The organism is Marinobacter gudaonensis (assembly GCF_900115175.1).
GTDB classification, from domain to species: Bacteria; Pseudomonadota; Gammaproteobacteria; order Pseudomonadales; family Oleiphilaceae; genus Marinobacter; species Marinobacter gudaonensis.
The window spans coordinates 918,257-1,033,599 of the sequence record NZ_FOYV01000001.1 but is presented as its reverse complement, the minus strand read 5'-3'; the positions used below and the strand labels follow the sequence as shown (position 1 = coordinate 1,033,599).

The window sequence follows — 115,343 nt, the reverse complement described above, 5'->3', positions numbered from 1 at the left end:
CATAAAGAGTGGAAGCAGCTCAAAATGAGTCTGAACATGGATCAGCGCCTATTGGACACGCGCGGTGTAGTTGATCCGCGTTGACCCGCGTTGACCCGCGTGCATCATCTCGCATCAACAACTTGGAATACTCTGATCTAAAGGTAAATACTATGCTCGAAGGGAAAACCATTTTAGTGACCGGGGGCACGGGCTCATTTGGCCACACATTCATTCCGATGACGCTGGAGCGTTACAACCCGAAGAAGATTATCATCTTCTCCCGGGACGAGATGAAACAGTGGGAGATGGCTAAAAAGTTTCAGGGCGACCCGCGCGTGCGGTTCTTCATTGGCGACGTTCGCGATAAAGATCGCCTTTACCGCGCCTTGGATGGCGTAGATTACGTAGTCCACGCTGCTGCCACGAAAATCGTGCCCACTGCTGAGTACAACCCGTTTGAGTGCATCAAAACCAATGTAGACGGCGCAATGAACCTGATCGATGCCTGTATCGACAAAGGGGTCAAGCGTGTGGTTGCACTTTCTACAGATAAAGCCAGCAGCCCCATCAACCTTTACGGTGCCACCAAGCTGGCCTCCGACAAGTTGTTCGTAGCCAGTAATTCCTATGCTGGCGGCCATGACACCCGCTTTGCCGTTGTACGTTACGGCAACGTGATGGGCTCCCGTGGCTCGGTAATTCCGTTCTTCATGTCCATCAAGGACCAAGGCACCCTGCCAATAACAGACCCCCGGATGACTCGCTTCATGATTTCCCTGGAAGAAGGCGTAGAGCTTGTATGGCATGCCTTTGACGACATGGAAGGTGGTGAGATTTATGTAAAGAAGATTCCTTCAATGAAGGTGACGGATCTGGCTCGCGTAGTGGCACCGGAAGCGAAGCAGGAAGTAATTGGTATTCGGCCTGGCGAGAAGCTGCACGAGCAGATGATCAGCTCTGAAGACGCCTATTACACCTACGAGTACCCTGAGCACTTCAAAATTCTTCCCACCATCAATGAATGGGCTCGCTGTCCCAAGCGTATCAAGGACGGTAAGAAAGTGCCGGATGGTTTTGTCTACTCCAGCGATAACAACAGCGAGTGGATGACGGACGAGCAGTTGCAGGCCTGGATTGAAGCCAACCGGGAAAAAATCGGGAGCATTTAACGCCATGATTCCCTACGGGCGACAAGACATCAGACAAGCAGACATTGATGCGGTAACAGCCGTTCTGCAATCGGACTACTTGACGCAGGGGCCGGTCGTGCCGCGTTTTGAGCAGGCAGTGGCCAGCCACGTGGGCGCAGGGTACGCGCTGGCAATGAATAGCGCCACCTCTGCGCTGCATGTGGCCTGTGCGGCTTTGGGCCTAGGTCCCGGTGACCGGCTGTGGACCTCACCGGTCACGTTTGTGGCCTCTGCCAACTGTGCTCTGTACTGCGGCGCTACCGTGGATTTTGTGGACATAAACCCGAAAACCTACAATCTATGCCCGAAAGCGCTGGCGGCCAAGCTGGAAGAAGCCGAGCAGGAAGGTACTCTTCCGAAAGTCGTAGTGCCGGTGCATTTGTGCGGCCAGCCCTGTGACATGGCCGAGATTCACGCGCTGGCGCAGCGGTACGGTTTTCGTGTGATCGAAGACGCCTCCCACGCCATCGGAGGCAAGTATCAGGACGAGTTCGTGGGCAATGGCCGCTATAGCGATATCACGGTGTTCAGTTTTCACCCGGTCAAGATCATCACCACCGCCGAAGGCGGCATGGCGTTGACCAACAGCAAAGAGTTGGCCGAGCGCATGGAGCTGCTGCGCAGCCACGGCATTACTCGCGATCCGGCAAAAATGACCCATGAGCCCGACGGCCCCTGGTACTACCAGCAGGTTGATCTTGGCTTTAATTACCGTATGACAGAGCTTCAAGCCGCATTGGGGCTTTCACAACTGGAGCGCCTCGATGACTTTGTCGCCCGGCGCCACGAGCTTGCCCGTCGCTATGACGATCTGCTCGCTAACCGGCCTGTGGTCACTCCCTGGCAATTGCCAGATACCTATTCTGGGCTGCACCTGTATGTGATTCGGCTGGATCTGAGCCGCATCAATCGGAGCCATCGCCAGGTGTTCGAATCGCTTCGCGAGCTGGGCATTGGTGTTAACTTGCATTACATTCCGGTGCATACCCAGCCGTATTACCAGAATCTGGGTTTCCAGCCGGGCGACTTCCCGGAGTCAGAAGCCTATTACCGGGAGGCCATCAGCCTGCCCATGTATTCAGGCCTGACAGACGCTCAGCAGGACGAGGTGGTTGCCGCGTTGGACAAGGCGCTGGGGCTGTAATGCCATGAACCCCATGAACGTCGCGATTATACCGGCCCGAGGGGGCAGCAAGCGCATTCCCCGCAAGAACATCAAAGCGTTCTGCGGCAAACCGATGATTGCCTGGTCGATTGAAGCGGCGCTTGCTTCGGGTTGTTTTGACCGGGTGCTGGTGTCGACAGACGATCAGGAGATCGCGGATGTCGCCCAGCAAGCCGGCGCTGAGGTGCCGTTTTTGCGCCCGGCAGCGCTCTCGGACGACTACACCGGCACCGTGCCTGTGATTCGTCATGCGGTGGAGTTTCTGGAGAACCGCCATCAACCGGTGGCGTTGGCCTGCTGTATATACGCCACCGCGCCGTTTGTGCAGGCCGCCGATTTGAGGGCCGGCCTGGAAAAAATTCAGGAACCCGGTACGCAGTATGCGTTCTCCGTTACCTCGTTTCCATTTCCCGTCCAGCGGGCGCTGCGCATCAGCGAACAGGGTGGTGTAGAGATGCTGTATCCAGAACACCTGAACGCCCGTTCCCAGGATCTGGAAGAGGCCTGGCATGACGCCGGCCAGTTCTATTGGGGCCAGGCATCCGCCTGGCTCAACGGTGAGGCGATTTTCGCGCCGCACTCCCGGCCGGTGATTCTGCCGCGCCATCGGGTGCAGGATGTGGATACACCTGAAGACTGGGAGCGGGCGGAATGGCTGTTCAAGGCCATGGTGTCCGCGAACGCCGGCGCGGTATGAACATTCTGGTCAGGGGGGATGCGTCGACAGACATTGGCACCGGCCATGTAATGCGGTGCCTCACCCTGGCAGATGCCTTAACGGCAGCGGGCCATGCGGTGCGGTTCATTACGCGGTTGCACCCGGGGCATTTGGCCGATGCCATCCGCGGCCGGGGTTACTCGGTTGATGAGCTGCCAGCGCGCAACGAACCAGACCTGACCGGTTATGCGCGCTGGCTGGGCACCACCGAGGCACAGGATGCCGACGACTGCGTGGCATTGATTGACGAATACCGCCCTGATTGGCTGGTGGTTGACCATTACGCGTTGGGGCGGGCCTGGGAGGACCGGTTCCGCAGTGAAACCATCCGGATTCTGGCCATGGATGACCTGGCTGAGCGGCCCCACAGCTGCGATCTGCTTCTCGACCAGACCTGGGGCCGAGCCGCTGCGGACTATCAAAGCCTGATTCCAGCCGGTTGCCAGGCCCTGTGCGGTTCCGATTACGCACTGCTGAGGCCGGAATTCGCCGCCCGGCGGGACCACAGCCTGCGGCGCAGGCGTGAGGGTGCCGTTCGGTCCATTCTGGTCACCATGGGCGGCGTGGACAAAGACAACGCCACTGGGCAGATTCTGTCAGCGCTGACACAAGCAACGTTAGCACCGGGAACCGAGCTAACCGTGGTAATGGGAGCGTCCGCGCCCTGGCGTGACGCCGTGGCAGCAGCCGCGAAGGCCATGCCCTGGCCAACGCAGGTGGTGTCTGGCGTGTCGGATATGGCGGATCGCATGGCCAATGCGGATCTTGCCATTGGCGCGGCGGGGGCGACCTCCTGGGAGCGTTGTTGTCTCGGATTGCCAAGCGTTATGGTGGTGTTGGCAGAGAACCAGCGAACCGTCGCCACCAATCTGGAAAAAGCCGGGGCGGCGCTGTTGATCGATGAGCCGGCCAAGATCAAAACCCATCTGCCGGAATTGGTGGGGGCATTGGCTGCCAATCCAGAGCGGGTAAAGCAGATGGCCGGCCAGGCGGCTGCAATTGTCGACGGCCGCGGGGTTGAACGGGTGGTTGCCGCCATTGCGACCATGACCGAAGGGAAGAGGGTATTCTGATATGGCAGCGTCTGTCGGTAACCTCCGTGCCATGACGGCCAATGACCTGGTGCCCGTACTGGCGTGGCGGAATCACGAGTCCGTGCGCCGTTTCATGTACACCCAGCACGAGATTTCCCCGGCGGAGCACCGGCGCTGGTTCAAACGATGCGAGCAAGACAGCAACCGCCATCTGCTCATTTACGAGGAAGGCAAGCAACCGCTGGGCTTTATGAACATTACCGTGGCGGGCGACAGCCGCATTGCAGACTGGGGCTTCTACAATGCCCCGGAGGCACCAAAGGGTACCGGCGGTCGTCTTGGCCGGCTGGCGTTGCACTACAGTTTTGACACGCTTGGCTTGCACAAACTGTGCGGCCAGGCCCTGGCATACAATGAAGGGTCCATCCGGTTCCACGAGAAGCTGGGATTTACCCGTGAAGGGGTGCTGCGGCAGCAGCATTTTGATGGTAACCGGTATCATGACATTGTGTGTTTCGGGCTCTTGAAACACGAATGGGACAAGAATCGTTGAGGAGAATCTGAGATGACCAACCCAAGTATTACGATTGCGGGCCGCCGCATCGCCGTTGACGAGCCTCCTTACATTATCGCGGAGTTGTCTGCGAACCATAACGGCCGGCTGGAAACCGCTCTGCGGATTATCGAAGAGGCCAAAAAGGCCGGTGCAGACGCCGTCAAGCTGCAGACCTACACCGCCGACACCATCACCCTGAACTGCGATTCCGAAGACTTTCAGATTCGTGGTGGCCTCTGGGATGGCAAAACCCTGTACCAGCTCTACCAGGAGGCGCACATGCCCTGGGAGTGGCACAAACCGCTGTTCGAGCACGCGCGCGAGCTGGGTATCCCGATCTTCAGCTCACCGTTTGACAATACTGCAGTAGACCTGCTGGAAGACCTGAACGCGCCGGCCTATAAGATTGCTTCCTTCGAGGCCATCGACCTGCCGTTGATCCGCTACGTGGCCGGTACCGGCAAACCGATGATCATCTCAACCGGCATGACCAACGCCGAGGAGGTGGCCGAGGCCATTGAAGCCGCTCGTGAAGGGGGTTGTAAGGAGCTGGCTATTCTTCACTGTGTAAGCGGATATCCTGCACCCGCGGACGAATACAATCTGCGCACCATACCCGCAATGATTGAGCGCCATGGTCTTGTGACCGGGCTGTCTGACCACACGCTCGATAACACTACGGCGGTAACCAGCGTCGCACTCGGTGCGGCTTTGATTGAAAAGCACTTCACCCTGGACCGGAACGGAGGTGGGCCAGATGACAGTTTTTCTTTGGAACCGGCAGACCTGAAAGCCCTGTGTAAACAAACCAAGATAGCTTGGTCGGCTTTGGGAAAGGTCAAGACTGGGCGGTCTGAGAGTGAGAAGGGGAATGCGCAGTTTAGGCGGTCGCTGTATGTGTGTGAGCCGATCGCCGCAGGTGCGCCAATTACGAGGGAGAATGTTCGCAGTGTAAGGCCAGGATATGGCTTGGCTCCAAAGTTTTTGGATACTTTACTTGGCAGATTGGCGAAAAGGAGGCTGGAAGCAGGAGAGCCTCTCACTTGGGAGTCTATTAAGTGAACTTCTCAGGTGTTGATCAACCCCTTTTTGAAAGTATGCTTGCTTAAACGTTTAAAGAGCGGTAAGCGCGTTCAAGTTCTGTTTTTAATGAGCTGAATTATTTCGGAGTTTTATCCTAGATTATCTGTTTCGATAGTGTATAAGGGCCTTCGCTGGTTCTTTTTTGCACCATGAATTCGCAAAATCTGTTGATGATATACTCTAAGTTGGGTAAGGAGATTTCTTGGATTTCCCTCTCAAATTCGACTTCGGTTATTTTTATGTATCGAAATCTTGTAACGAAGATAAAGTTAGCTATTTTAAAGCTCATAGTTGCCTATTTTCCAGGCTTGGTGCGGGCAATAGAAAGTCGGGCATCTTCAGACATAAGCCACGTTAGAGTTATTGAGCATTCGTTATTGTATTCAAGGCAACCGATACACACTCTTAACTTTCTGATGGGTGAATCTGGTTACCCTCTTAAGTATTTTTGGGTGGTAATTGACCGATTTTCAAGTGAGCAAAGTGATATCTGGAAATCATTGTGTGATGAATGTTCGCTGGTGCATTCGAAAGAAATGCTTCTTTATATTAAACTGAAAGATTGTTTGAATAGGAAGGTTTCCTTTGATGTAAATTGCAACTTGTTGATTGAACAATATTTATCGCTTAAAAACGATGATGTGTATAGATCGAACAAGATCGTCGGCTTGCTATCTACCGTAGTTTTGCTTAACGCACCATTAAATGATGTCGAAGAAATGCTTGGACTTTTTGGTGGTTCCATCAAAAATTTGACTGAGTTTCAGAAGCTGAAGTTCCTTTCTCGTTTTAGAGATATTGACTTCCCGATGTTTGAAAGTTGGTATCAGAAATTAAAAAGAGACTTCTCCCATGCTGGCCTTATTAAAGTCGCTTTGATCAGAGCTAGCTTGGCCCCCTGCCAAGCCGATATTTATCGGGAGCTCGAAGATGGTTTCTTATCGTTGCCTCACTCAATCTCTCATATATATCGGAAGGAGCTGAAGCCAGGTTTTGATGCCCTATCGGATGAAAAAAACTATATTAATGCAAAGTTTGATCAAAAAAAAATAAGAAAAGTTCAAAAAATAGTAGTGGATCGACTCCGCAGTCGTTCTCCACTTTCATACATAAGGCTTGGTGATGGCGAATGTTATGGCTTTGTCGATTATCAGAATGTTGATGAGAGAGGAGAGGTGCGTCAGGAAAAGCACTGGTGGGGGACTGAGCTTGATGCTCCGATTCGAAGTAAACTCAAAGAGGAATTCCTGAGCGCTGTTAAAAAATCCGATATTCTCGGGGTTCCAACTGTGTTAAGACTGATAAAAGATTTCAATATTGAATTCAAGGGCGAATATCCAACTAACTCCCTGTTGGCAAGGCTGGTTTGCGTAATGAAATCGGTCGGGCCTTTTCTGCCCAATAAAATTGTTGTAGAGGATCAGAGTAATCTTTATCTCTTTAATGATACGTTCATGGAGCATCTCTTTCGTAGCGCAGATAAAATTGTTGTAATTTCAGGTATAAAGTCTGAATTTGTTCGTCGTTGGGCATCCAATGATCCTAAGTTGATTTGCGTAGAGATACCGACACATAGGTTGCTGCGTGATGGAGTTATTGGTAGTAATATTGACGGAATACTACCCTTTGAGTATGAGCGATACTTTAATATCATATCGAAAAACGCTGCACCGGGAGTCTTGTTCTTGGTTTCGGCTGGCTTTATCGGTAAATCTTTTGTTTCAAAAGCGGCGGAGCATGGGGCAGTTGCCCTCGATATCGGCCAGGCTTTAGCAACGGAAATTGGATCTAGGTGGGGTCGCGCATGAATTTCGTTTGCTCTCTTCGGCTGCTTTTAAAGGGTCTGAACCGTAATTTCAAAATTATTAACTTTGGTGATGTTCCTGATGTCTATAAGGTACATGATGTTATGGAGCGCTATTCATATGCGCAGCCCAGAAGTCGCGGAGTTCTTCGGTCATTTAAAGAGTTGAGTAGAATTTTTTTGAAACCCACAGTGAAAGTTTATACCGTCCCGAATGTGCCAGTGATTTATTGTGGCGGCTCTAAGAATAATGAGCGTGAGTTCTCCTTCTTTTCTAAAATGTGCTCAAAAAAAATTCAAATGGTTGGCTATGCCAGAGATGCCAACTTGTCATTTGTGTCAGCTAAGGAGTTGAGGAAAACGTTTATTGAGAATGTTTTTTCTTTTTCTGCTTTGTTCGTCTGCTTTTTCTATCTTTTTAAGATTAAGCTGAATCCGATATCTTTTAAATATTTGTCAACATTCGGAAAAGTTTACCTTCAGACATTTATAAGCTTTTATCGCTTAAAGAGCCTTCCTAGAGTATTGGTTGTCGCCAACGACCATACTGACTTCCCGGTTGCTGCATCCATGGTCATGCAGTATTTCGGCGTGCCAGTTATTTATGTTCAGCATGCTGAGGTGTCGCCGAGTTTTCCACCTCTGGATTTTAGCGTGTCAGTATTGCGAAATGAAAAATCTTTACAAGTCTACAAACGCTGTGGAGACGTCCTTGGTGACACTTTCGTTATCCCCCGCCAAGAAAAGGTGGCTGGATTTACAAGATTGATAGAGTCCCAGTCGGGTCAAACCCATATCGTTGTGTACTTGAGTTCGGTGTATCAGGAGGACGCATTGAAGCGTTGCATTGAAGCGTTGCAAGAGAATGCAAATGTGCTCGGTGTCAGTGTTAAACCTCATCCGAGAGCAAACCATGAGTTTCTTAATTCTATACGGGATGTTCGCGTTTACGATACTATTCCGAGCGACGATCATGTCGCGGTAGTGCCAAACTCATCGGTGCTTATCGAGTTGCTTGAAACAGGCATTCCGGTTTTTCAGCTTTTTAATCTGGATAATGTTGATCGTGATTATTATGGCTTTGTCAGGGAAGGCATCGCCCCAGAAATCTCCGTGGAAGATCTGCGAAAGCCGTTTTGGGTGTCTAGATTTTATGATGAGCAGTGGGTATCCAGATTCGCAGCCTACAGCCCTGCGGTCGATGACTCCTGGCGCGCTGCCGTTCCTGCGCTGATGGCCAGGATGGAAGCCATTTTACGCCCCGTTGAATGACAGTAGGTGCTCTTTGTTCTCTTCGCTTCTGAAGTATCTGTGGGTCAGGTTGCCGTCCATGCGAGGTTTGTTTTTCAAGCCCCGCGCTCAAACCTATCTGTTCCTGCCGATTAACGGGGCAGGTTTAGGCCACCTCACCCGGTCGCTCGCCATTGCCCGCAGATTGAAGAAAGACCAGCCCGATGCCGAGATTGTTTTTTTAACTACAAGCATCGGAGTGACTCTGATACACCGGGAGGGCTTCGCCTGCCACCACGTTACGCCTGCAGCGCTGCTCAACGCCGGCGCAATTGAGTGGAACTCGCTGTTTTTCAAATCCTTGAAGAATGTTTTGGACATTCACAAACCCCATTGCCTAGTGTTCGACGGAACCATTCCTTATCTGGGGTTGCAGCGGGTAATGCACTCTTACCGGACTATACGTTATGTCTGGATCAAGAGGGGATTGTATAAAGATGGCACTGATACAAAACGGCTGACCTCTTTGAGCAAGGGCTTTGAGGCCGTGATTTCGCCGGGGGAGCTGGGAGCTGATGTGACCGGGCCGGTTAATGGTTCAAAGATTCACGAAGTCGAGCCCATTTCGCTGCTGGACTCCTCAGACCTGCTTGAGAAAACAGTCGCGCGACAGCTTTTGCGGTTGGACTCCTCCCAGCGCTGCGCCTACGTTCAACTCGGTGCTGGTAATATCAATGGCATTGCAGATGTTCAAGACCGGATCATAGCGGTACTTAAGCGTAAGGGCATTCAGGTTGTTCTTGGGCAGTCGCCTATTGCCCTGAAGCCGAAACCCGATCTGCGTGCGGACTCCGTCATCGTTGACTACCCGAACAGCAAATATTTTGCAGCGTTTGATTTTGCGGTTCTTGCCGGAGGCTATAACTCCGTTTGCGAGGCTGTGCTTCTTGGCTTACCCGCCGTGTTTTTTCCCAACACAGAGACGGGGGCTGATGATCAACTGAAGCGCGTTCAGAATGCTCGTTTATTCGGCCGTTACGAGGTCATGGTGGAATTCAGCGAGAACGAGTTTGAGCGGGTTGTCGATAAACTCCTTGCAGAAGGGCCTTCTTCCGAAGGGCAATCAGGCCAACGAAATGGCGCTGCCTCAGCCGTAAGCCTGCTTGCGCGGGTAAGGTAAATCCAGAGTGATGATTGGCGCGCAACTATGAAGGCAGTATTCACGGATATTGGCAAAGCCATCCGCTGGTCGATCTCGCTCGGCAATAAGTTCATTCAGGTGGTTCCCTGGCTTACGCTGTTCGCGGTCATTTTCAGTGTTTTCAGCCAGTTTTTCTTGTTGATTGGCTTTTTACTGCCGCTCAAAGTGGTCCTGTTGCTGGGCAGCGACGGCGTTCCTGGTTATTTTCCCTCCGTATTTCAGCAGTTCGGCCGAAACGGGTTGGTGTTGATGCTGAGTGGCGCATCCGTTCTTTTTTACACGCTGCATTTGTTCACAGGAAAGCTGGTCGAGAAGACCGCCACTCTGGCCAGCGATCATTTGCTGGCCAGAAGCCGAAAAATGGCCATCTTCGAGAATCAACAGGACATTGCGACAAAAGGTTATCAGCGCTACAGCCAGAGCCTGGCGACCGTAACCTTCGTGAGCCTGTGTCTCGCTGTGATGCTGGTTTTCTACTGGAAACTCGCTTTGGTCATCGTGGCTTATGTGGTTATGTGTCTTTTGGCGGTGGCTGTTTTGAGTTCATTGTCAGAGTCATTTACAGCACGTTTGCCCACAAAGCTGGGTTCAATGGCGAAAACTCTGGGCGGCGTCGGTTTCCTCGCCATGTTCGCTTTCATCGTACTTGACCACTTATATGGGGCGGCGCCAGGCATCATCATTTCGGTGATTTCGTTGCTTTTAGGGCGCCAAGCGTTTGGCAGGATGGCCGGCCTGGTAAAGGATATTCAGGGCTTGTATGGCCAGCGAGCGCAGTTGGCGGCGTTGTTTTTTCATGGCCGAATTTTTCTGCAAAAGCCGAAGAGCCTCGATAAGGGCATATGGGGGCTGATAGCGCCAGAGGTTCGTGATGAATGGATCGGCAGTTTGGTCGTGGAGGCGACGGGCTTTAGTGAATCCCAGTTTCATGCGGAATGGTTTGACCTCGGTTTGCCGGATGTTCTTTGTTACAAAGTCAAAGTGACGACGGCTGACGAAGAACAGCAGCTTCTGGTTAAAGTTTTCAATACTAACCGATCTGCTTGGGCCAGACACGAGGCCACTTTGCTGACGAGTCAACCTGAATTGCCTACGGTACCCTGCATACTATTGACCGAAGTCCACGGTTTAACCTGCCATGTTTTCGACATAAAGGGACTTACGCCATGTAGCAAATCTGAGATGGCCAAAGGGCTGCCTGACTTTAGGCGCCAGCTGTGTTCCCACACGCCTGCAGAAGAGTTGACGTCAACCTATCTGCGGTCTCATCCGCAGGTATGGCAGCGCGTTGACGATCTCTTCGTGCGTCGTATGGGGCTTTTGCTGGGTGCAAAGGCGGACTTCGAACTCATAGACCGCCTTTCAGCTGTTTTGCCTGATCTCAAACACTGCTTGAAGGCGTTGCCGTTGGCTTTCAGTGCTCCGGACATCAGAGTCGGCATGTTGTGGAAAGATCGCGATCAAAACTGTTTCCTGTTGCACTGGGCCGTCTGGAATATTGAGCCCATTGGAACGAAATGGCCGCTTGGTGACGATGATGACAACCGTTTTTCCGAGTATCTGCGTGAGTTAGGTCAACACAGAGTAGGAATGGCTAATTTGGATCCACATGGTGTTCGGTTGGCTGCTATTTTTTCAGAATTTGAGTTCAGGCTTACGCGTGGGCGGTATCTGGAGGCCTATGCACTGGTTTCATCCTTATTAGCCGAGTACGAGCAAGTATCTGGCATTTGACACAATAGGTAGGTGGAGGATTTGTGGCTCAAATTGCCATGTTTGTCTGGAACGATTTTCGTAACGATGCCCGTGTTAAGAACGAGGCGCTGTCCCTGGCGTCGGCTGGCCACTCGGTGACGGTACATGCGCTGTTTACCGATGGAGTCACCCCCCACTACGAGGAAGTTGCCGCAGGGGTAGCGGTTAAACGCCACGGCCGCAAGCAGGGTATCAGGCTGGCCAAGCCCCGAGTCCACACGGCAAAGCGAAGCGGGTTTGAGCTCGGCATGTTGCTGGTCAGCCGCGTCTTGACCCACCTTGTGGTCATGGTGTCAATCGTGAAAGAACGCCCGGATGTCGTTCACGCTCACGATGTGAACGTATTACCAACAGCCTGGCTCGCTGCCCGGTTATGCGGCGCCAAACTCGTCTACGATGCCCACGAAATCAGCTCCGGCCGCGAGGGTTACCGCAAGATCGGGCGACTGGTCGCTTGGATAGAAAAGAAGATCATGCCCCGCGCGGCCGGCACCATCACCACAACGGATGCCCGCGCCAAGTTCTTCGCCCGTGCCTATGGCATTGCCCGGCCCCTGGTGCTTCAGAACCGTCCGCGTTTGGTTTCCGTACCCGGTGATGACCGCATTCGCAAAATGCTGGGGTTGTCTGCGGATCGGCCCATTGTGATTTACCAGGGTGGTCAGCAGCCGGGCAGGGGTCTTGAGCGCCTGGTGGCCTGTGCCGCCCGTGTTCCCAATGCCCACTTCGTATTCGTCGGTGGCGGCAGTTTGCATGAAGACTTGAAACAACTGGCAGAGCAGTTGTCGCTGACCGATCGGGTGTTCTTCATCCCAACCGTTCCCCTGGCGGAGCTTCCTTTTTTCACAGCCTCTGCCGATATCGGTGTTCAGCCCATTGAGAACACTTGCCTGAACCACTTCACCACGGATTCGAACAAGTTGTTCGAGTACGTGGTTGCGCGCCTGCCCGTCATTGCTTCAGATCTTCCCGAGATCGCCAGGGTGGTGCGCGCCCATGATCTCGGATTGTTGGTAAAACCCGGGGATTCCGATGCCTTGGTCGATGCTCTGAATCGCCTGGTGGATGCCCCAGAGTTACGCAGCTATTACTCCGGGCGGGCGGAGCAGGCGGCCAGCACGCTGAATTGGGAAGAACAGGAACAGTCCCTGGTTGCGATGTATGAACGCATCCTCTCTCGGACACCGGAATGACGCCTGTATCCAGTAAACTGCAGCGTCGCGTCTTGCTGCTGACGTACTATTTTCCTCCGGATCTGTCCGCAGGTTCATTCAGGGCCAGGGCGCTGGCCGATGCCCTGATGGCCGCTGACCCCGGTTTGCAGCTGGATATCATCACCACAGAGCCAAACCGCTACCAGCGTCATCGCCCATCCGCTTTGCCGGAAGACGCGCCACCTTATCACGTTATGCGTGTCCCTTTGCCCGTTAAACGCCATGGGCTGGTCGGGCAGGTGCTCTCATTCCTGGCCTTTGCCAACGGTGTCAGAAAGCAGGTCGCGGGCCATCAGTACGATCTGGTGATTGCGACCTCCTCCCGGCTGATGACCGCTTGCCTGGGTGCGTGGGTGGGTGCCAGAGCTCGTTGCCCGTTGTATCTGGATATCCGCGATATTTTTGTGGAGACTCTGGATGATGTTTTCCCCGGGCCTTTGCTTTGGCCTGTGCGCCGTTTGTTCTCACTGATGGAGCGCTGGCCGCTTCGGCGGGCGCGCCGGGTGAACCTGGTCTCGGAAGGCTTTTTGCCTTACTTCCGGAAGAGATACACGCGCCGCGATTATGCGTTGTTTACTAATGGTATTGATGATCAGTTCGTTGAGCTTGCGGGCCAATTACCACCGGCGCTGCCGTGCGAGCGCACGGGCCAGACGCCGCATCTGGTTTATGCTGGGAATATTGGGGATGGCCAGGGCCTTGAGAAAATCCTGCCGGCCCTGGCGGCTGCCCTCGGGGACCGCGCCCGAATCACGGTTATTGGGGATGGCGGTGCCAGGGGTAGGCTGCTGGCGGAATGCAAGGGGCTGGCTGTCGACGTTGCCGTGCTGGACCCCATGCCACGCAATGAGCTGTTGGCGGTGTATGAGTCTGCTGATGTCTTGTTCCTTCACCTGAACGATTACCCTGCGTTTGAGCGGGTATTGCCGTCCAAGTTGTTTGAGTACGCTGCCACAGGTAAGCCGATGTTGGCCGGCGTTGGCGGATACGCCAGAACGTTCATCGAACGGGAGTTGCCGGGCGTTGGGGTGTTTGCACCTTGTGATGTAACGGAGGGGGTTGCTGCGTTCGAGAGGCTGTCCCTTACGGTGACCGACCGCTCTGCCTTCGTGGCGCGATTCAGCCGCCGGGAAATTATGGCCAGAATGGCAGAAGATGTTCTGGATTGTCTGCCGGGATCAGAAAATGCCTGAGCGAATTCTTGTCACCGGTGCGAACGGCTTTGTCGGCAAAGCTCTTTGCCAGCATCTGGTAGCCCATGGCTACCGTGTGCGAGGGGTTGTGCGGGGCAATCAACGACCGGTGGCGGGCGTTGAGTATGCGCCCATCCATGACCTGGCATCCGTCACCCGCGCCGAATGGGCCAGTATGTTGGATGATGTGCACGTAGTAATCCACTGTGCCGCTCTCGTGCACCAGATGAACGGCGTGGCCGACCCAGACGCCTACTACCGGATCAACACAGCAGCCACGGCATTACTGGCTGAGGCCGCGGCTGATGCAGGTGTTCGCCGGTTTGTGTTTCTCAGCACAGTAAAGGTTCTCGGCGAGTTCACAGAGCCAGGCAGACCGTTCAGAGCTGATGATCCACCTAACCCTCGGTACGATTACGCCCGCTCAAAATGGTTGGCAGAACAGGCATTGACGGCGGTGGGTGATAGAACGGGCATGGAGGCTGTGATCCTTCGCCCGCCCCTTATCTATGGGCCCGGGGTTGGCGGTAATTTTGACTCCCTGATGCGGCTGGTGAAAAAAGGCGTGCCCCTGCCGCTGGGCGCAATTAGAAACAAACGAAGTCTGTTGGCCATTGGTAACCTTTTGGATGTGTGTGAGCAATGCATTCAGCGGTCCCAGCCGTTATCTGGGACGTTTTTGGTGAGTGACGGCACCGATGTGTCCACCGCCGAGCTGGTTTCAGCGCTGGCAAGGTCGCAAGGCATTCGCGTGTGGATGGTTCCGATACCGGTCACCTTGATGCGCATGGCTGGCTGGTTCCTGGGACGAAAAGAGGCAATAGACCGGCTGGTTGGTAATTTGCAGGTTGATATTCAGGCTTTATGCGATGCTTTGGAGTGGAAACCGAAGCGCACCATGGCAAATGAGCTGGATACAATCCGGGGAGATTGGGGAGATAGAGTTTAAGCAGAAATGGGATAGAACTTTGGAGAACTAGAAGAGCGTGCCTGCTTCCAGGCCCTGACCATTCCAGTTCTCGTCTCCATAAACCCTCCTTTCTGTGCAATAATTGCAGTATTAGCGTTAGCCGAACGCAAGCTTGAGGTCGTGCAGCAAATGGAAGTTTTAATAACAGGAGTCTAAGTGACAGACTATCCGATATTCCTGTCTGTGGTATGCGTCGTTCGGAACCAATCTGATCGGCTCAGGCAATTCCTGAAAGACGCGACAGAGGTGATGCAGCCTCTGGTCAGCGATTACGAAATCATCCTCATAGACAACGCCTCCGAGGATGAAAGCGTCTCAACATTGAAGGCGCTGACGGGCGTCGACGGCCTCCCAAATCTGCAGGTTTTTGCGTTAACGAAGGAAGTGGATTCTGACAGTGCCTCTTGGGTAGGCTTGGAAAACGCTCTCGGTGATTTTGTGCTGGTGTTTGATCCGAGAACCGATGACTTAGCTTTTCTCCCGGAAATGCTTGAAGAAGCTACCGCCGGGTTTGATGTTGTATTCGCCAACAACAAGAAAAAGCCCAGGCAAAGCATGGCCTACAGAGCCGCGAATGCCTCCTTTAACAGGATCTACAAGGTTTTTGGGGGCGTCGATCTGGCCAAAGAGGCTCCGCAGTATCGGCTTCTGAGCCGATCAGTCATTAACTTTATTCTGCGTCACCCGCAGCCATCAGTCACATACCGCCATCTCCCGGCTACGGGAGGCTTTTCGAAAAAGCACCTTGAATACAGTTCCGAACCGATTACCAACAATACTAAAAGGCTGTCTGACAGTTTTGAGCGGGGTATGAAATTACTCGTGTCTACGACTCGAGCGCCCATGAGGTTTGTCACGAGTCTTTCGCTGTTTGGGGCCGTGGCCAACCTTTTATATTCAGTGTATGTGTTGGCGGTAGTAATCATGAAAGACGATGTCGCCCAAGGCTGGGCAAGTATTTCACTACAGATGTCCGGAATGTTTTTTTTAATCTCCTTGGTTCTGCTTGTATTGGGTGAATACATACTGAATATGGCAAGCCTCTCGAATGAAGGTCCGCCCTATCACGTCGGGCAAGAGTTCAATAGTGCCAAAATAACTCGGAAAGATAAGCTGAATATCGAGGAAGTTTCTGTATCGAGCAGAGCTACTGGACAGCTGGCAAAGAACAATGCCTAGGACTGACTCTCCGGTATCAAAATATGATGCTGTGATAATTGGCGGGGGCTTTTATGGCTGTGCAATTGCGTTATACCTTTCAAAAGAAAGAGGGTTTAATAATATTCTTTTGGTTGAAAAGGAGGGTAGAGTTCTCTCCAGAGCTTCGTATACCAACCAAGCTCGTGTTCACAATGGCTATCATTATCCTAGAAGTTTTACAACGGCCTTTCGCAGCCGTATCAACATGCCAAAGTTCACAGAACAATGGGATGTCGCGATAAAAAAAGACTTTTTAAAGGTATACGCGATTGCCAGGCATAACTCCAAAGTAACGGCGAAGCAATTTTTACGCTTTTGCAGAGAGATTGGGGCAGATATTCAAACAGCTCCACCAGATATAACGGCTCTTTTTGATCCTAAGTTAATCGAAGGAGTTTTTTTAGTAGAAGAGTATGCATTTAATGCGGTTGAGCTTGCGAAAAGCATTGAGAGTCAGATAAATAGTGAAAGCATAGGCGTTGCTTTAGGGACAACTGTGAGTTCAGTTAACAAAGATGCCTCTGGTGACCTGTGTCTGACGCTTTGTGGGCCTATGCCGGGCTTGGAAATGGTACACTCGAAATATGTGTTCAACTGTACTTACAGTGGCCTCAATCAGTTGGCTGGTGATTTTGAAGGGACCCAGACCGCGCTCAAGCACGAGGTGACGGAGATGTCTCTTGTTAAACCACCTGAGGTATTTTCAGAACTCGGAATTACGGTAATGGATGGCCCATTTTTTTCACTGATGCCATTCCCCGCCCGAGGGTTACATAGCCTGTCACACGTACGCTATACACCTCACTTCAGTTGGGTTGACCAGGTTGCACGAGATCCTTACGAAGAATTGAATTCTTATCATAAGGAATCGAGGGCTGATCGAATGATCCGGGATGTTTCCAGATACATACCGTCCTTTTCCGATGCGGAATATAAAGAGTCCATTTTTGAAATCAAAACGGTATTGATGAAGAGTGAGGAGGACGATAGCAGGCCGATCCTGTATGAAAAACAAGCCTCACTTCCTGGGTTGTTCTCAGTTCTGGGTGGGAAAATTGATAATATTTATGATGTTATTGAGAAGCTGGACTCCGAGAATATTTCACCCTGTACTGATAAGAGCATTCACTCCGGACTATTATGAGAATTGAGATAACGATCCCCGTTCTGAACGAGCAGGAGACGATTGCCGACAAGGTAGAGGAGGTTGATCGATTTCTTTCTGCAGAGTTTTCAGGCGAGAGTATAGATCTTGTTATTGCCGATAATGGGTCTACGGATCAAACCGAAGCCATAGCAAGGGAACTAAGCGCCACTCTTGACCGGGTTAAATACCTCCGGCTCGCCGAGCGCGGTGTGGGTAGAGCTTTGAAAGCTTCGTGGACGCGGTCCCAGGCCGATATTGTCGGTTATATGGACCTCGACCTCGCTACGGATCTCTCATACCTGAGGCCGGCCCTGAGTGCCCTGATTCGCGACGAAGCAGACCTAGTTACCGGTTCACGCCTTGCCAGGGGCTCCACCGTGATTGGCCGAAAGTTTATTCGAAAGGTTACGAGTATCGGCCTGAACCTATTGGTTAGGCTGGTCTTTTCGACGACTTTTACGGATGGCATGTGCGGGTTCAAATTTCTGAAGCGGACTGAAGTCGAAAGGTTGATTGAAAATGGTGCCGGTAGTGATGGTTGGTTCTTCGCAACCGAATTGCTGATAGTTGGTGAGCATCTGGGTCTCCGAGTCAAAGACTTGCCTGTGCGCTGGACCGACGATCCTGAGACCAAAGTAAGGATCGTCAGTTTAAGTCTTGAATATATCCGGGCGATGAAGTCACTCAAGAAAATACTCAGCCAAGTTCCGAGGTCGATGTGATCCTTCTGAAGGCAGACGCAAAGGGCCTTTCACCCAAACGGGTTGTTCTGGGAACGGCTCTTTGGGGGTGGGGAGTCGACAAGGCCGAAGCGTTTCAGATCCTTGATCACTTTGCTGAGAGTGGAGGGGCCGTCGTTGACGTTGCCACAAATTACCCGATCAATAAAGTTGCTTCCGATTATGGAATCGCTCTGGAGTACATTTCAGGTTGGATAAAGTCCCGTCGTCATAAGGGGTTGCAAGTTATTCTCAAGCTTGGCGCGCTCGATAATCAGGGCAGCAGTCAGTTTGATCTCAGTCGGGACCGAATAGCGCGGTTAGTCAATGAGGCCGATAAGAAACTAGGAGAGTCACTCTTCTGTATTTCTGTCCACTGGGACAATCGAGGCCAGAGTCTCGAGGATTATGCAGGGATTGAGGAGACGGCCAAAGAGCTTCAAGAGTTGAGCACCAGCGGCTTTGAGATTGGGCTTTCAGGGATTAGAAATCCTGCGGCTTACCGAAAATACCTCGAACTGAGCCCCAGTGATTTATGGATTCAAGTGAAGGAAAACCTTCTAACGCACCAGGCCCGGGCTAATTACGAGCTGGTTTTTCCAGATGCAAAGTACCTCGCTTATGGGCTGAACATGGGCGGGCTGAAAATAGATGAGGGTTGGCCGGAATCATCGAAGCAGCTGAGAAACATTACTCATCCAGCTTGGTTGGTTGACTCTGTCAGACGTTTTTTGAATGAGAATGACCTATACCCGGCAGTCAGAACCGTCTCTGACCTTACGCTGTTTCATGCGTTCTGTAATAAAAATTTAGGTGGCGTTATTTTGGGACCCAGGACCAGGGCTCAGTTAAAAGATGCGTTGGATTTTTGGGGTTGTCTGAATAAAGTAATGCCAATGCAAAGCTCCCATGAACTCGAATCCAGAGTATTTGGAGATTAGGTTGAGTGGTGCTTTTAAGGAAGTATCGGTAGCGCTCCGGTACACGCTGGCCGGGTTCATCAATACCATAGTTGGCTATGTGGTGTTTTGGGTAATGTTGACATGGGGGAACCTGTCGCCAAATGCATCAAACGCTGTAGGTTATGCAGTCGCGTTGTCCTTAGCGTTCCACTTGAATCGAAGGTATGTTTTTGATGTGCGGAGCTATAAGGCTTCGCATTATATAAAGTTTATTTTTTCCTTCGCTATTTCCTTTGGATCGAACCAACTAGTTCTATGGTGGTTTGTGTTCGGAGTCGGTGTCAGGCCCGAGCTTGCGCAGATCGTGTCGATGATTTTCTACACCATTATTTTTTATGCATTTAACCGACTTTTCGTATATCGATAAAAATTAAGGGTTTCATGATCTCAAATTCTCAATTTTTGCGTAACTTATCTTTGATATCAGCACTATCGGTGCTACTTTTTGCTGCCTCGTTGAAAGTGTATTTCGGGCAAGACGCTTATGTCGAGATTCACGATAATCTCGACTCTTCACATGCCTGGTTAGCTACTCTGCATCAGCACGATTTATTTTTTTCTGGTGGAGAGGAAGAGGTGCCGATGCTCTCCGGGATGGAGCGCGATTATTTCATGTCTGAACTGCAGCTCGGGAATTTGATTTATCATTTATTTTCGCCCTTTGATGCCCATGTTCTAAATTTTATTATAAAACTTTGTATTGGTTTCCTCTCCTTCCTGCTTCTGGCTCGGGAGATTTTTGGTAAAACGGCTCGCTATCAGGTCGTTGTTCCGCTGGTCTCTGCAGCTTATGCATTGCTGCCGGGCTACGAAAACCTTTTTATAGCTCAAGCCTCCCTCCCGCTGATAGTGTTCCTGTATATTCGCTATTTGAGGTCTCCAGCTCCCTGGGTTTTGCTGACAATCTTGGTCTATCCGGTGCTTTCCGAGTTCCCGAGGTATGGAATTTTTCTTTGCGGACTTCTGGGCGCAGTATTTATTTATTTTCTCTTCTTCGACCGCCTAATGGCCCAAAGGACATTATTGGCCCTCGTGGTTTTGGCGATTGGTTATATTGTTACTGATTACCGCGTTTTTCGGTTGATGCTTTTGTCTGACGAAGTAACAATCCGGGCTGATTTTGCCATTGCTCCAGGCGATTTTTGGAAGCTGGTTAAGGATGGTTTTCTTTATAATCAATACCATGCACAGTCAAAGCACCTTTACGTCATTTTGCCCGTCGCGGCAGTCGGATTCATTGCTCTCCTGGATTTTCAAGCCTTTAGCCGGGGTTTCTTTCAGGGAGTCAAGGAGAGCGCGAAGGGTTTTGAATTAAGAATATACCTGGCGCTGGCTTTTGTAATTTGCGTCTTCTCCCTAGTTCATGCGTTGTACAACGGAACCGAGTACAAGCATTTTCTGCAAACGATTATTCCGCCTCTTTCGGGTTTTAATTTTTCCCGGTTTATCTGGTTGAATCCACTGGCTTGGCATTTGATCTTCGTGGTTTCATTGGTGGCCATCGGCAGACGTTTTACTTCAATTGTTTCTTGGATTCTCGCTTTGTCTCATCTGCTTGTGGTTCCGGCTACCCCCAGTTATGGCAATGATCTTGCCAATACGGTTTCGTGTAGATACCTCTCCGAATGCTCATCGAAGCTCACGTATCGGCAGTTCTATAGTCAACAGCTTTTTGAGGAAATCAAAGAGAGAGTTTCCTACAGGGGGGAACTGGTTGTGGCGTTCGGCTTTCACCCTGCGGTACTCACCTACAATGGATTTTTTACTGCCGATGGCTATCACAATGCCTACGCAAGAGAATACAAAAAAGAGTTTCGGGAGCTGATCCGTCCAACGCTGGACGCCTCAGCCCGGTACGCCAATTATTTCGATAATTGGGGAGGGCGTGCTTATCTGTTCTCTCCGGAAGCAGGCTATCAGCCAACAATCAGTGTTCCCTCTGACGTGGTTCGGCTGCCAGTTGATCCCGAGCAGCTGAGGGAAATGGGTATTCGATACATCATTTCCTTTTACAGGTTCGGGCAAGATTCGAAGGAAGTCCTAAAGCAAGTGGGTGTTTTCTCTACTAACGAATCACCGTACACAGTCTTTGTGTATGAAGTTCAACGAGCTTCGAAATAAAACGGAGTAAGTGCCCAATCGAATTTAGGGTGATGCCCCCGAAAGGTAGCGGTTCTCAAAGTAGAATTTTCCGTACGCTACCCGCAGGGAGGTTCTGCGTAAGAAGACACGAGTTTCCGAAAGCCAAGTATCGTCTATCCTGAAACAAACCAAGAACGCCATACCAGTTCCGTAGCTGTGTCATGAGCACGGCGTGAACCATGCGTCGTTTTACAAGTGGCAAGCCAAATCCGGTGGCATAGATGCGTTCATTATGGCCCTTAAAAATAAGTTTCAGCGGGCTTTAGTCAAGATGTCTTGTGCAAGGTCCGATTGTTCTCCAATCAGAGCCGCGCCGCCGTACGTCAGATGACTGTAATCCCGGTAAAGAATCGTTTTATCAATCTCTGTTCTGCAAACCCCGTCTTTACAAAGGAAACCAAACACATCCAGAAGTTCGACTTCAGCAAGCTCTGCGGCATCAGCCATCATATCGAGTGCGGCGCCGCGATACTTTCGATTTGCCTCGACCGTTACTGTGCAATCAGATTGCGGTACTAATCTGAGTTTCTCCCGGGCCTTGTTTTCCAGGCAATCTCCGATGTCTGAGCCATCTGCAGGGGGAGGGGCAATGAATACAGCCTTTTTTCCTGATTTATGAAGTTCCATTGCTAACGCCGCCAGAGCCTTTGTTACTCGATCAGTGGTGACGTCGACCTCTTCGAAACCGCCAGTCTCAGTTTGGGTAAGCAACAAATTGGATTTGCTTAATGGAGCCTGCATTCGTCCGGCAATCACGACGATCTCAATGTCATCGCTGTTTTTGGCATAGTCTAGGACGTTCGAATTGAATTCGAGGCAAGCCTGAGCGTAGTCACGGTTGTACGGGCTTTTTGATGATTGTGAGAAGCGTGCTAAACGATAGAGCGGATCACAAGCGCCCATTGTGATTTGCTGCATACCGAGCTCGCCAAGAGGGCCCATGAGCGCAGAAGCCCAAGCCATAGCATAGGAGTCACCCCATACCAGAACTCGGGGAGGGGCATTCGTTATGCAGGTGTCATGGATGGTAAACGGAGCGTTCGGCTTAAGTGAGCATTCGAAAGCAACGCCGTAGTTTGTGCGGCGAATGTGTTCGAAGTCTTGATCTGGCGCCGCCATCGCAGAGACGGCGACCGGTGAGATGGCGATTGCGGCAGCGCAGCTTGTTAAACCGCCGACGAATCTGCGTCGGCTTCGAGGGGAAGACTTTCTGAAGGGTTCCTCAACAAATCGATAAATCATTGCACTGATCAGTACTGACAGTAACAGGGCTACCCAGATGGCAGCCAAAGGAGGCTCTCCCTCGTACAACTCCCGCGTAAAGACCAGTACTGGCCAGTGAACCAGATAAAGAGAATAGGAGATATCACCAATGCGGGCCATGGCCTTTACGGGAAGGGCGGTTTCCCAAGATGAACCAGTCTGCCCCAGAATAATGATTAATGTCGCACCGCAAACGAGCAACGCGTCCAGTCCCGGATGGGAGAGGCCGGTTGGAAAGAACGGCACGATGATAAGCAACGCAACCGCGGGCAGTCGTGCAAGTGAGATCCAGCGAAGTTGGCGGGTTGGTATCGTTGCAATCGCTGCCATTGACCCCAAGCCCAGCTCCCACATGCGCGTAAGGGGAAGGTAAAAGGCTGCATCGGGGTATCTGGGAGCCAGATAGACGCTTAGTACAAAGCTTGCAATTGAAATCGCAGCGACAACCCGAAACCAGGCGTGCCTTCGGACGAAGAACAGCATCAGTGGCATCACAAAGTAATACTGCTCTTCTACCGCCAGCGACCAAAAATGCAGCAGTGGCTTGGTTTCGGCAGCCGCTTCAAAGTAGCCGGTTTGATCCCATATAACGAAATTAGCTATGAAAAGTAACGATCCCCACACCTGTTCCTGCAGGTCATTGAGGGCGAGCTCGGTCATTATAAAAGGAGAGACAATAACAACGGCCGCAATAACCGCAAATGCGGCGGGTAACAGGCGTTTGGCCCGCCTGAAATAGAACGTCAGAAAGCTAAACGTCCCGGCATCCAGACCATCCCGGATAATGCCCGTAATTAGAAAGCCTGAAATGACGAAGAAAAGGTCAACGCCAAGAAACCCCGCATAGTCCAGGCCTGGGAGGTTCGCATGATAAAACAGCACCAACAAAATGGCTGCCCCTCGCAGTGCCTGGATGTCTGCGCGGAATTTGGACTTGGAGGCGCCCGCCGGGCTTATGTTTGATGTCACGAGGAGTCTCTATTCGGCTTGTCTGAAAATGCAGGTCGTGAAGATGTCACGGTTTGCTGGAGGTTTCAATTTTCTTTTTGTGCGATCCATTGCTACTGGTTAGGACAGGCATACTTGGTGCCTTTTGAATCGCCGGTTGTTTCAAGTAGGCGCAGGACTGGGGTAAACCTGTATAATCACGCGGGTTGTATTATAAACATGGAAGTTCTTTATGTTCAGTATTTGCCACCACGGTGCCACCACCGGCGTCACTGGCTCCTGCCACGAATTAACCCTGTCCGGAAAGGGCAGTCCGTCAGGCATTCTGATAGATTGCGGCCTGTTTCAGGGCCAGGATGAAGGCCGCGGTGCCTCCGCCGATGACCTTTCCATCCACTTTCCTATTGGCCATATCCGCGCCCTGGTGGTCACCCACGTGCACATCGACCACGTGGGGCGCATTCCGTACCTGTTGGCCGCCGGGTTTGAGGGGCCGATCATCTGCTCCGAACCTTCGGCCATTATGCTGCCAGAGATTCTGGAAGACGCCCTGAAGATTGGCTTTACCCGGGACCGCGACTTGATCGAACGGGTTTTGAACCTGGTTCGATTCCGGCTGGTGCCGGTGCCTTATGGTGAATGGCACGAGGTGTTCGATGATGGTGAGTGTTCGCTATCGGTGCGGTTGCAGCGGGCGGGGCACATCCTCGGATCGGCGTACGTGGAATGCGATGCCCGATGTGGTGAAGTAGAGGAGCGGATTGTATTCAGTGGCGACCTCGGTGCGCCTCACGCGCCTTTGCTGCCAGCGCCGGAACCACCCGAGCGTGCGGAACGGCTGGTGATTGAAAGTACGTACGGCGACAAAGACCACGAAGACCGCGAAACCCGCCGTTACCGCCTGAAGGCGGTACTCGAACATGCGCTGGAGGATGGTGGCACGGTGTTGGTGCCTGCCTTCAGTATCGGGCGTACGCAGGAATTGTTGTACGAGATCGAGAGCCTCATACATGAGTTTGGGGGTGAACCCTGGAGTGATCTGGAGATTATCGTGGATTCACCGCTGGCGGCCGAGTTCACGCGAATCTACCGAGATTTGAAGCCTTTCTGGGACGAAGAGGCTCTGGAACGAGTTGGCGAGGGCCGACATCCGCTCTCCTTTGAGCAGCTCACGGTGATCAATTCCCACGAAGATCACCTGAATGCGGTGGATTACCTGGCCCGCTCCCATCGTCCCTGCGTCGTCCTGGCGGGCTCCGGTATGTGCGCCGGGGGCAGAATCGTGAATTACCTTAAGGCCATGCTGGGGGATCCGCGCAACGACGTGTTGTTTGTCGGCTACCAGGCTGCCGGCACCCCGGGGCGGGATATCCTGAGGCATGGCCCCCGAGGTGGCTGGGTAGAACTGGATGGTGAGCGTTTCAATATCCGTGCCCGGATTCATCAGGTGGGTGGTTATTCCGCGCATGCCGGGCAGAGTGATTTGATTCGCTTCGTCGAAGGTGTGCCTGCCACTCCCAAACAGATACGCATAGTGCACGGCGACCGGAGTGCCAAAGAAGCACTGAAAAGGTGTTTTCAATCCCGTTTCAATGCAGACATAATTATCCCATCAGATTAGAGCAGCCATGCTTGAACTTATTCCTGAAAAGGACGCTACATGAAGAAGATTGCAGTTATTGGTCTGGGGTACGTTGGCTTGCCACTGGCCGCGGCGTTTGGAGAAAAGCGTGAAATTGTTGGTTTTGACATCAATACCCGGCGTATAGCCGAATTGAAAGAAGGGGTGGACTTTACTCGTGAAGTGTCCAGAGAAGAGTTGGCAGCGGCATCTGGTTTGTCGTTCGCGGATAATCTGGAAAGTATACGAGAGTGTCAGATATACATTGTCACGGTTCCTACCCCTATCGACGAATATAAAACACCAGACCTGACCCCCCTGGTGAAAGCCAGTGAATCAGTTGGGAAGGTGTTGAAGAAGGGTGACATCGTTATTTATGAGTCGACGGTTTATCCCGGTGCGACAGAGGAGATCTGTGTTCCGGTACTTGAGAAGATCTCCGGCCTCACGTTTAATCAGGATTTTTATGCCGGATACAGCCCGGAGCGGATTAACCCAGGTGACAAGGAGCATCGTGTTACCAGCATTATGAAAGTGACTTCTGGCTCAACGCCGGAAATTGCCGATGAAGTGGATGCGTTATACGCCAGTATTATTACTGCCGGCACTCATAAGGCCAGCTCCATTAAAGTCGCAGAAGCGGCCAAGGTTATCGAGAATACTCAGCGTGATTTGAATATCGCGTTGATGAACGAATTATCGATGATCTTCGCTCGGCTTAAAATCGATACCCATGAAGTATTGGCGGCCGCCGGTACCAAATGGAATTTCTTGCCCTTCAAGCCGGGTCTCGTAGGCGGCCATTGTATTGGAGTGGACCCGTATTACCTGACCCACAAAGCCCAAGCCATCGGGTATCATCCTGAGATTATACTCGCGGGCCGTCGCGTAAATGACAATATGGGGCCTTACGCCGCGTCCGAGCTGGTCAAAGCTCTGATTAAAAAGGGCCACGCTGTCGCCAGTTCAAGAATTCTGGTTATGGGGCTCACCTTTAAGGAAAATTGTCCGGATTTGAGAAATACCCGGGTGATTGATGTGGTAGATGAGTTGAAAGACTTCGGTTGCGCCGTCGATGTCACCGACTGCTGGGCCGACAATGAAGAGGCTCAGGAGGAATATGGCATATCCCTGATTGATTCACCGAGAACCGGTGATTACGATGCTGTTTTTCTTGCAGTCCCCCACCGTGAATATGCTCAAAAAACATCCAGTGAGTTGCGGGGATATTTGAAACCCGGCGGTGTGTTATTTGACCTTAAAGGCGTGCTGCCACTCGGTGAAGCAGATCTGCGATTGTAGATTTATTCTGCTGAGAGATGTTAAAGGCCGGCGCATTGAGCCGGCTTTTTTATTATTAACGCTTCGTAAATAAATAGCTTTGCTTTGTTTGAATAATTTCACTAATATCATCAGTGACTCTTAGTCAACTCTTTTAGTCAATACCCTTCGATTTTTTACAGTATTTAAAACCCCTATTTGAATAAGGTTTTAATTCCATGGCAAAGATTAACGATTATTACCAGAAGAAACAGCTTATGGAAAAGCTTGCAGCAGAGCTGGAGCAGCTTGAAAAAGACCAGGCTCTGAAAGGCGAACTGGAGTTTGAGAACAAGGTTCGCGCTCTGATGAAGGAGTATGACAAGTCACCGAAGGACGTGCTGCAGATTCTGACGGCCATTGATCCTTCTGTAGCCGGCGCCAAGGCCGATGTAGCAACCGGCAGTCGCCCGAAGCGTCCGCTGAAAACCTACAAGAACCCCCACACCGGTGAAGTGGTCAAAACCCGCGGTGGTAACCACAAGACTCTGAACGAGTGGCGTGAGAAGCACGGTAAGGAAGCGGTGCAGAGCTGGCAGCAGGACTGATTTTCAGCCCCCTCTCCCACGGCCCCTCTCCCGCCAGGGGAGAGGGGAGACATAGTTTGCGTTTATTTCTTATTAGCCCCTCTCCCCCGGCGGGAGAGGGGGTGGGGAGAGGGGCGATCCTTGAATCCTTATCCAACCACCACCCGATTCCGCCCACCTTCCTTGGCCGCATACAGCGCCTCATCGGCCTTCTGCATCCACTGCATGTAGTTCTCCGGCTCGTCGGTGAGCTGGGCAATGCCCACACTCACGGTATAACGGATCGGCGCCACGCTGGTTTCCACCACGCTTTGCTCAATGGTCTCGCGAATGCGCTCGCAGATAATCCGTGCGCCTTCGGCATCGGTTTCCGGCAGGATAATCCCGAACTCCTCGCCGCCGTAGCGCCCGGCGCTGTCGGACTGGCGGATGGCGTTGCGGGTCAGGCTGGCAGTGTGTTTGATGACTTCGTCACCGGCCAGGTGGCCGTGGGTGTCGTTGATCGGTTTGAAGTGGTCGATGTCGAACATCACCAGGCTGGTGGTGTGGCCGTAGCGGCGGAAACGTTCGAACTCGGCATCCACCAGGTTTTCCCAGGTGCCCCGGTTGAGCAACCCTGTCAGGCGGTCGGTCATGCTCAGCTTGGCCAACTGTTCGTTGGCCCGCTCAAGCGCCATCTTGCTGCTGGCGATGTCGGTTACGTCGTACACCATCAGGCAGACCTTCTCCACCTCACCAGTGGGCCCCGATAGAGGGCTGATGGTGAGGTTCTGGAACATGTATTCCTCGGTTCCGGTGATGGGGCGGGTGTTACGGAACTGGAACAGGTAGGGCCGTTGTTCCCAGGAGGTGAACGCCCGGGTGTTCAGCAGCGCCACCGCATCTACCTTGCGAGTCAGCCAGGCCTTGGGAATGTCCGGGAACACGTCAAACAACACCTGGTTGCGGATCTTGCTGGCGGTGATCCCGCTGTGGTTTTCCATGAATCCGTTCCAGGCCTGCACCCGGAAGTCCAGGTCCAGCACCACCAGGCCCACCTCAACCGATTCAATCATGTCCACCAGCCAGTGGAAGGAGTTCGCTTCTACGTCGTTCATGGTCATGGGTCAGTCCACCAGGTACTGCAGGCGATCTTCAAGGAAGGGCACTGAATCCTCGGTCAGCAGGATCAGCATGTCGCATTCAATGTCGCGATCTTCCAGCGCGTAGCAGATTTCAATGCACAACAGCTGCTCTTCTCGGGCGCTATGATGCTCGAGCAATTCACTGATCTGCCGATGCTGCCCCAGTACGGTCGGGTGGCCAAGCCCCAGCTTGAGATCCAGCTGATCGCCAATGCCTTTCAGGAAGGCCCCGAAAAGGATGCTGGACATGTCCATCAGCACTTCGACATTGACGGCCTCGCCCTCAAGACCCTCGTAGTGCAGGAGCTCCGCCATCTCCTGAAAACTCGCGTCGGCAAACAGCAGTAGCGCCTCTCCGGCAATGCCGGCACCGGTAAAGCCCTGGCAGACGGCCGAATAGGTGTCACTCTCGCTCACCGAGGATATGGCCATGTGCAGCTCGGAGTTGGCAAGAAAGGCTACCTTGGGAATGGGTTGCTTGACGAACACCCGCAGCAGTCTGGCCAGCAGATCCGAGGAGCGGCCCATGGCCACGTTGGAGATTTCCTGAAGGTAGTCATTCAACGACACCGAGATTTCAGGGGCTGCCTTGCCCGAGCTTTTCAGGCTGCTGTCCTGGAGTGCGACATCTTCCAACTCGCCCGGGCGGTACATCCCGTATTCCATCAACAAATCGAGCACAATGCCGGTGTCGGTAGGTTTCTTGATGAAGTCGAGCGCGCCCAGCTTCTTTACCCGCTCACGGGCCTCCGGCTGGATATCACCAGACACGACGATGGTCATGACGGGCAGGTCTTCCCGGCGCACGTGCTCCAGCACCTCATAGCCGTCCATTTCCGGCATGTTCAGATCCAGGAACATGAGCTCGGCTTTCTGGGCCCGCAGGCGCTCCAGGGCTTCCACGCCGTCTTTGGCAAAACTGACCTCTCCACGCAGGCCCTCTGGCAGGGCGCGGGCCATCTGTTTTCTGGCAAGGGCGGAGTCGTCGCAGATCAGTATGCGGGTGGTCATGTGCGAATGGCCGTTGGTGTGAGCAAAATTTGGGCGCCTAGTATAGCAGCGCGCTAATTTATGTACATGTCAGCTACATCATTCGTAATCTTTCGTAAGGCACTGTAAGTTCTGAGGGAGTTGTGTTTGTGACTGTGTTCAAACTTGCTCATCTATTGCGGAAGTGTAAGCGGTGATTGTGACTCGGCTCACTCTATTGGCCGATATGCCTTGGTTATAGTGTGTTTGCGGCAAATAAAAAGTGAAAAGACCTGCTGCCTGCGCCCGGAAAAACAAAAAAACAGAAGAATCGACGGGGCGCAGATGAGTCGGGCGTCGGAAACTGACTCAAGCCACTACTTCAGAGACACGAGATTATGAGACAGCAAGCGTACGGATACGCTGCCGTCACCCTGTTCTGCCTGGGGATTGCGCCCGTTGTCCAGGCCGAATTGCAGCCCATTTCAGATGACACGATGGGTGAGGTGACCGGGCAGGCATTTATGCAGGTTGAGAACATCCCGGGGACCAATCATGAGTTCACACGCATGACCCTGGGCGTGGACGTGGAAACCCGCGTGAATGTGGACAACATAAAGGTGGGTGAAACCGACCAGGGTATCGACTTTGCCGCCCAACATCTGGCATTGGGCCACATTGCCCGAACCGACGGCGTGCAGTTCAATGGCCGCAGTTACAGTGCCGGCGAAACCGTGCACTTCGAGGCTATCAAACCATACATTGAACTGGCTTCAGACCCCACAGAGGGTGACCGTCTGTCTGGCTTTCGGATGGGATTCGCTCAGGCCAGGGGTTCGGTGTCGTCGCTGACGAGTAGCTTCAGCGGTAATATCGGACTGAAGCTGGACGATGGTTCCGGAAACGTCTATGACGCCACCTTGTTTGACCAGAACACGGTAGCGACGGATTACCGGGCCAGCCACATCGGTATCAATGACGGAACAGCAGATTGCGCCAACGGCGTCAATTGCGCGCCGCTCACACAGCTCCAATCCCTGATTGTCGGCGAAGAAAACACCGACGGCACCACTGGCTTTACCAGCGACTTCTTTATTGGTTTCCAGCGCGAGGGTGTGGACTGGCAGAGCCCGGACGGGTCTACCGTTATCAACGCCGGGCAGGGTGTATTCATCAACTTGCCCACCAGCATGACGGTGAACATGAATCAGTTGATTACCCAGGGCGTGGACCGTCTGCAGACCCACCGGCAGGATATGGGGACGAAACTGTTTTAAATGCTAAACTCCTGCCTGTTTGTAATTCACCTGGCAGGAGTGAAGTCCCTTGATCCGCTCGTTCTACTGGCACGACTACGAAACTTTCGGGGTAGACCCGGTTCACGACAGGCCCTCCCAGTTTGCCGGTGTTCGCACCGATGCGGATCTGAACATCATCGAAGACCCCCTGGTGATTTACTGCAAGCCTGCAGACGATTACCTGCCATCACCCGAAGCCTGCCTTATTACCGGCATCACGCCGCAGAAGGCCCTGGAAGACGGCTTTCCCGAGGCCGAATTCATTGCCCAGATCAACGAGGCCTTCAGTCAGCCGGGAACCTGCGTGGTGGGCTACAACAGCCTTCGCTTCGACGATGAAGTGACCCGCCATACCCTTTATCGCAATCTGCGGGACCCCTATGCCCGTGAGTGGCAGAACGGCAATTCCCGCTGGGACATCATCGATATGGTGCGCCTGACCTACGCCTTGCGTCCGGAAGGCATCAACTGGCCGCGCAAGGAGGATGGCAGCCCAAGTTTCCGCCTGGAGGAGTTGACGGCCGCCAACGGCATCACCCACGAAACCGCCCACGACGCCATGTCGGACGTAGAGGCGACGATTGCCGTGGCGAAGTTGATCAAGGAAAAGCAGCCCAAGCTCTTTGATTTCGTGCTTCAGAACAAGGACAAGCACTCGGCGAGGAACATGCTCGATACCGCGAGTATGAAGCCTGTGTTCCACATCTCCGCGAAGTACCCGGCGAGCCGTGGATGCTGTGCCCTGGTGGCGCCGGTGGCCGAGCACCCGACCAACAAGAACCTGGTGATTGTGTACGACCTTCGGGAAGACCCGAGTGATCTCATCAATGCGACAGCCGAGGAGATTCGTACTCGCGTATTCACGGCCCAGTCCGAGCTAGGGGAGGGCGTCAGCCGTTTCCCCTTGAAAGGCGTGCAACTCAACAAATGCCCGGTGCTGGCGCCGGCCAATATGCTGTCGACGCTGTCGCCCGAGCGTCTCAAAGAGCTGGAGCTCGATGGCGATACCCTCAGGGAGAACCTGGCCAGGCTGCGCAAGGCGCCTGATCTGCCCGCCAGAATCGCAGAGGCCTTTGATCAGCCCCACGAGAGCGATCTGACCGATCCCGACGAGCAGCTCTACGCAGGCGGGTTTATCAGCAAGGCCGACCGTGAAAAGCTGAACTGGGTTCTTGAGCAGCCGGTGGAAACCCTCGGTGAAATTGACGTGAACTTTGAAGATGACCGACTGCAGGAGCTGCTGTTCCGCTATCGCGCCCGTAACTATCCGGGCACTCTTCAGGGTGAGGAGATGGAGCGTTGGGAGAAATTCCGCAGTGAGAGGTTGATGCACCCCAAGAAGGGTTGGCGATCACTGGAAGCCTTTGGGCAGGAATTGCAACGCCTGGCCGCGGATCCGGAGTTGACGCCAGAGCGGCGGCATATTTTGGAGGATTTGCATTTGTATGGGGAGTCTCTGATTCCCTACATCTGAAGGTGGGGCCAGAAGAACTTTTCTTCTGACCCCGGATTCATGCTCACCGTCGCTTCACAAAATAAACACTCAGATTCTGCCCCATCAAACTCTGCACCTCACTCCCCAGTGCCTCCGCCTGGATCTGCTGTTGCACCGGGCCTGTAGCGAGGCTGTGGCCATCTTCGTCGCGCGCTTTCACGAGCTTCCAGTCCACTTCATTACTGACTAGTGCCATCAACTCTTTCAGTTGCGCAGAGTCTTGTGGGCGGAACCATCGGTCCCGGCAGCCGCCCAGGCTGTAAAAGTCTGCGTCCGCAACAAGGTCCTGCCAGGTGCTGTCCTGCCGGTTTGCCAGCGCCATGCGGCGCAGTTGACGCAGAGTCTGGCGGGTCGGTTGTAGTTGGTGCTCGCTGACCAGCCTGCGAATCTGACGGTCGCCGCTGGTTTGTTCACTCACGGCTGTGTGCAGGTGCACAACCGCGCCACCCGCTGTCGCTTCGCTGACCAGAGCGGCGAGCGAGAGATCGCTCATGGCCGGCGAGGGCAGGCGGCCGACTTCAATCCAATGCACTTGATGCCCGTCCGCGACAAAGCGCTGGGCGATCGACCAGGGCCAGAACACAATGTTATCCAGCCCCATGTTGTTGGCCATGCGCGTCGCCTTGGCAATGTTTGCCAGGGATTCGTCCACGGCAATCACTTCCACGTCATCCAGATAGCGGGCCAATTCCATGGCGCGCTGGCCAGACTGGGCACCGCAGACCATGATGCGCAGGGTCGCCGGGAGGTTTTCCGTGGCCAGGCCGAGTTCGGTGGCCATCAGGATTTTCAGGCTGGATTCGGTCTGGTAAGCCAGTTGCGACCAGGCCGGCCAGGCCTGGGGCACGTCGGATCTTTCCAGGCAAAGCTCTTCAGCTTTTTCATCGAAGTTTTGCTTGATTGCCTCTTCGTCGGCCCGGTCGTAGTAGCTGGCAGCGAGCACCGGCTGCAAGGCCAGGGGCCAGTCCACCAGGCTCCACTGGCCTAGCTGGGGGGCAAAGCTCTGGTGGAACAGGGCTCCGTACATGGCGCTGATCATCAGCGAGCCAACCAGACCGTCCTGTTCCTCGTTCATGGCGAGTTGCGCCTTGATACTGTCATTGATGGCAGACACCAGACGTGTTTCATCGTCCTCCGCGGCCAGGGCATACCCGGTCCTGTCGGTATACTGGGCAATGGCCAGTGTCAGGCGTTGCAGTTCGTCGCGCAGCTCCACGGTTTGTGCCACTTCAGCGAGGATGGCCCGGCGAAGCAGCGTTACCAGTTCTTCCACCGCCGGGTTGGGCATCAACGTTTTCTGCAGGGCGAGGATCAGCAACTCATCTTCAGAAGCGGCATTCAGGAAGATCTGCGCGTCCGGGTTGTCGAGGTCGTACTGTTGATGAATAAGCGCGCCCACGAAGCGGCCCAGTTCCTGATGCGGTAATCCGTCTCGCTGCAACAGGGCGATGGCATCCAGAGCGAGGGCTGTGTCGGCCTTGTTGACGTTCAGGTGCTGGGCACAAGACAGCATCCCGCTATAAACGGAATCCCAATCGGCGCCGGTCTCGAGCAGCTTGCGGTAGTGCAGGTAGGCCACATCGAACTGGCCCTGAAGCCGTTTGGCGTGAGCCACACCGCAGAAAGCGGCGGCCGATTGCCGGTCGCAGTCCAGCGCCTGCAGGAAGTACTGCTCCGCCAGGGCCGGGCGCTCCGTTTTGAGGGCCCAGTAGCCAAGGTTGCAATACTGCTGTGCCTGGCCCGGTTGCTGGTCCAGGCTGGCGTTGAACAGGGCATGGGCGCGCTCGAGCTGGCCATCGTCCAGCTCCACCCGGCCAAGCAGGCCCAGGGCCCCGGCGTTCCCGGGCTCAAGGGTCAGCGCTTCGTTCAGGGATTCGCGACACTCCTGCCTGGCCTTCAGCCGTTGGATGTGGCTGAGGCCACCGCTGTTCGATTCGCCGTAGGCGAGGTTGGCCTGCAGGAGCAGGCGAGCAACCTCGGTCTGAGTGGATCGGGAAACCTGGACTTGATGCTTGGCTTGCATGGGACACCTCATAATCCTGCTGCGGCAGTTACTGCGATCTTGACCGTAGGTCGGATTAGCCAAAGGCGTAATCCGACATCAGCTGCTCTCACTCATTAACCCTGCAGCAGCTGAAGCACCTGCTGAGGCCGGGCGTTAGCCTGGGCCAGAACCGAGAGTCCGGCCTGCTGAAGCACCTGGGTGCGGGCCAGCTCGGCGGATTCAGCGGCAAAGTCGGCGTCACGGATCCGGCTATTGGACGCAGCCAGGTTTTCTGCCGTTGTACTCAGGTTGGCGATGGTGGATTCGAAGCGATTCTGAACAGCACCGAGCTCCGCCCGAATTCCGTTGATGGTGTCGATCGCGTAGTCAACGGAGATCATGGCCAGGTCTGCACCGTCCTGAGTGGAGATGTCGGTATCGTTGGCCGAGACGGTATTGGCAGCGGCTGTTGCTGCGACAGTCAGCGTGCCGCCACCGGCAGGCGTAATGTCAACTGAGAAGTCCTCTCCGAACTGGGATGAAAAAATCAACTCATCGTTGCTCCGATTCATGTTGACTTCAACGCCGGTGGTAGGAGATTGCGCGTTGATCTGGCCCAGAACGTCCTGAAGCGAGCCGGCAGCAGTCACATTCACGTTGGTCACCGTGCCATCGATGCCAGTGATCGCGAATGCGATGTCGACAGTGCGGCCTTCATCAAAGATGGTCTGGAGTGTGTCTGTACCGTCCGTCAGGGCCAACAGGCCTGTCGACTGGTTGATGGTGGAGCCGAGCTGTGAACCCCGGGCATCAAACCCAGAAACGCTGATAGTCTCACCGGCGTTGGCGCCAACCTGGAAGGTCTGGGTCAGCAGGCTGCCATCGAGGATCTTCAGACCGTTGAAGGAGGTCTGGGCTGCAATCCGGTTGATCTCCTGAATGCGTTCCTGAACCTCGGCATTCAGTGCCTGGCGATCCGAAGGGCTGTTGGACGCGTTGGCGGACTGAACAGCGAGTTCACGAATCCGCTGAAGGTTAGCGGTGATCTCGTCGAGGGCACCTTCAGTGGTCTGAGCCAGGGAGATGCCATCATTGGCATTGCGCTGGGCCATGTTCAGACCGGTGATCTGGGACTGAAAACGTTCAGAAATGGCCAGGCCGGCCGCATCATCTTTAGCGGAGTTGATTCGCAGACCGGAAGACAAGCGCTGCAAAGCAACGTTGGCCTCGCTTTGCGTGGCGTTGAGATTGCGCTGGGCGTTGAGTGAAGCAATGTTGGTATTGATAATTTGAGGCATGTCTATTCTCCTCGTTGCTTTTGGTCCTCGCCACCGCAATTCACTGCGAACAGCCGGACAATCGATTGGTATGCCTGAGGATTGTTAAGCCAGTTCCGTGCCATAGTTGGAAAAAGTAACGTAAGATAATGAAATAAATGATAATAAACGGATTCTGTAGAGTCCGGTTGCAGCCCAGTGGGCAAGACTTGCGGAAAGGGTTTGCCGTATTTTCCGGGTCTGAATGCAATTTTATGGCGGGGACGCTACTCTGTTTGACACGTTGAGACTGACACCCGGCCAAGGAACCTTTGATGTCTGAGAACGAAGATATCGCTGTACCGTTCATTCGGAGAAAGCAGAAAAACCTCGCCTACTTCCAGAAGTATCGGCCAGAAATCTTTCAGTATTTTTCCGATTACCAGCCAACCCACTGCGAGCTGGTCATTACGCCGGGGCGTGACGACGTGGATCTTGTGGATTCGGGACGTTCGGTATATCGCCACCTGGCGTGTGAATACTCCAGGAACGAGGTCAGCAGGTTTCTCGACGACTACCCGCCCGAGCGGCCTCTCCAGAGTATGGAGCCGCCCTTCCTGAAGCCGAGCGAGGATGCCAGGTTTGCCTCTCGGTACGTGCGTGAGAGCGCGTCTGAATCCTCGCTCACGCCCGAATCGTTCCGGGGTTATTTTCGGGGGAAGAGTTTCCCCTGTGTCATTTTCCTGGGTTGTGGGCTTGGCTATCACATCGAGGCGCTTGTTGAGAAAGCAGAGCTCATCGACGCTGTGGTGTTTGAGCCGGATCCGGATCGTTTTGCCCTGACCCTATTTACCGTGGATTGGGAGGAAATCTGCAAGAAGTTTCGTCAGAAGGGGCGCTCCATATCTTTTTGTCTATCGACGGATCCATCTGAGGACAACATCAGGCGGGTGTTGTCGTCCAAGGTTGCCGAAATGGTCCCTCTATATCCGTACCTCTGCACCTACTTTAATCACCTGGCAAATGTGGATCTGTATCGTATTGCCCGGGAAGTGGAGCGCGACCTGCCCGTGGTGGGTGCCAACTGGGGCAGCTATGACTTTGAACTGCGGGGATTCAGGAACGTTTATCACAACCTGAACCTCCGGGGGGCCTATCTGAAGCCTTACCTGGGATCAGAGAGTCACCTGCCGGTTGCCATCGTCGGCAGTGGCCCATCCCTGGATGATCGCATCGAGAGCCTGAAGAAGAATCGGGACAAGGTTGTCATCTTCAGCGCAGGGACCGGATTGCGGGCGTTGCTAAGTCATGGGGTGCGTCCGGATTTCCATGTAGAACTTGATGCCGATTACATGATCTATGAGATGTTGACGGACATTCGGGAATCCTACGGGCTGGATGGGATTGAGCTTTTATGCACTGTCAGCGTCAACCCGTTGGTACCGCCCCTGTTCGAGCGTTCCAGTTTCTACTTTTCCAACGAGTATTACATACCTGCGCTGTTGGGCCTTCATGCAGATGCTATCCCGGGTTGTACTCCAACCTGCACCAACGCGGCCCTCGCCATTGCATTTTCCATCGGCTTCCGGAACCTTTACCTCTTTGGTACAGATTATGGTTATGTGGACAAGCAGCGGCATCACTCGATGTATTCGGTGTACGGCGAAAAATCTGCGTCAGAGTTCGCTACGCGTTTTCGTTCCGAGACAGAAGCCCAAACTGAAGCCCGGCCGAAATTTGAGGTGGAGGGTGTCAACAACCGGACTGTGATCACCCAAAGTGACTATTACACCGCGAAGCGTTCTGTGGAGAACTATCTCCAGGATCGGCTCAAGCAGGGGCTCACGTTTTCAGTTCGGAACTGTTCCGATGGTGCGGTCATCGAGGGGGCTGAATGGATGTCCGCAGAGTCGTTCACTCAGCAATTTTCTGGCGCTTCAGACGCCGACCGCCACGCAGCGGTCGGGTCTGTCCAGGCCTCGATCGTTGAAATGCCGGATCTGGACGCCCGCGTGCTCGTGCGGTCCGTGGTCGATGAGATCACCATGACCAGCAACGGGTGCCTGGACATCCTCAAGGGGAGTCGTCTGGCGGGAAGAAAGGACCTGGTGGTGGTGTGTAACCAGATTCGCGATTTCGTGAACCGTGTCGGGCAGGGCAGCGGCCGGCAGTCACACATCGTTGTTCAACTGATGGGCTGGCAGATGATCAAGGGCACGGTCCAGAGATTTTTGCAGGTGGGCTTATGCCACGGGCTTGCTCATGAGGATGAAAACCTTGCGCCGTTCCTCAAGCACTGGAGTGACACGCTGAAAGAGTTCCTGCGCCTGTTGCCGGGACACTTCCGGGCGGTTATGGAGTCTGGTGAGGCGCCACAAAACGACGATTGGGTTACCACTCGTTTGATGAACCCGGAACCCGACTGGGCGATACCTGAGAACATTTAACACTTCTTTACACAAAACTGAATTTTTTCGCTAAAGCGGATTGGGGAGCTGCCGTTAACTGGAATAACTCGGCAGCGATCCCAACAACCCAAAAGGGAGCTGACCGTTTCTATGCGTCTCGACAACGTAAATGAAGGGGAAATTTTATGGCTCTCGGAATTAACACCAACATCGCTTCACTGAGTGCACAGAACCAGCTCAGCAAATCACAGAACCTGAGCAACCAGGCTCTGGAGCGTCTGTCCTCAGGTCTCCGGATCAACTCTGCCAAGGACGACGCGGCAGGTCTGGCCATCTCTACACGATTCGACACCCAGATCCGTGGTCTGACCGTTGCCCAGCGCAACGCCAACGACGGTATCTCCATGGTTCAGACTGCTGAAGGCGGCCTTGACGAGACCGTACAGAACCTCCAGCGGATCCGTGAACTCGCGGTTCAGGCCGCCAACGGCTCCAACACCAATGCCGATCGCTCTCTGCTGCAGGCCGAAGTTGATCAGCGTGTTTCCGAGATTACCCGTATCGCCACCGACACCCAATTCAATGGCCTGTCCGTTCTGGACGGTTCCCTGGGTGCAGGTGTTGCGTTCCAGGTAGGTGCGAACGCCGGTCAGACTATCTCGATCGACTTCAACTCCACAATGAACGCAGCGGGTCTGGGCATCAGTGGTATCTCCATCTCCTCCGCCGGCGGCGCGAGTGCAGCTCTGGCGACTATTGATGGCGCACTGTCTCAGGTTAACGCCTTCCGCGCTGACCTCGGTGCTGTGCAGAACCGCTTTGAAAGCACCATCAACAACCTGGGCACCAACATTGAAAACCTGAGTGCCTCTAACAGCCGGATCGTGGATGCCGACTTCGCTGCGGAAACCGCGAAACTGGCCAAAGCGAACGTTCTGCAGCAGGCAGGCATCTCGGTACTGGCTCAGGCGAACGCTCGTCCCAACCAGGTTCTGTCCCTCCTTCAGTAATCGGGGCAGCCGGAGTGAACCGGTCCTTTCTTGAAAGGGCCGGTTAACTCTATAAAGGGATAGCGAGGTGGATCATGAATGGCGTAAACCTGAATAGCCCGGATTTGAAGCTGGTTCGCACCAGTGAACAAGCTCCGGCTCGGGCGTCCGTGTCACCTCGAGCAGATGGCAGAAATGCCTCCGCTCAAGAAGCTTTGTCCTCGGGAACCGCTATTGCAGGTGTTGCACAACCCCCTCCCGCTCAGGTCGATCAGGCCCAGGCGAAAGAAAAGAGCCGGGTTATTGACCCTGAAGAAGTGGGGCGGGCGGTCTCGCAGTTGAATGACTTTGTCCAGAACGTGCAGCGAGATCTGCAGTTCGAAGTGGATCAGGAGCTCGGTAGAACGATCGTGAGGGTCGTGGACCAGGAGACCCAGAAAGTCATTCGGCAAATCCCGGATGAGGTTGCTTTGAGGTTGGCAGAGAACTTGCAGCAGGATGAACCGCTAACGCTCTTCGACTTGAAAGTCTGAGTCGCAAGCTGTTCTCCGACGCTGTGGATCTGCGTTAGCGCCGCCGCCCCTAAAGGGTTGGCGGCGTTTTCGTCTATGCTGTGTATTGAGGCGAGTTACAAAAGGTAACCAAAAGGTGCAGAGGAATGGGCAAAGTTTTGCCGCTTTGTGCCGATAACCTCAACAAGAACATTTAAGCCTTGCAGGAGGCTCGATATGGCAGGAATTTCATCGCTTGGTGCTGGCTCCGGAATCTTCAGCGCCGATCTGGTTGACCAGTTGGTCAACGCAGAGCGACGGCCCGTTGAGCTCCGTTTGAATCGCAGGGAAAGCGAGGCACAGACCAAGATATCCGCGTTTGGCGCGTTGAAGGGTGCCCTGGAGGCCCTCAAAAAGCCGCTGGAGACCCTTTCAGCGCCAGAGGGTCTGAAAGCATTGACCGCGTCCTCATCCAACGAATCGGTCGCAACGGTCAATGTTGACCCTTCCGTCGCCAGTAGAGGCTCCTACAGCGTCAACGTAACGCAGTTGGCCCAGGCCCAGTCGCTGGCTTCAGGCACCTTTGCCGATAAAGACACCACAACGATTGGCACCGGTACGCTCACGTTCACCGTTAACGGCGTCAGCACCGATGTAACCGTAGACGGAAGCAACAACACGCTACAGGGTCTTGCCGATTCTATTAACGACGCCAATGCTGGCCTGTCGGCGGGTATTGTCGACACCGGCAGCGGCTTCCGGCTGGTTCTGTCTTCCGACGAGAGTGGGCTGGACAATGCGATCCAGGTGTCGGTTGCCGACGGCGATGGCAACAACACCGATGCCTCCGGTCTGTCCCAGTTTGCGTTTGATGGCACCACCTCCAATCTCACCGAGACTGTTGCTGCGAAAGACGCTCTGCTGGAGGTGAATGGTATCTCGGTCAGCCGGTCCTCCAATACGGTAGAGGATGTTGTGCAGGGCGTGACCTTCGACGTGAAATCCGTCGGCACGTCCACGGTGAAAGTTGAGAGGGACCCGGACGAAGTTGCAGGCAGGGTGCAGGAGTTCGTCGACAAGTACAACGCCCTCCAGGATATTATTGACAAAGCATCCGGCTACAACGCCGATACCGGCGTCGGCGGCATTCTGTCGGGTGACTCCACCATCCGGAACATTGAGCGTGATTTGCGGTCAGCGTTAACGACCGTACCGGCTGGCATGGAAAACAGCACGGTTCGCACTCTGGCAGATCTTGGGATCAAAACCGAACCCAGTAGCGGAAAACTCGAATTTGATGCCGCCGTGTTCAAAGAGAAGCTTGAGGCAAATCCCGAGGCGGTAACCGCACTGTTTTCGGAGCAGAACGGAGTTGATGGAATCGCCGGAAAGATTGAGGCGACGATTGAAAGCTACCTTGCCAGTGACGGCGCCATTTCAGGCCGTACCAAAGGTCTCAACAACGCTTTGGATCAGATTCAGGAACAACGGGATCGCCTTGAGCTCCGGATGGAAACCTACAGGGAGAGGCTGGTCGCGCAGTTCTCCGCAGCCGACTCCCTGATAGCCCAGTTGAACAATACCGGCAATTACGTCAGCCAACAGCTGGCAGCAATTGCACCCAAGCAATCCAGCGGCAGTCAGCAGTAAACAGCGCTGAACTCCAAGAGGTTACCTATGAACGGTCTTCAGCAATACCAGCGAATCAACACCCAAACCAGCATCACGGATGCCGATCCGCACAAGCTCATTCAGCTCCTGTATGACGGGGCCCTTGAGCGCATCAACATGGCCAAGGCAAAGCTTCAGGCCCGGGATTATGACGCCAAAGGCAAGTTGATCCTCAAGGCCATGGATATTGTTGCGGCTCTTCGGGGTTTTCTGGACAAAGAGCAGGGCGGCGAGCTGGCCGAGCGTCTTGATGCGCTTTACGAGTACATGGAGCGCGCGCTCTGGGAGGCGAACGCCCGTAACGACATCAACCGACTGGATGAAGTTGCCCAGTTACTGCGTTCCATCAAGGAAGGCTGGGACGGCATCCGTGATGAGGTGGTTGCCCAGCAACAGGCTGGATGATCGTTATCTCTCTTCGATACCGGGGCAACTTGAACCCTCTCCCTTCAGGGGAGAGGGTGGGTACCTCTAGACCTTCGCCCCAATAGCCATTCCCCCCGCTGTCCCGTACAATAACGCCCTTATTTTCAACACATCCATTCTGTTCAGTCTGGAGCAAGGGCATGTCTGATATTAAAAAGGTGGTGCTGGCCTATTCCGGTGGCCTGGATACTTCCGTGATCGTGCGGTGGTTGCAGGACACCTACAACTGTGAGGTGGTGACCTTCACCGCCGACATCGGCCAGGGCGAGGAAGTGGAGCCGGCGCGGGCCAAGGCCAAGGCGCTGGGCGTGAAGGAAATCTACATCGAGGACCTGCGCGAGGAGTTTGTTCGCGATTACGTGTTCCCGATGTTCCGCGCCAACACCATCTACGAGGGCGAGTATCTGCTCGGTACCTCTATTGCACGCCCACTGATTGCCAAGCGTCTTGTGGAAATCGCCAACGAGACCGGCGCCGACGCCATCTCCCATGGTGCCACCGGCAAGGGCAATGATCAGGTGCGTTTCGAGTTGGGTGCCTATGCGCTGAAGCCGGGCGTGAAGGTGATTGCGCCCTGGCGTGAGTGGGATCTGAACTCCCGCGAGAAGCTGCTGGCCTATTGCGATGAGCGCAACATTCCGGTGGAGAAGAAGAAGGGCAAGAGCCCGTACTCCATGGACGCCAACCTGCTGCACATCTCCTACGAAGGCATCAACCTGGAAGATCCCTGGGCGGAAGCCGAAGAGGATATGTGGCGCTGGAGCGTGTCTCCGGAAGCCGCACCAGACAAGCCCACCTATGTGGAGCTGACCTATAAGAAGGGCGACATTGTTGCCGTTGATGGACAGGCCCTGAAGCCCCACGAGGTGCTGGAAACCCTGAACAAGCTGGCGGGCGCCAACGGCATCGGTCGTCTGGACATCGTTGAGAACCGCTACGTGGGTATGAAGTCTCGCGGCTGTTACGAAACCCCGGGCGGCACCATCATGCTGCGGGCGCATCGCGCCATCGAGTCCATCACTCTGGACCGTGAAGTGGCTCACCTGAAGGACAGTCTGATGCCGCGCTACGCCGAGGTGATCTACAACGGCTACTGGTGGTCCCCGGAGCGGGAGGCTCTGCAGGCGCTGATTGATCAGACCCAGGCCTACGTGAACGGTACCGTCCGTCTGAAGCTCTACAAGGGCAATGTGGATGTTGTCGGCCGGAAGTCCGAGGATTCCCTGTTTGACGAGAAGATTGCCACCTTCGAGGAAGATCAGGGCGCGTACGACCAGAAGGATGCGGAAGGCTTCATCAAGCTGAATGCCCTGCGGTTGCGGATTGCGGCTGGGAAAGGCCGTAAGCTTTAACTAATACTCTGAGCCTTCGAGCTCGGTGGAGTCGCCGGGCAGGTACCGCTTTTCAGGACACGCTACGAGCACATCCCTGTGCGCTTGACGTTGGCCATCCATGGCCAACGACAGTCCTGAAAAGCGCTGCCCGCCTCGCTTTTCAGACCCCCGGATTCGTCTTTGACTGACGAAATTCCCCCGGAGTTTTCCCCGTCACCGCTTTAAACTTCCTGTGAAACGAGGTGGTTTCACTGTACCCCAGCCTTAAGGCAATATCCGGAATGGCCAACTCGCTGTTGCGAAGATAATCCTCGGCCATGGTTTGCCGCACCTCGTCCAACAACTTCTGATACGACACCCCCTCCTGGTTGAGCTTCCGTTGAAGGGTTCGGCTGGTCATGCCCAGTTCCTCTGCCACCATGTCCTGCCGGGTGATGCCGTGCATCAATTGCTGCTGGATGCTGTGGCGAACCCGGCTCGACAGGTCGCTGTCGGTATCCAGCGCCGCCAGTTGGCTGAGTGCGTGGGCTTCCAGGGTTTTGCGAAGCATGGGGTCCGGTTGGCGCAGGCGGGTGTCGAGCAGGGATTTCTTCAGTGTGATGCTGTCTTCTTCCGCAGAGAAGACAACCGTACACCGCCAGCGTTCCCGGTAGGCCTGCTCCAGCTCAGCGCCTGGGGAGGGCCGCTGGAGTCTCACGCAACTCGGGGATGCCCCTTGGTTGTCGGCCAGCCATCGGGCGTAGTTCACCCATGAAGCGAACACGTTGTCCACCAGTTGAGGGCGCACCACCGGATCGGTGTAGTTGCAGTTCCAGGTCAGCCGGATGTCCTCGCCCTTCATGGCCAGGCTGGTGGTGCCCATGTCGCCCACCAGTTTCTCGAACGGTGCAATGCGCGCCACGGCCTCGCCCAGCGTGGCGCAACTCATGGTGATGTAGCCCAGAACGCTGTAGGAGCCTGGCTGTACAAAGTCGCCGGTCTCCAGGCCCAGGATCGGGTTGCCGGTTTGTTCACACAAACGCCGGATAAACCGCTGGAACTGGTCGCCGTTGATGCGCCCGTCGTCGGTATCGAGGATGGTTGGGCTAAGGCCTACCGTTTCGAACATCTGCCCGGTGTCCACGCCTGCAGATTCGGCGGCACGGACATACTGGCGCAGGGCAGCGACGGAGGCGGTTCCGAGGGATGTCATGGTTCGACTACTGCATTGGCGTTATTGGAATCGTTGTAGACGCAGTATAGCGGATAACTGTTCTGGAATTGCGGTAAGGGAAGCCGGACTGTGAACTCTGGCCAAGCGGTGATGGGGCTGGGAAATGATTTCCAGAAATGTGGAGCGCCAGGGAAGGCGCGACCAAGCCCTACAGGGAGGTATTCACGGGCGTTTTCTGGAAATCATTTCCCAGTCACAGCGCCGCGTAACTCCAAGGCCAGAGGAAAAAGCCAGAAAATAAAAAGGCCAGCTAAAAAGCTGGCCCAAAAACAAGGAAAGAACGAAAGTGCCTGAAAAATTCGTTAATCCGGTGGACTTCATTCCCCATATGGCGGCGGAGGTACTACACGGCTCCTCCACCATGGGGGATACTGCTTGAATCCACGATCTCAGAATAAGCCTCTCGCTCACTCCTGTCTGTTTGTGATGTGTGTCCCAGTGTTACCGAGTGTGTCGCCGAAATCGAGTCATTGAACTAAGCGCTAGCGCCAATCTCGGGCACCGTCTCGGTAAACCGTCGCGTATCGTAGGCGTCCACCAGGCCGTGAACCGCGGCCCGCTCCATATCCTGGGTGGAGGGGGTACCCTTCTGGGCATCGGCCTTGCAAAGCACCATGCCCGCTTCCACCGAGATATAACCGGCGGTGGTCTTCAGAGCCTTGTGATTGATGCCGTCGAACACCCGCCGGAAGGCCGTGGTGCTGCAGTGATCGCTGTTGGGGAAATAGGCAATGATCGCGAACTGGTTGTCGCCCACCCGGCACAGGGCGTCGATGGGTCGGATCAACGTGCTCAGGCGGCGGGCGATACCGATGGCCAGTTCGCTCATGACCGTCGGCGGGTGCTTGCGCTTGAGTTCCTGCCAGTTGCGGATACCGCAAAGGACATAGGCCGTGCAGCCACCCCGGGACTCCGCATGGCGCAGGGTCTTGTTCAGGCGCTCACGGCCGTACCGGGTGTTACACAGGCCGGTTTCCAGATCGATGATATTGGTGGATTCCAGCTCCCGGTTGTTCTCGATCAGCAAGGAATTGGCCCGCAGCAGCGTATTCTGGCGGTCGGCCATGCGGTCCGCCGCAAAAATCCGGGGAATGAGCTGCTTGGTCATGTCGGACTTGTAGATGAAATCGTCCACGCCCCGGTCAAACGCCTCTGACAAGGCCTCAACACTTTCCCGAGCGGTGAGCAGGATCACGTAGGTGTAGTGGTTGTCCTGTTCATCCTGCTGGCGCACCTGATCGGTGAGGGCCAGGCCATCCATCTCCGGCATCAGCCAGTCGGCAATCAGCACGCTCACCGGCCGCTGCTCGATCAGCTCAAGGGCCGCCGGGGCATTGTTGGCGATGCGTACGTCGCGATATCCGGCATTTCGCAGCGTGCGGCTTACCACCATACTGCTGAATTTCGCGTCGTCTACTACGAGGATGGGAAGGTCCAGGTTCGGCATTGTTATCGTCTTCTACCAGTCCGTTGTCAGGTGCGGGAGATCCCGGGGGTTGGTATCATCCCCAGCAAATTCCGGCAGTATACCTTCTTACCCAGTGGGAGAATAACGACCATGCCTTCTTTTGACATTGTTTCGGAAATCGATATGCACGAAGTCACCAACGCGGTGGACCAGGCCAAACGGGAGCTGGGTAACCGATGGGACTTCAAAAACGTGGAAGCGGATATCGAGCTGGACGACAAGGGCATCACCATCAGTGCCGAGCAGGAATTCCAGCTCGAGCAGTTGATGGACATGCTGCGCATGGCGTTCGCCAAGCGCAACATCGATACCCGGGCTCTTGCTGAGAACGGCGACAGCAAGTCGGGCAAGCTGGTGAAGCAGCACCTGCAGCTCAAGCAGGGCATCGAGACCGACATGGCCAAGAAAATCGTCAAGATGATCAAGGACCAGAAGATGAAGGTCCAGGCCAGTATTCAGGGCGACAAGGTGCGGGTGACCGGCAAGAAGCGTGACGACCTTCAGGAGGCCATTGCCATGCTGCGCGAGGCCGAGCTGGATATCCCGTTACAGTTCAACAATTTCCGCGACTGATCCGGAGGCCTGATCATTCTTACCGGCAACCGCCTGGCTCTGATCCGGGACACGCTGCACACCTACACCCGCTGGCAGGTGATCGCACTCCTGTTCCTGGGGTTTTCCGCCGGTCTTCCGTTCCTGCTGGTGTTCTCCACCCTGAACGCCCGGTTGGCGGATGTGGGTGTGGAGACTGCCACCATTGGTTTCTTCAGTTGGCTGGGCATTACCTATTCCATCAAGGTGTTCTGGGCGCCGGTGGTGGATCGTTTGCAGTTGCCGCTTCTGGACCGACTGTTGGGCAAGCGCCGGAGCTGGATCCTGTTCGCCCAGATGGGGATTGCCACGGGGTTGTATCTGATGGCGCAAGTGGATGCCACCACGGCGCCAGAGATCATGGCCCTGTGCGGTCTGCTGGTGGCCTTCTCCTCCGCTACCCAGGATGTGGCGATTGACGCCTACCGCATCGAGATTGCCGAGGAGCGGTTGCAGGCGGCTCTCGCAGCCACCTACATCTTTGGTTATCGGCTCGCCCTGCTGGTGGCCGGCGCGGGCGCCTTGTACCTCGCGGAGTTCTGGTCCTGGCAGGTGTCCTATGAAGTCATGGCGGCCCTGGTGGGTGTGGGGGCGCTCACCGTGCTGGTGGTTCGCGAGCCGGCGGTCAACCATTTCGCCGCTGCCCAGGACATCGCCCACAAGATCGAACAGGAAGCGGCTCGTCGCAGCCACCTGAATCCGCGTCTGGCACGGCTGGTCGGCTGGTTCTATGCGGCCGTGGCGGGGCCGTTCCTGGACTTCTTCCGGCGCTATCGGGAACTGGCGCTGATTATCCTTTTGATGGTGGCGGTTTACCGGATTTCCGACATTGCCATGGGCGTGATGGCTAATCCCTTCTACCTGGATTTCATGGGCTTCAGCAAAACCCAGGTGGCGGATGTGACCAAGATTTTCGGCTTTTTCATGACCATCGCCGGTTCGCTGATCGGCGGGGTGCTGGTGGTTCGTTATGGCGTGCGCCGCATCCTCTTGCTCGGGGCGATCATGACAGCGGCGACCAACCTGTTCTTCGTTGGCCTGGCACAGTACCCGCCCAATATCATGTCCCTTGCCGCCGTGGTCAGTGCCGACAACCTCAGTGGCGGTATTGCCAACGTGGCCCTGATTGCCTGGCTCTCGAGCATGACCAGTGCTTCGTTTACTGCCACCCAGTACGCTTTGTTCAGCTCGCTGATGACCCTGCCGGGTAAGTTCATCGGAGGCTTCTCTGGCATTGTGGTAGCCGGGTTCGGTTATGCGGAATTCTTCCTGATTGCTGGACTCATGGGCGTGCCCGCCATTCTGCTGGCGGTGTTCATGATCCGCCACGGCAACCGGCTGGATGCCCTGGCGCCCAGGAATGAAGAGAAGCCCGAGGGCGAACTGGAAGGCCGCTCGGTATAGACTGGTGTTTCGAGCAGCGCAATCCGGAAAAATAAGGCGCCTACGAACATGTCAGAGCCCACAAAAGACCAGAGAATCTGGCAAGTCGTTGCCGCCATCCCACGCGGCAGGGTAGCCAGCTACGGCCAGGTCGCGGCCATGGCTGGCCTTGGGCGGCAGGCGAGATACATCGGCCGTGCCCTGGGCAAGCTGCCGACCGGCCACAACATACCCTGGTTCCGCGTTATCCGGAGTAATGGCCAGATTGCGTTCCCCGAAGGCTCGGACGCCTACAATGAACAGGTTGGGAGATTGAGGGATGAAGGGGTGGAGGTCACCACTGGCCGTGTCTCCATGAGCCGATTCCAGTGGCAACCTTAAAGCAGGTCTGCAGTCGGCGGATCAGAGCCGCAGGGCCCCATCCACCTCAATCATCCGGCCAGACAGGTAGTCGTTCTCAAAAATGAAGGCTGCCGCCGAGGCAATTTCCTCAGGCTTGCCCATGCGCTTGAGCGGAATACCTGCGGTCATCTTCTCCAGGGCTTCCGGCTTCATAGAGGCCGTCATTTCCGTTTCTACGAAGCCCGGGGCGATGCCGGCACAGCGGATGCCGTAGCGCGCCAGTTCCTTGGCCCACACAGGCACCAGGGCTGACACGCCAGCCTTGGCGGCGGAGTAGTTGCTTTGGCCCATGTTGCCCGCGCGGGAAATGGAGGCGATGTTGATGATCGCGCCCTGGTCGCCATTCTTGATCATCTGTGTAGCCGCTTCCCGGCCACAGAGGAACACGCCGGTGAGGTTAACGTCGATCACCGCCTGCCACTGGGACAGCTCCATCCGGCGCTCAATCTCGCCGTCTTTCACTTTCACCATCAGTCCATCGCGAAGGATACCGGCGTTGTTCACCAGGCCGTTGAGGTGACCAAAGTCGTTGACGATGGCCTGAAAGGTTTTCTCAACGTCTTCTTCCCTGGCGACGTTGCATACGTAGCTACGGGCCTCGATGCCGGCGGCCTTGCACGCGGCAACGGCGTCATCCAGCTTTTCCGGCACCAGGTCGATCAGCGCGACTTTCGCACCCCTGGCCGCCAGATATTCACCCATGGCACGGCCAAGGCCCTGGCCACCGCCGGTAATTGCAATCACGGAATCTTGAAGTTTCATGGTTTGCCCTAATCACTATTGTCAGGTGTTTTACGGTTGCTGTGCGTCCGGATAGTTATTGTTTGTGCGCGGAGTATACCAAACAGGCTGATGCAGGCGCGTGGTTGGCGTCGGATTAAGGCTTTGCCTAATCCGACCTACCTGGCCGGAGGCCAGTGGTGATTGGCAAATATCGTAGGTCGGGTTAGCAAAGCGTAACCCGACAGAGTCCGGAGCTGAGGAGGCACTTTGTCCGTATTCCTGTTTCTATTCATCATCATGCCCATCGCCGAGATGGCGGTGCTGATCAAGGTGGGCGGCATGATCGGTGTGCTTAATACCGTTGGTCTCGTGCTGCTGACCGCCGTGATCGGCGCCTGGCTGCTGCGTAAGCAGGGCCTGGCAACACTGCTGAAAGCCAACCAGCGACTCAACAGCGGGGAATTGCCGGCCAGGGAAGTGGCTGAAGGGCTGATTCTGGCCGTGGGTGGTGCGTTGTTGCTCACGCCGGGCTTTATCACAGATACCATTGGATTCCTCTGTCTGATCCCGGGTACCCGTCATTGGCTGGCCGCTCAGGCCCTCAAAAGGATGGTCGCCTCCGGGCAGAGCCGCAGCTTCTATTTTCGGGCCGGTGGAGGCGCTGATCCTTTTGGTCAGGATCCTTTCGGCGGCCGCGAAAACCCCTTTGGGCGGCAGCGACCGTTCGATCGCGACAGCGAAGGCAACATCATTGAGGGCGAGTATCAGGACGAGACCGAAACCGATCGGGATCGCATCGAAAAAAAGTGAAAAATTTTTTCTTCCGGGTGTTGAAAACCACCGTGCCAGCCCCAGATAAGTCCCACAAGTTCGCTGCGGGCCTGCAATCGCTGAAATCAGTTGGTTAGCGGCCGGGCAATTTGTCGGACAGGGCATCGCCGGTCCGACCTGTTAACGCAAATGTCATTGCCACATTAATCTGACTATTGGAGAAACCGAGCAATGAAAATTCGTCCGCTACACGATCGTGTTGTCGTACGCCGTAAGGAAGAAGAAGAGAAAACTGCGGGTGGCATCGTGCTGCCGGGTAACGCCAAAGAGAAGCCTTCCCAGGGCGAAGTGATCGCCGTGGGTAACGGTCGCATCCTGGACAACGGCGAAACCCGCTCACTGGCGGTCAAGGTGGGTGACACCGTGGTCTTCGGTCAGTACGCCGGTAACACCGTCAAGATCGACGGCGAAGAGCTCCTTATCATGAGCGAGAGCGACATTTACGGCGTGCTCGAGTGATCGCCGAGGCGAATCGCACGAACTCTCATTAATCCGATTGGTTCAACGATTTCGGTTTAACGAACAGGAATAGAAGACATGGCAGCAAAAGACGTTAAATTCGGTGATAGTGCACGCAAGCGCATGGTCGCAGGCGTCAACATCCTGGCAGACGCGGTGAAAGTAACCCTCGGCCCGAAAGGCCGGAACGTGGTTCTGGAAAAGTCCTTCGGCGCACCGACCATCACCAAAGACGGTGTGTCCGTGGCCAAGGAAATCGAACTGAAAGACAAGTTCGAGAACATGGGCGCCCAGATGGTGAAGGAAGTGGCTTCCCAGGCCAACGAGAGTGCCGGTGACGGCACCACTACGGCCACTGTACTGGCCCAGTCCATCGTTAACGAGGGCATCAAGGCCGTCACTGCCGGTATGAATCCCATGGACCTGAAGCGGGGCATCGACAAGGCCACTGCCGAGGCCGTGAAAGCCATCCGTGAAATGGCCAAGCCTTGTGACGACAGCAAGATGATTGCCCAGGTAGGCACCATCTCCGCCAACGGCGACCAGACCATCGGCAAGATCATCGCCGACGCCATGGAAAAAGTCGGCAAAGAAGGTGTCATCACAGTTGAGGAAGGCCGTGGCCTGGAAGACGAGCTGGACGTGGTTGAAGGCATGCAGTTTGACCGCGGCTACCTGAGCCCGTACTTCATCAACAACCAGGACAACATGTCTGCCGAGCTGGATGACCCTTACATCCTGCTGGTCGACAAGAAGATCTCCAACATTCGCGAACTGCTGCCGGTGCTGGAATCCGTTGCCAAGGCGGGCAAGCCGCTGCAGATCATTGCCGAGGACATCGAGGGCGAAGCCCTGGCGACCCTGGTTGTGAACAACATGCGTGGCATCGTGAAAGTCAACGCCGTCAAGGCACCCGGCTTTGGTGACCGTCGCAAGGAGATGCTGCAGGACATCGCTATCCTGACCGGTGGTACCGTGATTTCCGAGGAAGTGGGCCTGACCCTGGAGAACACCACTCTGGATGACCTGGGTACCGCCAAGCGTGTGAACGTGACCAAGGAAAACACCACCATCATCGGCGGTGCCGGCGCGCAGGCAGACATCGAAGCCCGCGTTGACCAGATCCGCAAGCAGATCGAAGACAGCACCTCCGACTACGACAAGGAGAAGCTGCAGGAGCGTGTGGCCAAGCTGGCTGGCGGTGTTGCCGTCATCAAGGTGGGCGCCGGTTCTGAAGTGGAAATGAAAGAGAAAAAGGCTCGCGTTGAAGACGCGCTGCACTCCACCCGCGCTGCCGTTGAAGAAGGCATCGTGGCTGGTGGTGGCGTTACCCTGATCCGTGCCATCGCGGCTCTGGGCAAGGTGGATGCCATCAACGAAGAGCAGAAGGCCGGCGTAAACATTCTGCGCCGTGCCATGGAAGCACCGCTGCGTCAGATCGTGTTCAACGCAGGCGGTGAGTCGTCAGTCGTGGTTGCCAAGGTGAAGGAAGGCGAAGGCTCCTTCGGCTTCAACGCCGCCACCGAGCAGTATGGCGACATGCTGGAGATGGGTATCCTGGATCCTGCCAAGGTGACCCGTTCCTCCCTGCAGGCGGCCGCTTCTGTGGCATCTCTGATCATCACCACCGAGGCGATGGTTGCCGACGAGCCGGAAGACGAGAAAGCCGGCGGCGGCATGCCAGACATGGGTGGCATGGGCGGAATGGGAGGCATGGGCGGCATGATGTAATGCCGGCCAGACTCCAGGCAGCGCTCCATTCCTGAAGCGTTGCCCGGCCCACATCGAAAACCCCGCGTTGGTTCACGCTAACGCGGGGTTTTTGTTTTTTTGTCATGAACTTGCCTATGGGCTTTGCTAGACTCGGCTACCGGTCCATTATCTGTGCAACGCTGAATGAGTGACGCCCAACCCAAATCCTTTCTGCGCCCAGGCAAGCTGCTTGTCCTTCTGCTGCTGGGGCTGATTGTTTACAGTCTGGCACTGGCTGTTCTGGTCCCCGCCGGCTGGGTGTGGCATCACGCCTCGGGTTTTGTGACCCTGCCGCAACAGGTGCAGGTTCGCCAGGTCGCCGGCAAGCTCTGGGATGGCGAGGCGGGCCTGGTGGTTGCCGGCTTTCCACTGCGCGTCGACTGGAGTCTGAATACGCCCAGGTTCACGGAGTTCTCCTGGCCGATCGACATTTCTGTGGCGTCGTCACACTCTTCCCTCAATGGCAATGTTACGATCGGATGGCCGGCCAGCGCACGGCTGATGGCCACCGGGCAGGTAACGGTTGCCGAGTTCGAGGAACTCATTCGCCAGAGTGGGGGTGCCATGATTGAGGGCGAGGTAACGGTTGATCGTCTGCAACTGGCCTGGGCAGATAACCGGATTGTCGAGGCCGAGGGCATTGCCCGATGGCCGGGTGGGCTGGTGACATGGCCCATGGGTGATCAGCGCGGCCAGGCCGAATTCCCGCCCATGCAGGCCACCATGGATACAACCCAGGGCGGCGTGGCATTGACCGTATCCGCCCAGAGTGGCGACGGTGGCGAGGGTCCGGCGGCGGACGCTACCGTGTTCTGGAACGGCATGCTGGAGCTGCGGGTCTACAAACGCATGGTGGATCTTGCCGGACAGCCCTGGCCAGACACTGCGCGCCCGGGCGACATTGTGTTCCGGGTTCGTCAGCCCCTGGTGCCGGGGCTGTGATCATGTGGCCATTGACTGAACGGGTGAGCAGGAGACCGATCCCATGGCGTTACTGAGCACGCCTGCACAAACCCGGGTATCGCGGGCGTTCGCCAACCTTCTGCTGGTGGCGCTGGTGGTGTACCTTGCGGTGTTCATGGCCCGGATCAGCTGGCTGATTGCCTGGGATGATCGGCCCGTGCCGCAGGCGCCAACCGCCGGGAGCGCTAGCCTGGCCGGAAGAAGCGCCGGGCAGGTCTCGTCGATGGCGGTCTACGATTTCTTCGGTCGTTCGGAGAGCCCCGGCGAGGTGGCCGAGGCGGTTCGCCGCTCTGCCCCGGAGACCCGTCTGCGTCTGCGCCTTGAGGGCGTTCTGGTAGGACAGCGTCCGGAGGACTCCGGTGCTATAGTTGCGGGAAGTAATGGTGAAACGGCGTATTACCGGGTCGGTGACCTGCTGCCGGGTAACGCCGAGCTTGCTGAGGTTGAGCCGGGCAGGGTGCTGATTCGTCGGGGAGGACGCTACGAATCCCTGACCTTCGAGGAGCAGGAGTCCTCGGAACTGGTTGCAGAGGTGGCCACGGAGTCGGCAGAATCATCCCCGGATGCGTTCCTGGCCAATGCCCGGGAACAGATCGATAGCCAGGGTGTCGCCGCCCTCGCGCCGTTTGGTCTCAGTCCGGTGGATCAGAGCGGTGCGTCGGGATACGTGTACGACGGCTCCAACCCCATGCTCAATGCCGTCAACCTGCAGGCCGGTGATGTGATCACCGCTATCAATGGTCAGAGGCTGGGGGATATCAGCCAGGACAAGGCACTGCTGGAAAGCTGGCGGGGCCAGGCCCAGCTTGACATAGAAATCGAGCGTGACGGATCCATCCTCACCATCAGTTATGCCATACCCGAGCAGTGGCGCTGACCGGGTTCATCGAAACAGGACGAAATCGCCAGATGTATAACCACAAGATCAATTTTCTGCGGGCGCTTGTCCTGCTGGTTCTTCTCCCGTTCATGTCCGTGGCCCATGGGCAACAGGCCGAGACCTGGAGACTGAACCTGAAAGACGCCGACATTCGCGCTTTCGTAACCCAGGTGGCTGACATCACCGGCTACAGTTTCGTGGTGGACCCGCGGGTGAAGGGCAAGGTCACGGTGCTCTCCAGTGCGCCGATGAACAAGGATGAGATCTACGATCTGTTTCTGGCGGTTCTGAACGTGCACGGCTTCACGGCCATACCCGGTGAAGAGGTGATCAAAGTGGTCCAGCAGGTGGATGCCAAGCAGTCCGCTGAGTCCCTGAGCCGCTTTGAGGAAACCCCCTCTGAACAACTGATCACCCGGGTGATCCAGATAGATAACGCTAACGCTCTGGAACTGGTGCCCATTTTGCGACCGCTGGTGGCCAAGTACGGTCACCTGGCCGGTGTCGCGGCGGCGAACGCACTCATCATCAGCGACCACTCGTCCAATATCCAGCGCATTGAGCAGATTGTCCGGGAGCTGGACAGCCCGTCGAAATACGAGGTGGAAGTGATCCAGCTGCAGGAGGCCTGGGTGGGCGACATGGTAACCCTGCTTCAGGAGCTGGCACCGGATGAACTGGGCCGTGGCGGTGGGGAGAACGTTGCCCGCAAGTATAGCGTGACCGCCGATGAGCGCAGCAACCGGCTGATTCTCCGGGGCGACGAGACCTTCCGCGACAAGATGCGCGGGCTTATCCGACAGCTGGACCAACCCTCGGCCACCGGTGGTACCACCAAGGTGCTGCGCCTCAAACACGCCGATGCAAAGAACCTGACCGAAATCCTCAAGGGAGTGATGGGCGAACTGGTGAAAGAGAGCGCCGGTTCCGGGGGCGCCGCCGGCGGTTCCAGGCCCGAGAGCAACTTTGCCGTGTTTGCCGACGAAGGCCTGAACGCCCTGGTGGTTCGGGGTGAGCCCTCCCTGATGCAGGAAGCGGAACAGATTGTTGCGGCCCTGGACGTGCGCCGGGCGCAGGTGATGATTGAGGCGGCCATTGTGGAGATCAGCGACGAGCTGGGGCAGGATCTGGGCGTCCAGGTGGCGGTTGGCGACGAGTCCGGGGAGTCGACCCCGGTGGCAGGTACCAACTTCGGCAATGTCGGACGCAGCCTGGGTGAGGTACTCAGCGCGATCCTTACCGAATCTGCCATCACGCCAGCAACGGGCGGCATCACCATTGGCGCCGGTCAGCGGGATGAGAACGGCATCAGCTGGGGCATCCTGCTGCAGGCGCTGTCTACTTCATCTGCAGCCAACCTGCTGTCCACCCCCAGTATCATTACCCTGGATAACCAGGAGTCCGAGATTACTGTGGGTCAGAACGTGCCGTTCCGGACCGGGCAGTACACCGCGACGGGCAACAACGCCACTAACCCCTTCACCACCATCGAGCGCCGGGACGTGGGCCTGACGCTCAAGGTCACACCGACCATCAGTGCCGACGGCCTGGTGCGGCTGGTGGTCGAGCAAACCACGGAGAGCGTGGCTGACAGCATCGAGAACGCCTCGGACATCGTCACCAACAAGCGTGAGATCAAGACTACGGTGCTGGCCGACGATGGCGAAACCATCGTTCTTGGCGGCCTTACGCGGGACGACTACCAGGTTAACAAAAGCAAGGTGCCTCTGCTGGGGGATATCCCCGTGCTCGGGCGCCTGTTCTCTTCCGAGTCGGAACGTCGGGTGAAGCGGAACCTGCTGGTATTCCTGCGCCCGAAGATTCTGCTGGGCAAGGAAGAGGCCATTGCCGCCACCTCAGACAAGTTCGACCAGCTGTGGGAAGTCAATCTGAACATCCGCGAAAAGCTTGGCATTCCTTCGTCTGAGGAGGGCAACCCGACGGCGGACACGCTGTTCGAAGAGGGCACCACCCGGGCTCAGTAACCCGGCCCCTCAAACCGACAGTGGCGGCATCGGACAGTCTATCTGGTCCGCCACCAGTCGCATCAGCTCATACTCCCGCACGTCTACCCGGCCGTCCCGGGTAATGCAGTAGCCACAGGCATCAATCACCGCCGGCTTGAGTAGCGGTGACAGCCCGTTGAGGGCCGTGAGCGCCTCCCGAAGCTGGCGCATGGTAACCTTCTCCAGGGTCGGCACCTTGTCACCACGGCCGTCCACAAAGCCCGCCATCGCCTCCCGATACAGCGCCTCTGCCTCGTCCTGATCTGAAGTACCCGCCCGTGCCAGCAGACTGAGGACCCTTTGCAGCGCTGGAAGCACTGGCCGGTAGCTCTTGTAGCGAACAGGAACAATCCGCTCGGCCTCGTCGCCCAGGTGCCGGGACAGGAAGCTGGTCAGGGCAAGTTCGAACAGGGTGACGCGGTTATCCGCGGCCACCAGTTTCTGGACGTTGGTGATCAGCAGCTCCCGTTCTTCCGGATCCAGTTTGCGCAGTGCCGGCATCGCCAGCTCAAGGGCCGGAAACCGCACGCCCTCACCGATGGTCTTGAGCGCCGGCAGCAACTTGTCGAGCAAGTCAGGCTGGCTTCCAAGCACCGGATGGTCAGGCAGGAGGCCAAGCCGCTCGGCTTGCTGTTGGCGAGACAGTTCGCTGATCAGCAGCCCGTAGCAAAGCTGAATGGCGCCTGCCCGGGTGTACAGAAGATTCCGGAAGGTGGCCGGAAGCCGCTCGAGGAACTGCAGGGCGAAGTCTTCACTGCGCCGGTTGACCGTGCCCACCTGATCGGAGAATTTCCGTGTGTTGGTGGGCGGCGAGAGATTGGATGCCAGGGGCGAGGTGGAAGTTCGGGGCTGCCCGCCGGCGAATGCCGCCGCCCCGGCTGTAGGGGCTGGCTCAGCGCCGGAATAGAGGCGGGTGCCTGGCTCGGTGTCACGAAGCCGGCTCCGGAGCCTGGCGAGCATACCTGGCTGGATGGCATTGATCCGCTCCTCAACCGGGGGGTGTGAGGCCAGCAGGGAAGTGAATTTCATCCGGGCGCTCTCGCCAAAGCACATGTGATTCATGTCGCTTGCGTGACTGGTGGTGTCCAGATAGCCACCCTTGAGGCCGATCTTGAACAGGGCGCCGGCAATGCCTTCCGGGTTGCGGGTAAACTGGACCGAAGAGGCATCCGCCAGCATCTCCCGTTGCCGTGAAACCGCAGCCTGAATCAGCCGGCCAAAGAACACACCGACGTAACCGATTACAAACAGGGCGACGCCAATGATTCCCATGGCTGCCTGGGCCCGCCCGTCCCTCGATCGACCCACCCGGTGGCCCCGATAGAAGGAGGCTCTCAACAGGAAGCCTCCGATCTGCCCGATCATCAGAATTCCGGCCAGCAACGCAATCAACCGCACGTTAAGGCGCATGTCGCCATTCAGGATGTGGCTGAATTCATGGGCCACGACGCCCTGAAGCTCGTCTCTGGTGAGCTGGGTAACCGCCCCGTGAGTCACCACCATCACTGCCTCGCCGGGAGTGTAGCCGGCAACAAAGGCATTGATACCGGTCTCCTGATCCATCACATAAAGCTCGGGAACCGGCACACCGCTGGCGATGGACATTTCCTCAACGATGTTGCGCAGCTTGCGTTCGTCGGCGTCACGGGTATCCGGATCGATGGGGCGTGCGCCCACCATTTTGGCAACCCGGCTGCCGCCCCCGGCAAGGTCCACCCAGCGTAGCAACGAGCCCAGCACGATAAGGCCAACCACCGTTGCGGCCGTCAGCAGTCCGTGGCTCGACAGCAGCCAGTGGTGAAAGGCGAGCCCCGAGCTTTCGCTGCGGGTCACCAGATAACCCACCAGGCAAACAGCCAGGGTAATTAACGCTACGGCGGTCAGGAACAGAAACACCAGCAGGCTGGTGTTGCGCCGGGCGTGGGCCTGGCGCTGGAAAAAACCGGGATGAGCCATGTATCAGGGCCTCAGAAGGCCACTTTGGGTGCCTGGCGGGCCTCAGGGGATTCCAGTTCGAGCTGGGAGGTTTCCTTGAAGGCAAACATGCCAGCCACGATGTTGTTGGGAAACTGCTCACGGAAGGTGTTGTAGCTCATCACACCATCGTTGTAGGCCTGGCGGGCGAAGGCCACGCGGTTCTCGGTGCTGGAGAGCTCTTCCATCAGTTGCTGGATGGTCTCGTTGGCCTTGAGGTCCGGGTAGTTTTCCGCCACCGCGTAGAAGTTGGCCAGGGCCTTGGTCAGCAGGTTTTCGGCGCTGCCAAGGCGCTGGATCTTGGTGCCATCGCCGGGGTCGCGGGCGGCGTCTTTCTGGGCGCTCACCGCATTATTGCGGGCTTCCATGACCTGAGTGAGGGTGGATTTCTCATGGCTCAGATACGCTTTCGCGGCCTCGACCAGGTTGGGGATGAGATCGTGGCGGCGCTGGAGCTGCACGTCAATCTGTGCAAAACCGTTCTTGAACTGGTTTCTGAGGGAAACCAGGCGGTTATAGATAAAAACAAGGTAGAAAACGACGACGGCAATAACAATCAGGCCAATGACAGTGGTTCCCATTGCGGCTCCTCGGAGAAATGAATCAGGCGTTATTTTCCACAATCTGTTGGTGGAAACCTTTTACAAAGGTCTCAAAATCGCGGGGCGACAGCGGCTTACTGAAATAGAAGCCCTGGGCCAGCTTGCAGCCTCGCTGGCTCAGGTAATATTCCTGCTCGGCGGTTTCCACCCCCTCGGCGACCACGGACAGGTTGAGGCTTTTGCCCAGGTCGATGATGGTGTTGGCAATTCGGGTGTCTTCTTCATTCACCAGCAGGTCGCGGATGAACTGCTTGTCGATTTTCAGGTGCTGGACCGGCATTTGCTTCAGGTAGGTCAGTGAGGAGTAGCCTGTACCAAAATCGTCGACCGCAATGCTGATGCCGGCCTGGTGCAACCGGTGTAGTTTGGCGACGGCGTCGGAGAGATTGGTCATGAAGCTGGTCTCGGTCACTTCCAGCTCCAGGCGTCCGGCCGGGATGTTGTGTCGTCGGAGTGTGTCCAGTACGTCTTCTACGATCGTGTTCTGGCGCAGTTGCACCGCCGACAGGTTCACCGCGATGCGAAGCGGCGTGCCGTCCGATGCCCATCGTGCCGCCTGCCAGCACGCCTGGTCCAGCACCCACTGACCGATCTCCACAATGGAGCCGTTGGCTTCTGCCACGGGAATGAACAGATCCGGTGGAACCAGGCCCCGGATCGGATGTTCCCAGCGAAGCAGGGCTTCAGCGCCGATGACCCGTTTGCTCTCAAGATTGATCTGGGGCTGGTAAACGAGGTGGAACTGATGGTTGCTCAGGGCCTTGGCCAGATCTTTCTCAAGCTGCTTCCGGTCGCGTATTTCCTGGTCGATGCTGGCAACGTAGAACTGGAAGTGGTTGTGGCCGTTCTGTTTGGCCAGGGTCATGGTCTGCTCGGCACACTGGAGGAGCCGGTCGGCCTGTCCGGTATCGGACGGGTAGAGGGCGACACCCATGGTGGCCGTCATGGCGATGTTCTGGTCTTCCACCAACATGGGCTCGCTGATGCAGGCCAGAATCCGGTCAGCGGTATCCGCCGCCTGGAAGCCATCCCGGAGGCCCTTCTCAACAATAACGAACTGGTCGCTGCCAAGTCGCGCAATGGTGAAGCGGGCGTTGTCGAGCTTGCTGGTCAGCCGGTCGGCAATGGTCTGGAGGATAAGATCGCCGGACCGGAAACCGCACTGTTCGTTGATGGATTTGAAGTCATCAATGCCGCAAACGATCAGTGACAACTGGATGTCGCGCTTGTTGGCTTCCTCGATATCCCGTACCAGAAGCTCCATGAACGTGTCGCGGCTGGGCAGTCCGGTGAGCTGGTCATAACGGGACAAGCGGCTCACCCGGTCTTCGGCTTCCTGGTGGCGTTTCTGGCTGTCGCCAATGGCAACGAGCAGGTTGTTGGTGGCGTTGACCCAAAGCCCCAGCTCGTCACTCTGGTGCCCGGAGGGCGTGGTCACCAGCCGGTCGTCCGGATGCGCCGGGTCCACTTGTTTGACCGAAGCAACGATTCGTAGCAGCGGGCGGGTCAGCAGGAGGTGGAACACATAGAACAGCACCATGCCCAGTATCAGGGCGGTGGCGATGCCGGAAGCGAAGGTCACAGCTGCCCGGTCCAGCCAGGTGTTGGCGACCGGTGCGGTGTCGTAGTGGACATCCAGGTAGCCGTAGACCGTGTCCGGATTGGCCTCGCGGGACAGAGGCTCGCGAAACTGACGTTCGTCCTCGAAAATCGGGTCGGTCAGTGGGCGAAAGGCCGCTTCCAGCAGGGGACGGCTCCGCTCACCAAGGGGCACGCCGTCTGGATGGACGATACGGGCCATGTGCACGGACTGCTTGGCGAAGAGCCCGTCCACGACCTGCTGGGCAAGATCCGCATCAATACTGAAGACGGCCTGCGTTGCAGCATCCTTGATCATTGCGATGGTCTGGCGGGCATCATTATCGAGTACGGCGGACACGCGCCTGGCGTCCAGCACAACCTGTATGGTGCTGACGACAATACCGCTGATCAGGGCCACGGCGAGAATCCAGCGCAGTATCCGTGACCCCAGCCGATGTTCTACCTCAAAGGAATTCTGCATTCAGTACTGTCTTTAATCCGGTTCCATCAGGACGATCGTTTCACGAACGGCTGTGTGAAAAAATCGGACAATGGGCGAGCCCCTTGAGGCCGGCCTGTAGGTTACCCGTCAGTATGGTTCAGTATCACCATATCTTCATGGAGTATCGGCGATTTTTTTGATTTATTCAGAGAGCAGTTGTATCGATTTGTAATTGTGTCGGGAAGATGGACACAAAAACGCCCGCGCAAGGCGGGCGTTTCTGTTAAGGCCACCAGGGGCCGATAGCTTGAGTCCGGACCGGATCAGGCCAGGTTTTCGTTTACGAAATCCCAGTTCACCAGGCTCCAGAAAGCTTCGAGATAGTTCGGGCGGGAGTTCCGGTAGTCGATGTAGTAAGCGTGTTCCCAGACATCGACGGTCAGCACCGGCTTGTCGGCGCCGGTCAGCGGGGTCTCCGCGTTGCTGGTGTTCAAAATGGCAACACTGCCGTCGGCTTTCTTGACCAGCCAGGTCCAGCCAGAGCCGAAGTTGTTGGCAGCCTTATCGTTGAATTCTTTCTTGAAGTCCTCGAAAGAACCGAAGGCTTTCTCAATGGCTTCCTTGGCGGCGCCTGTGGGCTCACCACCGCCGTTCGGGCTCAGGCAGTGCCAGTAGAAGGTATGGTTCCAGACCTGGGCTGCGTTGTTGAACAGCGGCCCGCTGGCGCTCTTGATGATGTCCTCGAGCGACTTGTTGGCGTTGTCAGTGCCTTCGATCAGGCCATTGAGCTTGGTTACGTAGGTGTTGTGGTGCTTGCCGTAATGGTACTCGAGCGTTTCCTGAGAGATGTGCGGTTCCAGTGCGTTCTTTTCATACGGCAGTGCGGGAAGTTCAAATGCCATGAGGTCGTTCTCCCTGTCTCTCTGTTTGTGTTTACGTTCACTCACCCAACTATAGGGGCGGTTTGACTGATATCAACCCTTTGCTGTCAAAGAGCTTTTGAACTCGGGGCAACCCGGCAGGAACTGGGCGCAGGTCTTCACTCGCCAGACCAGTTCCTCGTAACTGTCGGCCAGAATATTCACATGGCCCAGCTTCCGGCCCGGGCGTTCTCCCTTGTTATAGAGATGCACATGGGCATAGGGCAATTCAAGGATGCGCTCAATGTCGCCATGCTCGCCGATGATATTGATCATGCAGCTCACCCCTCGGGGCGCGACATTGCCCAGCGGGTGTCCGCTCACGGCCCGGATGTGATTTTCGAACTGGCTGGTCATGGCGCCTTCGATGGTCCAGTGCCCGGAGTTGTGAACCCTGGGTGCCATTTCATTGGCAACAAGACCGTTGGCGGTCTCGAACAGCTCGAGGGTTAATACGCCAACGTAGTTCAATTCGTTCAGAAGCGCCTTGATGTAACGCTCGGCGTCTTCCTGTATGTGCTTTTCCAGCTTCGGAGCGGGAGCGATAGAGTAGCGCAGAATGCCCTCGTGGTGGGTGTTCTCGGCCATCGGATAGAACGCCAGCTCGCCGTCTTCCGCTCGCACCGCGATCATTGATACTTCCCGGCGAAAGTCCACGAACTTCTCGACGATCAGCCGCGGATGACCGATAGACGCCCAGGCTGCTTCGGCTTCTTCCGGACTTCTCAGTACCGCCTGGCCCTTGCCGTCGTAGCCCTCGGTATTGGATTTGGCAACCACCGGGCAGCCAAGTGCTTCGGCGGCTGCTTTCAGGGAGGCTGCGCTGTCGGCGATTTTCCACTCTGGAGTCGGGATCCCGAGTTGCCCGAACAGGGTTTTTTCGGCTTCCCGGTTCTGGCAGACCTGCAGGGCCCTGGGGCAGGGGTGCACCGGCTTTTGGCGGCCGATCTGCTCGGCTACGTCCACCGGCAGATGCTCGAACTCGTAGGTCACGCGGTCGACTCGGGAAAGGAAGTCATCCAGGTACTCGCCATCGCGGTCGATGATAACTTCGCCAAGGCCTGCGCTTGGGCTGCCAGACATGTCATAGAAAACAAAGGTCTTGGCCAGTGGATACCCGGCCAGCGCCAGCATTCTCCCGAGTTGTCCGGCGCCCAGTACACCAATTCTCATTTGAGCTCTCCTGCCGTTTCTTGCACAGAGGTTAATGTTACGGATCCTGAGGGTCGGGGTTGTCCAGTATGGTTTGCGTCTGGGTCGAACGGAATTCTTCCACGGCGTTGCGAATGCTCTCATCGAAGGTGCCCAGGATCTGGGCAGCCAGCAAACCTGCATTGGTGGCACCGGCTTTGCCGATGGCCAGGGTGCCCACGGCAATGCCACCGGGCATCTGGACGATCGACAACAGCGAATCGAGGCCATTCAGGGTTTTGGACTGCACAGGCACACCCAGTACCGGAAGGGCGGTCTGGGAGGCGACCATGCCCGGCAGGTGGGCCGCGCCGCCGGCACCGGCGATAATGACTTTCAGACCGCGGTCGGCGGCGGTTTTGGCGTAGTCGAACAGGAGGTCCGGGGTGCGATGGGCGGAGACGACTTTGGTTTCGTAGGGTACGCCGAGCTTTTCGAGCATGGTGGCGGCGTGTTCCATGGTGGGCCAGTCGGATTTGGAGCCCATGATGAGTCCTACAAGCGGCTGCATGTGCAACATCCTGTGATAATTGGAAAGCCGGCCATTGTATGTTTTGCCTATGTACCATGCAAACTTATAGCTCGGGGAAGGTCAGGGTTGGTGTTCTTCCTGGAAACCGCTACAAGCTCGTCCCTGAGCGCTTGGCTGAGGCCATCCATGGCCTCAGACATTTCCAGGAAGAACACCAACCCTGCCCCCGAACTCTCTGCGAGTATTCGTCTGGTGCAGCCATCGTTTTTACCTGCGTCTAAGTACAGGTATTATCAGTCCCTATTGCTGTAACCGTCCATAGTCAGGAGCTGTAATGGAACCCATCCGTCCAGATGATGATGAACTGAGGGCCGAGCGACCGATCGGCAGTGCCGAGCCAAAGAAACCGGCGGACAGGAAGCCGAAGGCGTCATCTGCCGGCGGGGCAGAGCCGCCTCGAGAGAAGCCAGCCGCGAGGCAAAAAGGTGGCAACGGCGGCGGTAGGCGGGGCAGTTCTGCAATGCTTTGGGTGCTTCTGGTTGTGGTGGCAGCGGCTGCCGGTGCCGGGTGGTACACCCAGGAGCAGCGGGTTCAGGCGTTGGAGAGTCAGCTTGAGGAAGCGGACTATTGGGCGCGGCAGAGCAAGCTGGCGCTAGCTCGGTTTGAGGGTGAGCTTTCGGAAACCGGCGAGAATCTGCAGGAGCGGGGCGAGTCGCTGGAGGACAAGATTGCGGCTCAGGAGAAGCGGCTTGATACCGCGGACAGCGAGATCCGCAAGTTATGGGCGGTGGCCAATGAGCGGAATAAGAAGCGCCTGGACGAGCACCAGGAGCGTCTGGCCGCGCTGGAATCCGGTCTGGCCGAGAATGACAAGGCCATCGGTGCGGTCGAAGCCTCGGTTGAGCAGGCTCGTCAGTCGTTGTCCGCAGACATTGCCGCCCTGAAAAACCAGACCGAAACGTCGGTGGCGGCGTTGCAGGACGCGAACCGACAGGCAACGGAGCAATTGACGCGTCTCAGCCAGCAGTTGGCGGATGTGGATCAGGTGATCGAGAACCGGATTCGTCGCTTCGAGCAGGAGCAGAAGCTTGGCATCAGCGGGCTTGAAGGGCGTGTGGCCGCCCTGGAGCGGGAAACCGATCAGCTCGCCGGGGATGGCAAGGTGCAGGCCCTGAACAAAGAGCTGGCAACCCTGAAGCGCACGGTGGAGTCCATCGATGCTTCTCGGTCGCAGCTCACGTCTCGGCTGGTGCGGCTTTCGGAAGAAGTGAATCAGCTGCGGACCCAGGTCAGCGGGCAATAAACGCTGACCTGAACGGGCGGCATCGCGGGTTTTGTAACGGTTTGTAGCCAGCCCTTGCGGTAGCTCTCATTTCTGCCGTTTGCCAGTTGTTATGATCAGGCAACTCGCAATCAGGATGAAGAGTTGCCAACCATGAAAACCCGAGTGCCTTCCGTTCCCGCTTTTCTTCGGCCGCTGGCTGCGGCGCTGCTGATGCTGGCCTTGTCCGGCTGTACGGTGTACCAGTCCATCGGCAAGAGTGTCGGTTCGTTCCTGCATCCGGTGTCCGGGCACGATTTCGTTCACATTGATAACGACAGCTGGGACCGTCGTAACGCGCTGCTGTATTTTTATCGCACTCACTCCCAGTGGGCGGCCGACGAGATCGAGGCGCCCAGCGTCTACATAGATGACACGCATTACTTCAATATCCGCAATGACAGTTTTACCTGGCTGGAGGTCAGCCCCGGGGAGCGACACATTGCCATGCGCCGACCGCTGCTGGGTCTTGAAGGGCTTAATTCCTTCAGTCTGAGTCTGATTGCAGACGCCACTCTCAAGGTTGAGCCCGGAAAGATCTATTACCTTCGATATAACGAACTGACGGAGCCTGACCAGCGGCATCCGCAGTTGGATCCGGACCATCCGCTTGCCCAGGGCGACCTGCAATTGGTAACGCGTGACTACGCCATGCAGGCCGATGAGCTTGTGTCCACCCGCTTTCTGAACAGCGACCTGCTGGCGCCGAACCACGCGGCTACCTCGATCGTGGAAGTGACGGAAGACGTGGATTACGAGCGCGAGCGGGTGTTGCTTGAGGAAGAACGGGAACTGGAGCTCGAGCGCTTGAAGGCCGAGGGCAAGTATGAATCCGCGTCCTGGTTCTGGCCCTTTGGTGGCGGCCCGACCGTTCCGCTGGAAACGGACCGGAAAATCAAGAAGCTCGAGCGCGAATACGCCGAACTTGAACGGGAGCGGGAGCGTCGAGAGGAGGCGGAATCCGACGGTGGCTGGTGGATTTTCTGAGTGCTGGCTACACTTGTCGGCAGGTACAACGCTCGGGATTTAAAACACCATGTCGCTGAAGGATTCTCTCAGGCTCCGCTTTGAAAAGTTGACCGACGACGTCGTGCCGCAGCTCCTCGAAAGCTGGGGCGATCTGCAAAAACGTCTGGATGACCTGAATTGCTCACTGGCGGAACGATCCGTCCCCGAAGACCGGCGTGCCAGGGTCAGCGAGCTATCCTTGCAGGAAAAGGCCCAGCGCGCAGGGCAGCGCAAGCCTGCGCTCCGGAGCGTCAAATCAGCCCCGGAACCGTCTGCCGGCAAAAAGTAAAATTGGACGAAAACTGTACGCTTTTTAATGGCTTGCAGGTTTTTTCAGAAATTTCCCGGAAAATATTTGACACCGTCAGCCAAATGCTTAAAATGCGCCTCTCACTTGGTTGAGACAGCTGCGCTGGCAACCGGGTGTATGGCTCCGGCTGTTTGAGAACGGAGCCCGAAAGTGGGTGGTTAGCTCAGCTGGGAGAGCATCGCCCTTACAAGGCGAGGGTCACTGGTTCGATCCCAGTACCACCCACCACTTTCAAGCGCATTACCGGATCAACCCATCCGGTTTCAGGTTCAGGCCCACGGGCCCGAATTGATGCGGAGCGGTAGTTCAGTTGGTTAGAATACCGGCCTGTCACGCCGGGGGTCGCGGGTTCGAGTCCCGTCCGCTCCGCCACTTTTTCCCGGGTGGTTAGCTCAGCTGGGAGAGCATCGCCCTTACAAGGCGAGGGTCACTGGTTCGATCCCAGTACCACCCACCAATATTCCGAAAAGGGCCGATCCGCAAGGATCGGCCCTTTTTTGTTTGTGTGGTCCGTGTTGTTGGATTACGCCTTCGGCTAATCCAACCTACACTGATCCCCTCTCAGCCCGCAGGTCGGATTAGCCAAAGGCGTAATCCGACTCCACGATCCGGCTGTAATGTTACTTGCCGATCAGAGACTGCCCACACACCCGCACAACATTACCGTTCACCCCGCCGGACGCCGGGCTGCAATACCAGGCAATGGCTTCCGCCACATCCACCGGCAGTCCGCCCTGAGACAGGCTGTTCATCCGGCGGCCCGCCTCTCGGATGGTCAGCGGCATGGCGGCGGTCATCTGGGTTTCGATGAAGCCTGGGGCGATGGCATTGATGGTCACGCCATTCTTGACCTGCCGGGCCATGGCCTCGACATAGCCGATCACGCCGCTCTTGGCCGTTGAATAGTTGGTCTGGCCAAAGTTGCCGGCAATGCCACTGATGGACGAGATGCAGACAATCCGACCGTTGGCTCTCAGGAGCTCCCGCTTGGCCAGTTCTTCGTCGATCAGTTCCTCGGCTGAAAGGTTCACGGCAATGGTCATGTCCCAGAAATGCTCCGGCATGTTGCCGAGGGTTTTGTCCCGGGTGATGCCAGCATTATGGATAACCAGATCCACTCCGCCGAAATGCTCTTCAACAAAGTCTGCGATCAGTTTCGGGGCCTTGTCATCGGTAATGTCGCAGGCCAGGGCCTTGCCCTTGATGGCGCCGGTGACTTTCTCAAGCTCTTCCAGTGCTGGCGGAATGTCGAGGCCGATCACGGTGGCGCCGTCCCGTGCCAGGGTCTGGGCGATGGCGGAGCCAATGCCCCGTGAGGCGCCTGTGACCAAAGCAACCTTTCCGCTCAGGGGCGCCACCGGGTTGGTTGCCGACGCCGGCTCGCTTTTGCTGACCCGGACCACCTGTCCGGAGACATAGGCCGATCGGGCCGAGAGGAAAAAGCGGACGCTGGAGTCCAGCTGCTTTTCGGCGCCTGGTGCCATCCAGAGAAGGTTGGCAGTGGCGCCTTTCTTGCCAATTTCCTTGCCAACGCTGCGCACGAAGCCTTCCAGCGCCTGTTGGGCGGCTGCATGGGGCGCTTTTCGGCAACTGGCCGGGTTCTGCCCAATGACCAGCACGCGCGCGTTGGTGCCCAGCTTTTTGATGGTGGGGTGGAAAAAGTCGTACAGTGCCCGAAGCTCCTCCGGGTTACGGATGCCGGTGGCATCGAAAACCAGAGCGCTGAACTTTTCCGATACCTCGGAGCCGAGATCCATTGGCTGGGCCTTGTTGCCGGCCTTGGCGGAGTCGTGCAGGCGGTCACTGCCGCTGGCGTGGTGAATCGTTGCTGCGCTTGCGCCGAGTGTGGCGCCGAGGGCTGCAATGGCCTTGCCGCCGTTGGCGGCGCCAATCAGAACGTCGCCCTCAATAAACGGCTGGTCGGTGCGTTTGAGCCGTTTCAGGGGTACCGGGGCGGGCAGGCCCAGGGACTGGGCTGCGGTCTTGCCTACGGGGGTGTTGACTATTCTCAGGTAGAGGTCAGACATTGCGGTTCCTTGTGGTTGCATTCGAATGACGGTTTGCGAATCGTCCTACAGGTTAAAGAATCGGCCAGTTTTTGGATTGACTCAATGCCTGTAGGGTGTTGTCAGGGGTGCCAATGAGGCATTTCGGGTTGTCGCTAAACTGTTTACAGTCCAAATTTTCAGACTTCGGAGCGGGGATTATTGGAGGAGGGCTTCCCAAAACACGCCCGTGAATACTTCCCTGTAGGGCTCGGTCGCGCCATCCATGGCGCTCCACGGTTTTGGGAAGCCCTCCTCCAATAATCCTCGGGCATCACAGATTTCGGCTCACTACTAAGGAATTGGCAATTATGGCAGAAGCATCGAAAACTCCGCGCAAGAAGACCAGTTCATCGAAGAAAGCCACGGCCGCGACGGCCGGCGTTCGTCGGGTGGCGGTGATTGGGGGCAACCGCATTCCGTTCGCCCGCTCCAATACCGCCTACAGCAAGATCAGCAACCAGGAGATGCTGACCTCAGCGCTGCGCGGGCTGGTGGACCGATATGGTTTGCAGCGGCAGCGCCTGGGTGAGGTGGCCGCAGGTGCGGTGATCAAGCATTCGCGGGATTTCAATCTTACCCGTGAGGCGGTGATGAGCTGCGGTCTGGCGCCGGAGACGCCGGCTTACGATGTTCAGCAGGCCTGTGGAACGGGGCTTGAGGCGGCTATTCTGGTGGCCAACAAGATTGCCCTGGGGCAGATCGAGTGTGGCATTGCCGGTGGCACTGATACCACATCCGATGCGCCCATCGGCGTCGGTGAGGGGCTGCGGGAGATTCTACTGGATCTGAACCGGGCGAAGACCGCCGGAGAGCGGTTGAAGATTCTTGCCCGATTCCGGCCCGCGCATCTGAAGCCTGAGATTCCGCAAAACGGTGAGCCACGCACCGGGATGTCCATGGGTGAGCACGCCCAGGTTACGGCGAAGGAGTGGGCCATTCCCCGGGAGGATCAGGACAAGTTGGCGTGGGAGAGTCATCAGAAGCTGTCCAAAGCCTATGAGGAAGGCTTCTTTGCCGATCTGATGACGCCGCTGGCGGGGCTTGAGAAGGACAATGTACTGCGTCCGGATACCACCCTCGAGAAGCTGGCGACGCTCAAACCAGTGTTCGACCGGGAGAATGGCACCATGACTGCCGCCAACAGCACAGCGCTGACCGATGGCGCTTCCTGCGTGCTGCTGGCCAGCGAGGAATGGGCCAAGGCGCATAATCTTGAGGTGAAGGCCTGGCTGACCTTCAGCGAGGTGGCCGCCGTTGACTTTGTGGACAAGAAGGAGGGGCTGCTGATGGCGCCTGCCTACGCGGTACCCCGGATGCTGGATAAGGCCGGCCTGACTCTGCAGGATTTCGATTTTTATGAAATTCACGAAGCCTTTGCCGCTCAGGTGCTCTGTACCCTGAAAGCCTGGGAGGATCCCACCTTTTGCAAGGAGCGGTTGGGGCTGGACAAGCCGTTGGGCAGCATCGACCGCGACAGGCTGAATGTGAAAGGCAGCAGCCTGGCCACGGGCCACCCTTTTGCCGCTACCGGCGCACGCATTGTGGCCACCCTCGCGAAATTGCTGGAAGAGAAGGGCAGCGGCCGCGGCCTGATTTCCATTTGCGCTGCCGGCGGCCAGGGGGTAACGGCCATTCTCGAGCGATAAGTTTCCGGACAGGCTGAGGTTTCCTTTGACAGCGGCGACCTCACCCCTTATCATGCGCGCCACGTTGATCGGGGGCTTCCCCGAGAAACAACCAGTTTGATGCGGGGTGGAGCAGTCTGGTGGCTTGCCGGGCTCCCAATCCCGCAAAAGCCGAAGGGAGTCTCGACCTTCGGCTTATGAGCCCGAGCTTTCGCCGGACTCAGGAGTCAAACAGAGATACAAGTTTTGATGCGGGGTGGAGCAGTCTGGTAGCTCGTCGGGCTCATAACCCGAAGGTCGTTGGTTCGAATCCAGCCCCCGCTACCATTTATGGAATAAAGCCCGCTTATGCGGGCTTTATTGCTTTAGCGGGCAATGCTGTTTCTCAATACCCCTCGGGTTTCACAAATCCCGCCAGTCCCGCCTCTTCAAGCAGCCCTGCGAAACCAATCGTCGTCAGATCCATCCCCGGTGCGCCGATCACCTGTACGTTGAAGGGCAGCCCGTTTTTTGCCCGTCCAAGGGGCACCGAGGTAGCTGGCAGGCCGAGCAGAGTGGCCAGGGCAATCCAGCAGAACTGGTCCAGGTAGGCCCTCGGTTTGCCCGCCACGGTAATGCGCCGTTTGAACACCGGGTTCGAATGGTCATGGGGTATGGCCGTGGTCGGTGTAACCGGCGTCAGCAGGACATCCACTTCCTCGAACAGAGATTCGATCTGGGCGCGCATTTTCTCGCGCATTTCACTCCACGCCATCCATTGGTGAACCGGCTGGTTCACGCCCCGGCCGTATTCGCCGATGCAGGCTGTGGCGGGGCCAAGGAACTTGAGCCACGGCTCCAGTCGAGCAATCCATTTCATCTGTCGACGCTGGGACGGCTTGAGCGAGGTGCTGAGCAGGCTGCCCAGCAAATTGAAATACGCCGGCAGGATGTGCTCCAGAGTCAGCAGAGGGTGCCGGGCCTCGGTTACCAGGGCGCCGCGGTCGGCAAGGGCGATACCCAGGTTACGGTAGGCCTCTGTCAGTTCCGGTTCCACCGGACATAGCGGATCTTCCAGCCATAACCCAATCCTGGCCTGGTCCAGGCTGTTTACCGTTGCAGGCGCAAGCTTGAGGGCCCAGCTGCGCTCCTGGTCCGCTCGGGGGCCGGCAATCACCTTGAGCAGCAGTTCAAGATCCCGGGCGTTGCGGGCCATGGGGCCGCCTTCTGCCAGGTCGGGCTGGGACTGGGTGCCGGGTGGTCCGGGGATATGGCCGCGAAAAGACACCAGCGAGCGGGACGGTTTGTGGCCGAACACGCCACAGAAATGGGCAGGGGTCCGAATGGAACCGGCCAGATCGCTGCCTACTTCCAGCGCTGTCATGCCCGCGGCCAGTGCGGCTGCGGCGCCACCCGAGGAGCCACCGGGGGTATGAGCCGGATTGTGGGGATTGTTGGTGACCCCGAAGAGTTTGTTGTAACTCTGCAGGTCGGTCGCATAGATCGGCACGTTGGTCTTGCCCAGGATTATGGCTCCGGCGCTCTCCAGTCGCTCGATGACATCAGCGTGGCGCTCCGGTTTATGGTCCCGTAGCGGCGATGCCCCGGCGGTGCAGGTCATGCCGGCGACTTCCCAAGTGTCTTTGATGGTCAGGGGTAAGCCGTGCAACGGGCCTTTTACTTGTCCTGCAGCACGGGAAGCGTCGGCCTGGCGGGCATCGGCCAGTGCCTGCTGTTCGTCCAGGGTGATGACCGCGTTTACCCTGGGATTGACCGACCGGATGCGATCGAGCAGGGCGCGGGTTAGCGTCTCGCTGGAGAGCTCGCCGGCGTTCAGCTGCTCAAGAAGGGCGTGGGCCGACTGATAATGCAGTGCATCCATGGGTATTCTCTTGTAGTTGGTCGCTGGCAATGTCTATCTGGATCAGGGCAGTTCGGCTCGCCAGTGTTTGACTTTGACCTGGCCCTTGATGGCTTCAATGATCTCAATAATAAGGTTGATCAGCGCTTCATTTTGGGCCTGGTTCGCCCGAGCGTCGTCGGGTGAGGGCAGGAAAACATGCACGATGTCTTCGATGAACGCGTGGTTGGATGCCGAGGCAAGATCTTCCAGTATCTGGTGGATGACGTTGGCGACGATGTCCCCCACCGCCTCCTCGAGGGTCTCCTGAATGGTGGGGCCCACCACCGGAAGGTATTTCAGACGGGATAACTCAAGGTTCTGTTTCAGAGCATGGTCAACACGATCCTCCAGATAGCTTCGCAAGGCTCCCCGATTGGGCACGTAGCCTTGCTGGGCGGCCTCGGCAACCCGCTGTGAAATCCAGTCGGATAACATATCCCGTCTCGGGTAAAGAATGTCTTCCTGAATCTTCTCGAAGAGCGGCGAGCCCCGTTTCACTTCCTGCTGGACACCGCTCAGGACCTTGAGCACGATCCGGTCCGACAGCTCCTCCATGAATGCTTCATAATAGAAACTGATAAACCGGTAGATGCGCGTGTTGGTAATGTCGATGATCTTGTACTGGTGCAGCCGGTAAATGATCGAAATCACCCGGAGAATCCTGAGGAAACGCAGGCTGCCGACCGGAATACAGCCAACCAGATCGTACCAGTGTATGAATGGATAGAAATACCACCGGTCGTAGACCTTCGCCTTCACGGCATAGCCCCAGCGCAGGAAGAACTCGCCCAGGAAAATGGAGACGAAAATCAGATCGTAGAAAATGAAGCGTTCGTGGATAGGATGGTAGAGCGACTGAAGCGCGGGTGCGTGTTCCTTGAGCAGGCTCTGGACGGCCACGAAGTTGTAGATTGAGTCCCAGATGATGAATGCCAGGTTGATGATCAGCAGGCCCAGCATCAGGAAATCAATGATGAACCAGATCAGCTGGTGGCTGGATTTGAGGTTTTCGCGGTTTATTTTCAGCATTCGCATGCGCCTGGTTGGATGCTAAGTCTCTGACAGGTTAGCTTATTTATGAGGAGCACACGACTCACCGTGGATTTAGCCGGCCATCTACCATTACACTCCCATCCATGAACGCAAACCCTTCTTGCAATCGCCAACGTTGAAAGCTCCGGATGCCGTCAATCCATAAAGCAGTGACAACGGGTTTCATCCGGTTTCTTGCGGCCCTGCTGTGGGCGCTGTCGTTAACGGCGCAGGCGCAACAGGTCGAGATCAGAATGGAAGGCGACTACCCGGCGCTCAAGGACAACGCTGAGGCTTTTATCGGCGAGGTGGAAGGTCGAAGTGAGGGCAATCTCAGGCGTTTTGCGCCCACGGCTGTGGACCAGGCCGAGAAGGCTTTGCGGGCGCTGGGGTATTATTCGCCCCTTATTTCCTGGACGGTTGAAGAAGGCGATTCCGAAGATACGGCAACGCTGACGCTAACCATAAACCCGGGCGAGCCTGTGCGAGTGACATCCAGGGTGGTTGAAATCCGGGGCGCCGCGGCCACTGATGAGGCCTTCACCGCAAACCTTCCCGCCCACCCCGCTGAGGGTGACATCCTCAACCACGGCGAATATGCCAACCTTCGCGGAACGATTGAGAACCGGGCACGCCGGCGTGGTTATTTCGACGGTCGTTTTGAAACCCGGACCCTGAGGGTGGATCCAGACAGCCGCAGCGCAGAAATTACACTTGTGTATGAAAGCGGAGAGCGCTACCGATTGGGCGATGTGAGATTCGAGGAAGGGCACTGGTTCGAACTGGACTTGCTGCGGGACTTCGTAACGTTTGAGCCAGGTACGCCCTTTCACTCCGATGAAATTGCCAAGTTGAATCGCGATCTGCAGAGCAGTGGCTATTTCCGGGGCGTTGACATAGACGCCTCACCGTCCCGAGCCGAGAACGGTGTGATTCCGGTTACGGTGGCGCTTGAGCGGCGCGAGGCGCGCTCGGTGGCGGCCGGTGTCGGCTTCTCCACAGACGTGGGGCCTCGCTTTCGCGGTACCTGGCGTGAGCACTGGATCAACCCGATGGGCCATAAGCGCGGAGCCGAAACCGAGCTGTCTGTGCCACGGCAAAACCTGAGCACCTGGTATGAGCTGCCCCTCGATCCCCCTATGACGGACCTGATCCGACTGACTGCGGGTTACCAGCGCGAGGACATCGAGAACGTCGAATCGGAACTGCTGACCCTGGGCCAGCAATGGCAGCACCAGCTGGACAGTGGCTGGCTTCAGGTTCTGTCACTACGCTGGGAAGGGGAGCGATTCAACATTGGTAACGACGAAACCGGCACCAGCTCACTGTTCCTGCCGGGCGCCGGTTATTCCCGCATTCATGCGGACTCGCCGCTGGATCCTTCCCGGGGCTATCGATTGCAGCTGGATATGACCGGCTCGCACAGGGCGTTGTTATCGGACGTGGATATCCTGCACGTCAACGCCCTTGCCAAGGGGCTGTTCACGCTGGCCGATAGGCACCGTTTCCTCGGGCGGGTTCAGGCTGGTGCCGTGGCCACCAATCGGTTCGAGGATGTGCCACCGTCCCTGCGATTTTTTGCCGGCGGCGACCAGAGTGTGCGTGGCTACGGATATGAAACGCTCTCGCCCGAAAACGAGAACGGTGTGCCGGTCGGGGGCCGCTTCCTGATGGTGGCCAGCGCCGAGTACCAGTATCAGTTTGCAGACAAGTGGCGGGCGGCGCTGTTCGTGGATCACGGCAACGCCGTCAATAATGTCAACGATCCCCTCGCCACCGGCGCGGGCGTCGGGATTCGCTGGATCAGTCCGGTCGGTCCCCTGCGCCTGGATGTCGCCAAGGGCCTGGACCCGGAGTTCGGCGGTGGTTGGCGAATTCACTTTTCCATGGGACCCGAGTTGTGACACAGACTCCGGACACACCAGACAACAGGCCTGCCCCCCGGCCCCGTCGCGGGCTGCGGTTCTGGTTGTTGCTGTGTCTGGGGCTGCTGTTGCTGGTGCCGCTTCTGTTGCTGGCCGTGGTGCTGCTGGCCCTGCGGTCCGAGACTGGCACGGCCTGGGTGATCGATCAGGTGCCAGGTCTGCAGGTGGTGGGCGATCGCGGCTCGCTGTTTGGTCAGTGGCAGGCGCAGAATCTGGTCTGGCGCGGGTATGGTGTGGAGGTTGTGGTGCAGTCTCCCCTCGTGGACTGGTCGCCGTCGTGCCTGTTCCAGAAGCAGTTCTGTGTCGATCAGCTCAAGGCGGAGGAACTGAGTGTCACCCAGCTCCCGCCGGCGGAACCATCCGAGGATGGCGGCGGTGCCATCGCGCTACCCGGAGTTGATCTACCCCTCGGTATCCGGGTGGACGGCGTACGAATGGGGCCCTTCACACTCAATGGCAATACCGTGTGGGACCGGTTTGAACTGGATGCTGGCGGGTCCGGTGCCGACTGGCAAATCGACCGGGTGTGGTACCGGCGCGGGGACTACACTGTCTCCGCCTCTGGACGCGTTGAAACCCGGCGGGATTGGCCGGTTTCGCTCGACGTTACCGCCACGCTGCCGCCACCCGAAGGTGATCAATGGACAATCGACGCCCGCCTGTCGGGTACGGTTCGTGATGTTCAGGTGTCGGCCCGCAGCAGCGGTTATCTCGAGGCTCAGCTGACCGGGCGGGTGGCGCCGCTGGATCCTTCACTTCCGGCCCGGGCGCGGATCAACTCGGAGCGTTTCCAGCCGGTGACGGCCATGCCCGACACCCTGGTATTGCATGACTGGTTTGTGGAGGCCCGCGGCAGCCTTGCCGACGGTTTCCAGACCCGGGGCGAGGCGCGATTGCCGGGCACGGCGGGACCCGTGCAGCTGGCGCTGCAGGGGAAGGTGACCACACGGGACGCTCGCGATATCCGGATTGAACTGAACTCCGGGAGCGCAACCGGCGAGGGCCAGGGCAGCGCCGTTGCCAGTGGCCAGGTGAGCTGGCAAGAGGGCCTGGAGGCCGGCGCCAACCTGCGTTTGCGCGAATTTCCGTGGTATACGCTGGTTCCCGGGTTAGAGCCGCCTCCGGTGAGCCTGAAGGCCCTGGATGGCAATGTGTCCTGGAGCGACGGTCGCTACCAGGCTGATCTGACCGCAGAAGTGGACAGTCCCCAGGGCATGGCCAGCCTGGCGACGACGGTTAACGGCGATATGGAGCAGGTAACGCTGACCGACCTGTCTGCCACCACCGGCGCCGGCGCACTGGCGGGCAAAGGCTCGGTCCACTTCGCGGGCCCGCTGTCCTGGGATGCCACCCTGAAACTGCAGGATTTCAATCCCGGTTACTGGGTCCCGGTACTTGAGGCGAGTCTCAGTGGCGATGTCGCCAGCAGCGGGCAGCTTCGCGAAAACCGTATTCCGGACCTCACCGCAACCTGGCAACTGGACGGAACATGGCGCTCCACCGAGGCTTCATTGTCTGGCTCGCTGGACACGTCATCCGGTAACTGGAAGTTGGCGGATCTGGCGTTGGTGGTCGGCGAGAACCGGGTTGAGGGTTCAGGCACCTGGGGCGACACGCTGGCCGGGGATCTGGCATTGAGCCTGCCGACGCCGGAACTGTTGTTGCCGGGACTGGGGGGTGCCCTGGAGGCAGAGTTGACCGCAGGCGGCACTCCCGAAAATCCCACTGGGACGTTAATGGTGAAAGGCCAGCAGATGCGCTGGCAGGACCAGCTCGCCGTCGATGCAATGAATCTGGAGGCGGTCCTCGAAACCGGCCAGCGCCTGAACGGACGGCTGGAGCTTGGCGAGCTGCGCGGGTTCGGTCAGGTGGTGAATACGGCCTCCCTGGAAGTGCGGGGTACGCGTGAGCGACACGCGGTTCGTCTCACCGTTGACCACCCGGAAGCGAACGTTGAGCTTGCGCTCGAGGGTGGCGCACCGAAGGATTGGCAGGGCTGGCGGGGGGCGCTGGCTCGTGGGGAGATCCGCATACCCGAGCAATCCCAGGTCTGGGAACTGGCGTCGCCGGCATCGCTGACCTACGGCGCCGGCGAATTGACCTTCGGCCAACACTGCTGGCGCTGGCAGCAGAGTTCGGTTTGTGCCGATGACCAGACCCTGCTACCCGTGCCCCGGATTGCTTACACCATCCAACGGTTTCCCGCCCTCGCGCTGGCGCCGCTGCTGCCAGACACCCTCCGGTGGGATGCCCTGATCGACGGCGTTATCGAATTCACCACTACCGATCGCGGACCGGATGGACGGGTTTTTCTGGATGCGGGGAACGGACAGTTCGAGATCCTGGTGGACGGTGAGTGGGAGACCCTGTCCTACAACGTGTTCTCGACGGAGCTGACTCTTCGCCCGGAGCAGGCCGACTTGGCCATGCGCCTCTCCGGTCCCGGGTTGGGAGAGTTTGCTCTGGAACTGGGCCTGGATCCAACTGCTCCGGATCGGGCTGTGGAGGGTGAGTTCCGGCTCCAGAACCTCGATATTGCCGTTGCCGGATTGCTGTCGGGGCTGGATGAGGTGGCCGGGCGTATTGATGGCCGGGGGCGGTTGTCAGGGCCGCTGATGAAACCAGCGGTGAATGGCGAGCTGCACCTGACGGGGGGTAGCGTGTCGGATCCCAGATTGCCGGTACCGATAGAGGAGCTCGTAGCCAGCGTCCAGCTTTCCGGTTATTCCGCCCAGCTCAGCGGGCGAATCCAGAGTAACGCCCGAAGTCAGACCACTCTGGATGGCGAGATTGACTGGGCACAGTCCCCGCGGGGCGAGGTGACTATTTCCGGGAGCCGGGTGCCCTTTCACATTGAACCCTATGCCCAGCTGGAGGTGGCGCCGGACCTCACCATCCGTTTCCGGGACGGCACTTTGATGGTGTCCGGAGAAATAGCGGTTCCCAGAGGCGATATCGAGATCAAGGCGTTGCCGGCCCAAGCGGTATCGGTGTCGGAAGATGAGGTGATTGTAGGGGTTGAACGGGAGGAGCCGATCGTTACCAATCTCAATATGGACGTTCGGGTCTTAGTCGGTGAGGATGAGGTGAACTTCAGTGCTTTCGGTGTAACCGGGGATCTGGAAGGGTCGCTGCGAATTGGCGACAACATGGACACACGCGGCACCCTGCAACTGGTTAACGGCCAGTATGAAGCTTACGGCCAGGAGCTGGAGCTCAGGCGGGCGCGGTTGTTGTTCGTTGGCAATCTGACCCAGCCCTATCTGGATATTGAGGCGATTCGAACGGTCGGCACGGTAGTCGCCGGTATACGGCTGACAGGTCCGGTGCAGTCGCCGGAGACAGAGGTCTTTTCCAACCCGGACATGCCGCAGACCGACGCGCTGTCTTATGTGATTCTCGGTCGTGCGCCCCAAAGCCGCGGTGACGAGGGACAAATGAGTCGCGCAGCCCTGTCATTGGGGCTGACCCAGGCCAACAAGGTGACAGGGCAGATCGGCGAGGAATTTGGCATACGTCAGCTCACCCTGGAAGCGGAGGGCTCGGGCGAGCAGACCTCGGTAGTGGCCAGTGGCTATCTGACCGATGAGCTGAGCGTTCGCTATGGCGTTGGTATTTTCGAGCCCATTACCACCGTGGCCCTGCGTTACGATCTGGGGCGTTATTTTTACCTGGAAGCCGCCAGTGGTCTGGCGGCGTCGCTGGATATTTTCTACACGCGGGACTTCTGATATCTCACCGGCCTCCGGCGTCACTCAAGCTCGAAGGTGGCGTTGACCGAAGCCTCGATTTCCCGCTCTCCCACGCTTGAAACGGTATCCGAGGCGGACTTCGCCTCTGCCATCATCATGGGTATGGGACGGTGGCCGCCATTGATATTAAGGGTCACGACCTCGCCGCAGCGCTGATCAAGCTGCTTCGCCACGAATTGGCAGCGGGCTTTGGCGTCGGCAATGGCCCGGGCCAGCGCCTCCTGTTCCAGTCCGGTCTCGTTGGAGTGGAAGAACTGGTGTGGCCCCAGGTGATAGTCCAGCCCGATGGCCTGAGCTTCCTGCAGCAGGGGATTGAGCAGGGTCAGGTCGTTGATGCTGAAGCTGATGGTCTGGGAGGCAACTGCGCGCTTCTCGGGCTCCTTGTTCCTGTCCTCGGGCGGTAGGGTGCGAGTGTAGAGATTCACGGTTGCATCGCTGTAGTCTGCAAGCCGGTCCCGGTAATCGGCAATACCCTCCCGCCATTGCGACATCAGGTTGGCGACCCGTTCGGTGGCTTTCTGGGGCAGGGCGTGTTCGGCACTGGCGGTGAACTGCAGTCGGGCACTGTCCGGCTCGTAGCGGACCCGGCCCTCGCCCGTGAGTGTTACTTCTCCCGCTACTGCCAATGCCGGCGCCAACAGGGCAAGGCTGACGCCAAGGCGCCGTTTGAGTTTCTGTACGTCCATTGTGTGCCTCCTATAGGCGCGAATGTTGTCAGGCCTCGCCGGTATCAGGATCCAGCCGGGCCAGTTTAAGTTTGCGGGCGGCCGCCACGAACTGGGCAAAGATGCGCCGATGCCCGCCGTGGTACAGCAGGTATTCGGGGTGCCACTGCACACCCATAAGCCACTGGCCCCGGGTGTTTTCGAATGCCTGGACGAACAGATCGTTGTCCAGTGCTGTCACCCGGAGGTCCCGGCCAAGCCGCTTGATGGCCTGGCTGTGAATCCGATTGGCACCGATAACCGGCGAATCCATGGCCTGCTCCAGACGGCTGGCGGTCACCACCCGAACGGTTTGCAGCGGCAAAAGCAGAGGCCGGTGGCGGGTGTTTACTCGCAGCGGTGTTACGTTCTGGCACAGCGATCCGCCTCGAAACACATTGATGAACTGGGCCCCGCGGCAGATGCCCAGCACTGGAATACCAATGGCCTCTGCGCCCTCCAGGAGCGCCTGGTCGGTGGCATCCCGCTTTCTGTCATAGCGGGCGCTCACCTGCGGTTGCTGCCCAAAGCGTTCCGGATGCACATGGGTGCCGCCAGAGAGGACCAGGCCGTCCAGCAGGGTAACATCGACACGGGCACCGGGCCGTATGTAGTAAGTCCGCGCTCCCTGCAGACGAAGCCCCAGGCCGATAAGCCGGTGAGCCAGGCTTTTCCGAGTGGGACCGCTGATGCCAATGGTCAGGCCGGGAACGTCCGGCTCTTCTGCCAACCGTAGCTCAGACATAGCCCTTCTTGCTCAGCCAGTCCTCGATGGTTTCCCGCCAGCTGTGTGTCAGGTTGTGGAGACTCAGTTTCCTGCGCTCCCGGAACAGGGCCCGCAGCTCAGCGAGGTCGTCGGCACGGTTGGCCAGTTGCTCAAGCACCACCCAGTCGTTCCACACGGTAGAAAAGTGCCACTCGGGGTTGTTGATGTCGCAGTCGGGCAGGCGGTAATGGAGTGTGGGCCGGCTCTTGATGCGTGGATCCTGCACGTGCCGTTTGAGGCGATCGCTGTCCAGGTGCGCAAACAGGGGCAGCAGATCAAGGGCGCGGTTCCGGGTTGGATTGTATTCCAGGTAGTCGTCCATCAGCTGCGCCAGGTCAGGATGGTAGTCGTCTTCCATCAGCAGCTCGGTGTAGCGGGTATGCCATGGCTCGATGTAGGTGGTGACCTTGCGACTGACATCCAGCTGGTGTCGGTGTTTCAACCACTCGTAGAGCCCGGCAAATGCCTGAAAGTACCGAACGAGGGTAGCCGGCTGCAGGTCCGGCAGCTCTGGGTTCAACTGTAAGCCGAAGGCGAAGTAGATGGCTTCCCGGCTACCCAGAGCGCCGGCGTCCCTCAGGCTGTCCATCAGGGACTCGATCACACCCAGATTGGAAAACGGGATCGGAGGGCTGATGATCTCAAGTGGCACAATCCGTTCGGCGGCGGCATCGATCACATCCATCGCCTGCCCACCAAACTCGCGTATGGACTCGGGCAGACGCTCATCGGTCAGGTCCAGTTCCTTGATGGGATCAGAGTCCAGCTCGACGGTAAATTCGCCAAGCCCGGTTTCAATATTCGTCACGTAGCGTGATCTGAGTTCGGGAATGCCCTTCAGGAGCTCTGCCGACAGCGCTACCAGATCGTCATAGCCAATACCCGACAGCTCAATTTCAACGCCAACCCTTCGATCCTCTCCCTCTCGGGTTTTCAGAATATCCGGCATCCTGCAGGCTCTGGACTGTGTCATGGTACTCCCTGGTGTGAGTTCGTACCGCTTCACCATAACATAGACCTGAGCGCACGATCGTTAAGCGCGGAGAAGAAATTGGCGGGATGCGCTTTACACTGGATAAAACACTGTATATAGTCTGATTACTGTATAAAAAAACAGGGCCGATAAAAGGCTATTAACGACATTGCAACTGCGGTCAAGACAGATATCAGGCCCTTAGCCAGCGGAGTAGGTCAATGAAGCTCACAGCAAGACAGTCACAGGTACTGGACATTATCCGTCGTTACGTTGATGAGACCGGCTACCCGCCTACCCGCGCCGAAATTGCTTCGGAACTTGGCTTCCGGTCGGCCAACGCGGCAGAGGAGCATCTGAGAGCGCTGGCCCGCAAGGGCGCGATCGAGATGGTGCCCGGGGCAAGTCGCGGTATCCGCCTGCCGGAAGCGGAAGAGGATCTGGGGTTGCCGGTGATCGGTCAGGTCGCCGCTGGTAGCCCGATCCTGGCCCAGGAACACATAGAAGATCACTGCACGCTACAGCCCGAGTTTTTCTCGCCATCCGCCGACTACCTGCTCAGGGTTCGCGGCATGAGCATGAAGAATATCGGGATTCTGGACGGAGATTTGTTGGCGGTGCACAGCACCCAGGATGTCCACAACGGCCAGATCGTGGTCGCCCGGGTTGGTGACGAAGTCACTGTGAAGCGCTTTCGACGCGAGGGCTCCAAGGTCTACCTGATTGCCGAGAACGAGGAATTTGCGCCGATTGAAGTAGACCTGGCCGAACAGGAACTGTTTATCGAAGGGCTCGGCGTGGGTGTTATCCGTCGCTCTGATCTGCACTGAGCGGCTCAGACAACGGCAGAACCATTTGAATAACGGGTGAATTATGGAACAACTCAGCTTCAACCAGAATCTCGCATACCAGCCGAATGCCCTGTCCGGTTCCATATCGGCGAATGCCACTCGCGAGCGACGCACGGTTATTCGTGCCCGGCGGAACCCGGAGTCGGAGGAAGTTACAGGTTCTCAGGCCACTGGTAACGTTACCGAGATCATTCTGCCGCAGGGCCAGGTGGAAAATTTCCAGTTGCTGCTGCCCATGCTTACCCAGCTGAACCAGGAGAAGCGCTGGCTGGCCTGGATCGATCCGCCCCAGGCTCTGGTCAGCAAATGGCAGAAAATGCACGGAATCGTAGCCGGCGAGCTGCTGGTACTCCGATCAACGCCGGAATACCCGGCCCAGGAGCTGGCAGAGAGAGCCCTGAGCGCGGGCACCTGTCACGCTGTCGTAATGTGGACGGGGAAGCTTGGCAGGGCTGCGCTCGAGTCGCTCCAGCAGGCATCGGCCAAGGGAAACAGCCACGGCGTTGTGCTCCGGCAGCGTTGAGCCTCAGTGGAGGGTGTAGGAGGGCTGGGCCTCTTCAACCGCATCCAGCTCATCATCCTCCCAGTCAATATCGTGGGTGACGTTGCCAACCGCCTCGATGCCAGCGGCAATCATGGCCTTGGCAACCGACATGTCCCGATCTTCCATCATTTCGCGGGCTTCCGCAGAGAAAGAGATCTTCACCAGCGGCGCACTATCATCGTCAATGCGGCGCAGCGCGTAATCGCCATTGCTGAGTTGAACAATTTCAAAAAACGACGGTGACATTCATTAAGCCTTTACGTTGTTGAATTCGTGGTGTCCGGGGCAGGTCTGGCTCTACCACTCGCTATGCTGCTCTTCCAGCTCGTTGGTGAACTGCTTGATAGCGGCAAGGGTTTTGAGCATTGCCGAAACTGAGCGATCAGGGCCGGTCTCGGTCGAGATGGCAATGATGTTTTCAGCACTGACCGTTTTCCGTGTGGCCGGCGGCCGGTCCTGCGACATCTCCAGCTGATCCAGGTGGTTCCACCAGCTTCCGGTTGTCTGCTCAAGTTCCCGCAATCGGATGACCTCGCTGGACTCCTTCCCGATCAGTGCGCCCAGTGCTTCGAGCGTATCTGGTTGTCCTGATTTGTCCTGATACAACCTCGCAATCATCACCAACAAAAGCCGGCGGCCCCTTAGCAAAAGCTCAATGGCCCCTTGCAGAGCCGCTTCGCGCTGCAGGGCCTGCTCCGTGCCGGCATCGGCGCCAGCCTCACCTGCGCGCTCAATCTGCCGCAGTAAGGTGCCGGCCAGAAACAGTTTCTGGGAAACGAGTGAATGCCATTGAGAGGCCATGGGATACCTGCGCTATCAGACGCGGATGAACTCCGAAAAAGTTGACTACAGAGCTTACCATTTCTGTCAGCAGATTTCGCCCTTGCCCTCAATTCTGCTTGTACGGTGCCGGGAAAGAAGAGTCCGCCAGATGTGTGTTTCACAATAAAATACAAACGACCACTTGAAACGGTCGTTTGAATTTGGCAAAAAGGGCCACCAGTGTGCGTCGGGAACAAGGTCGCAGCGAACCAACAGCAAGAATTTCTGGAGGCCAGAGTGGTGCGGAGTCACGTTCTAGCGGGTGTTGCAGTATTTTGTATGGGTTTTTCAGGGCAAGTCCTCTCGAAAGTGGCCGCCGCCGAAGCCGAGCGACTGGGTGGAGATCTGACCCCGGTCGGGGCCGAGCGGGCCGGCAATGACGCCGGTACCATTCCCGACTGGACCGGAGGGCTGGCTAAACCCCCGAAGGCCTGGCGCCCGGGGCAGGTTGAAGTAGATCCCTATCCGGAAGACGACGCTTTGTTCGTGATTACGGCCGGCAACCTTGATCTTTATCGTAACAAACTCACGGACGGCCACATTGCCATGCTGGAGAACTACGGCCCGGAGTTTTTCATGCCGGTGTATCAGACTCGACGCAGTGCCGCGTTTCCCGAGCACGTCTATGACAAATTTCGGGAAAACGCTGTCACTGCAGAACTGCTGGACAACGGCAATGGGGTGCGCGACACCATTATGACCAGCCCGTTCCCGATTCCATCCAACGGGCTCGAGGCAATCTGGAACCACATTCTGCGTTATCGCGGTGAGGCCATATCCCTGCGCAGTGCCTCGGCAACCCCGCAGAGGGACGGTTCTTTCAATCCGGTCGTGAATGATTACGACTATTTCTTTGCGTACAGCCAGAAAGGTGCCGAACTGGCAGAGATCGACAACAAGATCTTTTACCTGAAAACCGATACGGTATCGCCATCCGCGCTCGCGGGCACCATAACGCTGGTGCATGAAACTCTGGATCAGGTGCGTTCGCCCCGCCTTGCATGGCGGTACGATTCCGGATCCCGGCGACTCCGCCGGTCGCCCAATCTGGCCTATGAGACCGACCTGCCAAATTCGTCCTCCCTGCGCTCGGTTGACCAGAAGGACATGTACAACGGGGCGCCGAACCAGTACGACTGGGAGCTCAAAGGTAAGCGCGAGATCTACGTACCTTACAACGCCTACCGTCTGCACAGCCCGGAATTCCGCGCCGAAGACGTGATCCGGGCGGGTCACATCAATCAGGAACTGACCCGCTATGAGTTGCATCGGGTCTGGGTGGTTGAAGCGAAGCGCCGCACCGGGATCAGCCATATCTACGATCGTCGGGTGTTCTATATCGATGAGGACAGCTGGCAGATCCTGGCGTCGGAAGAGTACGATGACCAGGGCAATCTCTGGCGGGTGTCCGAGGCCCATAACATCAGCTATTACAGTGAGCCGGTGTTCTGGACTACCATGGAGATGACCTACGACCTCAAGGCGGGGCGTTACTACATCGACGGTCTGGACAATGGATTTCCGGCTTACAACTTCCAGCCGGGTTTCCGGGGCAATGAGTTTACCGCTTCCGCGGCCCGTCGAGCCGCCCGCCGCTGATACTCCGGGAGAAGAGCATGGCAGACCCACAAGCGCATCTGGCGCGGCTTGATGAACTGATGGCGCAACTGGGCCGGGCGCTCGCGGATCAGGACTGGGATGCCATGGCCCGTCTCAATGAACAGGTTAAGCCTGCGGTGGCGCCACTGATGGCCTGCCTGGAGGCGGGAGAGATTGAAGCCGAGCCGGTAAGACTCCGGCTCGAGGAATTGCAGCAGTTTATTGACGCGGCCGACCAGTCGGCCCGCGCGGCGCGTCAGGAGGCCGAAGACGGACTCAAGGGCGTCAACCGCAACCGCAGCGCCGCACGTGCTTACCAGAAGGTTTCGTCTAACCCGTCAAAATAGCGTCATAAAATTGACTCGGCCGTTCTTACAGTCTTAAATACCGCACAAATCCCCCAAGAGTTTGGTTTTAATGTCTAAAAATAACAAAGTGCTGGTGCTAAGCGAGGACGAGTCAAGACGTCGGGATCTGGTAACCATTCTTGAGTTCATTGGTGAGGAGCAAATTCTCGCAGGCGACGAAGCCAAGGCGCTTTTGGGCAGTGGTGATGACGACACTCTCGCTGATATTTCCGTGGCCGTAGTGAACGGCGAGGACGCCGGTGCCGTGGAAAACATCTCGCTGGTTTGTCGGGCCGCTGAAGGTATTCCGCTACTGGTTACCGGTGACCCAAGTCCCAAGGGGCTGCCTGAGGAGGCGGGTGCCCGGATCATCGCCCGCATGGAATGGCCCCTGAACTACACCAAATTTGTGGATTCCCTCTACAGGGCCCAGATCTACCGGGACCAGTTCAGCCGCTCTCGGGAGCGCGGACAGCAGCGTGGTTTGCAATTGTTTCGCAGTCTTGTCGGGACCAGCCGCAAGGTTCAGCAGGTTCGCCAGTTGATGGAGCAGGTGGCCGACAAAGACGTCAGCGTCCTGATCACCGGTGAGTCCGGTACCGGCAAGGAGGTGGTTGCCCGGAACCTGCACTATCACTCCTCCCGCCGCGACAAGCCGTTTGTTCCGGTCAACTGCGGTGCCATTCCTGCCGAGTTGCTGGAAAGTGAACTCTTCGGCCACGAAAAAGGCGCGTTTACCGGCGCGATTACCGCAAGGGTTGGCCGGTTCGAGCTGGCCGAGGGGGGCACCTTGTTTCTTGACGAAATCGGTGACATGCCGCTCAACATGCAGGTCAAGATCCTGCGGGTTCTACAGGAGCGCACCTTCGAGCGGGTGGGCAGTAATCGTACCCAGACAGCCGACGTACGGGTTATTGCGGCCACCCACAAGAATCTCGAGGACATGATTGGAGCCGGTGATTTCCGGGAAGACCTGTACTACCGGCTTAATGTGTTTCCGATCGAAATGCCGGCGCTGCGGGATCGGGTGGAAGACATTCCCCTGTTGATCAACGAACTTATTTCCCGGATGGAAAAGGAAAAACGTGGCTCACTGAGGATGAACTCCGCCGCCATCATGAGCCTTTGCCGGCACGATTGGCCGGGCAACGTTCGCGAGCTGGCCAACCTGGTGGAGCGCCTGGCCATTATGCATCCTTATGGCGTGATCGGGGTCCAGGAACTGCCGAAAAAGTTCCGCTACGTGGATGATTACGATGAGAACCGCCCGGTGGAGGACACTGGCATGCCGTCCGGAATCCCGGGGCTGGTGGGGCTCGACGCGCCGGCCTTGCTGCCGGTAAATGGCATCGACCTCAAGGACTATCTTTCAAATCTGGAAAAGCAGCTGATCCAGCAGGCGCTGGACGAAGCGGGTGGTGTGGTCGCAAGGGCCGCCGAGAAGCTGCGTATCCGCCGGACCACCCTGGTGGAGAAAGTCCGCAAATACGGACTTCGAGAAGAGGAATCCGAACAGCCTTGAGCTCTGTTTGCTGAAAAGCCCTGAGCCCAGTTGAAAAGCCCTCAGTACTGTTGGGGCGGCGTCAAAGGATCGTAAGTTCAGGCGGCGCCCCACGTTCATACCGACGTAAAACCGTCAATTTCCGCCTTTCCCTTTTTCTTTCCTTCTGAAATATAAAGAAAAATTCAACTTGGCACGGTGCTGGCTTACCAACCTGCAAACGAAGTATCCGAACACAGGGTCCGCTGAATCAGGGCCGATCGGGGAGTCAGGTTATGAGTCAGGCACAGTTTCTTTTGCAGTCCCGCGTTGGTGAACAACAGGCCAATGCAGCGGCGGATGTTAACGACAAGGTTACCGCGTTGTTCCCTCAACAGGACGACGAGGCGGTCGATTCCGCCCTGGAACTGTTCAACCGGATGTCTCGCCAGATTACTGATTCCTACCGCACCCTTGAATCCCGGGTAAATCAGCTCTCCGGCGAGCTCAATCAGGAATCCCAGCAGCGCCAGCAGGAGCTGGAAGAAAAGGAACAGCTGGCCGACCGGCTCTCGACCCTGCTCAAGGCCCTGCCGGCCGGTGTGGTGGTTCTGGACAGCCAGGGGGTGGTAACCCAGACCAATCCGGCGGCCATCGCCCTGCTCGGAGAGCCGCTCGACGGCGCTCGCTGGATTGACGTGATCCATCGCTGCTTTGCGCCCCGGCGCGACGATGGTCACGAGGTGTCTCTGAAAGACGGTCGCCGGGTCAGTATCGAGATCCGGACCATGGAAAACCAGCCCGGCCAGTTGATCCTGCTGACAGATCTAACCGAAACCCGTCATCTTCAGGCGCAGTTGGCTCATGCCCAGCGTCTCTCGGCGATGGGCAAGATGGTGGCCTCCCTGGCCCATCAGATTCGCACCCCGTTGTCGGCCGCCATTCTCTACGGCGGCCACCTGAGCGAAGAAGATCTGGACGAGGAGATGCGCCAGCGCTGCGCCTCCCGTCTGATGTCGCGATTGACTCATCTCGAGCAACAGGTACGCGACATGCTTATCTTCGCCCGCGGCGAGACCCGACTGGCGGAAGAGCTGTCTGCGGACCGCTTGGTTCATGCGTTGGCGTCGGCGGTGGAGGGGCTTCGACTGGCTGCCGGTGCCTCCGTGAGCCTGGACAATGCGCTGAGCGGTGATTGCCGTTTGATGTGCAACCGTGACGCGCTCGTCGGCGCGTGTACCAATCTGGTTAATAACAGTCTGGAAGCGGGGGCTACCCGGGTGTCGGTGCAAACCCTGGTGGAGTCCGGTGAACTGGTGATCCGTGTCATCGACAACGGCCCGGGCTTTGCACCGGGCGACGCCGACCGCCTTGTGGAAGCCTTTTACACCACCAAGTCCCACGGAACCGGTCTCGGTCTTGCGGTTGTGCAGGCCGTGATCAAGGCCCATCAGGGCCGCTTTTCCATCGAATCGCCGAAGCAGGGGGGCGCTGTTGCCGCCCTGCGTTTACCGTTACTGCGCAACAGAGATTGATCGGAGGTACCCATGGCCAAGGCCCAGATACTGATCGTTGAGGATGACCGTGACCTGCGGGAAGCGCTGGTAACGACCCTTGAGCTGGCAAAATTCCGCGTTCGCGAGGCGTCAAACGCCAGTGAGGCCCTGGCCCGACTGGCGGAGTCGCCGGTGGATATGGTGGTGAGCGATGTCAACATGCCCGGGTTGTCCGGGCACGAGTTGCTTGCAGAGGTGCAGCGCCTGTACCCGGGCCTGCCGATGATGCTGATTACCGCTTATGGCCAGATCAGTGATGCGGTATCGGCGATGCAGGCGGGAGCTATCGATTATCTGGTAAAGCCCTTTGAACCACGGTTCCTGGTCGATGCCGTCAGCAAGGTGGTGGGTGGCGGAACCCGGAAGGCTGGTGATGAGCCAGTGGCTGAGGACCCGATCAGCAAACGTATGTTCCAGTTGGCGGCAAAGGTGGCAGCCAGCGATTCGACGGTGATGATTTCCGGCGAAAGCGGTACCGGTAAGGAAGTGCTGGCGCGGTATATTCACCAGCAGTCTCCAAGGGCTGATCAACCGTTCGTGGCCATTAACTGCGCAGCAATACCCGAGAATATGCTGGAGGCCATCCTCTTTGGCCATGAAAAGGGCGCCTTTACCGGAGCGGTGTCTTCGTCTCCGGGTAAGTTTGAGCAGGCCAATGGCGGCACGATTCTGCTGGACGAGATATCGGAAATGGACCTGGGGCTCCAGTCAAAGCTGCTGCGGGTGCTGCAGGAGCGGGAAGTGGAGCGGGTGGGTGGTCGCAAGACCATCAGCCTCGATGTGCGGGTGGTGGCGACCACGAACCGGGATCTGGCGGATTACGTGCGCGAAGGCAAATTCCGGGAAGATCTGTATTATCGCCTGACAGTGTTCCCGATGCATTGGCAGCCGTTGCGGGAGCGGCCACTGGATATCATGCCGCTGGCCACCTCTTTGCTCAAACAGCACGCCCGCAAGATGAAACTGACAGGCATCAGCTTTGCTCAGGATGCCCGCTCGGCCCTGATGAATCATCGCTGGCCGGGCAACGTCCGGGAGCTGGACAACGCCATACAGCGGGCGCTGGTGCTGCATCAGGGCAATGTCATTCACGCTGGCGATCTTTGCCTGGAGCTGGGCATTACCGGTCGGCAGGATGGTTACGCATCAGCGCCGACACCGCAACTGGTTTCCAGGCCGGAGTCAACAACTGAGTCGGGCGACGCCGTTCCGGACAACCGGTCTGAGGGTTTGTTCCCAGGCGAGGCGCGTGGGTCTGGCTCCGAGGCGGTATCGCTGGGAGATGATCTGAGGCAGCAAGAGTTCCGTATCATCATCCAGACCCTGCGCAAGGAGCGTGGGCGCCGTAACAGGGCCGCGGAGCAGTTGGGCATCAGCCCCAGGACGCTTCGCTACAAACTGGCCCAGATGCGCGACGCCGGTATCGATCTGGACGCCGAGATGTCCATAGCTTGACCCCCTGCAAAAGAACTCCTTCATTGGCACCCTTCGGGGTGCCGTTTTTTTACCGGACACCCCCGATATGTCCGGCCCCCCCGGAAAGCCTTGTCAAAACTCCGTCATTGGTTCTTGGTGAGTCGAAAATGTCGGCCTCAAGATGCTGATAAATATAAATAAAAGGTTTTTGGCCTGTCGATTGCTTGGGCTTGCTCAACAGAGTCTCGTTTGAGAATTTCCAGAGCAGAGCTGCCCTTGCCGTGGGCAGAGCCAGGAGTGAGATATGGTTCAGCGTGCCGACATCAACAGCGTTTTGTCCGATATCCGGTCCCTGCGTTCACAGATGATGCAGAACCAGCGAATCGAACAGGATCAATCGGTTCGTGGCCGAATTGACGGCCCGCGCCAGACCCAGGAAACGCAGGAAACCCCGAGTTTCAGCGATATGCTGGGAAAGGCAGTCAACAATGTGAACGATCTCCAGAAAACGGCCAGCGATCTTCGCACCGCCTACGACATGGGCGATCCCAACGTGGATATCACCCGGGTGATGATTGCCGCCCAGAAATCCTCTGTTTCCTTCGAGGCACTGACTCAGGTTCGTAACCGGGTGGTCAGGGCCTACGAAGACATTATGAACATGCCGATCTGATAACGGAGCAGAGTGATGGCCAGCGTACCTGCAGAAACCAACGCCTCCAACGTGCCCGCCGCGCGTGAGGGTGACGCGCCGGAGAGCCGGAGCGACCTGTTCCTGGGCTTCAACCGCCTGAATCTCCTGCGCCAGATCGGCCTGATGGTGGGGCTTGCCGCCAGCGTCGCGCTTGGTCTCGCTGTCGTGCTCTGGGCCCAGGAGCCCAATTACCAGCCTGTGGTGGGCGATCTCTCGTCCTATAACCCCCAGGACGTCACCAGTATTCTCGAAAGCAACGGCATTAACTACAAGATGGATCCCCGCACCGGCGCGCTGCTGGTGCCCTCAGAACAGGTCTACAATGCTCGCCTGAAGCTGGCCGCCGAAGGGGTAACAGACCAGAAGACCATGGGTTACGAGTTGCTGGACCAGGAGCGCGGTCTGGGCACCTCCCAGTTTATGGAAACCATCAGCTACCGCCGCGGCCTTGAGGGTGAACTGGCCCGCACCATTGCCAGTATGCGCGGTGTGCGCAATGCCCGGGTGCATCTGGCCATTCCCGAGCGCTCGGTGTTTGTACGCGACGCTCGCGAACCTTCCGCCTCGGTATTTCTGGAAGTGTTTGCCGGCCGCCGCCCGGAGCAGGAGCAGATCAGTGCGATCGTCAATCTGGTGGCCGGCAGCGTGCCCATGATGAGCAAGGACCAGGTGACCGTTGTTGACCAGAACGGCAACCTGCTCACCGGCATGGAAAGCCAGGGTGATGCCGATCGCATGCAGGACCAGTACGAGTACACTGCCAAGGTCGAGGAGCGACTGACCCGTCGGGTGGCGTCCCTGATTGCGCCCATCGTTGGCGATGGTCGCTATCGCGCCGAGGTCTCGGCGGATCTGGACTTCTCATCCGTTGAGCAGGCTGAGGAACTGTTCAACCCGGAACAGCAGGCGGTACGCAGCGAGCGGGAGCTTACCGAGCAGCGAGCGGCCGGTGCACAGGGTGGTATTCCCGGTGCGCTGTCCAACCAGCCACCGGCCAAAGCCACCGTGCCCGAACAGGCCGCCGGTGCCGAAGGTGAGGAGGGAGCAGCACCGCAGCCGGTAAACGTGCGCAGGGAGTCCACTCGCAACTATGAAATGGACCGCACTGTCAGCTATGTGCGCCAGGAACTGGGCCGGATCAAGCGGGTGACCGTTGCCCTGGCTGTGGATGACATGAAAGTGGTGGACCCCCAGACTGGCGAAGTCAGCTATCAACCCTGGCCGGAGCAGGAGCTGCAGCGCCTGAGTATGCTGGTCCGTGACGCCGTGGGCTATTCTGCGGCCCGCGGAGACAGTGTGACCGTCATGAACACGGCCTTTGCGCCCGAGGAGGCGGTGGAATTCGAAGCGCCCGGCTTCTGGGAACAACCCTGGTTCTGGGATCTGATGAAGCAGGTGCTGGCGGGTTTGGTGATTCTGGTGCTGGTGCTTGGTCTGCTGCGCCCGACGCTCAAGAGCCTGTCCGGTGGCGGTCAGAAAGAGCGCGGCCTGGATACCTCCGACGGCGGCTACGGCGGGCTGGACGAGATTGAGGGCGGTGACGAGTTGCGCAAGGCCATGTCGTCTCAGGATGACCTGCTTTTGCCCGGCGCCACGGACAGTTATGATAGACAGCTGAATGCACTGAAAGGGCTGATCGCGGAAGACCCGGCCAGGGTTGCCCAGGTGATGCGCCAGTGGGTGAACGTCGATGACTGAACAAGCCAACCAGCAGGGGGCCGGTACCCCGCAGAAACCCCAGCGGAAGATTCCCCGGGTTGAACAGGCCGCCATCCTGCTGATGTCTCTGGGTGAGGCCGACGCCGCCGAAGTGCTCAAGCACATGGGGCCGAAGGAGGTTCAGCGGGTAGGCGTTGCCATGGCCCAGATGAAGGACGTCAGCAAGGACGACGTGACCTTTGTATTGAACCAGTTCGTGGACGCCGTTGGCGGCCAGACCGGTCTGGGCGTGGGTAACGATGAATACATCCGCGCCATGCTCACCCAGGCCCTGGGCGATGACAAGGCCGCCAGCCTGATTGACCGGATTCTGATCGGTGGCAACACCACCGGTCTGGACACCCTCAAATGGATGGAGCCCCGAGCAGTGGGCGACATCATCCGCTATGAACATCCGCAGATTCAGGCGATCGTGATCTCCTATCTTGATCCGGACCAGGCCGCGGAAATCCTGGCTACCCTCGATGATAAGGTCCGTCTAGACGTAATGATGCGAGTCGCCTCGCTGCAGAGCATCCAGCCACAGGCCCTGCAGGAGCTCAACGATATCCTCGAGAAACAGTTCTCCGGTGGCGCAGCTTCGCAGACCAGCCGGATCGGGGGCGTCAAACGGGCGGCGGACATTATGAACTTCATGGATCGCAGCATTGAGGGCAGCCTGATGGATTCCATCAAGGACATGGATCCAGACCTCGCTAGCACCATCGAGGACCTGATGTTCGTGTTCGACAACCTCAAAGAGGTGGACGATCGGGGTATTCAGGCACTGCTGCGGGAGGTTTCCTCGGAAGTCCTGGTGGTGGCCCTCAAGGGTGCCGACGAGGAAGTGCAGGAGAAAATCTTCAAGAACATGTCCAAGCGTGCCGCGGAATTGCTGCAGGATGATCTGGAGGCCAAGGGGCCGGTCAAGGTCAGCGAAGTGGAAGCAGCCCAGAAGGACATCATCACCATCGCCCGGCGCATGGCCGAGGCCGGAGAGATCTCCCTCGGTGGTGCCGGTGAAGAAATGATGTAATGAAAGACTCCACCCGCGACCGCAACCGGATTCCCAAGGAGCAGCTGACAGCCTATGAGCGCTGGGAGTTGCCGTTACTTGATGAGCGGGGCAACGAAGTGCCCCGCGAGGAAGAGCGCGACGTCAAACCGTTGACGGCCGGTGACATCGAGGAAATCCGCCAGGCGGCCCGCGAGGACGGCTACAACGAGGGCCGCGAACAGGGTTATGAGGCCGGGTTTGCCGAAGGTCGGGAGGCGGGTCACAAGGAGGGGCTGGAGTCTGGCCTTGTGGAAGGCCGCGAGCAGGGCAAGGGCGAGGGCTACGAAGACGCCCGCAAGGAAATAGACAGCAAACTCGATCGACTTGAGCATCTGATGGGAGAACTGGTATTGCCGATCAAGCGCCATGAAGACGAGCTTGAGACGGCGCTGGTAAACCTGACCACGGTGCTGGCGCGGGCCGTAGTGTATCGGGAACTTACTCTGGATTCCTCCCAGATTCAGCAGGTGGTTCGCCGGGCGATGGAGTCCCTGCCGTCGACCGCCGAAAACATCCGGATCCGCGTGAACCCGGAAGATTGCGAACTGGTCCGGGAGGTTGCCGGGCGCCTGGAAGCGTCGGCTGCGGTTGTCGAAGACAGCAGTATTCTGCCCGGTGGTTGTCAGGTGGAAACCCGTCACAGCCTGGTGGATTTCACCGTTGAAAAACGATTCCAGCGGGCAGTCCAGGGCATGCTGGACCAGCAGATGAAAGGCAGCGAAGGCGGAGAAACCGAAGAACTCGACTCCATGATGGAAGATCTGACCGGGTTCCACCGCGACGTTCTGGATTCCGCTGAGCCGGATGCCCCCGGAGACGACGATGACATCGACTCTCGCTGAGCGCCTGAACCGGTTTCAGGACTTTCTTGGTAACGGACCCGAACCCGAATTATCCGGCCGCCTGACCCGCATGGTGGGCCTGACCCTCGAATGCGTGGGTTGCCCCATGGTGGTGGGCGACCGCTGCGTCATATTTGGCCAGAACACCGGAAATGTGGAAGCGGAAGTGGTGGGCTTCGAGGACGACAAGGTCTACCTGATGCCATTGACGGCCATCGAGGGGCTCCGGCCCGGTGCCCGTGTCGTGCCATTGTCTGCGGCGAGCCGGGTGCCCGTGGGCCCGCAACTGCTTGGCCGGGTGGTGGATGGCAGCGGTGAGCCGCTCGATGGCAAGGGGCCGCTCCAGGCCGAAGCCCGGGTATCGCTGACCGGCGATATCATCAACCCCCTGAACCGGGCGCCCGTACGCCAGTCCATGGACGTGGGCATTCGCGCCATCAATGCGCTGATGACCGTAGGGCAGGGCCAGCGGCTTGGCCTGTTTGCCGGCAGTGGCGTGGGCAAGAGCATGCTGCTGGGCATGATGACGCGCTTTACCAATGCCGATATCACCGTTGTGGGTCTGATCGGCGAGCGGGGCCGGGAGGTCAAGGAATTCATCGAGGATATCCTCGGCGACGAGGGCCTGGCGCGTTCTGTAGTTGTGGCGGCGCCGGCCGATGATTCGCCACTGATGCGCCTGCGGGCAGCAATGCTGACCACTCGAATTGCCGAATACTACCGCGATCAGGGCAAGCGGGTACTCCTGCTGATGGACTCCCTGACCCGCTACGCCCAGGCCCAGCGGGAGATTGCTCTGGCGGTTGGCGAACCGCCGGCCACCAAGGGCTATCCGCCCTCGGTGTTTGCCAAGTTGCCGCAACTGGTTGAACGTACCGGCAATGGCCGCCCCGGTGGTGGCTCGATCACCGCTTTTTACACGGTTCTCACCGAGGGTGATGACCAGCAGGATCCCATTGCGGACGCTGCAAGGGCCATTCTCGACGGTCACATCGTGCTGTCCCGGCGCCTGGCAGAGGAAGGACATTATCCCGCCATCGACGTCGAGGCCTCTATCAGCCGAGTCATGCCCCAGGTCACCGAAACCGAGCATTTTTCGCGCGCCCAGCGATTCAAGCAAGTGTATTCCCGCTATCAACAGGCCAGGGACCTTATCTCCGTGGGGGCCTACGTGAAGGGCTCGGATCCGGAAACTGATTTCGCCATTACCCACATAGGCAACATGCGTCAGTTCCTGCAGCAGGGACTGAACGAGAGCGCGCCCCTGGCCGAGAGCATTGAGCAGTTACTTGCGGTGGTGCCAGAACGCCGGTCGCCCGAGCGGCGGCGCTCAGCTGTGCCAAATCCCTCGGGTACCGGCGGCGGAGGTGAGGCCTGATGCTTCGGTCCCGGCGTCTGGAAGTGGTTCTGACCCTCGAGGAGCGAAAGGAGCAGGAAGCCCTCGAGCGTATGGGAGAAGCGAGGAAGCAGGTCGAGCAACAGCGTGAACAGGTTGAGAACCTGCATCGTTACCAGCAGGAATATCGTGACCAGATCCGCAGCAGTCAGCAGGGTGTGGTTCAGGTTACCCGTCTGCAGGCCTGGCAGGCGTTCATCGCACAGCTTGATCAGGTGATTCGCCAGCAGCAGAAGCAACTGGAACAGGCCGAAAAGGTATTCGAGACGCGAAAGAAAGCGTGGCAGGAGGCCTGGGAGCGTCGGCGCGGCATGGAAAAGTACATCGAGAGCTGCCGTCAGCAGGAGCAGCGCGAGCAGGACCTGCGTGAGCAGAAGCTGGCCGACGAAGCGGCCGTTCGGGCCTTTCAACGCCGGCGGCGCTGAAATCCCGATATCGCCGTCGGAAAATGGGTGCAAATCCAGTCAACTCAGCTATCCTTTACCGGTAAGGGAAAGTGGGTGGAAGCCCGCGGGAACATTGCTCTTGATGCCCATGGAGGTTTGGAATGCCGATTCAGACGCGCCGGGATGATAACGGTCAGACCCTTGTTATCAGCATTGAGGGGCGTTTCGATTTCAGCACTCACCAGGCCTTCAGAGATGCCTATGAACACGGTGACTCGACGGTGCAGCACTACGTAGTGGATCTTTCTGAAACCACGTATCTCGACAGTTCGGCCCTTGGCATGCTGCTATTGCTTCGTGACTACGCCGGTGGTGATAGTGCCCGGGTCGTGATTGAAAACTGCAACAGCGACGTCCGGCGAATCCTCTCTATTTCAAATTTCGAGAAGCTGTTTCAGATCCGCTAATGCCAGGCCCCAACCGGAGTTCTCATGGATGATTCCGTTGCAGAACACGGCCCTCTCAGGATCCTGATTGCCGACGATTCCGACAGCGACCGACTCATTCTCAAGACGCTGCTCAAGCGCCTCGGGCATGACGTGGTGGATGTCACCAACGGCTCTGACGCCGTCGCCCGCTTCCGGGAGTTGTCGCCCGATCTGGTCTTGCTGGACGCACTGATGCCGGTGATGGATGGTATGGAAGCCGCGCGGCAGATCAAGGCCCTCGCTGGCGAGCAACTGGTGCCCGTTATTTTCCTTACCTCCCTGTCCGAAGCCGGCGCTCTCGCACGCTGTCTGGAGGCTGGAGGCGACGACTTCCTCGGCAAGCCCTACAACCGCATCATCATTGAAGCCAAGATCAAGGCCTTCAACCGAATGCGGTTGATGCACCGAACCCTGTCCAACCAACGAGACCTGATCCGCGAGCGTAACCGTCAGTTGACCGAGGAGCAGGAGGTCGCCAAGCGGGTGTTCGACAACGTTGCTCACTCCGGCTGTCTGGATGCCGACAACATCCGCTACCACGCTTCCCCCCAGTCAATCTTCAACGGCGATGTGCTGTTTGCCTCCCCCAGGCCCTCGGGCGGCATGCTGGTATTCATGGGCGATTTCACGGGCCATGGCCTGCCGGCGGCCATCGGGGCCATGCCGGTTGCGGAGATTTTTTATGGCATGTCCAGCAAGGGCTTTAATGGCCAGGACGTGCTCAAGGAAATCAACCAGAAACTCACGCGTATTCTGCCCACGGGCATGTTCTGCTGCGGCGCTATGATCGAGGCGGATTTCAAGCACAACCAGCTCCAGGTATGGAACGGAGGTTTGCCGGATGGCTGGTTGGTCCGGGGAGACGGAGAGACCGAGCTGCTGCCCTCCCGCCACCTGCCGTTGGGTATCCTTGCCCCCGAGGCGTTCAATGCCGAATTTGAACGGATTGGAGCCCGGCAAGGGGACCGGCTACTGATGATGACAGACGGGTTCCTGGAGGCTGCCAATGCGGAAGATCGGGTGTTCGGTGAGGCAGGGGTTCGCGACACCCTGAGCTCGCTCAATCGTGAGGCGCACCCGTTTGACGCCCTGATGTCGGCGGTGCGGGAGTTCAAGGGGACGCCGGGTGATGGCGATGATCTCACGCTCTGCTGTCTGGATATGAGCGATGAGTCGGGCATGCCCTTCCCGACGGACCGGGTAACGCCTTCAGCCCTTGCTGGTCCGGCGGAGTGGCGGTGCAGTTACGAGGTGCGTGAGCAGACCCTGGGCGAATTCAGTCCGCTACCGCTGCTGCTGCATATCTGCATGGAGGTCCCTGGGCTGCGTCGCAAGAGTGGTGAAATCTATACCATGCTGGCGGAGCTCTACAACAACGCCCTGGAGCACGGTGTGCTGGAGCTGCCGTCAGAGTGGAAGCAATCCAGGGACGGGTTCGGTCAATATTACGCAGAGCGCCGGCGCCGCCTCGCCGAGATTGACGGCCACTACATACGCTTTACCCTGCATCATTCACTGAAAGATGAGGGTGGCCGGCTGCGCATCACCTGCGAAGACAGTGGTCGTGGCTTCGACTTCCACAACCACCCTGGCCTGGTATCCGACGGGTTGCAGGTGAGCAGAGGGCACTATGCCGGTCGGGGTTTACTCCTGCTCCGGCGTCTTGCCGAGTCGATCCGGTTTCATGGCCGGGGCAATCATGTTGAAATTGTGTACGACTGGCATTTTTCCGAGACCCCCGGCCAATAGGGGGGAACGGTATTGAACACACAAGGAGGGTTGGTCATGGGTGACAAACCACACCTAGATGAAGAGGCACTGGCAGAACTCCAGGACGTGATGGAGGACGAATTCGAAGTTCTGATCCAGACCTATCTCGCCGATTCACGGGATCGAATTCACAGCCTTCGGCAGGCGCTGGAGGCCGACGATGGCGACGCTTTTACCAAAGCCGCCCACAGTTTCAAGGGCAGTTGCATCAACATTGGTGCACCCAGGCTCGGGGAGCTTTGTCTGGAGGCGGAGAAGGCTGGAAAGGCATCAAGGCTTGATGAGGCACCCGCGTTGCTGGATGCCATTGACGCTGAATTCCGGCAGGTCACGCAGAGGCTACACGCGCTTCTGGTAAGCTGACGGTACCATGGCATCACATTTGCTTTGACTATCGCATAACGGAACAAACTGCCTCTACCACGGCTTCAAACCGGCAAGGTAAGGGCGATCATGCGATAAAAGCGGCAAGAGGTTGCCATGGCCCAGATGGTTCTCCCCCAAACCCCCGCGCCCGGGACCCACAAGGATCCCGGCCCGTCAAAGTCTGTTTCCAGCCCTGATCCGGCCGACAGGAAAAGCGATTTCGAGTCTGTCTCCAAGGCTGAACAGCAGCGTCTTGATCGCAAGCAGGCCGAGCGCAAAGACGCCGCGAAAGCCCAGGACGCAAAAGCCCAGGAAAAGACCAGTGAATACCGGCCGGAGTCGCCCGATCAGGCAAAGGCCGGCGAAACCTCCGGGAAAGCGGCGTACGGGGAGGTGTCGGCCAGTAACGGGCCACAGGAGTCGCAAGACACCGCTGAACCTTTGCCGGCGGACGCACTGGCGGCAGGGAACGGTGAATTGGCCGTCGATCCACTGCTGTTGCCGCTGACCTTTGCGGAGCTTCAGAGCCTGGTGAACCCGCAGGGTGCCCGTGCATTGGAAGCGCCCGCCGTGGCAGCCGGGCTTCAGAACGCCATGAACGGTCAGTTGAGGGAGGGCGGGCTTCAGACTGCGTCGCAGGGCCCGCTGCACGGATTGCGAGGGGTCGCCACCGGCCAGGCAACCCTGAGGAATGCCGGCGTGGTACAGGACGGGCCTACGGCCGAATCCCTGAAAGCGTCGCTGGTGACCGAGCTGGGACGTAGCCCGGAGGCGAACTCGCTGCCTGCTAACGGGCGCTTTCAGTCGGCCATGGATCTGGTGTCCCAGCAGGCGGCCGGCGGCAACAACACGGCCCGTCTGACTCCAGAAACAGCCGCCCCCCTTCGTGGCTACGCCACCTCCATCGATGTGCCGGTTGGCCATGCTGAATGGGGCGACAAGCTGGTGGGTAAGCTGAGCTGGCTCACCGCCAGAAACATGTCGGTTGCCGAAATTCACCTGACACCGCCGGATATGGGCCCCATGGAGGTCAAGGTGCGTGTTCAGAACGAGCAGGCCAGCATCACGGTACACTCTGCCAATCCGGTGGTACGTGACCAGCTGGAACTGAACTCCCACCGCCTGCGTGACATGCTGAGCGAGCAGGGGCTGTCCCTGGCCGGCTTTGATGTCTCGGATTCGCCCCAGCAGCAGTCCGGCCAGCAGGAGACTGCTGACGGCCAGGCCGCCGGGGGCACCGGCACCGCTCTCGTTGACGGGGATCCGGACGCCGATGGTAGCCACGCCCATACCCTGGATCTCAGCTGGAAGGGCGAAGTGGACATCTTCGCCTGATCGTTTGTCCTGCCTCTTCCAAACTCCTTTGCCCATCCTTCCCTGCAACGCTAAACTGCGGTTTTGAACGGGAAGGCTGGGTGTTCTGGCCCGCCCTTTGCATCCACTCCTGAAAAGTCGCGGAAAAGCGCTTCCGCCGACGGATTTCTGGCAAAGCGGACACTATGGCTGAAAACAACGAAACTCAGGCGGCGCCTGCCAAGAAGGGTAAACTCAAGCTGATCATCATGCTGGTTGTGGTGGTGATTCTGGCCATCGTATTGTCGGTAGTGGGAACCCTGTGGTTCCTCGGCGGTGGATTGCCAGGCATGGGCGATGACTCCGGCGAAGCGCAAGAGGTCACGGAGGAGGCGTTTACCCCGAGCAATTACCATGTCCTGGACAAGGCAGTGGTTACCACCATTCAGGCGGAAGGGCGGCAACGTTACGGCCAGGTTCACCTGGCGCTGGAGTCTGGCAGTCCCGAGGCACTCGAAGCGGCCATGCTGCACATGCCGCTGATCCGGAGCCAACTGGTGATGGTGCTTGGCAGCAGTGACTTCAACAATCTCCAGACACCGGAAGGACGCCAGGCACTGGCTGACCGTATGCTGGCCACCGTGAACCAGGTGCTGGAACAGGAAGGCGAGGCTCCCATCAAGCGGGTGTTGTTCACAAATTTTGTTGTGCAATAGGGCACGAGCCAGGCATTTCAGGGGCAGGACTAAACATGCAGGACTTGTTATCACAGGATGAAATCGATGCGCTCCTCCACGGTGTGGACGACGGCGACATTGATACCTACGAGGAAACCGACGATACCGGTGTAAAGTCCTACGACCTCTCCAGTCAGGACCGTATCGTCCGGGGCCGGATGCCGACCCTGGAAATGATCAACGAACGTTTTGCCCGTTACACCCGGATCAGCCTGTTCAACCTGATGCGCCGAAACGCGGATGTCTCCACCGGGGGTGTCCAGATTATGAAATTCGGCGAATACATCCACACCCTGTACGTACCCACGAGCCTTAATCTGTGCAAGGTTCGTCCGTTGCGCGGCACCTCCCTGTTCGTGCTCGACGCCAAGCTGGTGTTCAAGCTGGTGGACAACTTCTTCGGGGGCGAGGGTCGCCATGCCAAGATCGAGGGACGGGAATTCACACCGACCGAGACCCGAATCGTGCAGATGGTTCTCGATCAGGTATTCCACGATATGAAGGAAGCCTGGCATGCGGTGCTGAAGGTGGAGTTCGAGTACCTCAGTTCCGAGGTGAATCCTGCCATGGCCAATATCGTGAGTCCCAGCGAGGTTGTGGTGGTCAGCACCTTCCACATTGAGTTGGACGGTGGCGGGGGCGAACTACATTTTGCCCTCCCGTACTCCATGATCGAGCCCATCCGGGACGTTCTCGACGCCGGCGTTCAGAGTGACATCGACGATGTGGACGAGCGCTGGGTGAATGCTCTCCAGGAAGACATCAAGGACGTAAGTGTGCCCATCAACACCACGGTCTGCAGGCGGCGCATCTCCCTGCGGGATATCGCCAAGCTGAAAGCCGGTGACATCATCCCCGTGGAAATTCCGGAGCAGTTGACGGTGACCGCCAACGGAATTCCCATCTACAAGGCCACGCTGGGCACCCGAGACGGAAAACTGGCACTGAAAGTTCAAGAGCGGGCAACGTTGCCCAAGGTAAAGAAACAACTGAAGGTGGGACGTAATGGCTGACGACGACAAGAAAGACGAGCAGGAGCTCAGCGAAGACGAGAAGCTGGCCGCCGAGTGGGAAGCCGCCATGGAGGAATCCGGCGACGACGGTGACCGCGAGGACGAGTGGGCCGCAGCCATGGCCGAGGCCGGCGAGTCGGAAGACGACGACGTTCAGGCGGCGCCCATGGAAGAGTTTGGACAGGACAGCAGTCTCGCCAAGGGCGGCGGCCAGGCGCCGGACATTGATGTTATTCTCGATATCCCGGTGACCATTTCCATGGAAGTGGGTAATACGCAGATTCCCATCCGAAACCTGCTGCAACTGAATCAGGGGTCAGTGATTGAGCTCGACAGGCTGGCCGGTGAGCCCCTGGATGTACTGGTAAACGGCACCCTGATCGCTCACGGCGAGGTGGTCATGGTCAACGAGAAATTCGGCATTCGCCTGACCGACGTGATCAGCCCGGGCGAACGCATCAAACGGTTGCAGAAATAACATGCGATTTTCTTTGCCGGGCGCTCTGGCGCTGTTTGTCACTGCGCCTGCCTGGGCGCAGGAGGCCGCCAATACGGCAGCGAAGCAGGCGCCAGTGCGGGCGCCCGACACCCTGGGCACCATCGTCAGCCTGGGATTGGGGCTGGTGGCGGTGGTTGCCGTGATCTATGGCTGCGCCTGGATCATCCGGCGAATGAATGGCATGACGGGCATGAACAACAACGCCATCAAGGTGGTCTCAGTGATGGCGATTGGCGCCCGAGAGCGCATTGCGCTGATCGAGGTGGGAGGGCAGCAGATACTGCTTGGCATTACGCCTTCTGCCATCCGCACGCTGCACGTGTTCGACGAACCTGTGGTCGATGCCAGCGCCGCCGGTTCCGGGGATTTTGCCCGAAAGCTGCAGGGCATGATCGGTAAGTCCTGGACCTCGCCGACAAGGAATGACTAGGGCCATGCGAGCCGAAACCCTGAAACGACTGCTTCCCACGTTGATAGGCATTGCCGGCCTGATGTTGCCGGCTTTCGCCATGGCCCAGGACGCCACTGGCGCCACCGGCATTCCCGGTATTCCGGCTTTTACCGTGACACCCGGCGAAGGCGAGGGCGCGCAGGAATACTCGGTGACCCTGCAGATCCTGGCGCTGATGACCGCGCTGACATTCCTGCCAGCGATGCTCATGATGATGACGTCGTTTACCCGCATCATCGTGGTGTTTGCCATACTGCGCCAGGCCATCGGCCTGCAGTCGACACCGTCCAACCAGATTCTGCTGGGCCTGGCGCTGTTCCTGAGCATCTTTATCATGAAGCCGGTGCTGGAAGAGGCAAACCGGGTGGGGCTTCAGCCCTACCTGCAGGAGGAAGTGACCTCCCTGGAGGCGGTGGAGCTGGCCAGCCAGCCGTTCCGCAAGTTCATGCTCGAACAGACCCGCGAGGACGATCTGGCCCTGTTCATGCGAATTGCCGACGTTCAGTACGACACACCCCAGGACGTCTCTTTCTGGGTGCTGATGCCGGCCTTCGTGACCAGTGAGCTCAAGACCGCGTTCCAGATCGGGTTCATACTGTTCATACCGTTTCTGATCATCGATATGGTGGTGGCCAGTGTGCTTATGGCCATGGGTATGATGATGCTGTCTCCGATCATCATCTCGCTGCCGTTCAAGATCATGCTGTTTGTCCTGGTGGACGGGTGGGCCCTGATCATGGGAACCCTGGCCGCCAGTTACGGAATATAGGAGCCGCGTCATGACCCCGGAAACCGTCATCGACATCCTCCGAGAGGCCCTATGGATGATCGTGCTGCTGGCGTCGATCATCATCGGCCCGGGCCTGGTCATTGGCCTGGTGGTCAGCACCTTCCAGGCAGCAACCCAGATTAACGAACAGACCCTGAGCTTCCTGCCGAGGTTGCTGGTCACGCTCATTGTGATCATCGTCTGGGGCCCATGGATGCTGACCCAGTTGCTTGATCACGCCAACCGGCTGTTCGGCAACATACCCTACCTGATCGGCTAGCGGATGATACCGGCGGAGATCAGCGTTGACCTGATCGGCCAGTGGGTCGGTCAGCACCTCTGGCCGCTGTTTCGCCTGGCCAGCTTTCTGATGGTGATCCCCATTTTCGGTACCCAGCTGGTTCCGGCTCGTGTGCGCCTTGGGCTGGCGTTGCTGATGACCGTCCTGATCGTACCCATGATCCCTCCGGTGCCCCAGGTGGATGCCCTGAGCGCCGATGCCGTTGTCATCAGTCTGCAGCAAATCCTGATCGGGGTGGGCATGGGCTTCGCGCTGACGGCCCTCTGGCAACTGTTCGTCATCGCCGGCCAGATGATCGCCATGCAGATGGGCCTGGGCTTCGCCTCCATGGTCGACCCGGCCAACGGCGTCAACGTACCGGTGTTATCCCAGATCTACACCATTACCATCACGCTACTGTTCCTGGCCATGAACGGCCACCTGGTGGCCTTCGAAGTGTTCATAGAAAGCTTTCGCACCCTGCCCATCGGCATGGAAGGCCTGGGCCAGGCCGGTGTCTGGGAACTGGCCCACCGCATCAGCTGGATGTTCGCCTCCGCCATGCTGCTGGCGCTGCCGGCCGTGACTGCGGTACTGATCGTTAACATCTCCTTCGGCGTGATGACCCGCGCCGCGCCCCAGATGAACATCTTCGCGCTGGGTTTCCCGATTGGCCTGATTTTTGGATTGTTTGCCATATGGGTGCTGCACGCCAATTTCCTGCCGCACTTTGACCAATACTCCCGCGAGACGTTTGAATTTATGCGGGGGTTGCAGGGGCAGCCTTGAATCTCTCTGATGTGCGCCTCGGAGACTCTACGCAGTGAGTATGCAGAGGCGGGTGGGGCAAGCTTGCCCCGCCCGCCGAAACTGACAATTTCGGAAGACCGGAATGGCCGAAGAAAACGACAACAGTCAGGAAAAAACGGAAGAGGCCACCCCCCGACGACTTGAGAAAGCCCGGGAGGAAGGCCAGACCGCCCGCTCCAAGGAACTGGCCACCATGGCCGTGCTCCTGGCCGGTGCCGGCGGCCTGCTGATGTTCGGTGCCAGCCTTGGGGCCTCGCTGGAGGCCATCATGCGCGACAGCTTCGTGATCGAACGCTCCGCCATCTTCGACATGCGCCACATGAGCGTACAGCTCATCCAGTCCGCCAAGGAAGCCGCCTGGGCGCTGGCTCCCATCCTGGTGATGCTGCTCATCGCCGCCGTCTTCGGCTCTATCGGTATCGGCGGCCTGCTGATCAGCGGCAAGGCCATCGCGCCGAAACTCAACCGCATGGACCCGATCAAGGGCCTGGGGCGCATGTTCTCCGCGCGCTCCCTGATCGAGCTGGTTAAAGCCGTCGCGAAAGTTGGCCTGGTGCTGGCACTGGCCATCCTTATCCTGAACCTGCGTACCGAAGACCTGTTGGCCATTGCCGAGGAGCCGGTCGTGCCGGCCATGGAACACGTGCTCTGGACCGTAGCCTGGAGCTTCTTCCTTCTGTCCTGCGCCACCATCATCATTGCCGCCATTGACGTGCCGTTCCAGATTTACGATCACCAGAAGAAACTGCGCATGACCAAGCAGGAGGTGAAGGACGAATACAAGGACACCGAAGGCAAGCCGGAAGTGAAGGGCAAGATCCGCCAGCTCCAGCGCGAAATGGCCCAGCGCCGGATGATGCAAGACGTGCCCAAGGCCGACGTGGTCATCACCAACCCGACTCACTATGCCGTGGCGCTGAAGTACGACCAGAAGGCCATGGCGGCGCCGGTGGTGGTGGCCAAGGGTGCCGATGAAGTGGCCTTCAAGATCATGGAAATTGCCCGGGAAAACAAAGTGGAGATCCTCAGAACGCCGCCGTTGACCCGGGCGGTCTACCACAACACCGATCTCGGCGAGGAGATCCCCGACGGCCTGTACATGGCTATTGCCCAGGTGCTCGCCTACGTGTTCCAGCTCCGCCAGTTCCGCAAGGGACGTGGGCCCAAGCCCGGCATGCCTGACTTCCCGATTCCGTCGGATTTGCGGCGTGACGTCTGAGTTTGGAGTTGGGTTCCTTCTGGTAGCCTGAGGGTTTGGGAGTTCGCGCGGTTGTGGGTGGCCTTTTCAGGACACGCTACGAGCACATCCATGTGCGCTTGACTGTGGCCATCCATGGCCACAGACAGTCCTGAAAAGGCCACCCACAATCGCTTATCAAACCGCTTCGATATCGCTGAGAAATACTTATCTAACTCAGGAGCTTTTGGCGGATTCCCGTCAGGTTTGCGAGGTTTGTGGGGCTGCCTCCCAAAAATGTCGGCGGCCAAGGATGGCCGACGCCAAGCGCACATGGATGTGCTCGTAGCGGTTTTTGGGAGGTAGCCCCACGAACCTCTTCCACCCGAACCTGCAGGCTAGGGCAGGAGTCGACTGGCTAGATCAGCAACCAGCTTCGATAACTCGAACCATCGGCTCGCCGCGGCTTTCGGGAATCGGCAAGATTCCATACCAGGACCGTGGGTCATGCACGGTGGCCGAGGCGAATCCACAGGACAGGAAATGCTCCCGTGCCTGAGCGTCAGTATGGAAGTGGAACGACACCTGGCTGCGAGTTGCGGCGCCGAGGAGCGAGCCGAGGGCTTTGAGGGAGGTGTTCAGCAGTGGCTGGGAGGGCTGGTAATAGCTCTCGGACAGATAGATGGACCCCGGGCGCGTGGCCATGGCCGCGGCCAGGCGGCGCCAGAAATCGGTGATGGTTTCGAGGGAGAAGTAGCTGGTCAGGCCCTCGGTGACGATGATCACCGGCTCGCGGTTATCGAATACCCGGTCGATGACCTTTTCCAGTTGGTACTCGCCGTAGTCGGCCAGAATATCGATGGGCGTGACCTGGTGATGGTCACCGAGGCGACCGGCGGCCATGAGCCTGAGGGCCTTGCGGGCGGCCATGTCGGGGAGGTCGGCTTCGACCATGTGGAGCAGGGGGTGTTTCTGGCGTAATCGAATGCCCCTCGGGGACATGCCGCAGGCGATTTCCAGGACCTGAGTGATGCCCATTTCGTTGATGGCCCGGTCAATCAGATGATCGATGATCAGGTGGCGTTGCAGCAGGAAGGTTCGGATGTTGCCGCCGATGGCCGCCTTGCTGGCGGCTTCGAAGGGGGTCATCAGGCGGTAGAGCCAGCGGCCTTTCTCTGTGGCCAGAGCATCGTCGGAGAGCCCGTACCGGTGCCAGACGGCACCGGTGTACAGGGCGGTGAAGCTGATACCGGAGCTGTCAGTCGGCCTTTTGCTCATACATCGCTTTGCCCCAGGCCTCGCGACTGCCCGGCAGTATCAGGTTCAGGATAATGGCGGCCACCGCGCACAGGGCAATGCCCTCCAGGTGCCCGAGTACCATGCCACCGATGCCAAACACCAGGGTGACACCCACGATAACCAGGTTGCGGGACTGCGCCAGGTCCACCTGGTGGCGGATCAGAGTGTTGAGGCCAACAACGGCAATGGAGCCGAACAGCAGGCACAGGATGCCGCCCATGACCGGCACCGGGATGGTCTGTAGTGCCGCGCCGAACTTGCCGACGAACGCCAGCACGATGGCAATGCCAGCGGCCCACCACATAACCTTCGGGTTGAAGTTCTTGGTGAGCATAACGGCGCCAGTCACTTCCGAGTAGGTGGTGTTGGGTGGTCCGCCGAGCATGGAAGCGGCGCTGGTGGCCAGGCCGTCACCGAGCAGGGTGCGGTGCAGGCCTGGCTTTTCCAGGTAGTTCTTGCGGGTTACGTTGCCAATGGCCAGCACGTCACCAATGTGTTCTATGGCCGGGGCGATGGCCACGGGCACCATGAACAGGATGGCACCCCAGCTGAATTCCGGGGCCACGAAATTGGGCATGGCGAACCAGGCGGCTTCGCGGATGGGGGTGGTATCCACGATGCCGGCGAACGCAGACAGGATGTAGCCGGTGATCACCCCGAACATGATCGGGATCAGCCGGAAAATGCCTTTGGCCCAGACCGACATAACGATGGTCACCGCCAGGGAAATCATCGCAATCCAGATGGCGGTGTCGTAGGGGATCAGTTGCGTCGAGCCGTCACCGGTACGGCCGGAAGCCATATGAACGGCCACCGGAGCGAGGCCCAGGCCGATGGTCATGATGACCGGTCCGATAACCACCGGGGGCAGCAGCCGCCGGACAAAGCCGGTGCCGCGCAGGCGAACCAGTCCGCTCAGCACGATGTAGAGGATACCCGCTGCCATCAGGCCGCCAAGGGTCTCCTCCATGCCAAAGCGGCCCTTTGAAGCAATAACCGGTGCGATGAATGCGAACGAGGACGCCAGGAAGATCGGAATCTGGCCGCCGGTCACCACGTGAAAAATCAGGGTGCCGAGGCCGGCGGTAAACAGGGCCACGTTGGGATCCAGGCCAGTAATCAGCGGCATCAGAACCAGGGCGCCGAACGCCACCAGCAACATCTGTGAGCCGGCAATGGCCTGTTTCCAGACCGGGTCGTTGGAGTGGTCCTGCATATTTATACGTCCTTCTGCTTGGTGCCGAAGATCTTGTCACCGGCATCGCCGAGACCCGGGAGAATATAGCCTTTCTCGTTCAGACGCTGGTCAACGGAGGCCGTATAGATGGACACATCCGGATGCTTCTCGAGGACTTTCTCGATACCCTCCGGTGCGGCCACCAGTACCAGCGCGCGGATTTCCGTGCTGCCCGCCTTTTTCAGCAAATCGATCGTGGAGATCATGGAGCCGCCGGTGGCCAGCATGGGGTCGACGATCAGCGCCATGCGCTGGTCCAGCTCGCCCACCAGCTTTTCCAGGTAGGTACTCGCTTCCAGGGTTTCTTCGTTGCGGATCTGGCCAACGACGCTCACACGGGCCACCGGGATCAGGCTCAGCACGCCATCCAGCATGCCCAGGCCGGCTCGCAGGATCGGCACGATGGTGATTTTCTTGCCGTGGATCTGCTCCACGGTGACCGGGCCGGCCCAGCCCTCAATGGTCTTTTCCTGCAGGTTGAAGTCCTTGGTGGCCTCGTAAGTCAGCAGTGCGCCGACTTCCTGTGCCAGCTCACGAAAATTCTTGGTGCTGATGTCCGCACGGCGCATCAGGCCGAGCTTATGGCGGATCAGGGGGTGTTTTACCTCGTGGATTGGCATGGGATCACCTGTGGTCTGAGTGTGGTCGATCAAATGGCGCAAGGATACCGCATCTGGCGGAGCGAGTCAGGTCGCGAGCCGGCGTGATTCCGAAAAAATACCCGGGGTGGTACGGATCTTGCCGCTTCTCTCCGAAACGACGCCCCGGCGTCAGATTTTCGACCCTGAGAGCGCCTTCGGGCACCGCCAATCGGAGAAGGTTCCGGCATGGACAGAGCTTTGGTCCTTAACAACGTCAAATCCCTGACGCGAGGCAATATCGGCGTTCCCCTCATGCTGATGGGATTGCTGGGCATGATGATCCTGCCCATGCCCGCGTTCCTGCTGGACGTGTTCTTTACCTTCAATATCACGCTGTCTATCGTCATCCTGCTGGTGTGCGTGTACGCGCTCCGGCCCATGGAATTTGCCTCCTTTCCCACGGTGCTGCTGGTGGCCACGTTGCTGCGTCTGGCCCTGAACGTGGCCTCCACGCGGATCGTGCTGCTGAACGGCCATGAGGGCGGGGATGCGGCCGGTAAGGTCATCGAGTCCTTCGGTGAGGTCCTGATTGGCGGCAACTACGCCGTGGGTCTGGTGGTGTTTGCCATTCTGATGATCATCAACTTCCTGGTGGTCACCAAGGGTGCCGGCCGTGTGTCCGAGGTAAGTGCCCGCTTCACCCTGGACGCAATGCCTGGTAAGCAGATGGCCATTGATGCCGACCTCAACGCAGGCCTGATCAACCAGGACGAAGCCAAACACCGGCGCGCCGAGATTGCCCAGGAGGCGGACTTCTACGGCTCCATGGACGGTGCCTCCAAGTTTGTGAAAGGCGACGCCATTGCCGGCCTGCTCATTCTGTTCATCAACATCGTCGGCGGTGTGGCGATTGGTATGCTCCAGCACGGTCTGGATTTTGGCCTGGCCATGGAGCGCTACGCGCTGCTGACCATCGGTGACGGTCTGGTCGCCCAGATCCCGTCGCTGCTGCTGTCCACCTCGGCGGCGATCATGGTAACCCGCGTCACTTCCAGCCAGGACATGGGCGGGCAGATCCTCCAGCAGATGTTCAGCGCGCCCAAGGCGCTGTCCATCGCCGCCGCCATCCTGATCATCCTCGGCCTGATTCCCGGCATGCCCCACGTAGCCTTCCTGGGGTTGGGGGCACTGGCCGCCGGCGCCGCCTGGTACATCTGGAAGCACCAGCGCCAGACCGTGGAGGAAGAGGGCGCGTTTCCGGCGCGGGGTGGTGGCGGTGCGCCGCGGCCTGCGGGCCGGGATCTTCCGCCGGGCGGTGATGCCGGGGGCGATCAGGCGCGGCAACTGCCGGCGCCGGGAGAGACCCGTGAGCTGGGGTGGGATGACGTCGCCACGGTCGACATTGTCGGCCTGGAAGTGGGTTACCGGTTGATTCCTCTGGTGGACAAGTCCCAGGGAGGCCAACTGCTCAGTCGCATTAAAGGCGTCCGCAAGAAACTGTCGCAGGATCTGGGCTTCCTGATGCCGTCAGTTCACATTCGGGACAATCTCGACCTGATGCCCAATGTCTATCGCATCACGCTGATGGGCGTGACCATCGCCGAAGCCGAGATTCATCCCGATCGGGAACTGGCCATTGATCCGGGGCAGGTGTTCGGCAAGGTGGAGGGTATCCAGGGCAAGGATCCGGCGTTCGGGCTGGATGCCATCTGGATCGAGCCTGACAAGAAGGACCAGGCCCAGACCCTCGGGTACACCGTGGTTGATGCCAGTACTGTGGTGGCGACCCATCTCAACCAGGTGCTGCAGAAGCATGCCCACGAACTGCTGGGCCATGAAGAAGTCCAGAAGTGGCTCGACCAGTTGGAGAAGATATCGCCAAAACTGGCGGAGGAGCTGGTGCCGACCACGGTGTCCATAAGCCTGCTGCTGAAAGTGCTGCAGAACCTTCTGAAGGAAGAGGTTCCTATCCGGGACATGCGCTCCATCGCCGAGGCGATCGTGAACGTGCATCCGAAGAGCCAGGATCCGAAGCTGCTGACCACCGTGGCGCGCCAGTCGCTTCGGAGGATGATTATCCAGAGCATCTGCGGCAACGAATCGGAGATTCCGGTGATCACCCTGGATCCAGACCTGGAACAGTTATTGCTGAAGTCTGTTCAGCAGAGTCAACAATCCGGCGGTCAGGAGGATATTGGCCTGGTTCTGGAACCGAACATGGTAGAGAAGCTCCAGCGTTCGTTGCAGGACAGCGTCCAGCGCCAGGAGATGCTCGGCAAGCCGGCCATCCTGCTGGTATCCGGCCCGCTGAGGCCGGTGCTGGCGAAGTTCGCCAGCTACGGGGTGGAGCGGCTGCACGTGCTCTCCTACCAGGAAATACCGGATAACAAGCAGATTACGATTGTGGCGTCCGTTGGCCAGTAACGGCGCGGATGACAGAACGGACGGCGCCGGAACGGCGTTGCCGGTGGAGGAAAAGGCATCATGAAAGTAAAACGGTTTTTTGCTCAGACCATGGCAGAGGCGTTGAAACAGGTCAGTGAACAGATGGGGCCGGACGCCGTCATTCTTTCCAACCGGCGCGTGGACGGTGGTGTCGAAATTGTGACGGCACTGGACTACGACGAAAATATGGCGCGTCAGCGGCTGGGAAGCCGTGCAGAGGAAGCCACCAATGGCTCCCGGCTGGCTGAATTGCAGGCCGACCAGCACCGTCGGCTCGAGGACGAGCTGAGCCGCTCCCGCGATCGGATTCGCGAGGTTCGGGAGAAGCGGGCCGGGCAGGGTGCCGGTTACGCCCGGGCATCGTTTTCAGACATCCAGCAGACGGTGGACGAGCAGGCGGATGTCCGGGCACCGTCGATTGGTCGTGCAGGTGAGGCCTATTCTGATGAGCTGGCGCAGATGCGCGCCGAGATCAGCTCGCTGCGCGATCTCATGCAGGGGCAAAAGCCCCAGTCCCCGTCTGAGCCATCGGCCACCAGCGCCGTCCAGCAACGGCTGGCGGAACGGCTGCAGGAGTTCGGTCTTGGCAACGAGCTGGCAGTGTCCATTGCCCGACGGCACAAGGCCGGACGTCTGGAGGACGGCTGGAAACAGTCCCTCAAGATGCTGTGCACCGGCGTACGCACAGCGCGGACCGAGTGGCTGGACCAGGGCGGCGTGTTCGCTCTCGTAGGCCCCACCGGTTCCGGCAAGACCACAACGATCGGAAAACTGGCGGCGCGCTATGTGCTCAAGCATGGCTCGGACGCGGTCGCGCTGGTTACCACGGACCGCTACCGGGTAGCCGCCCACGAGCAGCTGTTCGTGTTTGGCCGCATCCTGAACGTTCCGGTGCGGGTGGTGGATGAGAGCCACAGCCTTGACGATATTCTTGACGAGCTTTCCGACCGACACCTGGTGCTCATTGACACTGCCGGGCTGACCAGTTCTGACAAGGGCTATCAGGAACAGTTGGCTGAACTCGCCCAAAGCCACCACAATGTCCGCACGCACCTCGTGGTGTCGGCGACCAGTCAACCGCGGATCATGAAATCCGTGTGGCATTGCTATAAGATGGCAAATCTTGCGGGCTGTGTGATGACCAAGGTAGACGAGGCCCTGACGCTCGGCGAATCTCTCGGCTTTGTCATGGAAACCGGCCTGCCCGTGGCCTATTACACTGACGGGCAGAAGATTCCGGAAGATCTGCACCATGCCCAGGCCGTTCCGTTGGTGCGGCTGGCAGTCGATCGCCTGAAAGCCCTGCAGCGACAGCAGGCGGTTGCTGAGGGCGCCTGAAGATTGAGACCTGTCATCGGATGCGTGGCAGGTGTCCGGACACACAAGACCCGGTTAAACGTGGCGAGAGACAAAAACGAGTATGAGCAAAGCACATCCGGTACAGGTGATCGCGGTGACAGGCGGCAAAGGTGGTGTCGGCAAGAGCAACGTGTCGGTGAACCTTGGCATAGCGCTAGCCCAGAAAGGGCGCAGGGTAGTGCTTCTGGATGCCGACCTGGGCCTTGCTAATATCGACGTACTGCTGGGCATTACCGCGAACCGGAATCTCCAGGACGTGCTGGCCGGAGAGTGCGATCTTAAAGATGTGCTGGTGAATGGCCCTGGGGGTATCAAGATTGTCCCCGCGTCCTCGGGTACCCAGCGGATGACCCAGCTAACCCCCATGGAGCATGCCGGGCTCATCAATGCCTTCAGTGAGCTGGGCGACCAGATTGACGTATTGATTGTCGATACCGCCGCCGGCATTTCCGAATCGGTGGTGAGTTTTCTGCGGGCTTCCCAGGAACTGCTGCTGGTGGTCTGTGATGAGCCCACTTCCATCACAGATGCCTACGCACTGATCAAGTTGATGAACCGCGACTACGGCACCAACCGCTTCCGCATCCTCGCCAACCAGGTGCGCAACGAGCAGGAAGGACGCCACCTGTTCGAAAAACTGACCCGTGTTACCGAGCGCTTCCTTGATGTAGCGCTACAATATGTGGGAATAGTGCCCTACGATGAAGCTGTGAAAAAAGCGGTTCAGCGACAGCGAGCGGTACTGGATGCCTACCCCCGGGCCAAGGCGTCCCTGGCCATCAAGGCACTGGCGGACAAAGTGGACAATTGGCCGCTGCCGTCTTCACCCCGGGGACATCTGGAATTTTTTGTGGAGCGGCTCGTCGAAGTCTGAATCGGATCCTGTCAAACAACACCGGATACATGGCATTGGCGAACAACCTCGGTATCTACAACCAGTCTGGCACCCAGAGGCCCTCCCAGCTTGTGGAACAGCATGCGCCCCTGGTGAAGAAAATCGCCCTGCACCTGATGGCGCGGCTGCCAGCCTCTGTACAACTGGAAGACCTGATGCAGGCCGGCATGATCGGGCTGCTTGAGGCGGCCCAGCGCTACAGCTCCACCCGCGGTGCCACCTTTGAAACCTACGCCGGTATCCGCATCCGGGGTGCCATGGTGGATGAGATCCGCAAGGGCGACTGGGTGCCACGCTCTGTGCACCGGAATGCCCGCCGAATCTCCCAGGCCATCAAGGCCGTTGAAGACCGTCTTGGTCGTGAGGCGACCGACCTTGAAGTCGCCGATGAGCTGGGCATGGGCCTGGCTGAATACCATTCATACCTTTCCGACGCCAACAGTGGCCGACTTTTTAGTCTCGATGAGCTCAATGAATCCGGGGAGCTGCCGATAGAAGAGACAGAGACCCAGGACAATCCCCTGGAAGGGCTGTCATCGGATGCTTTCCGCCGCAGTCTGGCTGAGGCAATTGAGGATCTGCCGGAGCGCGAGAAGCTGGTGTTGAGCCTGTACTACCAGGAAGAGCTGAACCTGAAGGAGATCGGTGCGGTGCTCGGGGTCAGTGAGAGCCGGGTCAGCCAGATTCATAGCCAGGCTGCGCTGCGACTGAGAAGCCGGTTGTCGGACTGGCACCAGGGTGCCGGTCGCTGAGCGCGCGCCGTGTGTCCGCACTCAGGCAGACTGTAGTTTTTGGTAACCGACGCTTTACAACCGTGGTAAAGGACTGACAATAAGCGGTTAAAACAGCGGCCTGCTAGACTTCGAGCAGATAGGTCAAACGAATTCCGGGTGTTACTAACTGGAGGTCCCATTGGACAAGAACATGAAAATCCTCATTGTGGACGATTTTTCCACAATGCGACGGATCATCAAGAACCTGCTGCGTGATCTCGGCTTCACCAACACGGATGAAGCGGACGACGGCAACACCGCGCTGCCGATGCTCAGAAGCGGTAAATACGATTTTCTGGTGACTGACTGGAACATGCCCGGCATGTCCGGTTTTGATCTCCTGAAGGCGGTCAGGGCCGATGAAAATCTCAAGACCCTGCCGGTGCTGATGGTTACCGCGGAAGCCAAGCGGGACCAGATTGTGGCCGCTGCCCAGGCGGGCGTAAACGGGTATGTTGTCAAGCCGTTTACTGCCGCAGTGCTTAAGGAAAAGATTGAGAAAATCTTTGAAAGAATCCAGTAACCAGAGGTCGGATGGCTCTCATGAGCGATAGCAAACAGAACCATCGGGGCCTGGAACCGGAGGTGACGGAAAAACTCGAGCGGCAGGCGGCCGAGCTGGCGGAGAGCGTTAGCGCCGGTGATTATGCCAAGGCCATGACCCTGATCAATGAACTCAGCGAGGTTCGCGATCAGAGTCTGTATCGGGAGGTCGGTCGGCTGACCCGAAGCCTGCACGAAGCTATCCGGAACTTCCAGATAGATCCCCGAAATGCCGAGCAGCAGGAAGCCTTGTCCAAAATGACAGACGCTTCCGACCGGCTTGAGTACGTGGTGCAGATGACCGGCGAGGCGGCCAACCGCACCATGGACCTGGTAGAAGAGACCATGCCGGTGGCCAACGCCCTGCGGGATGAAGCCTCGTCGCTTCGCGATGAATGGCAGCGCCTGCGTCGTCGGGAGATGCAGCCGGCGGAATTCCGGGAGCTGTACGGACGGATCGACCGGTTCTTTGTCAGCATGGCGACAGACGCCGACACCATGTACAACAACCTGTCGGAAATTCTTCTGGCCCAGGACTTCCAGGATCTCACCGGCCAGGTAATCCAGAAGGTCACCGCTCTGGTCAAGGAAGTGGAAGAGCAGATGCTCAGTCTGGTGGTCATGGCCAGCCACGTGGATCAGTTGACGGGCACTGTCCACCAGATTGAAGAGCGGCAGGAATCCGCGGAACAGGGTGTCGGGCCCCAGATCAAGGCCCATGAGCGGGAAGATGTAGTTTCGGGGCAGGACGACGTAGACGACCTGTTGTCCAGTCTCGGTTTCTGATTAAAGAGGGTAACGCATGGCGTTCGATGCTGATGAAGAGATTTTGCAGGACTTCCTGGTGGAGGCCGGCGAAATACTCGAGAAGCTGTCAGAGCAGTTGGTAGAACTTGAGCGACATCCGGATGACAGTGATCTGCTCAACGCCATCTTTCGTGGCTTTCACACCGTAAAGGGCGGCGCCGGCTTTCTCCAGCTCGAGGCGCTGGTGAACTGCTGCCATTCGGCGGAGAACGTGTTCGATATCCTGCGTAACCACAAGCGCAAGGTGGATTCTGAGCTGATGGATGTGGTTCTGGAAGCTCTGGACCATGTGAACGCCATGTTCGAGCAGGTTCGCAACCACGAAGAGCTCACCCCGGCCCCGGACGAGCTGATTGCGCGCCTCGATGCGTTTGCGCAGCCGGAATCCCAGGACGCTGGCGCCCCGGCGCAGCCCGCCCAGTCGACGGAGACCGCGGAAGCGGCTGAAGATGGCGGGGATATCACCGACGATGAGTTCGAGCAGTTGCTGGATGCGCTGGCTGATGAGCCGAAAGCCTCGACTGCGGAAAAAGCACAGGCGGATGAGAAGAACAGCGACGCTTCCGGCGACGACGACATCACAGACGATGAGTTCGAGGCGCTGTTGGATCAGCTCCACGGCAAGGGTCAGTTTGCGGGTGCTCCGGCAGCCGATGAGCAGTCTTCAAGCGGTCAGGAGCAAGCCGGAAACGCCGGGGGCCAGGCCGCCGACAAGTCTCCGGCTGGATCCGGCGACGACCTGATTACCGACGACGAGTTCGAAAAACTGCTGGACGACCTTCACGGCAAAGGTGGTGGCCCTACGGCCGGAAAGGCTGCCGGTTCTGCGCAACCGGAAAAGCCGCGAGCCGCGGAACCTGATTCCGCCAAACCCAAATCTGCCAAATCCGCCGGGCCCGCAAAGCCCGACGAAAAACCGGCAGCCAAGGGCGGTGCTGCACCCGCCATGCCGGCGCGCGAGAATGCCCCCGCGGCGGAGACGACCGTTCGGGTGGACACCAAGCGCCTGGACGACATCATGAACATGGTTGGCGAGCTCGTACTGGTGCGCAACCGACTCCAGCGCCTGGGTGCGGAAAGCGAAGACGAACACATGCACAAGGCGGTTTCCAACCTTGACGTGGTGACCACCGATCTCCAGTCGGCGGTGATGCAGACCCGCATGCAGCCGATCAAGAAAGTGTTTGGCCGGTTCCCTCGAGTGGTGCGTGATCTTGCCCGGAGCCTCAAAAAAGAGGTCAACCTGGTCATGCACGGAGAGGAGACCGATCTGGACAAAAACCTGGTGGAAGCCTTGTCCGATCCCCTGGTTCACCTGGTTCGCAACTCAGTGGATCACGGCATTGAGTCGCCAGATGTACGAGAGAAGGCCGGCAAGCCTCGCCAGGGCACGGTCACCCTGTCAGCGGAGCAGGAAGGCGATCATATTCTGCTCTCCATTGAGGACGACGGTGCCGGTATGGATCCGGAGGTCC

At 57.8% G+C, this 115,343-nt stretch carries 103 protein-coding genes and 4 tRNA genes (2 of these 107 running past the window's edge); 82 read left to right on the top strand and 25 right to left on the bottom strand.

The annotated features are described in order from the left end of the window. From wecC to BM344_RS04600, 20 genes are all read left to right on the top strand, one after another. A protein-coding gene (gene wecC / locus BM344_RS04700; RefSeq protein WP_091986560.1) for a UDP-N-acetyl-D-mannosamine dehydrogenase crosses the window boundary here: on the top strand, positions 1–84 show its 3' portion. Its footprint begins 1,194 nt before the window's first position; only the last 84 of its 1,278 coding nucleotides appear in the window; the start codon falls outside the window, past its left edge; it ends in the stop codon at positions 82–84. A 68-nt stretch (positions 85–152) separates the two neighbouring features. After that, positions 153–1,151 carry a UDP-N-acetylglucosamine 4,6-dehydratase (inverting) gene (gene pseB / locus BM344_RS04695; protein WP_091986557.1) on the top strand — a complete coding sequence of 333 codons (999 nt, stop codon included), beginning with the start codon at positions 153–155 and terminating at the stop codon, positions 1,149–1,151. Positions 1,152–1,155: 4 nt separating this feature from the next. Next, positions 1,156–2,316 (top strand): UDP-4-amino-4,6-dideoxy-N-acetyl-beta-L-altrosamine transaminase, encoded by a 1,161-nt coding sequence (pseC, locus tag BM344_RS04690; RefSeq protein WP_091986556.1) that lies wholly within the window; start codon positions 1,156–1,158, stop codon positions 2,314–2,316. A 13-nt stretch (positions 2,317–2,329) separates the two neighbouring features. After that, the gene (gene pseF / locus BM344_RS04685) at positions 2,330–3,034 is read left to right on the top strand and encodes a pseudaminic acid cytidylyltransferase (protein ID WP_091986553.1); all 705 of its coding nucleotides are present in this window, start codon (positions 2,330–2,332) and stop codon (positions 3,032–3,034) included. Then, complete coding sequence (gene pseG, locus BM344_RS04680) at positions 2,989–4,128, top strand: UDP-2,4-diacetamido-2,4,6-trideoxy-beta-L-altropyranose hydrolase (RefSeq protein ID WP_208603375.1); 1,140 nt, start codon at positions 2,989–2,991, stop codon at positions 4,126–4,128. The genes pseF and pseG overlap by 46 nt, the downstream gene beginning before the upstream one ends. Before the next feature lies 1 nt (position 4,129). Next, a complete protein-coding gene (gene pseH / locus BM344_RS04675) occupies positions 4,130–4,642 on the top strand; it encodes a UDP-4-amino-4,6-dideoxy-N-acetyl-beta-L-altrosamine N-acetyltransferase (protein WP_228143550.1) in 513 nt (170 codons plus the stop codon). A gap of 12 nt (positions 4,643–4,654) precedes the next feature. Next, positions 4,655–5,707 (top strand): pseudaminic acid synthase, encoded by a 1,053-nt coding sequence (gene pseI / locus BM344_RS04670; RefSeq protein WP_091986548.1) that lies wholly within the window; start codon positions 4,655–4,657, stop codon positions 5,705–5,707. 260 nt (positions 5,708–5,967) lie between these two features. After that, on the top strand, positions 5,968–7,536 hold the full coding sequence (locus BM344_RS04660; protein WP_139229625.1) for a GT-D fold domain-containing protein: 1,569 nt from the start codon (positions 5,968–5,970) through the stop codon (positions 7,534–7,536). Beyond that, positions 7,533–8,804, top strand: a complete 1,272-nt coding sequence (locus BM344_RS04655) for a hypothetical protein (RefSeq protein WP_091986543.1) — start codon at positions 7,533–7,535, stop codon at positions 8,802–8,804. The genes BM344_RS04660 and BM344_RS04655 overlap by 4 nt, the downstream gene beginning before the upstream one ends. Before the next feature lie 58 nt (positions 8,805–8,862). After that, on the top strand, positions 8,863–9,942 hold the full coding sequence (locus BM344_RS04650; protein ID WP_091986541.1) for a glycosyltransferase family protein: 1,080 nt from the start codon (positions 8,863–8,865) through the stop codon (positions 9,940–9,942). A 27-nt stretch (positions 9,943–9,969) separates the two neighbouring features. Then, positions 9,970–11,697, top strand: coding sequence for a hypothetical protein (locus tag BM344_RS04645; protein WP_091986540.1), 1,728 nt, complete (start codon positions 9,970–9,972; stop codon positions 11,695–11,697). 23 nt (positions 11,698–11,720) lie between these two features. Then, complete coding sequence (locus tag BM344_RS04640) at positions 11,721–12,911, top strand: glycosyltransferase family 4 protein (protein WP_208603374.1); 1,191 nt, start codon at positions 11,721–11,723, stop codon at positions 12,909–12,911. Then, entirely contained in the window at positions 12,908–14,125 is a 1,218-nt protein-coding gene (locus BM344_RS04635; RefSeq protein ID WP_091986537.1) for a glycosyltransferase family 4 protein, read from the top strand. Before BM344_RS04640 ends, BM344_RS04635 begins: the two co-directional genes overlap by 4 nt. Then, positions 14,088–15,074 (top strand): NAD-dependent epimerase/dehydratase family protein, encoded by a 987-nt coding sequence (locus BM344_RS04630; protein ID WP_091986535.1) that lies wholly within the window; start codon positions 14,088–14,090, stop codon positions 15,072–15,074. Before BM344_RS04635 ends, BM344_RS04630 begins: the two co-directional genes overlap by 38 nt. A 177-nt stretch (positions 15,075–15,251) precedes the next feature. Next, positions 15,252–16,274, top strand: a complete 1,023-nt coding sequence (locus BM344_RS04625; protein WP_091986534.1) for a glycosyltransferase — start codon at positions 15,252–15,254, stop codon at positions 16,272–16,274. Further along, entirely contained in the window at positions 16,267–17,439 is a 1,173-nt protein-coding gene (locus BM344_RS04620; protein WP_091986531.1) for an FAD-dependent oxidoreductase, read from the top strand. The genes BM344_RS04625 and BM344_RS04620 overlap by 8 nt, the downstream gene beginning before the upstream one ends. After that, positions 17,436–18,164: a glycosyltransferase gene (locus BM344_RS04615; protein WP_091986527.1), complete on the top strand. Its 729-nt coding sequence runs from the start codon at positions 17,436–17,438 to the stop codon at positions 18,162–18,164. The genes BM344_RS04620 and BM344_RS04615 overlap by 4 nt, the downstream gene beginning before the upstream one ends. After that, entirely contained in the window at positions 18,161–19,102 is a 942-nt protein-coding gene (locus BM344_RS04610; protein WP_167363210.1) for an aldo/keto reductase, read from the top strand. The genes BM344_RS04615 and BM344_RS04610 overlap by 4 nt, the downstream gene beginning before the upstream one ends. Then, complete coding sequence (locus BM344_RS17770) at positions 19,071–19,490, top strand: GtrA family protein (protein WP_091986522.1); 420 nt, start codon at positions 19,071–19,073, stop codon at positions 19,488–19,490. The genes BM344_RS04610 and BM344_RS17770 overlap by 32 nt, the downstream gene beginning before the upstream one ends. 14 nt (positions 19,491–19,504) lie before the next feature. Continuing rightward, on the top strand, positions 19,505–21,244 hold the full coding sequence (locus tag BM344_RS04600; protein WP_139229624.1) for a DUF6044 family protein: 1,740 nt from the start codon (positions 19,505–19,507) through the stop codon (positions 21,242–21,244). A 273-nt stretch (positions 21,245–21,517) separates the two neighbouring features. Here the strand turns inward: BM344_RS04600 and BM344_RS04595 are convergent, their stop codons facing one another. Further along, positions 21,518–23,497, bottom strand: a complete 1,980-nt coding sequence (locus tag BM344_RS04595; RefSeq protein WP_091986518.1) for an acyltransferase family protein — start codon at positions 23,495–23,497, stop codon at positions 21,518–21,520. 211 nt (positions 23,498–23,708) lie between these two features. On the opposite strand from BM344_RS04595, the gene BM344_RS04590 reads away from it, so the two are divergent. The 3 genes from BM344_RS04590 to BM344_RS04580 all read left to right on the top strand — a co-directional run bounded on the left by BM344_RS04590 (position 23,709) and on the right by BM344_RS04580 (position 26,965). Then, positions 23,709–25,097, top strand: coding sequence for an MBL fold metallo-hydrolase RNA specificity domain-containing protein (locus tag BM344_RS04590; RefSeq protein ID WP_091986517.1), 1,389 nt, complete (start codon positions 23,709–23,711; stop codon positions 25,095–25,097). 39 nt (positions 25,098–25,136) lie between these two features. Continuing rightward, complete coding sequence (tviB, locus tag BM344_RS04585; RefSeq protein WP_091986515.1) at positions 25,137–26,399, top strand: Vi polysaccharide biosynthesis UDP-N-acetylglucosamine C-6 dehydrogenase TviB; 1,263 nt, start codon at positions 25,137–25,139, stop codon at positions 26,397–26,399. Positions 26,400–26,596: 197 nt separating this feature from the next. Beyond that, positions 26,597–26,965: a histone-like nucleoid-structuring protein, MvaT/MvaU family gene (locus tag BM344_RS04580; RefSeq protein ID WP_091986514.1), complete on the top strand. Its 369-nt coding sequence runs from the start codon at positions 26,597–26,599 to the stop codon at positions 26,963–26,965. Positions 26,966–27,093: 128 nt separating this feature from the next. On the opposite strand, the gene BM344_RS04575 is transcribed toward BM344_RS04580, so the two are convergent. Next, positions 27,094–28,041, bottom strand: coding sequence for a GGDEF domain-containing protein (locus tag BM344_RS04575; RefSeq protein WP_375191763.1), 948 nt, complete (start codon positions 28,039–28,041; stop codon positions 27,094–27,096). A 9-nt stretch (positions 28,042–28,050) separates the two neighbouring features. Further along, on the bottom strand, positions 28,051–29,079 hold the full coding sequence (locus BM344_RS04570; protein ID WP_091986509.1) for a response regulator: 1,029 nt from the start codon (positions 29,077–29,079) through the stop codon (positions 28,051–28,053). Between the two features lie 356 nt (positions 29,080–29,435). Here BM344_RS04570 and BM344_RS04565 point away from each other — a divergent pair, with 356 nt between their 5' ends. Both BM344_RS04565 and sbcB read left to right on the top strand, forming a co-directional pair. Beyond that, entirely contained in the window at positions 29,436–30,314 is an 879-nt protein-coding gene (locus BM344_RS04565; RefSeq protein WP_091986507.1) for a hypothetical protein, read from the top strand. Between the two features lie 49 nt (positions 30,315–30,363). Then, positions 30,364–31,809: an exodeoxyribonuclease I gene (gene sbcB / locus BM344_RS04560; RefSeq protein ID WP_091986504.1), complete on the top strand. Its 1,446-nt coding sequence runs from the start codon at positions 30,364–30,366 to the stop codon at positions 31,807–31,809. 43 nt (positions 31,810–31,852) lie between these two features. Here the strand turns inward: sbcB and BM344_RS04555 are convergent, their stop codons facing one another. Together BM344_RS04555 and BM344_RS04550 are read right to left on the bottom strand one after the other, a co-directional pair. Beyond that, entirely contained in the window at positions 31,853–33,853 is a 2,001-nt protein-coding gene (locus tag BM344_RS04555) for a tetratricopeptide repeat protein (protein ID WP_091986502.1), read from the bottom strand. 95 nt (positions 33,854–33,948) lie between these two features. Next, on the bottom strand, positions 33,949–35,112 hold the full coding sequence (locus tag BM344_RS04550) for a flagellin (protein WP_091986499.1): 1,164 nt from the start codon (positions 35,110–35,112) through the stop codon (positions 33,949–33,951). Positions 35,113–35,405: 293 nt separating this feature from the next. Between BM344_RS04550 and BM344_RS04545 the strand changes: the two genes are divergently transcribed. The 6 genes from BM344_RS04545 to BM344_RS04520 all read left to right on the top strand — a co-directional run bounded on the left by BM344_RS04545 (position 35,406) and on the right by BM344_RS04520 (position 42,407). Further along, positions 35,406–37,517, top strand: a complete 2,112-nt coding sequence (locus BM344_RS04545; RefSeq protein ID WP_091986496.1) for a motility associated factor glycosyltransferase family protein — start codon at positions 35,406–35,408, stop codon at positions 37,515–37,517. Between the two features lie 146 nt (positions 37,518–37,663). After that, positions 37,664–38,488 (top strand): flagellin domain-containing protein, encoded by an 825-nt coding sequence (locus tag BM344_RS04540; RefSeq protein WP_091986493.1) that lies wholly within the window; start codon positions 37,664–37,666, stop codon positions 38,486–38,488. A gap of 74 nt (positions 38,489–38,562) precedes the next feature. After that, a complete protein-coding gene (locus BM344_RS04535; RefSeq protein ID WP_091986490.1) occupies positions 38,563–39,000 on the top strand; it encodes a flagellar protein FlaG in 438 nt (145 codons plus the stop codon). Between the two features lie 195 nt (positions 39,001–39,195). Beyond that, positions 39,196–40,608, top strand: a complete 1,413-nt coding sequence (fliD, locus tag BM344_RS04530) for a flagellar filament capping protein FliD (RefSeq protein ID WP_091986489.1) — start codon at positions 39,196–39,198, stop codon at positions 40,606–40,608. Between the two features lie 27 nt (positions 40,609–40,635). After that, on the top strand, positions 40,636–41,034 hold the full coding sequence (gene fliS, locus BM344_RS04525) for a flagellar export chaperone FliS (RefSeq protein ID WP_091986486.1): 399 nt from the start codon (positions 40,636–40,638) through the stop codon (positions 41,032–41,034). Positions 41,035–41,195: 161 nt separating this feature from the next. After that, positions 41,196–42,407 (top strand): argininosuccinate synthase, encoded by a 1,212-nt coding sequence (locus BM344_RS04520; RefSeq protein WP_091986484.1) that lies wholly within the window; start codon positions 41,196–41,198, stop codon positions 42,405–42,407. A 142-nt stretch (positions 42,408–42,549) separates the two neighbouring features. Here the strand turns inward: BM344_RS04520 and BM344_RS04515 are convergent, their stop codons facing one another. Together BM344_RS04515 and BM344_RS04510 are read right to left on the bottom strand one after the other, a co-directional pair. After that, positions 42,550–43,581, bottom strand: a complete 1,032-nt coding sequence (locus tag BM344_RS04515) for an AraC family transcriptional regulator (RefSeq protein ID WP_091986482.1) — start codon at positions 43,579–43,581, stop codon at positions 42,550–42,552. A gap of 496 nt (positions 43,582–44,077) precedes the next feature. After that, positions 44,078–45,049 (bottom strand): response regulator, encoded by a 972-nt coding sequence (locus BM344_RS04510; protein ID WP_091986479.1) that lies wholly within the window; start codon positions 45,047–45,049, stop codon positions 44,078–44,080. Between the two features lie 111 nt (positions 45,050–45,160). Here BM344_RS04510 and BM344_RS04505 point away from each other — a divergent pair, with 111 nt between their 5' ends. The 3 genes from BM344_RS04505 to BM344_RS04495 all read left to right on the top strand — a co-directional run bounded on the left by BM344_RS04505 (position 45,161) and on the right by BM344_RS04495 (position 47,425). Beyond that, positions 45,161–45,643 carry a YajQ family cyclic di-GMP-binding protein gene (locus tag BM344_RS04505; protein ID WP_091986476.1) on the top strand — a complete coding sequence of 161 codons (483 nt, stop codon included), beginning with the start codon at positions 45,161–45,163 and terminating at the stop codon, positions 45,641–45,643. Positions 45,644–45,721: 78 nt separating this feature from the next. Further along, positions 45,722–47,065, top strand: coding sequence for an AmpG family muropeptide MFS transporter (locus tag BM344_RS04500; protein ID WP_091986474.1), 1,344 nt, complete (start codon positions 45,722–45,724; stop codon positions 47,063–47,065). A gap of 48 nt (positions 47,066–47,113) precedes the next feature. After that, entirely contained in the window at positions 47,114–47,425 is a 312-nt protein-coding gene (locus BM344_RS04495; RefSeq protein WP_091986471.1) for an MGMT family protein, read from the top strand. Between the two features lie 21 nt (positions 47,426–47,446). Here the strand turns inward: BM344_RS04495 and BM344_RS04490 are convergent, their stop codons facing one another. Continuing rightward, positions 47,447–48,208: an SDR family oxidoreductase gene (locus BM344_RS04490; protein WP_091986470.1), complete on the bottom strand. Its 762-nt coding sequence runs from the start codon at positions 48,206–48,208 to the stop codon at positions 47,447–47,449. Positions 48,209–48,436: 228 nt separating this feature from the next. Here BM344_RS04490 and BM344_RS04485 point away from each other — a divergent pair, with 228 nt between their 5' ends. The 6 genes from BM344_RS04485 to gspD all read left to right on the top strand — a co-directional run bounded on the left by BM344_RS04485 (position 48,437) and on the right by gspD (position 55,039). Continuing rightward, positions 48,437–48,979, top strand: a complete 543-nt coding sequence (locus tag BM344_RS04485; RefSeq protein WP_091986468.1) for an FxsA family protein — start codon at positions 48,437–48,439, stop codon at positions 48,977–48,979. Between the two features lie 192 nt (positions 48,980–49,171). Continuing rightward, positions 49,172–49,459 carry a co-chaperone GroES gene (gene groES, locus BM344_RS04480; protein ID WP_053112533.1) on the top strand — a complete coding sequence of 96 codons (288 nt, stop codon included), beginning with the start codon at positions 49,172–49,174 and terminating at the stop codon, positions 49,457–49,459. Positions 49,460–49,537: 78 nt separating this feature from the next. After that, positions 49,538–51,190 (top strand): chaperonin GroEL, encoded by a 1,653-nt coding sequence (gene groL / locus BM344_RS04475; RefSeq protein WP_091986466.1) that lies wholly within the window; start codon positions 49,538–49,540, stop codon positions 51,188–51,190. A gap of 165 nt (positions 51,191–51,355) precedes the next feature. Continuing rightward, on the top strand, positions 51,356–52,153 hold the full coding sequence (gspN, locus tag BM344_RS04470) for a type II secretion system protein N (RefSeq protein WP_091986464.1): 798 nt from the start codon (positions 51,356–51,358) through the stop codon (positions 52,151–52,153). 43 nt (positions 52,154–52,196) lie between these two features. Beyond that, a complete protein-coding gene (locus tag BM344_RS04465) occupies positions 52,197–53,051 on the top strand; it encodes a type II secretion system protein N (protein ID WP_091986463.1) in 855 nt (284 codons plus the stop codon). A 32-nt stretch (positions 53,052–53,083) separates the two neighbouring features. After that, positions 53,084–55,039, top strand: a complete 1,956-nt coding sequence (gspD, locus tag BM344_RS04460) for a type II secretion system secretin GspD (protein WP_091990789.1) — start codon at positions 53,084–53,086, stop codon at positions 55,037–55,039. A gap of 9 nt (positions 55,040–55,048) precedes the next feature. On the opposite strand, the gene BM344_RS04455 is transcribed toward gspD, so the two are convergent. From BM344_RS04455 to purE, 6 genes are all read right to left on the bottom strand, one after another. Then, a complete protein-coding gene (locus tag BM344_RS04455) occupies positions 55,049–57,016 on the bottom strand; it encodes a M48 family metallopeptidase (protein WP_091986461.1) in 1,968 nt (655 codons plus the stop codon). 11 nt (positions 57,017–57,027) lie between these two features. Further along, entirely contained in the window at positions 57,028–57,615 is a 588-nt protein-coding gene (locus BM344_RS04450; RefSeq protein ID WP_091986460.1) for a LemA family protein, read from the bottom strand. A 22-nt stretch (positions 57,616–57,637) separates the two neighbouring features. Beyond that, positions 57,638–59,698, bottom strand: a complete 2,061-nt coding sequence (locus BM344_RS04445) for a putative bifunctional diguanylate cyclase/phosphodiesterase (protein WP_091986457.1) — start codon at positions 59,696–59,698, stop codon at positions 57,638–57,640. A gap of 284 nt (positions 59,699–59,982) precedes the next feature. After that, a complete protein-coding gene (gene sodB, locus BM344_RS04440; RefSeq protein WP_091986454.1) occupies positions 59,983–60,561 on the bottom strand; it encodes a superoxide dismutase [Fe] in 579 nt (192 codons plus the stop codon). A 72-nt stretch (positions 60,562–60,633) separates the two neighbouring features. Beyond that, complete coding sequence (locus BM344_RS04435) at positions 60,634–61,752, bottom strand: 5-(carboxyamino)imidazole ribonucleotide synthase (protein ID WP_091986452.1); 1,119 nt, start codon at positions 61,750–61,752, stop codon at positions 60,634–60,636. A 37-nt stretch (positions 61,753–61,789) separates the two neighbouring features. Then, positions 61,790–62,281 carry a 5-(carboxyamino)imidazole ribonucleotide mutase gene (gene purE, locus BM344_RS04430; protein ID WP_091986450.1) on the bottom strand — a complete coding sequence of 164 codons (492 nt, stop codon included), beginning with the start codon at positions 62,279–62,281 and terminating at the stop codon, positions 61,790–61,792. A gap of 295 nt (positions 62,282–62,576) precedes the next feature. Between purE and BM344_RS04425 the strand changes: the two genes are divergently transcribed. From BM344_RS04425 to BM344_RS04400, 6 genes are all read left to right on the top strand, one after another. Next, on the top strand, positions 62,577–63,545 hold the full coding sequence (locus BM344_RS04425; protein ID WP_091986448.1) for a hypothetical protein: 969 nt from the start codon (positions 62,577–62,579) through the stop codon (positions 63,543–63,545). Positions 63,546–63,677: 132 nt separating this feature from the next. Next, a complete protein-coding gene (locus tag BM344_RS04420; RefSeq protein ID WP_091986445.1) occupies positions 63,678–64,550 on the top strand; it encodes a DUF2846 domain-containing protein in 873 nt (290 codons plus the stop codon). Positions 64,551–64,599: 49 nt separating this feature from the next. After that, a complete protein-coding gene (locus tag BM344_RS04415) occupies positions 64,600–64,860 on the top strand; it encodes a hypothetical protein (RefSeq protein ID WP_091986443.1) in 261 nt (86 codons plus the stop codon). 173 nt (positions 64,861–65,033) lie between these two features. Further along, positions 65,034–65,109: transfer RNA gene (locus BM344_RS04410), tRNA-Val, on the top strand. A 67-nt stretch (positions 65,110–65,176) separates the two neighbouring features. Continuing rightward, positions 65,177–65,253 (top strand) — tRNA-Asp (locus BM344_RS04405). A gap of 9 nt (positions 65,254–65,262) precedes the next feature. After that, positions 65,263–65,338 (top strand) — tRNA-Val (locus tag BM344_RS04400). Positions 65,339–65,501: 163 nt separating this feature from the next. Here the strand turns inward: BM344_RS04400 and BM344_RS04395 are convergent. After that, positions 65,502–66,908, bottom strand: a complete 1,407-nt coding sequence (locus BM344_RS04395) for a 3-oxoacyl-ACP reductase (protein WP_091986441.1) — start codon at positions 66,906–66,908, stop codon at positions 65,502–65,504. A gap of 329 nt (positions 66,909–67,237) precedes the next feature. Between BM344_RS04395 and BM344_RS04390 the strand changes: the two genes are divergently transcribed. Further along, a complete protein-coding gene (locus BM344_RS04390; RefSeq protein WP_091986438.1) occupies positions 67,238–68,575 on the top strand; it encodes an acetyl-CoA C-acetyltransferase in 1,338 nt (445 codons plus the stop codon). A gap of 229 nt (positions 68,576–68,804) precedes the next feature. After that, a tRNA-Met gene (locus tag BM344_RS04385) sits at positions 68,805–68,881 on the top strand. Positions 68,882–68,939: 58 nt separating this feature from the next. Here the strand turns inward: BM344_RS04385 and BM344_RS04380 are convergent. Both BM344_RS04380 and BM344_RS04375 read right to left on the bottom strand, forming a co-directional pair. After that, on the bottom strand, positions 68,940–70,415 hold the full coding sequence (locus BM344_RS04380) for an amidase (RefSeq protein ID WP_091986435.1): 1,476 nt from the start codon (positions 70,413–70,415) through the stop codon (positions 68,940–68,942). 42 nt (positions 70,416–70,457) lie between these two features. Further along, complete coding sequence (locus tag BM344_RS04375; protein ID WP_091986433.1) at positions 70,458–71,465, bottom strand: hypothetical protein; 1,008 nt, start codon at positions 71,463–71,465, stop codon at positions 70,458–70,460. Positions 71,466–71,617: 152 nt separating this feature from the next. Between BM344_RS04375 and BM344_RS04370 the strand changes: the two genes are divergently transcribed. Then, the gene (locus BM344_RS04370; protein ID WP_208603373.1) at positions 71,618–73,372 is read left to right on the top strand and encodes an autotransporter assembly complex protein TamA; all 1,755 of its coding nucleotides are present in this window, start codon (positions 71,618–71,620) and stop codon (positions 73,370–73,372) included. Then, positions 73,369–77,124, top strand: coding sequence for a translocation/assembly module TamB domain-containing protein (locus tag BM344_RS04365; protein WP_228143549.1), 3,756 nt, complete (start codon positions 73,369–73,371; stop codon positions 77,122–77,124). The genes BM344_RS04370 and BM344_RS04365 overlap by 4 nt, the downstream gene beginning before the upstream one ends. A 20-nt stretch (positions 77,125–77,144) precedes the next feature. Here the strand turns inward: BM344_RS04365 and BM344_RS04360 are convergent, their stop codons facing one another. Genes BM344_RS04360 through BM344_RS04350 form a run of 3 tightly spaced genes read right to left on the bottom strand, consistent with a single transcriptional unit; the run spans position 77,145 to position 79,588 of the window. Further along, on the bottom strand, positions 77,145–77,831 hold the full coding sequence (locus BM344_RS04360; RefSeq protein ID WP_091986429.1) for an SIMPL domain-containing protein: 687 nt from the start codon (positions 77,829–77,831) through the stop codon (positions 77,145–77,147). A gap of 28 nt (positions 77,832–77,859) precedes the next feature. Then, a complete protein-coding gene (locus BM344_RS04355) occupies positions 77,860–78,594 on the bottom strand; it encodes a gamma-glutamyl-gamma-aminobutyrate hydrolase family protein (protein WP_091986426.1) in 735 nt (244 codons plus the stop codon). Then, on the bottom strand, positions 78,587–79,588 hold the full coding sequence (locus BM344_RS04350) for an amidoligase family protein (protein WP_091986424.1): 1,002 nt from the start codon (positions 79,586–79,588) through the stop codon (positions 78,587–78,589). Before BM344_RS04350 ends, BM344_RS04355 begins: the two co-directional genes overlap by 8 nt. 221 nt (positions 79,589–79,809) lie before the next feature. On the opposite strand from BM344_RS04350, the gene lexA reads away from it, so the two are divergent. After that, positions 79,810–80,418 carry a transcriptional repressor LexA gene (lexA, locus tag BM344_RS04345; RefSeq protein ID WP_091986422.1) on the top strand — a complete coding sequence of 203 codons (609 nt, stop codon included), beginning with the start codon at positions 79,810–79,812 and terminating at the stop codon, positions 80,416–80,418. Positions 80,419–80,461: 43 nt separating this feature from the next. Next, positions 80,462–80,962 carry a cell division inhibitor SulA gene (locus BM344_RS04340; protein WP_091986420.1) on the top strand — a complete coding sequence of 167 codons (501 nt, stop codon included), beginning with the start codon at positions 80,462–80,464 and terminating at the stop codon, positions 80,960–80,962. Positions 80,963–80,965: 3 nt separating this feature from the next. Here the strand turns inward: BM344_RS04340 and BM344_RS04335 are convergent, their stop codons facing one another. Together BM344_RS04335 and BM344_RS04330 are read right to left on the bottom strand one after the other, a co-directional pair. Then, the gene (locus BM344_RS04335) at positions 80,966–81,229 is read right to left on the bottom strand and encodes a hypothetical protein (protein ID WP_091986418.1); all 264 of its coding nucleotides are present in this window, start codon (positions 81,227–81,229) and stop codon (positions 80,966–80,968) included. A 51-nt stretch (positions 81,230–81,280) separates the two neighbouring features. Continuing rightward, a complete protein-coding gene (locus tag BM344_RS04330; RefSeq protein WP_091986416.1) occupies positions 81,281–81,784 on the bottom strand; it encodes a DUF6586 family protein in 504 nt (167 codons plus the stop codon). Between the two features lie 300 nt (positions 81,785–82,084). On the opposite strand from BM344_RS04330, the gene BM344_RS04325 reads away from it, so the two are divergent. The 23 genes from BM344_RS04325 (at position 82,085) to flhB (ending at position 103,971) form a co-directional block, all read left to right on the top strand. Continuing rightward, entirely contained in the window at positions 82,085–83,404 is a 1,320-nt protein-coding gene (locus BM344_RS04325; RefSeq protein WP_228143548.1) for a DUF1329 domain-containing protein, read from the top strand. Positions 83,405–83,421: 17 nt separating this feature from the next. Then, positions 83,422–83,751 (top strand): SOS cell division inhibitor, encoded by a 330-nt coding sequence (locus BM344_RS04320; protein ID WP_091986414.1) that lies wholly within the window; start codon positions 83,422–83,424, stop codon positions 83,749–83,751. A gap of 70 nt (positions 83,752–83,821) precedes the next feature. Further along, positions 83,822–85,273, top strand: a complete 1,452-nt coding sequence (locus tag BM344_RS04315) for a sigma-54 dependent transcriptional regulator (protein ID WP_091986412.1) — start codon at positions 83,822–83,824, stop codon at positions 85,271–85,273. A gap of 254 nt (positions 85,274–85,527) precedes the next feature. Continuing rightward, entirely contained in the window at positions 85,528–86,766 is a 1,239-nt protein-coding gene (locus BM344_RS04310; RefSeq protein WP_091986410.1) for a sensor histidine kinase, read from the top strand. A 12-nt stretch (positions 86,767–86,778) separates the two neighbouring features. Beyond that, complete coding sequence (locus tag BM344_RS04305) at positions 86,779–88,242, top strand: sigma-54-dependent transcriptional regulator (RefSeq protein ID WP_091986407.1); 1,464 nt, start codon at positions 86,779–86,781, stop codon at positions 88,240–88,242. A 265-nt stretch (positions 88,243–88,507) separates the two neighbouring features. Next, positions 88,508–88,876, top strand: a complete 369-nt coding sequence (gene fliE / locus BM344_RS04300) for a flagellar hook-basal body complex protein FliE (RefSeq protein WP_091986406.1) — start codon at positions 88,508–88,510, stop codon at positions 88,874–88,876. 15 nt (positions 88,877–88,891) lie between these two features. Next, complete coding sequence (fliF, locus tag BM344_RS04295) at positions 88,892–90,595, top strand: flagellar basal-body MS-ring/collar protein FliF (protein ID WP_091986403.1); 1,704 nt, start codon at positions 88,892–88,894, stop codon at positions 90,593–90,595. Then, positions 90,588–91,631, top strand: coding sequence for a flagellar motor switch protein FliG (fliG, locus tag BM344_RS04290; protein WP_091986401.1), 1,044 nt, complete (start codon positions 90,588–90,590; stop codon positions 91,629–91,631). The genes fliF and fliG overlap by 8 nt, the downstream gene beginning before the upstream one ends. Continuing rightward, the gene (locus BM344_RS04285) at positions 91,631–92,494 is read left to right on the top strand and encodes a flagellar assembly protein FliH (RefSeq protein ID WP_091986399.1); all 864 of its coding nucleotides are present in this window, start codon (positions 91,631–91,633) and stop codon (positions 92,492–92,494) included. The genes fliG and BM344_RS04285 overlap by 1 nt, the downstream gene beginning before the upstream one ends. Continuing rightward, positions 92,475–93,872, top strand: a complete 1,398-nt coding sequence (fliI, locus tag BM344_RS04280) for a flagellar protein export ATPase FliI (protein ID WP_091986396.1) — start codon at positions 92,475–92,477, stop codon at positions 93,870–93,872. Before BM344_RS04285 ends, fliI begins: the two co-directional genes overlap by 20 nt. Then, a complete protein-coding gene (gene fliJ / locus BM344_RS04275; protein WP_091986394.1) occupies positions 93,872–94,315 on the top strand; it encodes a flagellar export protein FliJ in 444 nt (147 codons plus the stop codon). The genes fliI and fliJ overlap by 1 nt, the downstream gene beginning before the upstream one ends. 122 nt (positions 94,316–94,437) lie before the next feature. Then, a complete protein-coding gene (locus tag BM344_RS04270) occupies positions 94,438–94,743 on the top strand; it encodes an STAS domain-containing protein (RefSeq protein WP_091986391.1) in 306 nt (101 codons plus the stop codon). Positions 94,744–94,767: 24 nt separating this feature from the next. Next, positions 94,768–96,513 (top strand): PP2C family protein-serine/threonine phosphatase, encoded by a 1,746-nt coding sequence (locus tag BM344_RS04265; RefSeq protein ID WP_091986388.1) that lies wholly within the window; start codon positions 94,768–94,770, stop codon positions 96,511–96,513. Positions 96,514–96,549: 36 nt separating this feature from the next. Beyond that, positions 96,550–96,897 carry an Hpt domain-containing protein gene (locus tag BM344_RS04260; protein WP_091986386.1) on the top strand — a complete coding sequence of 116 codons (348 nt, stop codon included), beginning with the start codon at positions 96,550–96,552 and terminating at the stop codon, positions 96,895–96,897. A gap of 117 nt (positions 96,898–97,014) precedes the next feature. Then, a complete protein-coding gene (locus BM344_RS04255) occupies positions 97,015–98,235 on the top strand; it encodes a flagellar hook-length control protein FliK (protein ID WP_091986383.1) in 1,221 nt (406 codons plus the stop codon). Positions 98,236–98,399: 164 nt separating this feature from the next. Continuing rightward, complete coding sequence (locus BM344_RS04250; RefSeq protein ID WP_091986380.1) at positions 98,400–98,909, top strand: flagellar basal body-associated FliL family protein; 510 nt, start codon at positions 98,400–98,402, stop codon at positions 98,907–98,909. Positions 98,910–98,944: 35 nt separating this feature from the next. Then, positions 98,945–99,943 (top strand): flagellar motor switch protein FliM, encoded by a 999-nt coding sequence (gene fliM / locus BM344_RS04245; RefSeq protein ID WP_091986378.1) that lies wholly within the window; start codon positions 98,945–98,947, stop codon positions 99,941–99,943. Then, the gene (fliN, locus tag BM344_RS04240; RefSeq protein ID WP_091986376.1) at positions 99,936–100,421 is read left to right on the top strand and encodes a flagellar motor switch protein FliN; all 486 of its coding nucleotides are present in this window, start codon (positions 99,936–99,938) and stop codon (positions 100,419–100,421) included. Before fliM ends, fliN begins: the two co-directional genes overlap by 8 nt. Position 100,422: 1 nt before the next feature. Next, on the top strand, positions 100,423–100,872 hold the full coding sequence (gene fliO, locus BM344_RS04235) for a flagellar biosynthetic protein FliO (RefSeq protein ID WP_091986373.1): 450 nt from the start codon (positions 100,423–100,425) through the stop codon (positions 100,870–100,872). A gap of 4 nt (positions 100,873–100,876) precedes the next feature. Beyond that, positions 100,877–101,662 (top strand): flagellar type III secretion system pore protein FliP, encoded by a 786-nt coding sequence (gene fliP / locus BM344_RS04230; RefSeq protein ID WP_091986371.1) that lies wholly within the window; start codon positions 100,877–100,879, stop codon positions 101,660–101,662. Between the two features lie 10 nt (positions 101,663–101,672). Next, the gene (gene fliQ / locus BM344_RS04225) at positions 101,673–101,942 is read left to right on the top strand and encodes a flagellar biosynthesis protein FliQ (protein ID WP_008173075.1); all 270 of its coding nucleotides are present in this window, start codon (positions 101,673–101,675) and stop codon (positions 101,940–101,942) included. A gap of 3 nt (positions 101,943–101,945) precedes the next feature. Then, positions 101,946–102,731 (top strand): flagellar biosynthetic protein FliR, encoded by a 786-nt coding sequence (gene fliR / locus BM344_RS04220; protein WP_091986369.1) that lies wholly within the window; start codon positions 101,946–101,948, stop codon positions 102,729–102,731. 103 nt (positions 102,732–102,834) lie between these two features. Further along, a complete protein-coding gene (gene flhB / locus BM344_RS04215; RefSeq protein WP_091986366.1) occupies positions 102,835–103,971 on the top strand; it encodes a flagellar biosynthesis protein FlhB in 1,137 nt (378 codons plus the stop codon). Between the two features lie 381 nt (positions 103,972–104,352). On the opposite strand, the gene BM344_RS04210 is transcribed toward flhB, so the two are convergent. From BM344_RS04210 to upp, 3 genes are read right to left on the bottom strand one after another with little or no spacing between them, the layout of a single operon-like run. Further along, the gene (locus tag BM344_RS04210; RefSeq protein WP_091986365.1) at positions 104,353–105,207 is read right to left on the bottom strand and encodes a class I SAM-dependent methyltransferase; all 855 of its coding nucleotides are present in this window, start codon (positions 105,205–105,207) and stop codon (positions 104,353–104,355) included. After that, entirely contained in the window at positions 105,188–106,444 is a 1,257-nt protein-coding gene (locus tag BM344_RS04205; protein ID WP_091986363.1) for a uracil-xanthine permease family protein, read from the bottom strand. The genes BM344_RS04210 and BM344_RS04205 overlap by 20 nt, the downstream gene beginning before the upstream one ends. Positions 106,445–106,446: 2 nt before the next feature. Then, the gene (upp, locus tag BM344_RS04200; RefSeq protein WP_091986361.1) at positions 106,447–107,085 is read right to left on the bottom strand and encodes a uracil phosphoribosyltransferase; all 639 of its coding nucleotides are present in this window, start codon (positions 107,083–107,085) and stop codon (positions 106,447–106,449) included. 207 nt (positions 107,086–107,292) lie between these two features. On the opposite strand from upp, the gene flhA reads away from it, so the two are divergent. The 7 genes from flhA to BM344_RS04165 form a co-directional block, all read left to right on the top strand. Next, positions 107,293–109,470 (top strand): flagellar biosynthesis protein FlhA, encoded by a 2,178-nt coding sequence (gene flhA / locus BM344_RS04195; protein ID WP_091986359.1) that lies wholly within the window; start codon positions 107,293–107,295, stop codon positions 109,468–109,470. 60 nt (positions 109,471–109,530) lie between these two features. Continuing rightward, positions 109,531–110,829 (top strand): flagellar biosynthesis protein FlhF, encoded by a 1,299-nt coding sequence (flhF, locus tag BM344_RS04190; RefSeq protein ID WP_091986357.1) that lies wholly within the window; start codon positions 109,531–109,533, stop codon positions 110,827–110,829. 82 nt (positions 110,830–110,911) lie between these two features. Next, positions 110,912–111,724, top strand: a complete 813-nt coding sequence (locus BM344_RS04185) for a MinD/ParA family protein (protein WP_091986354.1) — start codon at positions 110,912–110,914, stop codon at positions 111,722–111,724. A 29-nt stretch (positions 111,725–111,753) separates the two neighbouring features. Continuing rightward, complete coding sequence (locus BM344_RS04180; protein ID WP_091986353.1) at positions 111,754–112,497, top strand: RNA polymerase sigma factor FliA; 744 nt, start codon at positions 111,754–111,756, stop codon at positions 112,495–112,497. Positions 112,498–112,657: 160 nt separating this feature from the next. Further along, entirely contained in the window at positions 112,658–113,041 is a 384-nt protein-coding gene (gene cheY / locus BM344_RS04175) for a chemotaxis response regulator CheY (protein ID WP_048495094.1), read from the top strand. A gap of 20 nt (positions 113,042–113,061) precedes the next feature. After that, complete coding sequence (locus BM344_RS04170; RefSeq protein ID WP_091990781.1) at positions 113,062–113,847, top strand: protein phosphatase CheZ; 786 nt, start codon at positions 113,062–113,064, stop codon at positions 113,845–113,847. A gap of 16 nt (positions 113,848–113,863) precedes the next feature. Beyond that, positions 113,864–115,343 carry the 5' portion of a chemotaxis protein CheA gene (locus BM344_RS04165; RefSeq protein WP_091986351.1) on the top strand. Its footprint extends 659 nt past the window's final position, so the window shows 1,480 of its 2,139 coding nt (coding positions 1–1,480); the start codon lies at positions 113,864–113,866; the stop codon falls past the right edge of the window.

Bases quoted from the DNA above. Each gene is read 5' to 3' on its own strand.
- BM344_RS04270 (WP_091986391.1), top strand. From the start codon at position 94,438: ATGCCGATTCAGACGCGCCGGGATGATAACGGTCAGACCCTTGTTATC.
- BM344_RS04630 (WP_091986535.1), top strand. From the start codon at position 14,088: ATGTTCTGGATTGTCTGCCGGGATCAGAAAATGCCTGAGCGAATTCTT.
- flhA (WP_091986359.1), top strand. From the start codon at position 107,293: ATGGACAGAGCTTTGGTCCTTAACAACGTCAAATCCCTGACGCGAGGC.
- groES (WP_053112533.1), top strand. From the start codon at position 49,172: ATGAAAATTCGTCCGCTACACGATCGTGTTGTCGTACGCCGTAAGGAA.
- BM344_RS04320 (WP_091986414.1), top strand. From the start codon at position 83,422: ATGGCAGACCCACAAGCGCATCTGGCGCGGCTTGATGAACTGATGGCG.
- fliQ (WP_008173075.1), top strand. From the start codon at position 101,673: ATGACCCCGGAAACCGTCATCGACATCCTCCGAGAGGCCCTATGGATG.
- BM344_RS04360 (WP_091986429.1), bottom strand. From the start codon at position 77,831: ATGGACGTACAGAAACTCAAACGGCGCCTTGGCGTCAGCCTTGCCCTG.
- BM344_RS04515 (WP_091986482.1), bottom strand. From the start codon at position 43,581: ATGACATCCCTCGGAACCGCCTCCGTCGCTGCCCTGCGCCAGTATGTC.
- fliO (WP_091986373.1), top strand. From the start codon at position 100,423: ATGCGATTTTCTTTGCCGGGCGCTCTGGCGCTGTTTGTCACTGCGCCT.
- BM344_RS04205 (WP_091986363.1), bottom strand. From the start codon at position 106,444: ATGCAGGACCACTCCAACGACCCGGTCTGGAAACAGGCCATTGCCGGC.
- fliM (WP_091986378.1), top strand. From the start codon at position 98,945: ATGCAGGACTTGTTATCACAGGATGAAATCGATGCGCTCCTCCACGGT.
- BM344_RS04545 (WP_091986496.1), top strand. From the start codon at position 35,406: ATGTCTGAGAACGAAGATATCGCTGTACCGTTCATTCGGAGAAAGCAG.
- fliE (WP_091986406.1), top strand. From the start codon at position 88,508: ATGGTTCAGCGTGCCGACATCAACAGCGTTTTGTCCGATATCCGGTCC.
- sodB (WP_091986454.1), bottom strand. From the start codon at position 60,561: ATGGCATTTGAACTTCCCGCACTGCCGTATGAAAAGAACGCACTGGAA.
- BM344_RS04330 (WP_091986416.1), bottom strand. From the start codon at position 81,784: ATGGCCTCTCAATGGCATTCACTCGTTTCCCAGAAACTGTTTCTGGCC.
- BM344_RS04340 (WP_091986420.1), top strand. From the start codon at position 80,462: ATGGAACAACTCAGCTTCAACCAGAATCTCGCATACCAGCCGAATGCC.
- BM344_RS04645 (WP_091986540.1), top strand. From the start codon at position 9,970: ATGAAGGCAGTATTCACGGATATTGGCAAAGCCATCCGCTGGTCGATC.
- lexA (WP_091986422.1), top strand. From the start codon at position 79,810: ATGAAGCTCACAGCAAGACAGTCACAGGTACTGGACATTATCCGTCGT.
- BM344_RS17770 (WP_091986522.1), top strand. From the start codon at position 19,071: ATGAACTCGAATCCAGAGTATTTGGAGATTAGGTTGAGTGGTGCTTTT.
- BM344_RS04170 (WP_091990781.1), top strand. From the start codon at position 113,062: ATGAGCGATAGCAAACAGAACCATCGGGGCCTGGAACCGGAGGTGACG.
- BM344_RS04180 (WP_091986353.1), top strand. From the start codon at position 111,754: ATGGCATTGGCGAACAACCTCGGTATCTACAACCAGTCTGGCACCCAG.
- BM344_RS04310 (WP_091986410.1), top strand. From the start codon at position 85,528: ATGAGTCAGGCACAGTTTCTTTTGCAGTCCCGCGTTGGTGAACAACAG.
- BM344_RS04445 (WP_091986457.1), bottom strand. From the start codon at position 59,698: ATGCAGAATTCCTTTGAGGTAGAACATCGGCTGGGGTCACGGATACTG.
- pseG (WP_208603375.1), top strand. From the start codon at position 2,989: ATGGCTGTTCAAGGCCATGGTGTCCGCGAACGCCGGCGCGGTATGAAC.
- BM344_RS04435 (WP_091986452.1), bottom strand. From the start codon at position 61,752: ATGAGAATTGGTGTACTGGGCGCCGGACAACTCGGGAGAATGCTGGCG.
- pseF (WP_091986553.1), top strand. From the start codon at position 2,330: ATGAACGTCGCGATTATACCGGCCCGAGGGGGCAGCAAGCGCATTCCC.
- BM344_RS04325 (WP_228143548.1), top strand. From the start codon at position 82,085: ATGGGTTTTTCAGGGCAAGTCCTCTCGAAAGTGGCCGCCGCCGAAGCC.
- BM344_RS04260 (WP_091986386.1), top strand. From the start codon at position 96,550: ATGGGTGACAAACCACACCTAGATGAAGAGGCACTGGCAGAACTCCAG.
- BM344_RS04570 (WP_091986509.1), bottom strand. From the start codon at position 29,079: ATGACCACCCGCATACTGATCTGCGACGACTCCGCCCTTGCCAGAAAA.
- BM344_RS04655 (WP_091986543.1), top strand. From the start codon at position 7,533: ATGAATTTCGTTTGCTCTCTTCGGCTGCTTTTAAAGGGTCTGAACCGT.
- flhF (WP_091986357.1), top strand. From the start codon at position 109,531: ATGAAAGTAAAACGGTTTTTTGCTCAGACCATGGCAGAGGCGTTGAAA.
- BM344_RS04355 (WP_091986426.1), bottom strand. From the start codon at position 78,594: ATGTCTGAGCTACGGTTGGCAGAAGAGCCGGACGTTCCCGGCCTGACC.
- BM344_RS04375 (WP_091986433.1), bottom strand. From the start codon at position 71,465: ATGCTGAAAATAAACCGCGAAAACCTCAAATCCAGCCACCAGCTGATC.
- BM344_RS04510 (WP_091986479.1), bottom strand. From the start codon at position 45,049: ATGCCGAACCTGGACCTTCCCATCCTCGTAGTAGACGACGCGAAATTC.
- BM344_RS04285 (WP_091986399.1), top strand. From the start codon at position 91,631: ATGAAAGACTCCACCCGCGACCGCAACCGGATTCCCAAGGAGCAGCTG.
- pseC (WP_091986556.1), top strand. From the start codon at position 1,156: ATGATTCCCTACGGGCGACAAGACATCAGACAAGCAGACATTGATGCG.
- upp (WP_091986361.1), bottom strand. From the start codon at position 107,085: ATGCCAATCCACGAGGTAAAACACCCCCTGATCCGCCATAAGCTCGGC.
- fliJ (WP_091986394.1), top strand. From the start codon at position 93,872: ATGCTTCGGTCCCGGCGTCTGGAAGTGGTTCTGACCCTCGAGGAGCGA.
- BM344_RS04505 (WP_091986476.1), top strand. From the start codon at position 45,161: ATGCCTTCTTTTGACATTGTTTCGGAAATCGATATGCACGAAGTCACC.
- BM344_RS04615 (WP_091986527.1), top strand. From the start codon at position 17,436: ATGAGAATTGAGATAACGATCCCCGTTCTGAACGAGCAGGAGACGATT.
- BM344_RS04540 (WP_091986493.1), top strand. From the start codon at position 37,664: ATGGCTCTCGGAATTAACACCAACATCGCTTCACTGAGTGCACAGAAC.
- BM344_RS04380 (WP_091986435.1), bottom strand. From the start codon at position 70,415: ATGGATGCACTGCATTATCAGTCGGCCCACGCCCTTCTTGAGCAGCTG.
- BM344_RS04350 (WP_091986424.1), bottom strand. From the start codon at position 79,588: ATGACACAGTCCAGAGCCTGCAGGATGCCGGATATTCTGAAAACCCGA.
- fliF (WP_091986403.1), top strand. From the start codon at position 88,892: ATGGCCAGCGTACCTGCAGAAACCAACGCCTCCAACGTGCCCGCCGCG.
- BM344_RS04520 (WP_091986484.1), top strand. From the start codon at position 41,196: ATGTCTGATATTAAAAAGGTGGTGCTGGCCTATTCCGGTGGCCTGGAT.
- fliG (WP_091986401.1), top strand. From the start codon at position 90,588: ATGACTGAACAAGCCAACCAGCAGGGGGCCGGTACCCCGCAGAAACCC.
- BM344_RS04495 (WP_091986471.1), top strand. From the start codon at position 47,114: ATGTCAGAGCCCACAAAAGACCAGAGAATCTGGCAAGTCGTTGCCGCC.
- BM344_RS04390 (WP_091986438.1), top strand. From the start codon at position 67,238: ATGGCAGAAGCATCGAAAACTCCGCGCAAGAAGACCAGTTCATCGAAG.
- BM344_RS04420 (WP_091986445.1), top strand. From the start codon at position 63,678: ATGAAAACCCGAGTGCCTTCCGTTCCCGCTTTTCTTCGGCCGCTGGCT.
- BM344_RS04415 (WP_091986443.1), top strand. From the start codon at position 64,600: ATGTCGCTGAAGGATTCTCTCAGGCTCCGCTTTGAAAAGTTGACCGAC.
- fliI (WP_091986396.1), top strand. From the start codon at position 92,475: ATGACATCGACTCTCGCTGAGCGCCTGAACCGGTTTCAGGACTTTCTT.
- pseH (WP_228143550.1), top strand. From the start codon at position 4,130: ATGGCAGCGTCTGTCGGTAACCTCCGTGCCATGACGGCCAATGACCTG.
- BM344_RS04555 (WP_091986502.1), bottom strand. From the start codon at position 33,853: ATGCAAGCCAAGCATCAAGTCCAGGTTTCCCGATCCACTCAGACCGAG.
- BM344_RS04660 (WP_139229625.1), top strand. From the start codon at position 5,968: ATGTATCGAAATCTTGTAACGAAGATAAAGTTAGCTATTTTAAAGCTC.
- BM344_RS04575 (WP_375191763.1), bottom strand. From the start codon at position 28,041: ATGAACGACGTAGAAGCGAACTCCTTCCACTGGCTGGTGGACATGATT.
- BM344_RS04255 (WP_091986383.1), top strand. From the start codon at position 97,015: ATGGCCCAGATGGTTCTCCCCCAAACCCCCGCGCCCGGGACCCACAAG.
- pseB (WP_091986557.1), top strand. From the start codon at position 153: ATGCTCGAAGGGAAAACCATTTTAGTGACCGGGGGCACGGGCTCATTT.
- BM344_RS04210 (WP_091986365.1), bottom strand. From the start codon at position 105,207: ATGAGCAAAAGGCCGACTGACAGCTCCGGTATCAGCTTCACCGCCCTG.
- BM344_RS04565 (WP_091986507.1), top strand. From the start codon at position 29,436: ATGAGACAGCAAGCGTACGGATACGCTGCCGTCACCCTGTTCTGCCTG.
- BM344_RS04450 (WP_091986460.1), bottom strand. From the start codon at position 57,615: ATGGGAACCACTGTCATTGGCCTGATTGTTATTGCCGTCGTCGTTTTC.
- BM344_RS04590 (WP_091986517.1), top strand. From the start codon at position 23,709: ATGTTCAGTATTTGCCACCACGGTGCCACCACCGGCGTCACTGGCTCC.
- gspN (WP_091986464.1), top strand. From the start codon at position 51,356: ATGAGTGACGCCCAACCCAAATCCTTTCTGCGCCCAGGCAAGCTGCTT.
- BM344_RS04250 (WP_091986380.1), top strand. From the start codon at position 98,400: ATGGCTGAAAACAACGAAACTCAGGCGGCGCCTGCCAAGAAGGGTAAA.
- fliP (WP_091986371.1), top strand. From the start codon at position 100,877: ATGCGAGCCGAAACCCTGAAACGACTGCTTCCCACGTTGATAGGCATT.
- flhB (WP_091986366.1), top strand. From the start codon at position 102,835: ATGGCCGAAGAAAACGACAACAGTCAGGAAAAAACGGAAGAGGCCACC.
- BM344_RS04635 (WP_091986537.1), top strand. From the start codon at position 12,908: ATGACGCCTGTATCCAGTAAACTGCAGCGTCGCGTCTTGCTGCTGACG.
- BM344_RS04315 (WP_091986412.1), top strand. From the start codon at position 83,822: ATGTCTAAAAATAACAAAGTGCTGGTGCTAAGCGAGGACGAGTCAAGA.
- BM344_RS04600 (WP_139229624.1), top strand. From the start codon at position 19,505: ATGATCTCAAATTCTCAATTTTTGCGTAACTTATCTTTGATATCAGCA.
- BM344_RS04620 (WP_091986531.1), top strand. From the start codon at position 16,267: ATGCCTAGGACTGACTCTCCGGTATCAAAATATGATGCTGTGATAATT.
- gspD (WP_091990789.1), top strand. From the start codon at position 53,084: ATGTATAACCACAAGATCAATTTTCTGCGGGCGCTTGTCCTGCTGGTT.
- fliS (WP_091986486.1), top strand. From the start codon at position 40,636: ATGAACGGTCTTCAGCAATACCAGCGAATCAACACCCAAACCAGCATC.
- fliN (WP_091986376.1), top strand. From the start codon at position 99,936: ATGGCTGACGACGACAAGAAAGACGAGCAGGAGCTCAGCGAAGACGAG.
- BM344_RS04535 (WP_091986490.1), top strand. From the start codon at position 38,563: ATGAATGGCGTAAACCTGAATAGCCCGGATTTGAAGCTGGTTCGCACC.
- BM344_RS04580 (WP_091986514.1), top strand. From the start codon at position 26,597: ATGGCAAAGATTAACGATTATTACCAGAAGAAACAGCTTATGGAAAAG.
- purE (WP_091986450.1), bottom strand. From the start codon at position 62,281: ATGCAGCCGCTTGTAGGACTCATCATGGGCTCCAAATCCGACTGGCCC.
- groL (WP_091986466.1), top strand. From the start codon at position 49,538: ATGGCAGCAAAAGACGTTAAATTCGGTGATAGTGCACGCAAGCGCATG.
- BM344_RS04490 (WP_091986470.1), bottom strand. From the start codon at position 48,208: ATGAAACTTCAAGATTCCGTGATTGCAATTACCGGCGGTGGCCAGGGC.
- pseI (WP_091986548.1), top strand. From the start codon at position 4,655: ATGACCAACCCAAGTATTACGATTGCGGGCCGCCGCATCGCCGTTGAC.
- tviB (WP_091986515.1), top strand. From the start codon at position 25,137: ATGAAGAAGATTGCAGTTATTGGTCTGGGGTACGTTGGCTTGCCACTG.
- BM344_RS04465 (WP_091986463.1), top strand. From the start codon at position 52,197: ATGGCGTTACTGAGCACGCCTGCACAAACCCGGGTATCGCGGGCGTTC.
- BM344_RS04550 (WP_091986499.1), bottom strand. From the start codon at position 35,112: ATGCCTCAAATTATCAATACCAACATTGCTTCACTCAACGCCCAGCGC.
- BM344_RS04185 (WP_091986354.1), top strand. From the start codon at position 110,912: ATGAGCAAAGCACATCCGGTACAGGTGATCGCGGTGACAGGCGGCAAA.
- BM344_RS04425 (WP_091986448.1), top strand. From the start codon at position 62,577: ATGGAACCCATCCGTCCAGATGATGATGAACTGAGGGCCGAGCGACCG.
- BM344_RS04650 (WP_091986541.1), top strand. From the start codon at position 8,863: ATGCGAGGTTTGTTTTTCAAGCCCCGCGCTCAAACCTATCTGTTCCTG.
- BM344_RS04335 (WP_091986418.1), bottom strand. From the start codon at position 81,229: ATGTCACCGTCGTTTTTTGAAATTGTTCAACTCAGCAATGGCGATTAC.
- fliR (WP_091986369.1), top strand. From the start codon at position 101,946: ATGATACCGGCGGAGATCAGCGTTGACCTGATCGGCCAGTGGGTCGGT.
- fliD (WP_091986489.1), top strand. From the start codon at position 39,196: ATGGCAGGAATTTCATCGCTTGGTGCTGGCTCCGGAATCTTCAGCGCC.
- BM344_RS04370 (WP_208603373.1), top strand. From the start codon at position 71,618: ATGCCGTCAATCCATAAAGCAGTGACAACGGGTTTCATCCGGTTTCTT.
- BM344_RS04455 (WP_091986461.1), bottom strand. From the start codon at position 57,016: ATGGCTCATCCCGGTTTTTTCCAGCGCCAGGCCCACGCCCGGCGCAAC.
- BM344_RS04265 (WP_091986388.1), top strand. From the start codon at position 94,768: ATGGATGATTCCGTTGCAGAACACGGCCCTCTCAGGATCCTGATTGCC.
- BM344_RS04395 (WP_091986441.1), bottom strand. From the start codon at position 66,908: ATGTCTGACCTCTACCTGAGAATAGTCAACACCCCCGTAGGCAAGACC.
- BM344_RS04305 (WP_091986407.1), top strand. From the start codon at position 86,779: ATGGCCAAGGCCCAGATACTGATCGTTGAGGATGACCGTGACCTGCGG.